The organism is Paenibacillus sp. FSL K6-1330 (assembly GCF_037976825.1).
Taxonomy (GTDB): Bacteria; Bacillota; Bacilli; order Paenibacillales; family Paenibacillaceae; genus Paenibacillus_AQ.
Genome location: NZ_CP150269.1, coordinates 2343529 through 2458871 on the forward strand (window position 1 = coordinate 2343529; position 115343 = coordinate 2458871).

105 protein-coding genes, 5 tRNA genes and 1 other annotated feature (2 of these 111 only partly in view) are annotated in these 115343 nt (G+C 48.9%); of the genes, 94 read left to right on the forward strand and 16 right to left on the reverse strand.

The genetic code is table 11. The features are described 5' to 3' along the window. The 35 genes from NYE54_RS10505 to NYE54_RS10675 all read left to right on the forward strand — a co-directional run. Nucleotides 1-1239: the 3' portion of a peptide ABC transporter substrate-binding protein gene (locus NYE54_RS10505; protein WP_339271937.1), read on the forward strand. 423 nt of this gene lie to the left of the window's left edge; only the last 1239 of its 1662 coding nucleotides appear in the window; its start codon lies beyond the left edge, outside the window; it ends in the stop codon at nucleotides 1237-1239. Between the two features lie 209 nt (nucleotides 1240-1448). Beyond that, nucleotides 1449-2381 carry an ABC transporter permease gene (locus tag NYE54_RS10510; protein WP_339271938.1) on the forward strand — a complete coding sequence of 311 codons (933 nt, stop codon included), beginning with the start codon at nucleotides 1449-1451 and terminating at the stop codon, nucleotides 2379-2381. 2 nt (nucleotides 2382-2383) lie between these two features. Beyond that, nucleotides 2384-3334, forward strand: a complete 951-nt coding sequence (locus NYE54_RS10515; RefSeq protein ID WP_339271939.1) for an ABC transporter permease — start codon at nucleotides 2384-2386, stop codon at nucleotides 3332-3334. Nucleotides 3335-3347: 13 nt separating this feature from the next. Next, on the forward strand, nucleotides 3348-4343 hold the full coding sequence (locus tag NYE54_RS10520; RefSeq protein ID WP_076320625.1) for an ABC transporter ATP-binding protein: 996 nt from the start codon (nucleotides 3348-3350) through the stop codon (nucleotides 4341-4343). Further along, nucleotides 4340-5278 carry an ATP-binding cassette domain-containing protein gene (locus NYE54_RS10525; protein ID WP_339271940.1) on the forward strand — a complete coding sequence of 313 codons (939 nt, stop codon included), beginning with the start codon at nucleotides 4340-4342 and terminating at the stop codon, nucleotides 5276-5278. The genes NYE54_RS10520 and NYE54_RS10525 overlap by 4 nt, the downstream gene beginning before the upstream one ends. A gap of 188 nt (nucleotides 5279-5466) precedes the next feature. Next, entirely contained in the window at nucleotides 5467-7098 is a 1632-nt protein-coding gene (bshC, locus tag NYE54_RS10530; protein ID WP_076320627.1) for a bacillithiol biosynthesis cysteine-adding enzyme BshC, read from the forward strand. 40 nt (nucleotides 7099-7138) lie between these two features. Further along, nucleotides 7139-8407 (forward strand): adenosylhomocysteinase, encoded by a 1269-nt coding sequence (locus tag NYE54_RS10535; protein ID WP_076320628.1) that lies wholly within the window; start codon nucleotides 7139-7141, stop codon nucleotides 8405-8407. Nucleotides 8408-8614: 207 nt separating this feature from the next. Continuing rightward, nucleotides 8615-9052, forward strand: coding sequence for a division/cell wall cluster transcriptional repressor MraZ (gene mraZ / locus NYE54_RS10540; protein WP_009590832.1), 438 nt, complete (start codon nucleotides 8615-8617; stop codon nucleotides 9050-9052). Between the two features lie 77 nt (nucleotides 9053-9129). After that, entirely contained in the window at nucleotides 9130-10083 is a 954-nt protein-coding gene (gene rsmH, locus NYE54_RS10545; protein ID WP_339273450.1) for a 16S rRNA (cytosine(1402)-N(4))-methyltransferase RsmH, read from the forward strand. Between the two features lie 33 nt (nucleotides 10084-10116). Further along, a complete protein-coding gene (locus NYE54_RS10550; protein ID WP_339271941.1) occupies nucleotides 10117-10530 on the forward strand; it encodes a cell division protein FtsL in 414 nt (137 codons plus the stop codon). 18 nt (nucleotides 10531-10548) lie between these two features. Continuing rightward, on the forward strand, nucleotides 10549-12819 hold the full coding sequence (locus NYE54_RS10555) for a penicillin-binding transpeptidase domain-containing protein (protein ID WP_339271942.1): 2271 nt from the start codon (nucleotides 10549-10551) through the stop codon (nucleotides 12817-12819). Between the two features lie 87 nt (nucleotides 12820-12906). Further along, entirely contained in the window at nucleotides 12907-14850 is a 1944-nt protein-coding gene (locus NYE54_RS10560; protein ID WP_339271943.1) for a stage V sporulation protein D, read from the forward strand. 59 nt (nucleotides 14851-14909) lie between these two features. Continuing rightward, entirely contained in the window at nucleotides 14910-16394 is a 1485-nt protein-coding gene (locus tag NYE54_RS10565) for a UDP-N-acetylmuramoyl-L-alanyl-D-glutamate--2,6-diaminopimelate ligase (protein ID WP_339271944.1), read from the forward strand. After that, on the forward strand, nucleotides 16394-17815 hold the full coding sequence (gene murF / locus NYE54_RS10570) for a UDP-N-acetylmuramoyl-tripeptide--D-alanyl-D-alanine ligase (protein ID WP_339271945.1): 1422 nt from the start codon (nucleotides 16394-16396) through the stop codon (nucleotides 17813-17815). Before NYE54_RS10565 ends, murF begins: the two co-directional genes overlap by 1 nt. Nucleotides 17816-17819: 4 nt before the next feature. Then, nucleotides 17820-18785 carry a phospho-N-acetylmuramoyl-pentapeptide-transferase gene (gene mraY / locus NYE54_RS10575; RefSeq protein ID WP_076320635.1) on the forward strand — a complete coding sequence of 322 codons (966 nt, stop codon included), beginning with the start codon at nucleotides 17820-17822 and terminating at the stop codon, nucleotides 18783-18785. 3 nt (nucleotides 18786-18788) lie between these two features. Continuing rightward, nucleotides 18789-20222, forward strand: coding sequence for a UDP-N-acetylmuramoyl-L-alanine--D-glutamate ligase (gene murD / locus NYE54_RS10580; RefSeq protein WP_339271946.1), 1434 nt, complete (start codon nucleotides 18789-18791; stop codon nucleotides 20220-20222). Between the two features lie 49 nt (nucleotides 20223-20271). Further along, nucleotides 20272-21369 carry a stage V sporulation protein E gene (gene spoVE, locus NYE54_RS10585; protein ID WP_076320637.1) on the forward strand — a complete coding sequence of 366 codons (1098 nt, stop codon included), beginning with the start codon at nucleotides 20272-20274 and terminating at the stop codon, nucleotides 21367-21369. Nucleotides 21370-21374: 5 nt separating this feature from the next. After that, complete coding sequence (murG, locus tag NYE54_RS10590; RefSeq protein ID WP_339271947.1) at nucleotides 21375-22484, forward strand: undecaprenyldiphospho-muramoylpentapeptide beta-N-acetylglucosaminyltransferase; 1110 nt, start codon at nucleotides 21375-21377, stop codon at nucleotides 22482-22484. Nucleotides 22485-22641: 157 nt separating this feature from the next. Beyond that, on the forward strand, nucleotides 22642-23547 hold the full coding sequence (murB, locus tag NYE54_RS10595) for a UDP-N-acetylmuramate dehydrogenase (protein ID WP_076320639.1): 906 nt from the start codon (nucleotides 22642-22644) through the stop codon (nucleotides 23545-23547). Between the two features lie 16 nt (nucleotides 23548-23563). Then, nucleotides 23564-24847, forward strand: a complete 1284-nt coding sequence (murA, locus tag NYE54_RS10600; RefSeq protein WP_071222989.1) for a UDP-N-acetylglucosamine 1-carboxyvinyltransferase — start codon at nucleotides 23564-23566, stop codon at nucleotides 24845-24847. A gap of 60 nt (nucleotides 24848-24907) precedes the next feature. Then, entirely contained in the window at nucleotides 24908-25663 is a 756-nt protein-coding gene (locus NYE54_RS10605) for an FtsQ-type POTRA domain-containing protein (RefSeq protein WP_339271948.1), read from the forward strand. A gap of 215 nt (nucleotides 25664-25878) precedes the next feature. Next, nucleotides 25879-27162, forward strand: a complete 1284-nt coding sequence (gene ftsA, locus NYE54_RS10610) for a cell division protein FtsA (RefSeq protein ID WP_076320641.1) — start codon at nucleotides 25879-25881, stop codon at nucleotides 27160-27162. Between the two features lie 57 nt (nucleotides 27163-27219). Then, the gene (gene ftsZ, locus NYE54_RS10615; protein ID WP_215157666.1) at nucleotides 27220-28350 is read left to right on the forward strand and encodes a cell division protein FtsZ; all 1131 of its coding nucleotides are present in this window, start codon (nucleotides 27220-27222) and stop codon (nucleotides 28348-28350) included. A gap of 392 nt (nucleotides 28351-28742) precedes the next feature. Beyond that, entirely contained in the window at nucleotides 28743-29759 is a 1017-nt protein-coding gene (gene spoIIGA, locus NYE54_RS10620; protein ID WP_339273452.1) for a sigma-E processing peptidase SpoIIGA, read from the forward strand. 171 nt (nucleotides 29760-29930) lie between these two features. Beyond that, the gene (gene sigE, locus NYE54_RS10625) at nucleotides 29931-30653 is read left to right on the forward strand and encodes an RNA polymerase sporulation sigma factor SigE (protein WP_071222992.1); all 723 of its coding nucleotides are present in this window, start codon (nucleotides 29931-29933) and stop codon (nucleotides 30651-30653) included. A gap of 77 nt (nucleotides 30654-30730) precedes the next feature. Next, a complete protein-coding gene (gene sigG / locus NYE54_RS10630) occupies nucleotides 30731-31513 on the forward strand; it encodes an RNA polymerase sporulation sigma factor SigG (RefSeq protein ID WP_006209087.1) in 783 nt (260 codons plus the stop codon). 196 nt (nucleotides 31514-31709) lie between these two features. After that, a complete protein-coding gene (locus NYE54_RS10635) occupies nucleotides 31710-32009 on the forward strand; it encodes a YlmC/YmxH family sporulation protein (RefSeq protein ID WP_243390607.1) in 300 nt (99 codons plus the stop codon). Between the two features lie 69 nt (nucleotides 32010-32078). Continuing rightward, nucleotides 32079-32936, forward strand: coding sequence for a peptidoglycan editing factor PgeF (gene pgeF, locus NYE54_RS10640; RefSeq protein WP_339271949.1), 858 nt, complete (start codon nucleotides 32079-32081; stop codon nucleotides 32934-32936). Nucleotides 32937-32944: 8 nt separating this feature from the next. Next, nucleotides 32945-33634: a YggS family pyridoxal phosphate-dependent enzyme gene (locus NYE54_RS10645; RefSeq protein WP_339271950.1), complete on the forward strand. Its 690-nt coding sequence runs from the start codon at nucleotides 32945-32947 to the stop codon at nucleotides 33632-33634. A gap of 2 nt (nucleotides 33635-33636) precedes the next feature. Beyond that, a complete protein-coding gene (locus NYE54_RS10650) occupies nucleotides 33637-34083 on the forward strand; it encodes a cell division protein SepF (RefSeq protein ID WP_339271951.1) in 447 nt (148 codons plus the stop codon). Between the two features lie 8 nt (nucleotides 34084-34091). After that, a complete protein-coding gene (locus NYE54_RS10655) occupies nucleotides 34092-34361 on the forward strand; it encodes a YggT family protein (protein WP_076320646.1) in 270 nt (89 codons plus the stop codon). A gap of 15 nt (nucleotides 34362-34376) precedes the next feature. Next, on the forward strand, nucleotides 34377-35159 hold the full coding sequence (locus NYE54_RS10660) for a YlmH/Sll1252 family protein (RefSeq protein WP_339271952.1): 783 nt from the start codon (nucleotides 34377-34379) through the stop codon (nucleotides 35157-35159). Between the two features lie 172 nt (nucleotides 35160-35331). After that, entirely contained in the window at nucleotides 35332-35826 is a 495-nt protein-coding gene (locus tag NYE54_RS10665; protein WP_076320648.1) for a DivIVA domain-containing protein, read from the forward strand. Nucleotides 35827-35891: 65 nt separating this feature from the next. Then, nucleotides 35892-36172 (forward strand) — a binding site (T-box leader). Between the two features lie 61 nt (nucleotides 36173-36233). Further along, nucleotides 36234-39323 (forward strand): isoleucine--tRNA ligase, encoded by a 3090-nt coding sequence (ileS, locus tag NYE54_RS10670; RefSeq protein ID WP_339271953.1) that lies wholly within the window; start codon nucleotides 36234-36236, stop codon nucleotides 39321-39323. 243 nt (nucleotides 39324-39566) lie between these two features. Further along, complete coding sequence (locus NYE54_RS10675) at nucleotides 39567-39914, forward strand: DUF5665 domain-containing protein (RefSeq protein ID WP_076320650.1); 348 nt, start codon at nucleotides 39567-39569, stop codon at nucleotides 39912-39914. 62 nt (nucleotides 39915-39976) lie between these two features. On the opposite strand, the gene NYE54_RS10680 is transcribed toward NYE54_RS10675, so the two are convergent. Continuing rightward, nucleotides 39977-40717, reverse strand: a complete 741-nt coding sequence (locus NYE54_RS10680; protein ID WP_339271954.1) for a TraR/DksA C4-type zinc finger protein — start codon at nucleotides 40715-40717, stop codon at nucleotides 39977-39979. Nucleotides 40718-40926: 209 nt separating this feature from the next. Here NYE54_RS10680 and lspA point away from each other — a divergent pair, with 209 nt between their 5' ends. The 24 genes from lspA (at nucleotide 40927) to NYE54_RS10800 (ending at nucleotide 62629) form a co-directional block, all read left to right on the forward strand. Beyond that, complete coding sequence (gene lspA, locus NYE54_RS10685; RefSeq protein ID WP_076320652.1) at nucleotides 40927-41427, forward strand: signal peptidase II; 501 nt, start codon at nucleotides 40927-40929, stop codon at nucleotides 41425-41427. Next, the gene (locus NYE54_RS10690; protein WP_339271955.1) at nucleotides 41427-42398 is read left to right on the forward strand and encodes an RluA family pseudouridine synthase; all 972 of its coding nucleotides are present in this window, start codon (nucleotides 41427-41429) and stop codon (nucleotides 42396-42398) included. The genes lspA and NYE54_RS10690 overlap by 1 nt, the downstream gene beginning before the upstream one ends. A 155-nt stretch (nucleotides 42399-42553) precedes the next feature. After that, entirely contained in the window at nucleotides 42554-42709 is a 156-nt protein-coding gene (locus NYE54_RS10695; protein ID WP_179090564.1) for a hypothetical protein, read from the forward strand. Nucleotides 42710-42851: 142 nt separating this feature from the next. Next, nucleotides 42852-44816, forward strand: a complete 1965-nt coding sequence (locus NYE54_RS10700) for an ABC-F family ATP-binding cassette domain-containing protein (protein ID WP_339271956.1) — start codon at nucleotides 42852-42854, stop codon at nucleotides 44814-44816. Nucleotides 44817-44932: 116 nt separating this feature from the next. Next, a complete protein-coding gene (locus NYE54_RS10705) occupies nucleotides 44933-46186 on the forward strand; it encodes an LL-diaminopimelate aminotransferase (RefSeq protein WP_076320655.1) in 1254 nt (417 codons plus the stop codon). A gap of 318 nt (nucleotides 46187-46504) precedes the next feature. Beyond that, nucleotides 46505-47065 (forward strand): bifunctional pyr operon transcriptional regulator/uracil phosphoribosyltransferase PyrR, encoded by a 561-nt coding sequence (pyrR, locus tag NYE54_RS10710; protein WP_339271957.1) that lies wholly within the window; start codon nucleotides 46505-46507, stop codon nucleotides 47063-47065. Further along, the gene (locus NYE54_RS10715) at nucleotides 47065-47976 is read left to right on the forward strand and encodes an aspartate carbamoyltransferase catalytic subunit (protein ID WP_179090579.1); all 912 of its coding nucleotides are present in this window, start codon (nucleotides 47065-47067) and stop codon (nucleotides 47974-47976) included. Before pyrR ends, NYE54_RS10715 begins: the two co-directional genes overlap by 1 nt. Before the next feature lie 121 nt (nucleotides 47977-48097). Continuing rightward, on the forward strand, nucleotides 48098-49399 hold the full coding sequence (locus tag NYE54_RS10720) for a dihydroorotase (protein WP_339271958.1): 1302 nt from the start codon (nucleotides 48098-48100) through the stop codon (nucleotides 49397-49399). A 60-nt stretch (nucleotides 49400-49459) separates the two neighbouring features. After that, nucleotides 49460-50596, forward strand: coding sequence for a carbamoyl phosphate synthase small subunit (locus tag NYE54_RS10725; protein WP_339271959.1), 1137 nt, complete (start codon nucleotides 49460-49462; stop codon nucleotides 50594-50596). A gap of 1 nt (nucleotide 50597) precedes the next feature. Further along, the gene (gene carB / locus NYE54_RS10730) at nucleotides 50598-53804 is read left to right on the forward strand and encodes a carbamoyl-phosphate synthase large subunit (protein ID WP_339271960.1); all 3207 of its coding nucleotides are present in this window, start codon (nucleotides 50598-50600) and stop codon (nucleotides 53802-53804) included. 19 nt (nucleotides 53805-53823) lie between these two features. After that, nucleotides 53824-54561: an orotidine-5'-phosphate decarboxylase gene (pyrF, locus tag NYE54_RS10735; RefSeq protein WP_339271961.1), complete on the forward strand. Its 738-nt coding sequence runs from the start codon at nucleotides 53824-53826 to the stop codon at nucleotides 54559-54561. Continuing rightward, nucleotides 54558-55199, forward strand: coding sequence for an orotate phosphoribosyltransferase (gene pyrE / locus NYE54_RS10740; RefSeq protein ID WP_339271962.1), 642 nt, complete (start codon nucleotides 54558-54560; stop codon nucleotides 55197-55199). Before pyrF ends, pyrE begins: the two co-directional genes overlap by 4 nt. Nucleotides 55200-55238: 39 nt before the next feature. Then, complete coding sequence (locus NYE54_RS10745) at nucleotides 55239-55382, forward strand: hypothetical protein (protein ID WP_179090565.1); 144 nt, start codon at nucleotides 55239-55241, stop codon at nucleotides 55380-55382. A 24-nt stretch (nucleotides 55383-55406) separates the two neighbouring features. Continuing rightward, the gene (locus NYE54_RS10750) at nucleotides 55407-55991 is read left to right on the forward strand and encodes a TetR/AcrR family transcriptional regulator (protein WP_076320663.1); all 585 of its coding nucleotides are present in this window, start codon (nucleotides 55407-55409) and stop codon (nucleotides 55989-55991) included. Nucleotides 55992-56209: 218 nt separating this feature from the next. Beyond that, nucleotides 56210-57004 carry a hypothetical protein gene (locus NYE54_RS10755; RefSeq protein WP_339271963.1) on the forward strand — a complete coding sequence of 265 codons (795 nt, stop codon included), beginning with the start codon at nucleotides 56210-56212 and terminating at the stop codon, nucleotides 57002-57004. Nucleotides 57005-57136: 132 nt separating this feature from the next. Then, the gene (locus NYE54_RS10760) at nucleotides 57137-57901 is read left to right on the forward strand and encodes a hypothetical protein (RefSeq protein WP_339271964.1); all 765 of its coding nucleotides are present in this window, start codon (nucleotides 57137-57139) and stop codon (nucleotides 57899-57901) included. Nucleotides 57902-58101: 200 nt separating this feature from the next. Further along, nucleotides 58102-58266 (forward strand): hypothetical protein, encoded by a 165-nt coding sequence (locus tag NYE54_RS10765; RefSeq protein WP_164817394.1) that lies wholly within the window; start codon nucleotides 58102-58104, stop codon nucleotides 58264-58266. A gap of 82 nt (nucleotides 58267-58348) precedes the next feature. Continuing rightward, nucleotides 58349-58425, forward strand: a tRNA-Met gene (locus NYE54_RS10770). Nucleotides 58426-58480: 55 nt separating this feature from the next. Beyond that, a tRNA-Ile gene (locus NYE54_RS10775) sits at nucleotides 58481-58554 on the forward strand. Between the two features lie 1009 nt (nucleotides 58555-59563). Then, nucleotides 59564-60151, forward strand: coding sequence for a hypothetical protein (locus tag NYE54_RS10780; RefSeq protein ID WP_339271965.1), 588 nt, complete (start codon nucleotides 59564-59566; stop codon nucleotides 60149-60151). A 571-nt stretch (nucleotides 60152-60722) separates the two neighbouring features. Then, on the forward strand, nucleotides 60723-61106 hold the full coding sequence (locus NYE54_RS10785) for a YmaF family protein (protein WP_339271966.1): 384 nt from the start codon (nucleotides 60723-60725) through the stop codon (nucleotides 61104-61106). A gap of 139 nt (nucleotides 61107-61245) precedes the next feature. Beyond that, nucleotides 61246-61316: transfer RNA gene (locus NYE54_RS10790), tRNA-Ile, on the forward strand. A gap of 165 nt (nucleotides 61317-61481) precedes the next feature. After that, nucleotides 61482-62192, forward strand: coding sequence for a DUF421 domain-containing protein (locus tag NYE54_RS10795; RefSeq protein WP_339271967.1), 711 nt, complete (start codon nucleotides 61482-61484; stop codon nucleotides 62190-62192). A gap of 248 nt (nucleotides 62193-62440) precedes the next feature. Then, nucleotides 62441-62629, forward strand: coding sequence for a hypothetical protein (locus tag NYE54_RS10800; protein ID WP_076321296.1), 189 nt, complete (start codon nucleotides 62441-62443; stop codon nucleotides 62627-62629). A 95-nt stretch (nucleotides 62630-62724) separates the two neighbouring features. Here the strand turns inward: NYE54_RS10800 and NYE54_RS10805 are convergent, their stop codons facing one another. From NYE54_RS10805 to NYE54_RS10815, 3 genes are all read right to left on the reverse strand, one after another. Further along, the gene (locus tag NYE54_RS10805; protein WP_339271968.1) at nucleotides 62725-63930 is read right to left on the reverse strand and encodes an MFS transporter; all 1206 of its coding nucleotides are present in this window, start codon (nucleotides 63928-63930) and stop codon (nucleotides 62725-62727) included. Nucleotides 63931-64048: 118 nt separating this feature from the next. Then, on the reverse strand, nucleotides 64049-64648 hold the full coding sequence (locus NYE54_RS10810; RefSeq protein WP_339271969.1) for a TetR/AcrR family transcriptional regulator: 600 nt from the start codon (nucleotides 64646-64648) through the stop codon (nucleotides 64049-64051). 362 nt (nucleotides 64649-65010) lie between these two features. Beyond that, nucleotides 65011-65775, reverse strand: a complete 765-nt coding sequence (locus tag NYE54_RS10815; RefSeq protein ID WP_076320669.1) for a polysaccharide deacetylase family protein — start codon at nucleotides 65773-65775, stop codon at nucleotides 65011-65013. A 344-nt stretch (nucleotides 65776-66119) separates the two neighbouring features. Between NYE54_RS10815 and NYE54_RS10820 the strand changes: the two genes are divergently transcribed. The 3 genes from NYE54_RS10820 (at nucleotide 66120) to NYE54_RS10830 (ending at nucleotide 67513) form a co-directional block, all read left to right on the forward strand. Further along, a tRNA-Leu gene (locus NYE54_RS10820) sits at nucleotides 66120-66205 on the forward strand. A 206-nt stretch (nucleotides 66206-66411) separates the two neighbouring features. Further along, nucleotides 66412-67098 carry a uracil-DNA glycosylase gene (locus NYE54_RS10825; protein WP_215164057.1) on the forward strand — a complete coding sequence of 229 codons (687 nt, stop codon included), beginning with the start codon at nucleotides 66412-66414 and terminating at the stop codon, nucleotides 67096-67098. A gap of 19 nt (nucleotides 67099-67117) precedes the next feature. Next, nucleotides 67118-67513 (forward strand): hypothetical protein, encoded by a 396-nt coding sequence (locus tag NYE54_RS10830; protein WP_339271970.1) that lies wholly within the window; start codon nucleotides 67118-67120, stop codon nucleotides 67511-67513. Between the two features lie 100 nt (nucleotides 67514-67613). Here NYE54_RS10830 and NYE54_RS10835 read toward each other — a convergent pair whose 3' ends face one another. Together NYE54_RS10835 and NYE54_RS10840 are read right to left on the reverse strand one after the other, a co-directional pair. After that, a complete protein-coding gene (locus tag NYE54_RS10835; protein ID WP_339271971.1) occupies nucleotides 67614-68690 on the reverse strand; it encodes an AI-2E family transporter in 1077 nt (358 codons plus the stop codon). Nucleotides 68691-68789: 99 nt separating this feature from the next. Next, nucleotides 68790-69128: a L,D-transpeptidase gene (locus NYE54_RS10840; protein ID WP_339271972.1), complete on the reverse strand. Its 339-nt coding sequence runs from the start codon at nucleotides 69126-69128 to the stop codon at nucleotides 68790-68792. A 183-nt stretch (nucleotides 69129-69311) separates the two neighbouring features. Here NYE54_RS10840 and NYE54_RS10845 point away from each other — a divergent pair, with 183 nt between their 5' ends. From NYE54_RS10845 to NYE54_RS10890, 10 genes are all read left to right on the forward strand, one after another. Beyond that, the gene (locus NYE54_RS10845; protein ID WP_339271973.1) at nucleotides 69312-71135 is read left to right on the forward strand and encodes a sensor histidine kinase; all 1824 of its coding nucleotides are present in this window, start codon (nucleotides 69312-69314) and stop codon (nucleotides 71133-71135) included. After that, nucleotides 71128-72639 carry a response regulator transcription factor gene (locus tag NYE54_RS10850; protein WP_339271974.1) on the forward strand — a complete coding sequence of 504 codons (1512 nt, stop codon included), beginning with the start codon at nucleotides 71128-71130 and terminating at the stop codon, nucleotides 72637-72639. The genes NYE54_RS10845 and NYE54_RS10850 overlap by 8 nt, the downstream gene beginning before the upstream one ends. 127 nt (nucleotides 72640-72766) lie before the next feature. Then, complete coding sequence (locus NYE54_RS10855; RefSeq protein ID WP_215164052.1) at nucleotides 72767-74242, forward strand: ABC transporter substrate-binding protein; 1476 nt, start codon at nucleotides 72767-72769, stop codon at nucleotides 74240-74242. 139 nt (nucleotides 74243-74381) lie between these two features. After that, nucleotides 74382-75311 (forward strand): ABC transporter permease subunit, encoded by a 930-nt coding sequence (locus tag NYE54_RS10860; protein WP_179090580.1) that lies wholly within the window; start codon nucleotides 74382-74384, stop codon nucleotides 75309-75311. Nucleotides 75312-75364: 53 nt separating this feature from the next. Further along, a complete protein-coding gene (locus tag NYE54_RS10865; protein ID WP_076321299.1) occupies nucleotides 75365-76261 on the forward strand; it encodes a carbohydrate ABC transporter permease in 897 nt (298 codons plus the stop codon). 26 nt (nucleotides 76262-76287) lie between these two features. Then, entirely contained in the window at nucleotides 76288-78585 is a 2298-nt protein-coding gene (locus NYE54_RS10870; protein ID WP_339271975.1) for a glycoside hydrolase family 3 N-terminal domain-containing protein, read from the forward strand. Between the two features lie 3 nt (nucleotides 78586-78588). Beyond that, a complete protein-coding gene (locus NYE54_RS10875) occupies nucleotides 78589-81702 on the forward strand; it encodes an alpha-mannosidase (protein WP_339271976.1) in 3114 nt (1037 codons plus the stop codon). A gap of 20 nt (nucleotides 81703-81722) precedes the next feature. Beyond that, a complete protein-coding gene (locus tag NYE54_RS10880) occupies nucleotides 81723-83042 on the forward strand; it encodes a glycoside hydrolase family 125 protein (protein WP_098742788.1) in 1320 nt (439 codons plus the stop codon). After that, a complete protein-coding gene (locus NYE54_RS10885; RefSeq protein WP_339271977.1) occupies nucleotides 83039-86179 on the forward strand; it encodes a beta-galactosidase in 3141 nt (1046 codons plus the stop codon). The genes NYE54_RS10880 and NYE54_RS10885 overlap by 4 nt, the downstream gene beginning before the upstream one ends. Before the next feature lie 21 nt (nucleotides 86180-86200). Further along, the gene (locus NYE54_RS10890) at nucleotides 86201-88936 is read left to right on the forward strand and encodes an alpha-mannosidase (RefSeq protein WP_339271978.1); all 2736 of its coding nucleotides are present in this window, start codon (nucleotides 86201-86203) and stop codon (nucleotides 88934-88936) included. Nucleotides 88937-89142: 206 nt separating this feature from the next. On the opposite strand, the gene NYE54_RS10895 is transcribed toward NYE54_RS10890, so the two are convergent. After that, the gene (locus NYE54_RS10895) at nucleotides 89143-89304 is read right to left on the reverse strand and encodes a hypothetical protein (RefSeq protein ID WP_179090567.1); all 162 of its coding nucleotides are present in this window, start codon (nucleotides 89302-89304) and stop codon (nucleotides 89143-89145) included. A gap of 178 nt (nucleotides 89305-89482) precedes the next feature. Beyond that, nucleotides 89483-89986: a L,D-transpeptidase gene (locus tag NYE54_RS10900; protein WP_306023904.1), complete on the reverse strand. Its 504-nt coding sequence runs from the start codon at nucleotides 89984-89986 to the stop codon at nucleotides 89483-89485. Between the two features lie 342 nt (nucleotides 89987-90328). On the opposite strand from NYE54_RS10900, the gene NYE54_RS10905 reads away from it, so the two are divergent. The 8 genes from NYE54_RS10905 to NYE54_RS10940 all read left to right on the forward strand — a co-directional run bounded on the left by NYE54_RS10905 (nucleotide 90329) and on the right by NYE54_RS10940 (nucleotide 96310). After that, entirely contained in the window at nucleotides 90329-90955 is a 627-nt protein-coding gene (locus tag NYE54_RS10905) for a TetR family transcriptional regulator (protein ID WP_339271979.1), read from the forward strand. A 22-nt stretch (nucleotides 90956-90977) separates the two neighbouring features. Then, entirely contained in the window at nucleotides 90978-91538 is a 561-nt protein-coding gene (locus NYE54_RS10910; protein ID WP_076320684.1) for a GNAT family protein, read from the forward strand. Nucleotides 91539-91583: 45 nt separating this feature from the next. Then, nucleotides 91584-92369: an ABC transporter ATP-binding protein gene (locus tag NYE54_RS10915; RefSeq protein ID WP_076320685.1), complete on the forward strand. Its 786-nt coding sequence runs from the start codon at nucleotides 91584-91586 to the stop codon at nucleotides 92367-92369. A 1-nt stretch (nucleotide 92370) separates the two neighbouring features. Then, a complete protein-coding gene (locus tag NYE54_RS10920; protein ID WP_339271980.1) occupies nucleotides 92371-94002 on the forward strand; it encodes a hypothetical protein in 1632 nt (543 codons plus the stop codon). A gap of 568 nt (nucleotides 94003-94570) precedes the next feature. Next, the gene (locus NYE54_RS10925) at nucleotides 94571-95182 is read left to right on the forward strand and encodes a hypothetical protein (protein ID WP_339271981.1); all 612 of its coding nucleotides are present in this window, start codon (nucleotides 94571-94573) and stop codon (nucleotides 95180-95182) included. Between the two features lie 6 nt (nucleotides 95183-95188). Next, nucleotides 95189-95734, forward strand: coding sequence for an accessory gene regulator B family protein (locus tag NYE54_RS10930; RefSeq protein ID WP_339271982.1), 546 nt, complete (start codon nucleotides 95189-95191; stop codon nucleotides 95732-95734). 37 nt (nucleotides 95735-95771) lie between these two features. Further along, nucleotides 95772-95852, forward strand: coding sequence for a cyclic lactone autoinducer peptide (locus NYE54_RS10935; protein ID WP_339273454.1), 81 nt, complete (start codon nucleotides 95772-95774; stop codon nucleotides 95850-95852). Between the two features lie 251 nt (nucleotides 95853-96103). Further along, on the forward strand, nucleotides 96104-96310 hold the full coding sequence (locus tag NYE54_RS10940; protein WP_339271983.1) for a hypothetical protein: 207 nt from the start codon (nucleotides 96104-96106) through the stop codon (nucleotides 96308-96310). Between the two features lie 99 nt (nucleotides 96311-96409). Here NYE54_RS10940 and NYE54_RS10945 read toward each other — a convergent pair. Beyond that, nucleotides 96410-96482 (reverse strand) — tRNA-Val (locus tag NYE54_RS10945). A gap of 135 nt (nucleotides 96483-96617) precedes the next feature. Here NYE54_RS10945 and NYE54_RS10950 point away from each other — a divergent pair. Then, nucleotides 96618-96881 (forward strand): hypothetical protein, encoded by a 264-nt coding sequence (locus NYE54_RS10950; protein ID WP_339271984.1) that lies wholly within the window; start codon nucleotides 96618-96620, stop codon nucleotides 96879-96881. Nucleotides 96882-97229: 348 nt separating this feature from the next. Further along, nucleotides 97230-97673, forward strand: coding sequence for a GNAT family N-acetyltransferase (locus NYE54_RS10955; RefSeq protein WP_076320690.1), 444 nt, complete (start codon nucleotides 97230-97232; stop codon nucleotides 97671-97673). A gap of 90 nt (nucleotides 97674-97763) precedes the next feature. Here NYE54_RS10955 and NYE54_RS10960 read toward each other — a convergent pair whose 3' ends face one another. Both NYE54_RS10960 and NYE54_RS10965 read right to left on the reverse strand, forming a co-directional pair. Next, complete coding sequence (locus NYE54_RS10960) at nucleotides 97764-97997, reverse strand: DUF3892 domain-containing protein (RefSeq protein WP_339271985.1); 234 nt, start codon at nucleotides 97995-97997, stop codon at nucleotides 97764-97766. A gap of 62 nt (nucleotides 97998-98059) precedes the next feature. After that, on the reverse strand, nucleotides 98060-98797 hold the full coding sequence (locus NYE54_RS10965) for an MBL fold metallo-hydrolase (RefSeq protein WP_339271986.1): 738 nt from the start codon (nucleotides 98795-98797) through the stop codon (nucleotides 98060-98062). 251 nt (nucleotides 98798-99048) lie between these two features. On the opposite strand from NYE54_RS10965, the gene NYE54_RS10970 reads away from it, so the two are divergent. Both NYE54_RS10970 and NYE54_RS10975 read left to right on the forward strand, forming a co-directional pair. Further along, nucleotides 99049-99603: a copper amine oxidase gene (locus NYE54_RS10970; RefSeq protein WP_076320693.1), complete on the forward strand. Its 555-nt coding sequence runs from the start codon at nucleotides 99049-99051 to the stop codon at nucleotides 99601-99603. 94 nt (nucleotides 99604-99697) lie between these two features. After that, nucleotides 99698-100021 (forward strand): DUF1292 domain-containing protein, encoded by a 324-nt coding sequence (locus NYE54_RS10975; RefSeq protein ID WP_071223049.1) that lies wholly within the window; start codon nucleotides 99698-99700, stop codon nucleotides 100019-100021. A gap of 66 nt (nucleotides 100022-100087) precedes the next feature. On the opposite strand, the gene NYE54_RS10980 is transcribed toward NYE54_RS10975, so the two are convergent. Together NYE54_RS10980 and NYE54_RS10985 are read right to left on the reverse strand one after the other, a co-directional pair. Further along, a complete protein-coding gene (locus NYE54_RS10980; protein WP_076320694.1) occupies nucleotides 100088-101563 on the reverse strand; it encodes an aminotransferase class I/II-fold pyridoxal phosphate-dependent enzyme in 1476 nt (491 codons plus the stop codon). Nucleotides 101564-101937: 374 nt separating this feature from the next. Then, the gene (locus NYE54_RS10985; RefSeq protein WP_076320695.1) at nucleotides 101938-102561 is read right to left on the reverse strand and encodes a DUF1054 domain-containing protein; all 624 of its coding nucleotides are present in this window, start codon (nucleotides 102559-102561) and stop codon (nucleotides 101938-101940) included. Between the two features lie 264 nt (nucleotides 102562-102825). Between NYE54_RS10985 and NYE54_RS10990 the strand changes: the two genes are divergently transcribed. Both NYE54_RS10990 and gndA read left to right on the forward strand, forming a co-directional pair. Continuing rightward, nucleotides 102826-103422 carry a hypothetical protein gene (locus tag NYE54_RS10990; RefSeq protein WP_076320696.1) on the forward strand — a complete coding sequence of 199 codons (597 nt, stop codon included), beginning with the start codon at nucleotides 102826-102828 and terminating at the stop codon, nucleotides 103420-103422. Nucleotides 103423-103614: 192 nt separating this feature from the next. Further along, a complete protein-coding gene (gene gndA, locus NYE54_RS10995; RefSeq protein ID WP_202618894.1) occupies nucleotides 103615-105024 on the forward strand; it encodes an NADP-dependent phosphogluconate dehydrogenase in 1410 nt (469 codons plus the stop codon). 46 nt (nucleotides 105025-105070) lie between these two features. Here the strand turns inward: gndA and NYE54_RS11000 are convergent, their stop codons facing one another. After that, nucleotides 105071-105508, reverse strand: coding sequence for a hypothetical protein (locus NYE54_RS11000; protein ID WP_339271987.1), 438 nt, complete (start codon nucleotides 105506-105508; stop codon nucleotides 105071-105073). A gap of 253 nt (nucleotides 105509-105761) precedes the next feature. Here NYE54_RS11000 and NYE54_RS11005 point away from each other — a divergent pair, with 253 nt between their 5' ends. Continuing rightward, nucleotides 105762-106238, forward strand: coding sequence for a shikimate kinase (locus NYE54_RS11005; protein WP_339273457.1), 477 nt, complete (start codon nucleotides 105762-105764; stop codon nucleotides 106236-106238). 131 nt (nucleotides 106239-106369) lie between these two features. Here the strand turns inward: NYE54_RS11005 and NYE54_RS11010 are convergent, their stop codons facing one another. Further along, entirely contained in the window at nucleotides 106370-106678 is a 309-nt protein-coding gene (locus NYE54_RS11010; RefSeq protein WP_179090581.1) for a rhodanese-like domain-containing protein, read from the reverse strand. Nucleotides 106679-106845: 167 nt separating this feature from the next. On the opposite strand from NYE54_RS11010, the gene aroA reads away from it, so the two are divergent. The 4 genes from aroA to ptsP all read left to right on the forward strand — a co-directional run bounded on the left by aroA (nucleotide 106846) and on the right by ptsP (nucleotide 112442). Then, a complete protein-coding gene (gene aroA, locus NYE54_RS11015) occupies nucleotides 106846-108138 on the forward strand; it encodes a 3-phosphoshikimate 1-carboxyvinyltransferase (RefSeq protein WP_076320698.1) in 1293 nt (430 codons plus the stop codon). A 51-nt stretch (nucleotides 108139-108189) separates the two neighbouring features. Next, nucleotides 108190-108612, forward strand: coding sequence for a CoA-binding protein (locus NYE54_RS11020; protein WP_339271988.1), 423 nt, complete (start codon nucleotides 108190-108192; stop codon nucleotides 108610-108612). Nucleotides 108613-108798: 186 nt separating this feature from the next. Further along, nucleotides 108799-110682 carry a glucose PTS transporter subunit IIA gene (locus NYE54_RS11025; protein ID WP_076320700.1) on the forward strand — a complete coding sequence of 628 codons (1884 nt, stop codon included), beginning with the start codon at nucleotides 108799-108801 and terminating at the stop codon, nucleotides 110680-110682. Next, the gene (gene ptsP / locus NYE54_RS11030; protein ID WP_339271989.1) at nucleotides 110679-112442 is read left to right on the forward strand and encodes a phosphoenolpyruvate--protein phosphotransferase; all 1764 of its coding nucleotides are present in this window, start codon (nucleotides 110679-110681) and stop codon (nucleotides 112440-112442) included. Before NYE54_RS11025 ends, ptsP begins: the two co-directional genes overlap by 4 nt. Nucleotides 112443-112584: 142 nt before the next feature. Here ptsP and NYE54_RS11035 read toward each other — a convergent pair whose 3' ends face one another. Beyond that, nucleotides 112585-113112: a type 1 glutamine amidotransferase domain-containing protein gene (locus NYE54_RS11035; RefSeq protein ID WP_339271990.1), complete on the reverse strand. Its 528-nt coding sequence runs from the start codon at nucleotides 113110-113112 to the stop codon at nucleotides 112585-112587. A gap of 566 nt (nucleotides 113113-113678) precedes the next feature. On the opposite strand from NYE54_RS11035, the gene NYE54_RS11040 reads away from it, so the two are divergent. The 3 genes from NYE54_RS11040 to ccpA all read left to right on the forward strand — a co-directional run. Beyond that, nucleotides 113679-113840, forward strand: coding sequence for a hypothetical protein (locus NYE54_RS11040; protein WP_339271991.1), 162 nt, complete (start codon nucleotides 113679-113681; stop codon nucleotides 113838-113840). A 95-nt stretch (nucleotides 113841-113935) separates the two neighbouring features. Next, complete coding sequence (gene ytxJ / locus NYE54_RS11045) at nucleotides 113936-114283, forward strand: bacillithiol system redox-active protein YtxJ (protein ID WP_339271992.1); 348 nt, start codon at nucleotides 113936-113938, stop codon at nucleotides 114281-114283. A 93-nt stretch (nucleotides 114284-114376) separates the two neighbouring features. Next, a protein-coding gene (ccpA, locus tag NYE54_RS11050) for a catabolite control protein A (protein WP_098742808.1) crosses the window boundary here: on the forward strand, nucleotides 114377-115343 show its 5' portion. 44 nt of this gene lie beyond the right edge of the window; the window shows 967 of its 1011 coding nt (coding positions 1-967); its start codon is at nucleotides 114377-114379; the stop codon falls past the right edge of the window.

Sequence of the window (115343 nt, forward strand, 5' to 3'; positions counted from 1 at the left end):
CCATATGCGTATCAGCTCTATTACATTAAGAACGCTGAAGCTTACAATCTTGGAGAGATCAAAGACGCCAATGAAGTCGGCGTAAAAGCAACCGATGATTATACGCTCGAAGTAACGCTGGCAAACCCAACGCCATACTTCCTCAGCTTGATGTCATTCCAAACCTACTTCCCGATTCACAACTCCGTTGAAGGTAATGCTTCTTGGGCAACTAAACCGGAAACATTGATTGGTAATGGTCCGTTCAAAGTTTCACAAATGACCAAAGGTCAAAAGATCGAGCTTGTGAAGAACGACCAATATTGGGACAAGGATGCAATCAAACTTGAAAAAGTTCAAATGAGTATCGTGAACAGCTCTGCAACTGAACTTTCAAGCTATCGTAATGATGAATTGGATTATGCAGGACATCCAACAGGGAATATTCCGACGGATCAGCTGAATGCGATCAAGAAGGAATTGGGCGATGAACTGATGATTAAAGGTATTTCATCGACGTATTTCTATATCTTTAACACAACAGAAGAACCATTTGACAATGTGAACATCCGTAAAGCTTTCGCAATGGCGATTGATCGTCAGGCGATCGTAGAGAAAATCACGCAAGGTGGACAACTTCCTGCACATGGTTTTGTTCCTCCTGGTATCAAGGGTGAGTCCGACGAGTACCGTAAAGAGGTACCGGATACTTACTTCGATGAAAATCTTGAAGAAGCTAAGAAACTGCTCGAGCAAGGTATGAAGGAAAAAGGCTATACCACATTACCGGAAGTTACTTTAATTCATAACTCCGATGACAACCATAAGAAAATTGCGCTTGCTATTGCAGATATGTGGAAGAACAATCTCGGCGTTAGTGTGAAGGTACAAAACCAAGAGTGGGGCGTATTCCTGAAGAACCGTGATGCTTTGAACTATCAAGTGGCACGATCCGGTTGGGGAGCAGACTATAACGACCCGATGACTTATATCGATATGTGGACATCCAACGGCGGCAACAATGACACTGGCTTCAAGAGCGAAGAGTATGACCAGCTTGTGAAGGATGCTTATGCAACTAGCGATAACGCTAAACGCATGGAGCTGATGTCCAAAGCTGAGAAAATTCTCGTTGAAGACAACCAAGTTGTTATGCCGATCTACTACTACTCCAGTGTGTCCCTGGTTAAACCATGGGTGAAGAATCTTCATCTGGATTATAAGGGTGATATCGATTTCACACGTGCATATATCGAGTAGTCTTTTGTAAACCATTTATAAAAGACTACGGTTCGGGATATATATGTGGGGCACTTCAAACCTCATATATATCCCGATTTTTTTGTATGAGCACAAGGTTTCCAAATCTTGTGTCCGTTGGTGAAAGTTAAGGGATGCCAGGTCCGTTCTAGAATAATACAATTATATAGACGGCTTGGTTTAGAACAACTGATCAGGAGGCTAGCGAAATGCTGAGGTATGTGGCGAGTAAGTTTTTTTATATGCTTGTATCGTTGTTCATACTGATCTCAGCCACTTTTTTTCTTATGAAAGCCATACCGGGCGATCCGTTTATGGGAGAGAAAAAGCCATCGCCTGAAATTTTGGCGAGGCTGATGGAGCAGTATGATTTAGATAAACCGGTATTTCAACAATATACGAAATACTTGGGCAATATCGTTCAGGGTGACTTTGGTTTGTCTATGAAAAAACAGGGGCAATCCGTCACTGATATTATTATTGATACATTTGGCCCTTCACTTCGATTGGGTCTTGTCGCGATCGTAGTATCTGTTATTGTGGGTGTCCTGCTGGGGATGCTTGCAGCTCTGTATCACCGCAAGCTGATTGACAACATCGCCATGATTATCTCGGTTCTCGGGATCGCGGTACCGAGTTTTGTACTCGCGTCATTGTTGCAATTCGTTCTCGCAGAGAAAGCGGGCATTTTCAATGTTATGGGCTTTGAAGGACCGCTCGACTACGTGCTTCCTGTTATGGCTCTATCTGCTCAGCCGATTGCATTTATCGCGCGATTAACGCGATCCAGCATGCTGGAAGTACTGCATTCGGATTATATCAAGACGGCGAAGGCCAAGGGTCTTAACTGGTTCGCTATTATGTTCCGCCACGTGATCCGAAACGGGATATTGCCGGTCGTAACTTATGTAGGGCCAATGACAGCGAACATCATTACCGGTTCGGTCGTTATTGAACAGATCTTCGGTATTGGCGGCATTGGCAAGCAGTTTGTGGAAAGTATCACAAACCGCGATTATACAGTCATTATGGGGATTACCATATTCTACGGCATCTTGCTGATGCTGGCGCGTTTCATTACAGATATCGTATATGTATTTGTGGATCCACGCATTAAATTGACCGGCGGGAAGGAGGGGTAGACATGGAGAAAGAACAAAGTATGCCTCATCCTGCGGCACTAAACTTGAAGCCTGAAGATTTTCAGAAGATTGGTCCTGATGAGAAACAATCCGAGGTAATACAGCGTGAAAGTTTGTCCTCCTGGAGAGATTCATGGGAAAGATTGCGCAAGAACAAGCTTGCTATGTCCGGCTTGATTATTATGATCCTGATTGTCATCATGGCCATTATCGGCCCGATGATCTCTAACTATGATTATGAAACGAATGATTTGATGAATACGAATATGCCGCCTTCATCAGAACATTGGTTTGGAACCGACGATCTGGGCCGCGACGTTTTTGTTCGTACTTGGATGGGTGCTCGGATTTCCTTGACCGTTGGTCTTGCAGCAGCTGCGATTGACTTGATGATTGGTGTAATATATGGCGGCATCATGGGTTATTTCGGTGGCCGTATCGATGAGTTTATGAATAAGTTTGCCGAAATTTTGTATTCCATTCCGTACCTGCTCGTTACGATTTTGCTGTTGGTTGTATTTGAACCAAGTTTAGGAACGATCATACTCGCCTTAACCATCACCGGTTGGATTAACATGTCCTGGATTGTGCGGGGCGAGATTATGCAGCTTAAGAACAGAGAATATGTCCTCGCTTCACGTTCGATGGGTGCGGGAACCGGGCGCCTGTTGTTCCGGCATTTGATTCCGAATGCGATGGGTCCGATTATCGTTACCTTGACCCTGTCGGTTCCAAGTGCGATCTTTTCCGAGGCTTTCCTGAGCTTCCTTGGTCTTGGAGTTCAAGCACCAATTGCTTCATGGGGCTCCATGATTAATGATGCCCTGTCCGGATGGATGTACTATCCATGGCGGATGTTGTTCCCTGCTCTATTTATCAGCTTGACGATGTTAGCATTTAACATTTTCGGTGATGGATTGCGTGATGCGCTGGATCCGAAATTGAAAAAATAGGAGGTGGGAAGGTATGGAACCGATCTTGCAGGTAAAGGACCTCAACGTATCGTTTCGTGTTCGCGGCGGTGAAGTAAAAGCAGTCCGCGGCATGAATTTTGAAGTCGGCAAGGGGGAGACGGTTGCCATCGTCGGTGAGTCCGGAAGCGGTAAAAGTGTTACCGCCCAGACCATTATGCGATTGATTCCGTCCCCGCCCTCAGAAATAAAAAAGGGTGAGGTCATTTTCCAAGGACAAGACCTTCTCAAAAAAACAAATAAACAGATGGAAGCGATTCGCGGCAAGGATATCGGGATGATCTTCCAGGATCCAATGACGTCGCTAAACCCGACCATTCGAATAGGTAAGCAAATTACGGAGGTGCTGATCAAGCACCAGGGGATGTCTTTCTCCGAAGCCAAAAAACACGCCATAGAAATGCTGAAGCTGGTGGGTATCAAAAATGCGGAGGAGCGCTTCAATCAGTATCCGCATGAGTTCTCCGGCGGTATGCGGCAGCGTGCGATGATCGCCATTGCGCTTGCATGTAAGCCGACGCTGCTGATTGCGGACGAACCGACAACGGCACTCGACGTGACCATTCAGGCACAGATTATGGACGTTATGAAGGAAATGCAGGAACGCTTGGGCACATCGATCATTCTGATCACGCATGACCTCGGCGTTGTTGCCGGCATGTGTGACCGTGTCATCGTAATGTATGCAGGTGAAGTGGTGGAAACAGGAACGAAATGGGAGATTTTCAAAAATCCGCAGCATCCTTACACCAAAGGTTTGCTTCGCTCCATGCCTCGTCTGGATCAGAAGAAAGACGAACCGCTGATTCCGATTATCGGAACACCACCGGATCTGATCAAACCGCCTGTAGGCTGTCCGTTCGCCGCTCGCTGTGATGAAGCTATGCGAATTTGTGAACGGGTGGATCCGGGCGCAACGGAATTTAGCGACACGCATATGGCGCGCTGCTGGAATCTGCATCCGATGGCGAAGGAGGCGCAGGGTTCATGAAGGATAACCACTTGATTGAGGTAAAAGGCTTGAAGAAGTATTTTAACGTGGGCAAAGGCCAGATTCTTAAAGCGGTTGACGACCTGAACTTCTATATCCGTGAAGGCGAAACGCTTGGCATGGTAGGAGAGTCGGGTTGTGGTAAATCAACAGCAGGACGGACGATTCTCCGTCTCTATGAACCTACGGCCGGCAGCGTTAATTTTAACGGAACGGATATTTACAAGCTGTCTCCGGGCAAGATGAAGGCGATGCGCCGCGATATGCAGATGATCTTCCAGGATCCGTATGCCTCGCTGAATCCAAGATTCACGGTGTCGGATATTATCGGAGAAGCTTTGGATATTCACGGCATGGCCGGCAGCCGCGCCGAACGCAAGAAGCGGATTGAGGAGCTGCTGGATATGGTCGGCTTGAATAGTGACCACTCGACGCGTTACCCTCATGAATTCTCCGGCGGTCAGCGTCAACGGATCGGGATTGCTCGAGCTCTTGCGGTAAACCCTAAATTCATCATATGCGACGAGCCGATCTCGGCGCTTGACGTTTCGATTCAGGCGCAGGTTGTCAACCTGCTCAAGGATTTGCAGGACCGTTTGGGCTTGACCTATCTCTTCATTGCGCATGACCTGTCCATGGTTAAGCATATCAGTGACCGGGTAGCGGTTATGTATTTGGGTAAAATGGTGGAGCTAGCAGACAGTGAAGAGCTGTATGCAAATCCGATCCATCCTTATACCAAGACCTTGTTGTCCGCAATTCCGATTCCGGATCCAGAAATTGAGGCAAACAAAAAGCGTCTCAAGCTGGAAGACGATATGCAGGTGCCGATTTCAGCTGCCAAAGGCGAAGACGGAACGGTTCAACTGGATGTGAAGGATTCGGAATTGGTCGAAGTGTCCAAAGGACACTGGGTTGCAAAAGCCTACGCTTGAACAAGCGGACCTGAATATGAGAAAGCTGCTTCAAGAATAGCCGCTGGCATCGTGCCGGCGGCTATTCTTTTCCTTTGACGCAGAATGCCAACATTCGGTACAATCAAGAAAGGCAAAATGTTATAGAATAAATTAAATTTCATGCACAATCTAGATTTGGTTGCGACGTAGAATAGGAGGAATACCTCATGAATATCGTTCCGGAACCATTATCCCTCGCTTCGCGTCTCGCTCAGGATTATATTCATCATTTTGACCGGGTAAGCGGGTTCTACGGTGAAGATTACCGCGGCGAGCACAGCTATGCAGAGCGGGTACAATGGCTGGATCTTTCGGAAGACAAACGAATTCAGCGTAAAGCGCTGGCAGATTGCCTTCGGACGTATAATCAGAAACACAATGATCATCCCGCTGTACATAAATCACTCCAACTTCTGGAGCAGCCAGGAACGGTTACCATGGTTGGTGGACAACAAAGCGGTTTGTTCACCGGACCTCTGCTTGTCATATATAAAGCAATTACCGTCATTCAAGCGGCCCGTGAAGCGGAAGAGCGCTTGAATCGTCCTGTCGTGCCTGTATTTTGGATCGCCGGGGAGGATCATGATTGGGATGAAGTGAATCATACGTACTTCCTGAGTCAGGATCAGCAGCTTTCCAAGATCAAGCTTGATGCCAAGGACGGACTCAGGACGTCGGTTAGTTATACTGACGTTGCTGAGGAAGATTGGAATGCAATGCTGGCAGAGCTCCAGATTCAACTGGCAGACAGCGAATATAAGGCGGATCTGCTGAAGATGGCCAGGGAATCGTTTGACGGTTCGGCTGGACTCAGCGAGGCATTTGCTAAACTCATCAGCTGTATGTTCGGCAAATATGGGCTAATACTCCTGGATTCTGCAGATCCGGGACTGCGGGCGTTGGAAGTGCCCGTATTCGAATCTTTGATTACCCGCAACGAAACAATGGGACTTTCGTACCAGCAGGCAGCAAGGGATATCGCAGGTTTGGGTTATGAAGTGCAGGCTGATGTATCCGAGAATGGGGCCAACTTGTTCTATTTGCATGAAGGCAGACGCTTGCTGCTTTACCGAGAAGGACGTGTATTCTCAGACCGGAAAGGCATCATTACGCTCACGGAGGAAGAACTGCTTCGGGATTTGCATCAGCATCCTGAACGCTTCAGCAACAATGTGTTGACCCGTCCAATTATGCAGGATTCGCTGCTGCCCGTGCTCGGAACGATACTCGGTCCAGGCGAGATTTCTTATTGGGCGATTACGCGCTATGCATTTTCCGACTTAGGTTTGCAGATGCCGCTGATCATCCCGAGAATGTCATTCTCCATCGTTGATGGAACCGTCCATAAGCTTATGGAGAAATATGGATTGTCCTTCGAGGATGTTCACCTCCGTTTGTCTGAGAAGCGTGAGGCTTGGCTTGCCAGCAAGGATGAGTTGAATCTTGAGGAACGATTCAGTCAAACCCGGGAACAATTTGAAGCATTATATCAGCCTTTAATAGAAGATCTTGGCAAAATGCAAAGTGGACTGTTAAAATTAGGTCTAACCAATAAAGAAAAAATATTGGAGCAGATGGATTACCTGTTAAGTAAATCCCGGAATGCCTTGGAACAGCAGCATGAGGCCGCACTGGCACAGTGGAAACGCATTGAACAGACACTGATGCCGGAAGGGAAACCCCAGGAGAGGGTGTATAATATCCTGGAATACATGAATCGTTATGGATTGAATCTGGTGGATCGCCTGATGGAAATCCCATACGTTGCTTCGGGCATTCACAGGGTCGTTTACGTATAATGATCAGGAATTCAATTATCAGATCATAGGAGGCCGTTAAATGAGCTCATCATCAATACAAACCAGCAATATTACCGACTTGAAACTGGCACCGGAAGGTCATTTGAAAATTGATTGGGTGAAGGCGCATATGCCGGTATTGAACCGGGTGCGTGAACAATTCGAGAAAGAACAGCCATTCAAAGGGTTGAAAGTCGCCATCTCCTTGCATCTGGAAGCCAAGACCGCTTATCTGGCGAAAGTCGTTCAGGCTGGCGGAGCTGAAGTGACAATTACGGGCAGTAATCCGTTGTCTACTCAAGATGATGTGTGTGCCGCATTGGTAGAAGACGGGATCACGGTGTTTGCCAAGTATAACCCGGATCCTGCAGAATACAAGCAGCACCTCATTTCAACACTCGAGACCAGACCCGATCTGATCATTGACGATGGCGGGGATCTCGTAACGATCCTTCACTCGGAACGTACGGATCTGCTTGAAGGAATTCGAGGCGGTGCGGAAGAGACAACGACAGGCATCCTGCGCCTGAAATCTTTGGAGAAGGAAGGCTCTCTGAACTTCCCGATGGTTGCCGTGAATGATGCATACTGCAAATACTTATTCGATAACCGTTATGGTACTGGACAATCGGTCTGGGACGGAATTAACCGGACGACCAACCTGGTGGTTGCAGGCAAGACCGTCGTTGTCGTAGGGTATGGCTGGTGCGGGAAGGGCGTCGCCATGCGTGCCAAAGGTCTTGGTGCCAACGTCATTGTGACCGAGATTGATGCAATTAAGGCCGTTGAAGCTTATATGGACGGCTTCCGCGTCATGCCAATGCATGAAGCAGCCAAATTGGGAGACTTCTTTGTCACTGTCACGGGTAACCGCGATGTCATTAGTGGGGAAGACTTTGATGTCATGAAGGACGGTGCCATTTTATCCAATGCCGGTCACTTCGATGTGGAAGTCAATAAACCGGATTTGTCAGAACGGTCTCAATCGGTTCGGACGGTTCGGCGGAATATTGAAGAATATCATCTGAAAGATGGTCGTAAGATTTATTTGCTTGCCGAAGGCCGTTTGGTGAATCTTGCGGCAGGTGACGGACATCCGGCAGAAATTATGGATATGACGTTTGCGCTTCAAGCTTTGTCTCTCAAACACGTGAATGATCAGTACAAGAACATCGGTAACCACGTAGTAAATGTTCCTTACGAATTGGATGAACAGGTTGCCTTATATAAACTGGAAAGTCTAGGTATTACAATCGACAGTCTGAGCGCTGAGCAAAAGTCTTACTTGGACAGCTGGGCTCAGCACTAAACAGCAGCAGCTTTAGATCATTTGCAAACCTCCTTTCCATCCCCGAGTGGGATGAAAGGAGGTTTTTTGTACGAATGTCCTGAGAGAAAGTTCCAAAAAAACAAATGCTCGTTAGAAGGTATTTGATTCTTGACGCCGAATCTATTATCCTAAAGTGGTGGAAAGTGGTGCAAAGTGGGGAATCGGGGTTAAGGGGTGGAGTGCCTGATGTTCATGGGGGAGTTTCAACATAGCATCGACGATAAGGGGAGAATCATCATCCCTGCTAAATTTCGTGACCTCCTGGGCACCTCGTTTATCGTAACCCGCGGATTGGACAATTGCCTCTTTGTATACCCCAAAGATGAATGGGCCATCATGGAGCAGAAGCTCAAATCCCTGCCACTCATGAAGTCGGATGCACGCGCATTCACTCGGTTTTTTTTCTCCGGGGCGACGGAATGTGAATGGGATAAACAGGGAAGGGTAAATTTGCCGGGCAATTTGCGCGAGTTCGCCAAGCTCGAGAAGGAATGCGTTGTCATCGGCGTATCGAGCCGAGTGGAGATCTGGAGCAAGGAGCAGTGGCAGAATTACTATCAGCAGTCGGAGGAAGCATTCAACGACATTGCTGAGAAGCTGGTAGACTTTGATTTTGATTTATAACCAGCTAGGAACATCGTATTGAAATGGACAAGTTACACTTAAAAATCATGAATGAGACACAATGGAGGGCTGCAGCTTTGTTCCATCACATCACAGTGCTTAAGCAAGAAGCAACAGAAGGGCTGCGCATCAAACCAGACGGTATATATGTTGACTGTACGCTCGGGGGAGCAGGGCACAGCTCGCTTATTGCTTCCCAACTAAGTTCTAAGGGCCGGTTAATCGCACTGGATCAGGACGACTGGGCATTGAATAATGCCCGGGAAGTCATGAAGCCTTATGTGGACCGGATCACTCTTGTCAAAACCAATTTTCGTGATTTGGAGGAGGTGCTCCGAAACGAAGTGGAGGTTGACGAGAACGGGCAGCCGCAAGTTGACGGTATACTGTTCGATTTGGGCGTATCCTCTCCGCAGTTCGATGAAGGGGAGAGAGGCTTTAGTTACAACCATGATGCCCCGCTTGATATGCGGATGGATCAGTCCGCTGAGCTTACCGCAGCCAAGATTGTAAACGAATGGCCAGAACAGGAAATCGCACGAATATTGTATGAATACGGCGAAGAGAAATTTTCAAGACGAATTGCCAAGGTCATTGTTGAAAGAAGGGCACAGAGTCCTATTCAAACAACGGGTGAGCTTGTCGAAATGATTAAGGAAGGAATTCCGGCCGCAGCTCGGAGAACGGGCGGCCATCCGGCGAAACGAAGCTTTCAAGCGTTTCGGATTGCGGTAAATGATGAGCTTGGCGCATTCAAAGATGCGCTTCACCAAGCCGTGAGATGTCTTGCACCAGGAGGAAGAGTTTCAGTAATCACTTTTCACTCGCTCGAAGACCGGATATGCAAACAGATTTTTAACAGCTACATTCCCAAGTGTACGTGCCCTCCAGACTTTCCGATGTGTGTGTGCGGAGGCGGCCAAGGTGATCTGAAACTGGTGAACCGCAAACCGCTTATGCCCTCTGCGGAAGAGATTGAGAGTAATCCAAGGGCACGATCAGCGAAGCTGCGGATTGCGGAGAAACTGTAGAAACATAAAATCCCTGAAGAAGGAGAATCAGCCATGGCCTACACACGCGGCAATTTAGCCGTACAGGAGAGACAGAATGAAACGCAGCAGTCCGCTTATCTCGAGAAGACAAAAGTCGTCAAACGTCGTTCCCAGCTTCCGCAAAAAGAAAAGCTGCTGTATATGTTGTCCGTGGTGTTTGTGGTTGCCGTCATGGGCGTCATTGGCATGAGTCATGTTCATTCCTATGACTTAAATCGGCAAATTCATGATACCGACAATAATATACTCAAAGCGAAACGAAATATTGATCAGCTTCAGGTTGAAAAGCAAACACTGGAGACGCAAATATTGGACAAGGCAAAAGAGTTGGGTTATGTGCCTATTGAGGATAAAAATACGATCCATCTATCACCCGTCTCGGGTTCATCCGGGACACAGAATTCGGACTCGGGACAAAATGATTGAAGTGTGAGGTTTTGACCGATGATAAAAAAAATCAAACTGCGTACCGTGCTAATAGGGGGATGTATAACCCTCTTTTTTGCTTTATTGATTGGTCGGGTCTTTTGGCTGCAGGTAATCGATAACGACTTCTGGAAGGAACAAGCTTTATCGAAATGGTCGCGTAAACAGGATCTTCCGGCCACGCGAGGGACGATTATGGATCGGGACGGCGATATTCTTGCCATGGATGCGCCTGCCTTTACGGTCATTGTGAACCCTGCGGTCATTCAGGCTAACGGCATGGAGAATGAGGTCGTTAAAGGGCTGCATGAGATTCTCGACAAGGATGAGGGCGAACTTCGTGAGCTGGTTAAAGCTAAAGACGATAAAGGGGAATACCTCAAAGGCCGTGAAGTCCGCAGTGAAGGATGGAAGATTGACCAGGAGAAGATGGAAGAGGTTAAAGAGTTTAGTGAAAGCTTGAATCAAAAATTAAAGGCTGCCGGTAAGGTTCCCGATTCGGGCATCGGCTTTCAGCGAGAGTCAAAACGATTCTATCCCAAAGAGACATTGGCTGCACATATCTTGGGCTATACCGATCGTCAGGGTAACGGTATCGGAGGCATTGAGCAGTATTATGACGACAAGCTGAAGGGAACCGACGGATTCGCTTCTTACAAGAGTGACAAGAAGGGGGTCAAGCTGCCGAGTGAGAACGATTTATATCAGCCTGCAATAAATGGGAAAAATTTAGTGCTGACGACCGACGATACAATCCAGTATTATATCGAGGAAGCGATGCGCGACACGTATAACCAATATAAACCAATCAGTATGACGGTAATCGCAGCGGATCCGAACACGATGGAAATACTGGGGATGGCCAATATGCCGACTTTTGATCCCAATACATATTCGAAATGGAATCAAAAGAATTTTAACAATCATGCCGTCCGGTCCATCTATGAACCGGGATCGACTTTCAAAATTGTAACGCTGGCCAGTGCAGTTCAGGAGAAGCTGTTTAACCCGGGTGCTATTTATCAATCCGGATCCATAAGAGCGGGTGGAAGAACTCACCGGGATATTAACAGCGTAGGCTGGGGCCCTATCACCTACTTGGAAGGCGTCAAGAAGTCGAGTAACGTTGCTTTTGTCAAATTGGGATTCGAAATGCTTGGTAAGGAACGATTTACCAACTACATTCGTGAATTTGGGTTTACGAAGAAAACGGAAATTGACCTTCCGGGCGAAATTCTAGGTAGCATAAATATGACTTATGATTCCGATATTTCAACCATGACTTACGGTTACGCCGTATCCGTAACGCCTATTCAACAGATTGCTGCTATTTCGGCAGTGGCCAACGGAGGCAAGCTCATGAAGCCTCATATGGTGAAGCAGATCGAGGACCCTAACACGGGCAAGGTTGAGAAAATCGAGCCGGAAGTTGTGCGTCAGGTTATATCTCCTAAGGCCGCAAGAGAAACAGGGACTTACCTTGAGCAGGTCGTAGCCGACCAATCCATTGGTACAGGTAGGCTTGCGTATATTGATGGCTACCGGGTTGCGGGTAAAACCGGTACCGCTATAAAATCCGGCGGCGGATATAAAGACCGTTCGAAACAAGTGGTTTCGTTCATCGGGTACGCTCCCGTCGAGAATCCGAAGATTGCCGTGCTGGTCATTATCGACGAACCAAACGTGGAACAGGGCGGCGGTAAGCTGGCAGCACCGATATTCAAAGAAATCGTCTCCAAGACCTTGAATTATTGGGGCGTTCCCAAATCGAATGAGGCTCAGGATAAAGAAAAATCGAATGCAGGCACGACGCAGAAGGATTCCCTGAAAGCACCAGACTTTACGGGGCTGAAGCTGAGTGACGTAAAAGCCAAGCTGCTGAAAGATGGAGTGGCATTTGAGACCTTGGGCAACGGAAACACGGTGAAAGAGCAATATCCGCCTGCAAATGCGATCATTAGTGCAGGGCAACGGATCTATCTTCTTACTGAGGATAGCCCAACGATGAAAATCCCGAATTTAGAGGGTGAATCGCTCAGGGACGCCATGGAAGTACTCACCTTGATGAAAGTAAAGGTTAATGTTCAAGGTGAGGGCTACGTTGTTTCGCAATTGGAAGCCAAGGAGAATGGCCAGCGAATCGTGCAGTTAACCCTGAAATCGGCGCAAGAGTTAATAACGGGAAGCAGCAGCTCCGATGAAACATCATCCGCTGGCAACGAAGATCCTAACGGGGAAGAATCCAACGATGAAGAAACTGAAACAACAGGCAGCGCAGGAGGGGAATAGCTTGTTCTAACCCGGGTTTGTCCCGAATACTCATGTGAAGAACGCATAATCATGAGCTTTCGGGTTCAAACAGGGAGGGAAGCTTAGGTGAAAGTATCCAAGGTATCGCAGCGGAGAAGACTGCTCTGGAGCCTGCTGCTGCTGCTCTTGCTGTTCTCTGCACTGATCATCAGACTGGCTTATGTGCAGATTGGGAAAGGTGCGGAGCTGTCGGCGAAGGCGGAGAACCTCTGGCGCCGTGACATTCCGTTTGCGGCACAGCGTGGTGAAATTTTGGATCGTAACGGAACCGCATTGGTTACGAATATAACGACACCGACCATTTGGGCGATTCCTGTACAAATCAAAGATCCGGACCATACGGCTGAGACCTTGGCTGGGCTCATCAGCATGGACAAAGCCGATATCAAGAAAATCATTACGAAACGTTCGAGGTTGGAACGGATAAATCCCGGTGGACGAAAAATTACGATGGAGCTGGCTCAGGAAATTCGTGATTTGAAGCTGCCGGGTATCGTTGTTGCTGAGGATAACAAACGGTATTATCCCTATGGCGATCTCGCAGCCCATATTTTGGGGTTCACAGGGGCCTACAGTCAGGGACTTACCGGCTTGGAAGCCATGCATGATGACAAGCTGAAGGGCTTTGAAGGCGGAATATCCTATCTGTCCGATGCAGGCGGAAGAATCATGCCGGGCTCCTCGGAGAAGTATGTCGAGCCTCGTGATGGTCTGAATCTGGAGCTAACGATCGATAAATCGATCCAGTCCATTATGGAGCGGGAGCTTGACCAAGCCATGGTGAAGTATCAGGCGAATGGGGCTTGGTCGATTGCCATGAATCCCAAGACGGGCGAGATTTTGGCGATGGCCAGCAGGCCGGGTTATTCTCCTGCCAATTACCAGCAGTTTTCAGCCGAGACGTATAATCGCAACCTGCCGATCTGGATGACCTATGAACCGGGCTCGACGTTTAAGATTATTACGCTTGCCGCTGCCCTTGAAGAGGACAAGGTCAATCTGAAGAACGATCACTTCTTTGACAGTGGGGCGGTAGAGGTCGGTGGAGCAAGACTGCGCTGCTGGAAAAAAGGCGGTCATGGCAGCCAGACTTTCATGGAGGTTGTCCAGAACTCCTGCAACCCTGGCTTTGTGGCGTTAGGTCAGAAGCTGGGCAAGGAAAGCCTGTTCCAGTATATCCGCGATTTTGGCTTTGGGGCCAAGACGGGCATCGATTTGAATGGGGAAGAGAATGGCATCCTGTTCAAACTCGCTAACGTCGGTCCGGTTGAGTTAGCCACAACGGCATTTGGGCAGGGAGTATCAGTTACGCCGATCCAGCAGGTTGCGGCAGTGTCCGCGGCCATTAACGGCGGCAAATTGTTTAAGCCGCATGTGGCCAAGGCGTGGGTCAATCCGGAGACGGGCGAGACGGTTGAGGAAATCAAGCCGGAGCTCGTCAGACAAGTGATCTCGGAAGAAACATCCAAGCAAGTGCGCGAGGCGCTCGAGAGCGTTGTCGCCAAAGGGACCGGACGTCCGGCCTTCATTGACGGTTATCGCGTCGGAGGGAAGACGGGAACTGCCCAGAAGGTTATTAACGGCCGCTACTCGTCGACCGAGCATATTGTATCGTTTATCGGATTCGCACCTGCCGATGATCCTGAGATTGTGGTGTACACTGCGGTAGATAATCCGAAGGGCATTCAGTTCGGTGGTGTCGTAGCTGCTCCAATCGTACAGAACATCCTGGAGGATGCGCTGCATTATATGAAGGTTCCACCGCGTAAAGATCAGCTTGCCCGCGAGTATAAATATGGCGAGACGCCAACCGTGACTGTGCCGAATTTGGTCGGAGCGACCATTCAGGATCTGTATGAGGATCTGAATATGAATTTCATGCTGGCCAAGTCCGGGACCGGCAACACGGTGATTTCCCAGGCCCCGAAGCCGGGAAGCCGGGTGGAGCGGGGGGCTACCATTCGGATTTATATGGGTGAAGACCCGGAGGAATCCAAGCACGAACATTAAGGCATCATCTGGTTCACGAGCGGGACGGATGATGCAGATATATAGAGAGAGGGATAACAATGAAATTGAAGCAATTATCATCCGTATTGGCTGCTGCTGTTATCAAAGGATCCGGAGATGTTGAAATAACGGGGATTGAAACAGACTCGAGACAAGTGAAAGCGGGGGATTTGTTCATTTGTCTGCCGGGTCATACGGTAGATGGGCACCAGTTTGCAGCCCAGGCCGCCGACCAAGGCGCTGCGGCATTGGTCGTTGAGCGTAAGCTTGAGGTAGACCTTCCGCAAGTCATCGTGAAGGACAGCCGCTTTGCGATGGCGGGTTTGGCGAATGCCTTTTTTAATCAGCCAAGCTCCCGCATGAAGATGATCGGTGTAACCGGAACGAACGGCAAGACCACGACAACGTATTTGATTGAGTCGATCATGAACGATTACGGTCTGAAGACCGGACTCATCGGCACAATTCAGATGAAATACGACGGCCGTTCGTTCCCGATGCCGAGAACAACGCCCGAGGCGTTGGAGCTTCAGCGTTACTTGAACGATATGGCGAACGCAGGCACCGAGTGCTGCGTGATGGAGGTATCCTCGCATGCGCTCGAACAGGGGCGGGTGAAGGGAACGGATTTCCGGACGGCCATATTCACAAACCTGACGCAGGATCATCTGGACTATCATCATACGATGGAAGAGTACCGCGGGGCAAAAGGGTTATTTTTCTCCCGGCTGGGCAACGCTTTTGCCAAGGATGAATCATCGCGCAAATATGCTGTCCTGAATGCGGATGATGAGGCTTCAGCTTATTTTGCCAAGCAGACGTCAGCGGAAGTGATTACCTATGGTTTGGGAGACGATGCGGATATACGAGCAAGCAACATCTCAATCACCGCTCAAGGGACCTCGTTCCATGTGGATACATTCCGCGGCAGTGCCGATATTTCAATTCGAATGGTAGGGAAATTCAACGTGTATAACGCCATGGCCGCGATTGCTGCCGCGCTTCTTGAGGGAATCCCGCTCGAGGATATCAAGAACAGCCTGGAATCCGTACCCGGAGTCGACGGCCGCGTTGAGGTCGTGGATGAGGGTCAGCCGTACGCTGTGATTGTGGATTATGCACATACGCCGGATGGACTCGAAAATGTGCTGCGTACCGTTAATGAATTTGCTGAAGGACGGGTGCTCACGGTATTCGGCTGCGGCGGCGACCGGGATCGGACCAAACGGCCGATCATGGGTAAAATTGCCGCGAAATATAGCGATGTTGTATTGGTGACTTCCGATAATCCCCGTACCGAAGACCCGGATTTGATCTTGAAGGATATCGAAGCCGGCTTGATTGAGGACGGAGTGGCAACAGAAAGCTACAAGCTCATCGTCGATCGTCGGAAAGCGATCGAAAAGGCTATTGAAATGGCAAGCCCGGGCGATGTAGTATTGATTGCGGGGAAAGGTCATGAGACCTACCAGCTGATTGCGGGCGAAGTGCTAGATTTTGACGACCGCATCGTAGCCAAAGACGCGATAAGGGGCAGACAATAGTGATCCATAAATCATTAAAGAGCATCGCCGACATGTGCGGCGGGACGCTCTCACGTAACCAAGATGACAGCATTATCATTCAAGGGGTCGGTACCGACTCCCGAACCATACAGCCGGGGAATCTGTTTGTTCCGATTGTCGGCGAGAAATTTGACGGGCATACGTTTGCCGAGAGCGTGCTTGCCAGCGGAGCGGGCGCAGTGCTCTGGCAGAGAGATCATCAACCGATTCCCGACGACCTGCCGCTCATTCTCGTTAAGGATACGTTAACGGCACTCCAGTCGCTTGCTGCGGCCTATTTGTCCGAGAGCCGTGCAAAGGTGATCGGCATTACCGGCAGCAACGGGAAAACGACAGTGAAGGACATGGTGTCCGCACTGCTTGAAACGACGTTTAAGGTTCACAAGACGCAAGGTAATTACAACAATCATATCGGTCTTCCGTTAACCGTACTCGCGATGAAGGAAGATACCGATGTGATTGTACTTGAGATGGGCATGAGCGGACGTCGCGAGATTGAACTGCTTTCGAACATCGCGCGTCCGGATATGACGGTGATTACTAACGTAGGGGAAGCGCATATGCTTCAGCTAGGTTCGCGCGAAGAAATCGCCCGCGCCAAGCTTGAAATCATCAGCGGCATGAAGCCAGGCGGCTTGCTGATCTATCACGGGGACGAACCGTTGATCCGTCAAGTGCTTGCTGAAGAAGCTACGGTGAAGCCTGAGGGACTGCGAACGTTTACGTTCGGCAATCAAGAAACCAATGATGATTATCCGACGGGACTCATGTTCCATGCAAGAGGCATCATATTCACTTCGAACCGGCATGCGGGCGAAGGCTTCAGCTTGCCGCTTCTCGGTCGTCATAATGTAGTCAACGCGCTGGCGGCGATGGCTGTAGCGGCCCATTTGGGAATCGGCGATGAAGCCATTCGCAGCGGCTTTGCCAATCTGAAGCTGTCGAGTATGCGGATCGAAGCCGTGGAGACTGCGTTCGGGGTCACCGTGCTGAATGATGCTTACAATTCCAGTCCTACCGCGGTTAAGGCGGCAGTGGACGTGCTTGGAGATATGAAAGGCTACCACCGACGGATTGCCGTTCTCGGGGACATGCTGGAACTTGGTCAGCGGGAAGAGGAATTTCATGCCGAGATTGGAGATTATTTATCTCCGGACAATGCGGATCTTGTGTTCACCTTCGGCCCATTGTCGCTTCACACGGCGAAGAAAGCGAAAGATCGCTTCCCTGAAGGGACTGTGCTTCCGTTTACGGATAAAGAGCAGCTGATCGAGGCTTTGCTGGAGCGGGTAACGGAGAAGGATATCGTATTGGTGAAAGCTTCGCGCGGCATGAGACTGGAACACGTGGTTGACGCCTTGAAGGCCCTGCCTGGCGGCAACAATGGAGTGAGGGGGTGAGCGGATGGACTTTCAATTGCTGTTATTGACAATCGGTGTAGCGTTTGTGCTTGCGGTGATATCGGCTCCGCTGCTCATTCCGCTGCTGCGGAGGATGAAGTTCGGCCAGCAGGTAAGGAGCGACGGTCCGCAGAGTCACTTGAAAAAAGCCGGGACGCCCACGATGGGCGGCGTTGTAATTTTGCTTGCTTTTACACTGACTTATATTAAATTTTCACCTGTCGATACTGATTTCTATGTAATGATCGTAGCCACGCTCGGTTTTGGTTTGATCGGCTTTCTTGACGACTATATTAAGATCGTATTTCGCAGATCATTAGGACTCACGGCTAGACAGAAGCTGTTTGGACAGCTTCTGTTTTCCGGTATTATGTGCTGGTTGTTGATCTCCAACGGCCATAGCACGGCAATAAGCGTTCCAGGAATGGATTGGTCCTTTGATTGGGGGCCGTGGTTCTATTATCCGTTCATCGTGGTCATGATGCTTGCGATCAGCAACGCGGTCAATTTCACCGATGGATTGGATGGTCTTCTGTCCGGTGTGAGTGCAATTGCCTTTGGTGCTTATGCCATTGTGGCGATCCAGTCTACCTCGTTTGCGGCGGCATTCTGTGCAGCAGCGATGATCGGCGCGGTTCTCGGTTTTCTGGTATTTAACGCTCACCCTGCCAAGGTGTTCATGGGAGACACAGGCTCTTTAGGAATCGGCGGTGCCATTGGCGCTATTGCTATCGTAACCAAGAGCGAGCTGCTGTTCCTGATCATTGGCGGAGTCTTCGTCATCGAGATGCTATCTGTTGTGCTTCAGGTGATCTCTTTCAAAACCCGGGGCAAACGAATATTCAAAATGAGCCCGATCCATCACCATTACGAATTATCCGGTTGGTCGGAGTGGCGCGTCGTCTTTACATTTTGGGCCGTGGGACTGATACTTGCGGGACTCGGACTTTATATCAACAAGGGGTTGTAACATATGAAGCAGCTAGATGACTATCGGGATAAGCATATCGTAGTATTGGGCCTTGCCAAAAGTGGAGTACAGGTAGCTAAAGTGCTGCATCAAGCTGGGGCTTTCGTCATTGTAAATGATAGAAAGGAAAGAGAACAGTGTCCTGAAGCTTCGGAGCTCGAGGCTTTGGGTATTTCTGTTATTTGCGGTGGACATCCCGATGATCTTATTCATCCCGGTGTGACGCTTCTTGTCAAAAATCCCGGAATTCCGTATTCCGTCCCGCCTGTTCAAAAAGCGCTTGAGCTTGAGATTCCTGTCGTAACCGAAGTTGAAATCGCCTATCACCTTTGTGAAGCTCCGATCATTGGCATTACGGGCTCGAATGGCAAAACAACGACGACAACCTGGGTGGGCAAGCTGCTGGAAAGCGCAGGTTTTTCCCCGATTGTAGCCGGTAATATCGGCACGCCTCTATCTGAGGCTGCAGCAGAAGCAACTGAAAACGACTGGATGGTCGTTGAGCTGAGCAGCTTTCAGTTAAAAGGAACACAGGCATTCAGACCGCGTATTGCCTGCCTTCTCAACGTTGCGGAAACACATCTTGATTACCATGGCGGAATGGATGATTATATTGCATCCAAAGCCAAGCTGTTCGCCAACCAGACTGCGGATGATACCGCTGTGCTCAATTGGGATGATCCCGTGTGCAGAAACCTTGTTCCGTATATCAAGGCGCGCATCGTGCCTTTTTCGATGAGTGAGAGCCTTCGTGAAGGGGTTCACGTCATGCCGCCGTATGCTGCCGGTGCCCAGGACTCGGACGAAGACGATCAAGGGCGTACCGTGATTTATACAGATGGCGAAGGGTTTACGCATGAGATCATCCGTGTGGAGAACATCGGACTGCCCGGAAGATTTAATGTAGCGAATGCATTGGCAGCTTGTGCAATTGCCATAGCGGCCGGCGTTGCCCCCGATAAGCTGGAAGAAGCTTTGTCCAACTTCCGCAGCGTTGAGCACCGCCTGGAATACGTTGCCGAACTTAAGGGCGTATCCTATTACAATAACTCGAAGGCAACGAACTCCAAGGCGACGCATATGGCGTTGACTTCGTTTAAGGAGCCTATCGTATTAATCGCTGGCGGGCTTGATCGTGGCTCGGATTACGAGGATTTGATTCCTTCTATGCAAGGAAGGGTGAAAGCCATCGTGCTTCTTGGCGAAACCAAGGAGAAAATCGCGAATGCTGCTGCCAAAGCCGGATTAAAGGACATCTTCCTCGTCGATAATGGAAAGGACGCCGCCGCGACTTTAACCTCGGCTGTCCAGAAGGCTGCCGGGCTGGCAGAGAGCGGGGATATTGTTCTACTATCTCCCGCATGTGCAAGCTGGGACATGTTTCCTTCCTTTGAGGTACGAGGACGCATTTTTAAAGAGGCGGTGCATAACCTTTAAGTAGGGGGGTGGATAAGCCCCTACTTAGGATGTACGAGGTGGCCTTTCCATGAACAAGAACCGCCAGGCGCCCGATCTGTGGCTGCTTATCTGTATTTTGGCCCTGCTGGCCATCGGAATCGTCATGGTATATAGCGCAGGATCCGTCCTCGCATTTCATGACTATGGCGATAAGTTTTATTTTGTGAAGCGTCAGCTGTTTTTTGCCTGTCTGGGGCTTGCCGCAATGTATTTCACATCGAAGACCGACTATCGGGTTTGGAAGAAATACAGCAAGCTTGCACTGCTGGTCTGCTTTTTTATGCTGATTATCGTACTTATTCCAGGGGTTGGCGTTGTTCGCGGCGGGGCCAGAAGCTGGCTCGGCATCAGCTCGTTCGGTATTCAGCCCTCCGAGTTTATGAAGCTGGGGATGATTCTGTTTCTATCACGCTGGCTTAGTAAGCAAGATTATGATATTACGTCTTTTACTAGGGGGCTTTTGCCGCCGCTTGGTTTGATCGGACTGGCATTCGGATTGATTATGCTGCAGCCTGATTTGGGTACGGGTGCCGTTATGCTGGGTGCTGCGATGATGATCGTTTTTACCGCAGGGGCACAGATGAAGCATCTGGGCTTTCTCGCATTAGGCGGGGTAGCCGGTTTCATTGGTTTGATTCTAACAGCCCCCTACCGGCTGAAGCGGATAACTGGATTTCTCGATCCGTGGTCCGACCCGCTTGGCGCAGGCTATCAGATCATCCAATCCCTCTATGCCATAGGGCCGGGGGGACTTGGCGGACTCGGACTTGGCATGAGCCGTCAGAAGTACGCTTATGTACCTGAACCGCAGACAGATTTTATTTTTTCGATCTTGGCCGAAGAACTTGGGTTTATTGGCGGTTTGATTGTCCTGCTCTTGTTCGCTGCCTTGGTGTGGCGGGGCATGAGGGTGGCCATGACCGTATCCGATGGCTTTGGAAGTCTGCTGGCTGTTGGTATCGTAGGCATGGTCGCCATACAGGTCGTTATCAATATCGGTGTCGTTATCGGTTTAATGCCGGTGACAGGGATTACGCTGCCGCTCATCAGTTACGGAGGCAGCTCACTGACGCTGATGCTGACGGCGCTGGGCATTCTATTAAATATTTCCCGTTATGCGAGGTGAAGGGTATGCGTGTCGTATTAACCGGCGGCGGAACGGGGGGGCATATTTACCCCGCCGTTGCCATTGCAAGACAATGTGAAAAAGAAGATCCGAAAACGGAGTTTTTATATATCGGAGGTAAGCGGGGTCTCGAAAGCAAGCTAGTCCCCCAAGAGAAGCTGCCGTTTGAGAGCATCGATATCACGGGGTTCAGGCGCAAGCTGTCGCTGGATAACGTGAAGACGATCATGCGTTTTTTCAAGGGCGTGAAGCGATCGAAGGCCCTCCTGAAGGAGTTTAAACCCGATGTCGTGATCGGTACCGGAGGTTATGTGTGTGGTCCGGTGGTTTATGCAGCGGCCAAGCTCGGAATACCGACCATGATTCATGAGCAGAATGCGATCCCGGGCCTCACCAACCAGTTCCTTAGCCGATATGCGGATACGGTTGCCGTCAGCTTTGAGGGATCGGAGTCCTCTTTTCCTAAAGCCAAAAGAACGGTATATACAGGAAATCCACGTGCGACAACGGTATTATCCGCCAATCGTGAACGTGGATTTGCTACGCTCGGCATTCCGGTGGACAGCCAGGTCGTGCTGATCGTCGGCGGAAGCCGGGGAGCCAAGGCGATCAATAACGCGATGATCGGGATGGCACCGTTCATACAGAAGCTGTCAGGCGTACATTTTGTGTTTGTTACGGGCGATACGTATTTTGAGAACACACGGGAATCCATCCTGTCGCAGCTCGGTACTATGCCGAATCATCTTCATATCATGCCTTACGTTCATAATATGCCGGAAGTGCTTGCGGCTACTTCGTTGATTGTAAATCGTGCTGGAGCTTCATTCCTGGCGGAGATTACATCGCTGGGCATTCCATCTGTACTTATACCTTCACCTAACGTCACCAATAACCATCAGGAGGCGAATGCGAGGCAATTGGAGGAAGCGGGCGCATCCAGCATGATTCTTGAAAAGGATTTGACGGCTGAAACGCTGTTTCGAAAGCTTGAGGAGATCATGACCAGTCGCTCTACCAGAGAGGCGATGTCCGCGGCTTCGAAAAAGCTCGGCAAACCGGATTCGGCTACCGTCATTGTTCAAGAAATCCGCCGGTTAACCGGTAAACGCTAAAACGGCTGGGCGATTGTCACACACCTATGGAGCCTGACATAAGATACTCTATAATCGTGACACACCCATGAGGCCGGCATTACTGACAGCGGCCATCTCTTCATCTAGTTGAAGGAATGGCCTTTTGGTTTTGAAAGTCAAGGGGAGGTTTATTTAAATGCAGCAGTGGAAATCGCTACTATCAGAGGCCAATGTCGGAACCGTATTATGGAATGAACCGCTGGCAAAATACACGACGTGGAAAATAGGCGGACCAGCCGATTGCCTGATTATTCCTGAGAACAAGGAACAGCTCAGGGAACTGGTCACTCTTCTCCATGCCCATCACATACCTTGGACACAACTGGGCCGCGGTTCAAACATGTTGGTTGCCGATAAAGGCATTCGGGGAGCGGTCATCAAGCTGGGCCAGGGATTTGAGGAGCTTCATTTTGAGGGAGAGACGGTAACTGCAGGCGGCAGTCTGTCTTTTGTCAAGCTCAGTGTTCTGGCCGGAAAAGAAGGATTATCCGGTCTTGAATTTGCCGGAGGCATTCCTGGATCGGTCGGAGGGGCCGTCTACATGAATGCAGGTGCCCATGGGTCAGATGTGTCACGCATATTCAAGTCCGCTGACATTGTACTGGAAACAGGGGAATTGGTTACGTATGCTGCGAAAGATATGGCGTTTGATTACCGACACTCCATTCTGCATGAACGAAAAGGGATTGTGACTGAAGCGGTATTTGGGCTCCGACAAGGAGACCGCAAAGAAATTTCAGCTGTTATGGCCTCCTACAAGGACCGTCGCCGGCGTACACAGCCGCTCCAATCCGCAACGGCAGGCAGTGTGTTTCGCAACCCGCCCGGCGACCATGCCGCGAGGTTGATCGAGGCTGCCGGTCTTAAGGGCCTACGGATCGGGGGAGCAGAAGTTTCTTTACAGCATGCCAATTTCATTGAGAACACCGGTCAAGCGACAGCAGAGGACGTGCTCGCTTTGATGGAACGCATCAAGGAAACCATCTCGGAAAAGAACGGAATTCATATGGTGCCTGAGGTGTACGTTCTGGGCGAGCGGTAAACTCGGAGGTGATACATTGGACAAATTGGTGATTGAGGGTGGAAGGCCCCTATCAGGAACCATTCGTATCCATGGCGCAAAAAATGCAGCTTTACCTATTCTAGCAGCAAGTCTTCTGGCAGAAGGGACGGTAAGATTAAGCAATGTCCCGCATCTGCTGGATATTGAAGTGATGCTCAGCATTCTCAGCCGTCTTGGCTCCAAATGCAAGCATGAGCTGGAGACGGTTACCGTGGATACCTCGTCTGCCAATTCGTTTCATGTCCCGGAAGATTTAATGAAGCAGATGCGATCCTCCATCTTTTTGATGGGACCTCTGCTGGCCCGTTTTGGTGAAGTGACGATCTATCAGCCCGGAGGCTGCGCGATCGGAGAACGTAAGATCGACCTCCATCTTCAGGGATTGCAGGCGCTTGGTGCGGAAATCGAGGAGAGTAACGATAAGATCCATTGCAGGGCAAGCCGGCTGGTCGGGACTGATATTCATCTGGATTTTGCCAGCGTAGGGGCAACGGAGAATATCATGATGGCAGCAGCAACGGCGCTTGGCACAACGGTGCTCACCAATGCCGCCAGAGAGCCTGAAATTCAGGATCTTCAGCATTTCCTGAACAAGATGGGAGCGAACATTATCGGCGCAGGAACGGATACCATCACGATCCATGGCGTGGAGCGTCTGGAGCCTTGCGAGTACGAGATCATACCGGACCGGATCGTAGCCGGCACCGTCATGATCGCAGCGGCCGTCACCCGCGGTAGTGTAACGCTTACAAAGACCAATCCATCTCATTTAACTTCCCTTATACATGTGCTAAAGCGCGCCGGTGTTCAAACCAGTATATGCAATGATATAATAAACATAAGCTGTATGAGCCGACCTAAAGCGGTGGAACGTATTGTGACTTCACCGTATCCTTCGTTCCCGACGGATTTGCAATCCCAAGTCATGGTCTTGCTGTCCTTGGCGGACGGATTTAGCGTAATGAAAGAGACGGTATTCGAAGGACGGTTCAAGCATGTGGAGGAACTCTCCCGTATGGGGGCGGACATTTCCACGGATCTGAACTATGCATTTATACGCGGTGTTCAGAGAATTTATGGAGCTACGGTGGAGGCAACCGATCTTCGGGCTGGAGCGGCGCTCGTCATCGCCGGTTTGGCCGCGCAGGGAACAACCGTGGTGGAGCAAGTTCACCATATTGATCGCGGTTATGATCGTATTGAAAACATGTTCCAAGGTTTAGGCGCTCGGATCTATCGTCAATCTCCGGTGCCAAAACCGCTTGATTTAGCCAATTGAGGTCCTGTGCTTCCCCTCCGGAAAAGGAGGGGATAACAGGTCTTTATGGAGAGAGTGGATATGTCCAAGACACATATGCCTGTCCTTAAGCAGGACAAGCCCAAACCGAAAACAGCCAAAAAAATCATAGGGATACTTTTGCTGCTATTCGTAGCCCTGTTGACGATTCTATTTTTCCGGTCGTCAGTCAGCCAAGTTACCGAGATTCATTTTACAGGCAATACGTTTAATACAAATGAGCAGCTTATCAAGCAAAGCGGACTCCACATCGGAGACCAGTACTTTGGCGTTGAGCCGAAAGATGTGCAGGAACGCCTGATGAAGCTGGGAACGATTAAGTCGGCTGAAGTGGTCAAGAGCTTTCCGGGCGAAGTCAGCATCGTGGTGACGGAGCATCCTACGGTGGCCTACGAGTTGTCTGAAAGCGGGGAACTTCAAGCCATATTGGCCAGCGGCACCTCAGTTCCTGTTACAGCGAGCGGTATTGCCGTTGAGAAGCCGATTTTGACCAACTGGGCTCCAGACGATCCCAACAAGGCCGAGCTTAGCGAGGTGCTTGCGGAGATTTCGGGCAGCCTGACCTCCGATATCTCGGAAATCATGCCGTCTCCGACGCTGTCTTTTCCGGATCGGATCAAGATGTATACACGTTCCAAGTTCGAAGTCATCACTTCGGTTTCCTTGCTCCGTGACAAAGTAGAGTACCTGAACCAGGTGACCGAGATGGAGCGGCCGGGTATGATTACGATGCTGGAAGCGGACTCTTATGTGCCGTTTGTAGAAGAAGTTGGAGAAGACGCGGAAGAAGGGCAATAACCCCCTACTCAGGGATTGGAATAAATGGTACAATTGAATGTATTGACAACTTGTTTCGGCTCTTCTTTTTTGAATGACTTTTACGGCCTGTTATAGCAAATGTTGGCAGTAAAAAAAATGTTGAAAAAAGAGGGAAAGACCTGCGAGTGTTGAATAAGTAGAAATGTATTCTTTATTATCAAAATTAATTTGCTAAAAACAGGAGGTGCCAGGGCTTGAGCAACAATGACATCATTGTTAGTTTGGACATCGGTACATCCAAAGTTCGTGCTATTATTGGGGAAGTTAATAATGGAACCTTTAATATTATTGGAGTTGGATCTGCCGACTCGGAGGGAATTCGCAAAGGTGCAATTGTAGATATCGACCAGACCGTACAATCCATTCGCAGCGCTGTTGATCATGCGGAGCGTATGGTCGGTATTCAAATATCCGAAGTATATGTCGGCATTTCTGGAAATCATATCGGACTTCAATCCAGCCATGGAGTTGTGGCAGTATCGAACGAGGATCGCGAAATTGGTGAAGAGGACATCGACCGCGTGCTGAAAGCAGCGGAAGTCGTGGCGCTTCCTCCGGATCGTGAAATTATCGATGTGGTTGCTAAACAGTTTGTAGTTGACGGTTTGGAAGGAATCTCTGATCCGCGAGGAATGATCGGCGTAAGACTGGAAGTTGAAGCGACGATTATTACTGGCGCCAAAACGGCAATACATAACCTGTTACGTTGTGTGGAGAAATCAGGCCTGAAAGTAAAGGATCTGGTGCTGATTCCGCTTGGTGCCGGACAGCTATCCTTGTCCAAGGACGAGAAAACGATGGGTTCGGTGCTGGTTGACGTCGGGGCGGGCTCAACCACGTTGGCTGTGTTCGAGGGAGGCAGTATTGCCGCAACTTCGACGCTCCCGGTTGGTGGAGATTTCGTTACGAATGATATCGCTTATGGCCTGCGAACGCTAACGGATCAAGCAGAGAAGGTTAAGCTGAAGTACGGATGCGCGCTGATCGAGAGTGCCGCACACGAAGTAACGTTTAAAGTAACGAGAATTGGAAGCAATGTGGACAAGGAGTTCACCCAAGAAGATCTGGCAGCTATCATAGAACCTCGCGTTCAGGAAATTTTCCAATTGGTGCGCCAAGAAATTAAGCGCTTGGGTTACAGTGAGCTTCCTGGTGGTTATATACTTACTGGGGGCACTATGTCCATGCCTGGTGTGCTGCAGGTGGCACAAAATGAGCTGGCGACTTCCGTACGGATTGCGGTTCCCGATTTCATCGGTGTTCGTGATCCGGGATACTGCAGCGGAGTCGGCATCCTCCATAATGCAATCCGGAATGTACGTGTACGCAATACAGGAGGAAGCAACAACAGCAGCGGAAATAGCAAGAAACCGGTGAACCGCGCTAAGCAGCAAAATCCTGTCGCAGCAACTCAGGAGACCAGCCAGAAGCCGGGATTTATTGAACGCTTGAAAAAGATGTTCAGCGAGTTTATATAGCGGATTCATTCGACTGTGGACGTGCCATCCACGCACATTGAGGGGGAGATGGATTAGATGTTGGAATTTGATTTTGAAATGGAGAGCTTAGCTCAAATAAAAGTAATCGGAGTAGGTGGCGGCGGAAGCAACGCCGTTAACCGAATGATTGAGAATGGTGTGCAGGGTGTTGAATTTATTACAGTCAATACGGATGCTCAGGCACTCCACCTTGCCAAATCAGAACATAAACTGCAAATCGGGGATAAGCTGACTCGCGGTCTTGGTGCCGGCGCCAATCCTGACGTAGGCAAGAAGGCTGCGGAAGAATCCCGCGATTTGATCATGAACACCCTGAAGGGTGCCGATATGGTATTCGTTACGGCCGGTATGGGTGGCGGAACCGGAACGGGTGCTGCACCTGTCATTGCTGAAATCGCAAAGGAATGCGGTGCACTGACCGTAGGCGTGGTGACTCGACCGTTTACCTTCGAAGGCCGCAAGCGTGCTTCCCAAGCGGAGCTTGGCATTGAAGCATTGAAAGAGAAAGTGGATACACTCATCGTCATTCCGAATGATCGCTTGCTGGAGATCGTGGATAAGAAGACACCGATGCTGGAAGCGTTCCGAGAAGCTGATAACGTATTGCGCCAGGCCGTTCAGGGCATTTCTGATCTGATCCAAGTGCCGGGTCTGATCAACCTTGACTTTGCCGACGTGAAAACGATCATGACAGAACGTGGCTCGGCCCTGATGGGTATTGGACTGGCTACTGGTGAGAACCGTGCCTCCGAGGCTGCCCGCAAGGCAATCATGAGCCCACTGCTGGAAACCTCTATCGAAGGTGCGCGTGGTGTGATCATGAACATTACGGGAGGAACCAATCTCTCCTTGTATGAAGTAAATGAAGCGGCCGAAATCGTAACTTCAGCTTCCGATCCGGAAGTGAACATGATCTTCGGTGCGATTATTGAGGAAAACATGAAGGATGAAATCAAAGTAACGGTTATCGCTACCGGCTTTGAAGGCAAACCTGCTCCAATCCCTCCTGGACGTCGTCCTGTGCCTCAAGAGGAACAGCAGCAACAACAACAGCAGTCGGCAACGGACAAGAGTAATGTGAATCTGAAGCCATTTGGCAACCAGAACAGCAATGATCAGCTTGATATTCCCACTTTCCTTCGCAATCGTTCCCGCAATAATGATTAATATAAATAAGCCTGGGCTTCGTCATCATGATGAAGACAGGCTTATTTTTGTATTCAAACCTCGTTCTCTTCCTTTTGTTTCATTTGTAGGATCATACAGCTAATGCTGTCACACTTTCACGAATAAGAACCCGCCGATGGGTAAATACCGCAGAATTTAAGGATATTCCCCAAGCTTTCCTTCCAAGATAGAGATTGCTGATAACGCCAAGTGGCTGCTCTTGGTTCGGGTCTTTTAAAAACTGCCCTTCATCGACAAAAAAAGTCTATAAACCGCCCACAGGTTTAGACAGACTTTGAATTCTATTCTTCTTATACTAGTAACATCTCCCATTGCCCAGCAAACAACAGAAGGATAACCGAAGTCATTCTTCGACTAGGCAGGTGAACAACCTGGTTGTTTATATTGATCTCATATTTTTGGCAAACCTCGTCATTGACGGCATTTTGCTGGCTTTGACCGCCTGGATGCGCAGGGTTCGGCCAAGGTGGTGGAGACTTGCATTATCCTCTGTGGTAGGCGCACTGTATGTCGTCATGATGTTTGTCCCGCAGCTGTCATTTTTGTTTACCTTTCTCATCAAATTTGGACTTTCGTTGATCATGTTATGGATAGCTTTCGGCTTTGCAAGTTTACAGAGTTATCTGCGGAATTTGGGAGCATTTTATATGGTGAATTTTGCCGCGGCCGGAGGCATTATCGGTGTTCATTACTTGGTCCAAAATTCGGGAGAATTGTTCAGCGGGATATGGTATACGACGTCGGGAGGGCTATCGTTTGAATTGAAGGTGGGATTCTGGTTTGCGTGCATTACCTTTTTTGTAGTTGTATTCGCGTTTAAAGCCGTTCAGACCACGAAACGTAAAACCGAGAACCGGGAAGCCTTATTGGGAGAGGTGTCCGTATGGATCGGCAGCGCCAAAATATGCTGTGTGGGGCTCCTGGATACAGGTAACCAATTGAGTGATCCCTTAACGCGCACACCGGTTATGGTGATGGAAGCAGCACTGTGGGAAGCCCACCTGCCCCAGGGATGGAGTAAACAGTTGATGGAGGGGGAACCGGACAAATTAATCATGGGGCTGGAGGCAGAGGAATTTGAATGGCAAGACCGTCTGCGGCTTGTTCCGTATCGCGGTGTTAACCGGGGGGCTGCCTTCATGCTCGCGCTAAAGCCCGACATGGTACGGATCGAACTGGGAGGATTTGAATATTCGGCATCCAAAGTGTTGATTGGTCTTGATGGCGGGACGCTCTCGGGTGACAGGGCATACAGGGCCATCATACATCCGGCGTTGACGGAAGGAGAAGGTACCCCGAAGATGAATGGACATTCTACCGAAATGGGCGCTTCATCGCTCAATGGAGGAACCGGTCCGGAATCAGGTGAAGCCGAGAATGCAGGATGATAACGGTGAAGCCATTTTCATAGTGCTCGCATGCTGCCGTCCTTGCAGCGAACCGCATGGATAAGTCTTTGAAAACCTTTATGACATTTCCAATGCATGCCGAACTAGAAGAATGAAAATTACGCTATGAAGTCAGTTATCCCTACGGGAAAACGTTTAGGAGGATAAGAGATGCCCGTTAAATGGAGATTAGCATTGCAGCTGCAGTATTATCGCGTACTTTTTTTGCTAGGCCTGAAGAGTCAGGAAATCTACTATATCGGAGGAAGCGAGGCGCTCCCGCCGCCGCTTACAAAAGAGGAAGAGGAGTTCTTGCTCAAGAAGCTGCCTACAGGTGATGCGGCCACCCGTGCCATGCTTATCGAACGTAACCTGCGTCTGGTTGTTTACATTGCCCGCAAGTTCGAGAACACCGGCATTAACATCGAGGATTTGGTATCGATTGGTGCCATCGGTTTGATTAAAGCGGTGAATACGTTTGACCCGGAGAAAAAAATCAAGTTGGCTACATACGCCTCGCGCTGCATTGAGAACGAAATTTTGATGTATTTGCGCCGGAATAACAAAACCCGCAGCGAGGTTTCTTTTGACGAACCGCTGAATATCGATTGGGACGGCAATGAATTGCTTCTGTCCGACGTATTGGGTACTGAGAATGACACCATTTACCGTAACATCGAGGAGCAGGTCGACCGGAAGCTGCTGCAAAAAGCACTCGATAAATTAAGCGACCGGGAACGCATGATTATGGAGCTTCGTTTTGGCCTTCAGGACGGCGAGGAAAAGACGCAAAAAGACGTGGCAGATCTGCTTGGAATCTCACAATCCTACATTTCCCGATTGGAGAAGAGAATTATAAAGAGGCTCCGTAAAGAATTCAACAAGATGGTGTAACTGGAAATCGTAAGGAATAAAATAGCCCCCCTCGGAGATAATGTACAGTAATGTTTCTCCTTGGGAGGTTAGTCATCATGACGCGAAACAAAGTTGAAATTTGTGGTGTGGATACGTCAAAACTGCCTGTTCTGACGAATGTGGAAATGAGGGAACTGTTTCATAATCTGCAGCAGAACAATGAACGATCGGCTCGAGAAAAACTGGTGAACGGCAACCTGAGACTGGTGCTCAGTGTCATCCAAAGGTTTAACAATCGGGGAGAGTTTGTTGATGATCTGTTTCAGGTAGGCTGCATCGGATTGATGAAAGCCATTGACAATTTTGATTTATCGCAAAATGTTAAATTTTCCACGTATGCCGTACCGATGATTATCGGAGAAATACGTCGGTACTTAAGGGACAATAACCCGATTCGCGTCTCCCGATCACTGCGTGATATTGCTTACAAGGCGCTTCAGGTCAGGGATCAGCTGACAAATGCGAACTCGCGTGAACCGACGATTTTTGAAATTTCCGAAGCGCTGAACGTGCCCAAGGAAGACGTTGTTTTTGCACTTGATGCTATTCAGGATCCCGTTTCGCTGTTTGAGCCGATTTATCATGATGGTGGCGATCCGATATATGTGATGGATCAAATCAGTGATGATAAGAACAAAGATGTGTCCTGGATTGAGGAAATAGCCCTCCGGGAAGCGATGCACAAGCTCGGACAACGCGAGAAAATGATTTTATCCATGCGCTTTTATGAAGGCAAGACCCAGATGGAAGTTGCGGATGAAATCGGCATCTCCCAAGCTCAAGTGTCCCGCCTGGAGAAGTCAGCGATCAAGCAGATGCAGAAACACGTCAAAACGTAAGAAGACCAGCCATCAATCGAACAGATAACGATCCCGTTCATGGGATCGTTTTTTTAATTTTAAATAAGCTATTTTACCCAATCGGCTCATATATTGAACAGAGGGATATGGAATGAAAACGGATGGACGGCTAACCTTCAAATACATCTAAGGTGTGATGTGCATGATACCTGATAATCAAATGGTGGGGAAAAAGATGAAAATTTCCGATTTTCAAACGAAGGATGTTATTAATATCATTGATGGCAAGCGGCTCGGACAGATCAGCGATCTGGAGCTGGACTTGCGGCAGGGCCGGATTGAAGCGATTGTGGTGCCAAGCTACGGTAAATTCATGGGGCTGTTCGGCGGCGGGAGCGACCTGATCATTCCGTGGCGGAATATCGTCAAGATTGGCTCGGATGTCGTCCTTGTCAAAATGGAGGAATTGCGAAGAACGCCCGATGATCCGGAATCGGTGGAATACCTTGAACGACCGGACCGGCGATCCTTCTAAACAGACGGATGGGTTAATGTGTCTCCGGCGTAGGTTTTCTGTTACACTGGTCATAGAGGTGGGATGCTCATGGAACCGTTTGTTAGGCAGAATCAGCAGACACCGAGTCTGTTTGTGCTCGAAAAATGGAGTGGGGGATTGGGAAGCGCCGCACTCACGGCCGGTTTTACAGGCCGGCATGGCGGCGTTAGCCAGGCCCCCTATGATAGTTTGAATTTAGCCTTTCATGTCGGAGACGAGCCGGGTGACATTGTAGAGAACCGGAAACGGACCGCTACCGCGCTTGGCTTTTCTCTGGAAGACTGGACTTGCGGTGAACAGGTCCATGATGTTCAGATTGGCGTGGTTCATGATAAGGACAGAGGCAGAGGGAGCTTGGACCGGGCATCGGCTTTTCAAGATACGGACGGACTTGTAACCAATGTTCCCGGCGTTTTATTGACGTCCTTTTACGCGGACTGCGTGCCGCTTTATTTTTGGGATTCGGTTACGGGTGCTGTTGGTTTGGCACACGCCGGGTGGAAGGGGACCGTGGGAAGCATCGCTGAGAAAATGGTCGACAGGATGGCTGTGGAATACGGAAGTTTGCCTCAGCACATTCACGCAGCGATTGGTCCATCCATAGGCGAGTGCTGTTACGAGGTAGATGATCGGGTCATGGATCGTGTCCGTGATATTGGAATCGGGGAGTTTATATCCGAGGAAGTTACAAATTCAGCTGTTTATATCGACAAGGGACACGGGAAATACATGCTGAACTTGAAAGAAATAAACAGACACATTATGATTAAAGCAGGAATATTGGCGGAACATATCGAATGTACATCATGGTGTACAAGCTGCAATCACGATCTGTTCTTCTCCTATCGTAAAGATGGAGGGACTACGGGTCGTATGGCGAGTTGGATCGGGATGAGAAAGAGGTGAGTCGTCCCTTGAGTTTGAAGGAACGTATCGATCAAGTGGAACAGCGAATAACGGAGGCTTGCGCAAGAAGTGGCAGGGACCGAAATGATGTAAATATCATTGCGGTCACTAAATATGTCTCCTTGGATATGACAGCTTCGGTACTGGATCAGGGTCTGCAGCATATTGGCGAGAATCGCTGGCAGGATGCCCAGGCGAAGTGGGAAGCTCTTGGAGATCGCGGCACATGGCATTTCATCGGCCATCTTCAGACTAATAAGGTCCGGGATGTCATTGATAAATTTCAATATATTCATTCGCTCGACCGCTTGTCCTTGGCCCATGAGCTGGAGAAGAGGGCTGCTGCGCTGAATCTGCAGGTATCCGCCTTTATGCAGGTCAATATCTCGGGTGAGGAATCCAAGTATGGCTTGCCTCCTGAGCAAGCAGCCGAGTTTTTGAAGGAAATCAACAGTCTTTCACACGTAAAGGTGACCGGACTCATGACCATGGCTCCATACGAATCGTCGGCGGAGCAGACGCGTCCTGTATTTCGTGGTTTAAGACAACTAAGAGATGAGCTGAACAAGCAGGCGCTTACGGCGGAGCCATTGACTGAATTGTCCATGGGCATGTCCAATGACTTTGAAGTAGCCATAGAGGAAGGGGCGACCTGGGTGCGTCTCGGCTCGATTTTAGTAGGGAAAGAGGAGGATTGACGATGGGCGTGATGAACCGGTTTATGAATTTCTTGGGACTGCAAGAGGAAGAAGAAGTTGTGGAACGCGAGGTTCTGGCCTCGCAGGATGAGCCGGTGGAGGCAACGCCGTTTGATCATCGGAAGAACCAAAAGAGCGGCAATATTGTCAGCATTCATTCACAGAAGAACGTTAAGGTGGTATTAGTGGAGCCTCGTTCATATGATGAAGCACAGGAGATTGCAGATCATCTGCGCTCCTTCCGAACCGTTGTGGTCAACCTGCAGCGTGTAAGGAATGATCAAGCGCTGCGCATTATCGATTTTCTAAGCGGAACCGTGTATGCGCTTAGCGGCGGAATTTCAAAGGTGGGCGGGAACATCTTCCTATGCACGCCGGACACCGTGGAGATCCAAGGTTCAATCTCGGAGATTCTAGCGGACGAGCATGAATATAACAGAATGAGGTGATTTAGGCTTTGACCTACGAAATTTACAGTATAGTCGGAACGCTGTTCCAAATTTATTTTTATATGATCTTGGTCTACGTTTTAATGTCATGGCTTCCGAACGTGAGAGAAAGCTTTATCGGTGAGCTGCTTGGCAAGTTAGTGGAGCCGTATCTATCACCTTTTCGCCGCTTCATTCCGCCGATCATGGGTATGATCGATATTTCCCCGATCGTCGCACTGTTTGTGCTTCAACTGGCACAGCGCGGCGTGTACGCTATTCTCGGATATTTCCTGTAAGCAGGTGAATCAGCGATGAGACTGGACATCTATGATCATTTTCACAAGGATGAACGGGAATTTGTGGACCGGGCTTGGGAGTGGGTTGTCAATGCCGGACAATACCATGAAGCAAAACTGACGGATTTCCTGGACCCTCGGCAGCGATTCATTCTGGAATCGCTCGTGAATCGTCATCCGGATGTGCATGCCATGTTTGATGGTGGACATGCTGATGCAGAACGCGTGCGGGCGTTGATCGCTCCGGATTACCGAACGCTTGAAGGCGAGGATTTCAAGATGAAGGTGCTCAGCATCTCTTCCGGAGATCAGAAGTTTTTGGAGCTGGAGCATGGCGATTATATGGGTTCGATATTGGGTCTTGGCATTAAAAGATCGAAGATCGGTGACATCCATGTGCTCGCGGACGGCTGCCATGCGGTCGTTGCCGACGACATTAGCGCGTTCCTCCATCTGAATCTCAGCCAGGTCCACCGGGTGCATGTGATGACGGAACTGCTGCCGCTGGACAAGCTTCAGGTTGCCCGCACGAATTTTGAAACGATGGACATTACGGTATCTTCCATGAGACTCGACGGGATCGCCAGTGATGCATACCGCATCAGCCGTACGAAAATCGTGGTGCCGATCAAGGCTGGCCGATGCCGCGTGAACTGGAAAGTGGAAGAGGATCCCTCAACGAATTTAAAAGAAGGCGATGTCGTTTCCATCCAAGGATTTGGGCGGTTTAAAGTTTTGGAGACAGGAAGCCTGACGAAAAAAGGGCGGTACCGTATCAAGGTTGGGAAATATGCCTGACCTTTGAAGGAATTGCCGTTTTTTTGTCGAATGAGTACAAAGTAACATTCAAAATTACAATGGATTTACCGATAAATCGTAAATGACCGCTATTGTCTTCACGGACGGGTGGTTTGGCTAACACAGCGGATGAACCGTCCTGTAAGGCCCATATATTTAGGAGGTGCACACCATGCCATTGACGCCGCTTGATATACATAACAAGGAATTTGCCCGTCGAATTCGGGGTTATGATGAGGACGAGGTCAACGAGTTTTTGGATCAGATTATTAAGGATTATGAAAGTGTGATCCGGGAGAACAAAGAGTTGGGTAACCAGCTTATGACGATGCAAGAAAGACTGGATCATTTTTCGAATATTGAGGAAACCTTGTCTAAGACCATCATTGTCGCTCAGGAGGCGGCGGATGAGCTGAAGAACAACGCGAAGAAGGAAGCTCAGCTGATCATTAAGGAATCCGAGAAGAATGCGGACCGGATCATTAACGATGCGCTAGGTAAATCCCGCAAAATCGCGCTTGAGGTTGAAGAGCTGAAGAAGCAGGCTTCCATCTACCGCACCCGCTTCCGTTCCTTGGTTGAGGCGCAGCTGGAACTTTTGAAACAAGAAGGCTGGGAGACGCTGGAGAACCGTGAACCGAGTCTTGAACCTAAAGAGGTATACTAGGCGGGTATCCGGTTGACTTTTCTCGCGAAAGAGTCTATAACTAATAACATATTGTTGATTTATACAAGAATTCGTTGATGGGAATAGTACGCGAAGGATCTGTCCCTCAGAGAGCCGGCAGTTGCTGAAAGCCCGGCGTTCAGACCAAGCAGAAGATCATCCCGGAGAAGTGAAGCTGAAGCGTGTAACCGCGTGCGTAAGCTGAACCGTCAGCCGAACGTTACATCGGACCTTGCCTATTACACACAGGCATGGACATTGAGGTGTCGCTTGCGCAGGCTTTTTAGCGAAAAGTCGGTTAAGCGAAATTAGGGTGGTAACGCGAGAACAGGTTCTCGTCCCTTGGGGGATGAGGCCTTTTTTTATTTTCACAGAACTTTACGAAAAAGGGCGAAAGGAAGATCTGCATGAACAAAGTAGATGTCAAGGAGAAGGCGCGGGCAAGAGAACTGCGCATCTTGAACAAATGGAACGAGGAGAATACGTTCAAGAAATCAATCGAGCTGCGGGCCGGCAAGCCGAACTATGTATTCTACGAAGGTCCCCCAACCGCAAACGGCGCGCCCCATATCGGTCATGTGCTCGGCCGGGTTATCAAGGATTTTGTGGGCCGTTATCAGACGATGAAAGGCTTCCATGTCGTTCGGAAAGCGGGCTGGGATACGCACGGACTTCCGGTGGAGCTTGGCGTAGAGAAGCAGCTTGGCATTTCCGGCAAGCAGGAGATCGAGAATTATGGCGTTGAAGCTTTTATCAAAAAGTGTAAATCCAGCGTATTTGAATATGAGCATAAATGGCGCGAGCTGACTGAAGCGATCGCTTATTGGACCGATCTGGATCATCCGTACATCACGCTCGAGAACAACTATATCGAGAGCGTATGGAACATTTTGGCGACGATTCATGATAAAGGCCTTCTGTATCGTGGTCACCGCGTAAGCCCATACTGCCCTTGCTGTCAGACCACGCTCAGCTCCCACGAAGTGGCACAGGGTTATGAGGATGTTAAAGACCTTAGTGCAACGGCGAAATTTAAGCTGCATGACAGCGGAGAGTATGTACTGGCATGGACGACGACGCCTTGGACGCTTCCGTCCCACGTAGCACTGGCCGTTAATCCGGATATGGATTATGCCCGCGTCGAGCAGGAGGATGGCATCTATATCGTGGCTAAGAATCTGGTAGAGGATGTCATGAAGGGCGACTTTACCGTTCTATCGACGCTGAAAGGTTCTGAACTGGTCGGCAAGACTTACGATCCTCCGTTCCCGTATGTACAAGCGGAGAAAGTAAATCTCATCGTCGGCGCATCCTTTGTTACCGATGCAAGCGGTACGGGGATTGTACACATGGCGCCTGCACACGGTGAAGATGACTATCGCGTGTGCCGCGAGAATGGCATCAGCTTCGTGAGTGTCGTGAACGGCCAAGGCCGTTACACCGATGAAGTGACGGATTTTGCCGGACGCTTTGTCAAGGATTGCGATCTGGACATTGTGAAGGCATTGTCTGAAAAAGGACTGCTGTACAGCAAGGAGAAATACGAGCACAGCTATCCATTCTGCTGGCGCTGTAAGTCCCCTCTGCTCTATTATGCAATGGAGAGCTGGTTTATCGAAACGACAGCGGTTAAGGATCAACTAATCGCGAACAACAATGAGGTAACCTGGTATCCGGGCCATGTGCGCGACGGCCGCTTCGGCAAATTCCTTGAAGATCTGGTCGATTGGAACATCAGTCGAAACCGTTATTGGGGAACGCCGCTCAATGTATGGGTCTGCGATTCTTGTGAAGGACAATTCTCGCCGCACAGCATTGCGGAGCTTCGCGCCAACGCGGTAGGTGAGGTAGCGGAGGATCTGGAGCTGCATAAACCTTATGTGGATGATGTGAAAGTGAAATGCCCTCACTGTGAAGGCGGCGTGATGGAGCGGACCTCGGAAGTTATCGACGTATGGTTTGACAGCGGATCGATGCCGTATGCGCAATACCATTATCCGTTCGAGGACAAGGAGAAATTCGAACAGCAGTATCCTGCCGATATGATCTGCGAAGGGATTGACCAGACGCGCGGCTGGTTCTACAGCTTGCTCGCCGTATCGACGCTCTTCACGGGTAAGGCGCCATATAAAGCGGTTATGGCCACAGGTCATATTCTTGATGAGAACGGACAGAAGATGTCCAAATCCAAAGGCAACGTCATCGATCCTTGGGAAATCATCGAAGAGTACGGCACGGATGCGTTCCGTTGGGCGCTGCTGGCTGACAGTGCGCCATGGAACAGCAAACGCTTCTCGAAGGGAATTGTTGGCGAAGCCAAATCCAAGGTTGTGGATACGCTGGTCAATACTCATGCATTCCTGACGCTGTATGCCGGTATTGACGGCTATGATCCGAAGAAGCATGAGTTCAAGGGATCGGACCATAAGCTGGACCGCTGGATTCTGTCCCGCCTGAACAGCTTAATTCAAGTGGTTGACAAGGGATTGGCTGTGAATGATTTCCTGAATGCGGCAAAAGCAATCGAAGCTTATGTGGATGAGCTGAGCAACTGGTATATCCGCCGTTCGCGTGACCGTTTCTGGGGCAGCGGACTCGGAGAAGATAAGCTGGCGGCTTATGGAACGCTTACCCATGTGCTGCTGACCCTCTCCAAGCTGATGGCTCCATTCACGCCGATGCTGTCTGAAGACATTTTCGTGAATTTGGGTGGAGGAGAAAGCGTGCATCTGGCCGACTTCCCGCAAGCCGACGAAGCATTGATCGACAAGGCGCTTGAGCAGGACATGGAGACGGCAAGACAGATTGTAGAGCTCGCGCGCAACGTCCGCAACGAGACAGGGATCAAAACGCGTCAGCCGCTGTCTGAGCTGATTGTGTCGATGGATCGTGAGTTCGATCTTTCCGGTTATCAAGACATCATCAAGGATGAGATTAATGTCAAAATGATTGAGGTGGAGACCAGCGATAGTGGTTTCGTCGATTTTACACTCAAAATGAACCTGAAGGTCGCAGGCAAGAAATACGGTAAAAATATCGGTTTCCTGCAAGGGTTCCTGAAAGGCATGAGCAGTGACGAGACCCGCAAGGTGGTGCAAACGGGCGGCGTGAACGTTACTTCGCCGGAAGGTGAAGAATTACAGATCACGTCCGAAGAGCTGCTGGTGGAGAAGAAGGCGAAGGAAGGTTTCGCATCTGCTTCAGGTTATGGTTTAACCGTGGCGCTCAATACAGACATCACGCCAGAGCTGGAGCAAGAAGGCTGGGTTCGCGAAGTCGTGCGTGCCGTACAGGATACGCGGAAGAAGCTGGACCTTCCGATCGAGAAGCGGGTCAATCTGACCCTGGATACAGATGATGAGCTTACAGTTGCGATCACTGCATTTGAAGATGTGCTGCGCGAGAATGTCCTGGTTAACGAATTGCAATTCGGACAAAGCGAAGGCATGGAGCGGGTTGAGCTTGGTGGCAAAACCATTGGCATCCAAATCGCATAAGTAATAAATTGGTTATATACAACACTGCCCTTATCTACAAGGGGCAGTGTTTTTTTCGTGTTCAAAAAAGTATCGGTTTTCGACAAGGTGATTCTCACGAACGAATGGGATTCTTCCAATTGATGCATAATAATCAGCGAAATCAAAAGTAATGATAAACAGGCTGCGACCACACATGGTGATGGAGCTGCTCTTGATCTCATTTATTTGATGTCGATTAGTTTAGGCAAAGGGGCGGTGGACATGGCGGAGAAGCCGGATGCTGGGGTGTCAACTGAACAAAAAAAGCCGTTGGAGGATGAGCAGGACCAATTGAGCGCCATACACCGCATGACCACGGACATTGCAGAGCAGCTGGAGAAGGCCCGAATCGCTGAATACACCCAGCTGCTGAACCGCCCATGGAAATTGATATGGACCAATCTGCTGGCCGGGTCGGCCCGGGGTGTGGGAATCGCGATTGGCTTTACCTTTTTTGCGGCGACCATTATATACGTCCTGCAGGCGCTTGGCGCGTTGAACTTGCCAATTATCGGCGACTACATTGCGGATATTGTTCGGATCGTTCAGCGTCAGCTTGAACTAACGTGAGTTTGTATGTAATGCCCGGCAGCACTGCATCCAATTTTATGCTGCCGGTCGTAAAGACTTATTTAACTTAAAGATTCATCATCAGGGTCGGCATGGGGATCCAGCAGGTAACTTCCTTCGCCCCGGTTTAGGTAATCGATATATTGCGGACTTCGAACAATAAACACTTCGGAGCCATCGATATTGGTTGCAACGAAATTTTCATACACTTCAACAAATCCGCCTTGATCATCGCCATTCTCGATATCCATCTCGTTATAGCTGTCAATTTCGTTGCCTTCCGCCAGAGCAGGGGAATTGGAGCTACCCCAGCTTTCAACGATCTGCCAGGCGTCCTCGCCGTCAAACGCAGCATACTCGTGCTCATCCATACTGGATTTTCCAAAAGCGGGAGCAAGGACTTCCTCCTCAACCGGACGATCACGGGAGACTCGTTGACGAGGCGTGTCTTTTATACAATATTGCGTATCCGGGAGAACCTCCAACCGCTCGTACGGAATCGGCTGGCCGCAGGTAAGGCACACACCGTAACGGCCGTGATGAATCGCTTCAAGCGAAAAAATAACTCGCTGCAGCTCCTGATCCACCCTATCCTGAAGGGCGAGGTCTTTTCCTCTTTCAAACATCTCGCTTGCCAAGTCCCCAGGGTGATTATCAATATGGGACAGCTCGCCGGTCATATCTCGCTCCGATTCCCCCAGCCCATGTTGGTCGTTATATACCATGCGCCGTTCAAGCTCAACCTTTCGATCCATCAGCTTTTGTTGTAAATTATTGAGTTGCTCCTGAGTTAGATGCGACATGTCAGGCTCCTTTCATGGTCCGAAGTTGACCTTCTGGTTCATATGTATAGAGTGCACCCATTGAGATGGTTTTACTGACGGAAAATGTTCTCGCCACTGGACAGGAATGGACGGTTTCTGAGCCGCTGTGCTACAATAAGACGAGTTACTGACCGATCAGCGAAGTGATCGCGAGATTGGAGAAGACAAGAACGGAGTGACATAAACAAGTGGTGTATTATTTGATTGCATTTGTTTTATTTCTTATCGATCAGGGAACCAAGTACTTGATTGCCTCGAAGCTGGAGCTTTATGAACAGATCCCTGTGATCGGAGACTTCTTCCTGATTACCTCGAGCCGAAACCGGGGAGCCGCGTTTGGCATACTGCAGGATCAATTATGGTTCTTCATAGTGGTGACGCTAATCGTTGTGGGCGGGATTGTCTGGTACCTGCGGAAGGTATCGAAAGAAGGACGTAAGCTGCTGCCTACGGCTCTTGCGCTTGTACTTGGCGGGGCAATTGGGAACTTCATCGATCGGTTGGTGATGGGAGAGGTTGTCGATTTCCTGCAATTTAATTTTGGCAGCTACACATTCCCGATTTTTAATATTGCCGATTCTTGTATTGTCATCGGTGTGGGATTGATCATATTGGATACGCTTCTGGAAGGAAGACGCGAGAAGATACAGACAACAAGTGAAGTTTCTGGCACAGAAGGGAATGAATAATGTTGCAAGACGGTATGGATACAGATACGGAATGGACAGGCGAAACAGGGCACGAATCCGAAACCTATGAGTGGACGGTGGATGCAGAATCCGCCAAAACCCGTATAGATAAATACATAACAGAGAACCTCGGTGAGAATGTTTCACGCTCCCAGGTGCAGTTATGGATTACCGATGGACATGTCATCGTTAATGAAGGTCCGGTTAAGTCTAATTACAAAGTGAGTCAGGGTGACCGCATCCTGCTGAAGGTTCCTGACCCATCGGCAGTAGAGATTATTCCGGAGGACATCCCGCTAGAGATCGCGTTTGAAGATGCAGACGTCATTGTTGTGAACAAGCCAAGAGGGATGGTTGTTCATCCGGCTCCTGGTCATTCCTCGGGCACTCTTGTGAACGCATTAATGTTTCACTGCAAGGATTTGTCAGGCATTAACGGTGAACTCCGGCCTGGCATCGTGCATCGGATTGATAAAGATACAACGGGTCTTATTATGGCAGCGAAGAATGATAAAGCTCATGCTTCTCTTGCGGCTCAGTTGAAGGATCACAGCGTGAACCGTCGTTATCTGGCTTTGGTTCATGGCAATATGAGTCATGATCAAGGGACCGTTGACGCGCCAATCGGGCGGGATGCACATGATCGTAAATTGTATACGGTCACGGACCGGAACAGCAAGCATGCGGTAACCCATTTTACCGTCATAGAACGCTTCGGCGATTACACTCTTCTTGAGCTGAAGCTGGAGACTGGGCGTACGCATCAAATCCGCGTGCATATGAAGTATATCGGCCATCCTCTCGTGGGCGATCCCGTATACGGCAAGAGCAAGGGCATAAAATTGGACGGCCAAGCCCTTCACGCAGCCGTTTTGGGTTTTGTCCATCCTTCGAGTGGTGAGTATATGGAGTATTCGGCGCCGATGCCGAATGATATGGAAGAACTTTTGACGATTCTAAGGGGCCGCTAGCGGTTCCTTTTTGCATTTATATGTTTTGGGGTCACCGCAAAGTATTTGGAGTAAGTATCGAAGCATAGGCTCCACTTTGTGGGGCTATTTTTCTTGCCATTCCATCCCGGGATATGTTATAGTGACGATAACTTTTGATGAAGGAGGTGAGCAGGATGAATATCGAGATGGTTAACAACCGTATTAGCCAGCTGCCTTTAGCTATGGCTGGCATTGTTCATGCATTTCTCTACAACGGGAGAGGTCTGTCCAATTTTACCAATACGGTTTGTACCATCGCGAGAAGTCACCTGCCTGCCTGCACGGATTAAGCCTATCTAGGCTTACAATTCTTGAAGGGTCCGCGGAGCTTGCTCTGTGGGCCCTTTTTGCGTTTGCAGTCCGGGTCTTCTCCCTAATCTATACGCTCTTCGAACAGGTTGAATGTTCGCAGCATACAGGAGGAAACCTAGAATGAATATAATCAATGTACAGAAAATGACGCAATACCACGGTGCTCATCTGGTACTGGACCAGATATCGTTTGAAATACAGGAAGGCGAGAAGGTTGCGCTTATTGGAAGGAACGGCAGCGGGAAGTCGACGCTGATGCGCCTGCTTGCCGGTTTGGATCAGCCAAACGAAGGGCAGCTGGCTATAAAGAAGGGGGCAAAAATCGGATATTTAGAGCAGATTCCGAGCCATATGGATACCTGGACGGTGCTGGATGTATTGTCACAGGGGTTGAGTCACTTGAAGGATTACCGAGCGGAAATGACGGAGCTTGAGGAGAAAATGAGTGACCCGGACACCGCTGGAAATCCGGAACTGCTCGATCGAGTGCTGCGGAAATACTCAGCGCTTCAGGAGCGGTTTGAAACAGAGGGTGGTTATGAGCTGGAAGCGAGCATCGACAAAATCGCTTCCGGGCTGCAAATACCCAAGAGCGAGTACGGACTGGCCTTTGGCTCGTTGTCCGGTGGAGAACAAACCCGTGTCGCGCTGGCATCGCAGCTGATCGTACAGCCGGATTTGCTCTTGCTTGATGAACCGACCAACCATCTGGATTTGGCACGTACGGAATGGCTGGAGGAATTCTTACGCGAATATCCGGGAACCTGCGTCATAATCTCTCACGACCGATATTTTCTGGATCGGGTCGTGTCCAAAACGATTGAGCTTGAAGATGGCGAAGCTTTTACAGCCCATGGTGGCTACACCGCGTTCATGAAAGATAAGGAAGAGCGTTTGTTGCAGCAGTTTGCCGAATATCAGGAGCAGCAGAAAGTAATCAAGAAGATGAAGGAATCCATCAAGCAGCTTGAAGAGTTCGGCCGGATTGGCGGCAATGAGAAGTTTTTCAAGCGCGCGGCTTCCATGAGACGGGCGCTGGAGCGGATGGAGCGGGTAAAGAGACCCGTGCTGGAACGAAGACAGGCTGATTTTGAACTGAATCCTCAGGATCGTTCCGGTCGCCGCGTGGCATACTTTGAGCAAGTTGAGGTTTCTTATGGGAATCAGGCGGTGCTGAGGGGAGCATCCGGTCTAATCGAATTTGGCGAGAAAATTGCACTGATGGGCTCGAACGGTAGCGGGAAAACAACGCTATTCAAAGTGCTGTTGCGCGAGCTTACGCCTGATTCCGGTTCGCTTGAATGGGGTTCGCGTGTCGATGTAGGCTACCTCGCTCAGCAGGAGGAACCGGACAATCCGAAGGAAACGGTGCTTCAATATTTCCGGGAGAAGGCTGGAGTAGAAGAGGGAGAAGCTCGAGGAATACTGGCAAGGTATCTGTTCTATGGTGCGGCCGTGTTCAGATCGGTGGGGCAGTTGTCCGGAGGGGAATGGACACGATTGAGACTCGCGCTGCTAATCCATCAGAAGCCGAACCTGCTGCTTCTGGATGAACCCACGAACCATCTGGATATTGCCTCCCGTGAAGCATTGGAGGACGCACTGCAGGATTATGCGGGGACCATTCTTGCCATTTCCCATGACCGTTATTTCGTGAATCAAGTGTCTCGCAAAGTGTGGGATTTGAATCAAGGGAAGCTGACTGTCTATCATGGGAATTATGATGATTTCCGAGCTAAGAAAGAACAGCTTGAAGCGGCATTGATAGGAAGGGAGCTATCAGCGGGGAGTGAAGGTATTACCAAACAGAAGGTGGCGCAGCAGCCCCAAGCGAAGGATAGCCCTGCTCCGCTTTCCAAACGCGTAAACGCGGATCGCTCTTCCGCCGTAAGGTCCAAATGGTTGGAGGAGGAAATTGCTCGTATAGAGTTCCGCATCCGGCAGCTTGACGACTGGCTCGAGACGGAAGGCGATGATTTACACGAGGATACGGATCTGTCGCTGCTCGAGCAGCGCTGGAACGAGCGGGAGTTGCTATCCGCGAGTCGTGACGAGCTCCTTGCGGAATGGCTGGAGCTGACTTAAGCTCCGCCCAGCCGAAAAAGTACAAATCATTTGATATATAATGCATGGCTCCAGTTGTGATTTTCCTGCATATTTAGGATGAGTATGAAAGCATGAGTAGGAGATGAATACAAATCATGAGTATGGATAAATATCAGGAAACGTACATTCAACAGAGCTTCGCCAACCGGATCGGCGGTGCTAATTATGGCAAAGATACAGCCATTTATAAATTCGAGAAGATCAAAAGAGCGAAGGCTGCTGCGAAGCAGGAACACCCTGGCACGGAGCTGATCGATATGGGAGTTGGCGAGCCGGATGAGATGGCGGATGCAGGCATCGTGGCGAAGCTGGCAGAAGAAGCGGCAAAGCGGGAAAACCGCGGTTATGCGGATAACGGAATTCCGGAGTTCAAGGAAGCGGCTGTTCGCTACTTGAAGAATGTATTTGGTGTTGAAGGCATTGATGCCGCTACAGAAGTTCTGCACTCCATCGGTTCCAAGCCGGCACTGGCCATGCTGCCGTCCTGCTTCATTAATCCTGGGGACATCACCATCATGACGGTTCCCGGATATCCTGTACTCGGCACGCATACCAAGTACTTGGGCGGCGAAGTTTACAATGTGGAGCTGAAAAAAGAGAATGGATTTCTGCCGGATCTCAACTCGATCCCTGAGGACATTGCACGCCGTGCCAAACTGCTCTACCTGAACTATCCGAACAACCCGACGGGTGCCAGCGCAACGGCCGAGTTTTTCACCGAGGTTGTCGAGTGGGCCCGCAAGTATGGCGTTGTTGTTGTCCATGACGCTCCTTATGCAGCGCTCACTTACGATGGCTTAAAGCCGCTCAGCTTTCTCTCCGTCCCCGGCGCGAAAGATGTTGGGGTAGAGCTTCACTCCCTGTCCAAATCTTATAACATGACAGGATGGCGCATTGGTTTCATCTCCGGTAACCCGCTAGTAGTTAAGGCCTTTGGTGATGTGAAGGACAACAACGATTCCGGACAATTCATAGCCATTCAAAAAGCTGCCGCATACGGTCTGGACAATCCGCAAATTACGGAGAAGATTGCTGAGAAGTATTCCCGTCGCCACAACATGCTGGTAGACGTGTTGAACGGACTTGGTTTTACGGCCGAGAAGCCGAAGGGTTCCTTCTTCCTCTACGTTGAGGCTCCAAAAGGCGTTAAAGGCGGACGCCGTTTTGAATCCGGCGAAGATTTCTCACAATATCTGATTCGCGAGAAATTGATCTCGACCGTACCATGGGATGATGCGGGACACTTCGTACGCTTCTCCGTAACCTTTATTGCTGATGGCGAGGAAGAAGAGAAACGCGTCATTTCCGAAATTCGCAGAAGACTTAGCGATGTAGAATTTGAATTCTAATGAACACCATATAAACTCCGCTTGGCACACGACATTACTCGACATGATTGCTGTTGACATCTCCTGTAGGGTCTGTCATAATGGGATCAATCGAATAGCACCTTTAAATCAGTCCCGTGAGGCTGGCAAGGTAACGTGAACCGAGGTTCATTAACAGGAGGCATGGCTCTGTCTGCGGATAGATGCTGCGCTTTCGACACTATCTCTATGAGATCAACTCCTTGTCCAGCCGGGCAAGGAGTTTTTTTGTGTGTAATGAACTCACGGATCGTCTGAACTAAAGAGGGCTAATCAAACGTTTAGAAGGAGGATTTAAGGATGAGCAACGAACAGCATGTGATTATGGACGAGACGGCCATCCGCCGCGCACTAACGAGAATTGCCCATGAAATATTGGAAAAGAATAAAGGGATTGAGGACTGTGTCCTGGTCGGCATTCGCACACGCGGCGTGTTCCTGGCTCAACGAATCGCTGAGCGAATGAGTGAGATTGAAGGTACGCCGATTCCATGGGGAGAGATCGACGTGACTTCCTACCGCGATGACCGTGAAAGTAAAGAAGCCACTGCAGAACGGGTAGAAGGAGCCAAGCGCAGTCTGGAACACCTGAATATTCATGACAAGAAAGTCATTTTATTCGATGACGTGCTGTACACGGGACGGACGATTCGGGCTGCGATGGATGCCCTGATGGACTGCGGGCGGCCTAGAATGATACAGCTGGCGGTTCTGGCAGATCGCGGACATCGCGAACTGCCCATCCGGCCGGATTATATCGGTAAGAACGTTCCTACCTCCAAACATGAGGAGATTACGGTTGCATTAACCGAATTCGACGGCAAGGACGAAGTGACCATTAGCCAAAGAGAGGAACGATAATCATGACAACAGCCATTTCATTGAAAGAACGTAGCCTCTTAGGTTTGAAGGATATTAGCAGAGACGAGATTGGATCGATCCTGAGTCGGGCGTCATATTGGGAAGCACAGTCCGAGAAAGTGGTGCCGGTACTTAAATCGAAATTTGCGGTTAATATGTTCTTCGAGAACAGCACCAGAACGAGATTTTCGTTTGAAATGGCTGAGAAAAGACTCGGCGCCGAGGTCATGAACTTTGCAGCGGCAGCCTCCAGCGTCGAGAAGGGCGAGTCCATCTACGATACCGTAAGAACACTGGAATCCATGGGAATCGATGCCGGCGTCATCCGGCTGAAACCCTCCGGAGTGCTTCAGGAGCTTGGGGAGCGGATCTCGATCCCGCTAGTCAATGCGGGTGATGGCAACAACGAGCATCCTACCCAGGCGCTGCTCGATCTGTATACGATGAAGAAAAGCTTCGGAGAGCTTAAAGGATTGACGGTATCCATTATCGGAGACATCAAGCATAGCCGGGTTGCGCGTTCGGACCTGTGGGCACTGCAGAAGTTCGGAGCCCATGTGCAATTCTGCGCACCGGAAACGATGCAGGCTCCAGAGCTGGCTCAGTATGCGCCCTATGTATCAATGGAGAAGGCACTAAAGGCAGATGTGGTGATGATGCTGAGGGTTCAGCTGGAACGCCATAGCGAAGGTGCATTCAAATCCAGCGCGGAATACCGGCAGCAGTATGGTTTGACGGAAGAACGGGCGGCCAAGCTGTCAGAGCACACGATGATTATGCACCCGGCACCGGTGAACCGCAATGTTGAAATCGACGATGCGGTCGTGGAAAGTCCTAAATCGATGATATTCAAGCAGATGGCGAACGGAGTGCCCATTCGCATGGCGGTTATGGAACGGGCGATGGGCTGATTGGAAAACGTGATATACGGTGTATAGAATGAATATACGCTAATATTTATACACAAAAGTGAATTTTTATTATACAATATACAAAGAAGCGAATGGTGCTTCTGCTGCGGAGGGAATCAAGATGCAAATGCAAGTGATAAAGAATGCCAAAGTGATCAATGAACGAGGACAGCTCGAAGATAAACATATCGTCATTGCAGACGGATTGATTCAGTCGGTTGCAAGTGATATCGCAGCTTTGCCGGAAATGGACGATAACGTTCAACTAATCGATGCCGAGGGCAAACTGGTCACACCGGGATTCATCGATATGCATGTGCACTTGAGAGAGCCGGGTTATGAGCACAAGGAAACGATCGAGAGCGGCAGCCGCTCGGCAGTGAAAGGCGGCTTTACAACCATTGCCTGCATGCCGAACACAAGACCAGTGACCGATTCGCCGGAAACGGTGAAGGTTGTGCTGGATAAGGCTAGCGAAGCGGGTCTGGCCAAGGTGCTGCCTTACGCAGCCATTACCAAAAACGAGCTGGGCCGCGAACTGACGGATTTTGAGGCCTTGAAGGCAGCGGGTGCGATCGGGTTTACGGATGACGGCGTTGGTGTGCAGAACGCACAGATGATGAAAGATGCCATGAACAAAGCGAAGGCGCTGGGCATGCCGGTCATTGCTCATTGTGAGGATGACTCGCTGGTAAAAGGGGCTTGCGTGACGGAAGGAAAGTTCGCTCAGAAGCACGGCCTGAAAGGTATACCCAATGAGTCGGAAGCGATCCATGTCGGACGGGACATTCTGCTCACCGAAGCCACCGGCGTACATTACCACGTATGCCATGTGAGCACAGAGCAGTCCGTACGCTTGATCCGCCAAGCTAAAGCAATAGGCATCTCGGTAACGGCCGAAGTATGCCCGCACCATCTGGTTCTCTCTGACGAAGATATTCCCGGTCTGGACGCCAACTGGAAAATGAATCCGCCGCTGCGCACCCCGCGTGATGTGGAGGCTTGTATAGAAGGTCTGCTGGATGGAACGCTCGATATGATCGTAACGGACCACGCGCCGCACAGCCCGGAAGAGAAGGCGAAAGGCATGGAGCTTGCACCATTCGGTATTGTAGGATTCGAAACAGCATTCCCGCTGCTCTATACCCAATTTGTCGCTACAGGCAAATGGGATCTTGGCTTGCTGGTGAAGCGGATGACCAGCGACCCGGCAAGAGTATTTGGTCTTGCAACGGGTGTGCTGGAAGCTGGTAAAGCAGCAGATCTGACCATGATTGACCTCGAAGCAGAGAAAGAAGTGAATCCGGAAGAGTTCGCAACGAAAGGCCGCAACACTCCATTTACAGGCTGGAAGCTGAAAGGCTGGCCTGTGATGACTTGGGTGGACGGCGAAGTGAAATGGTCGGAGCAGCACGGATTTTAAGTAACACTTAGGCAAAAGACTTATAAAATAAATTACACATAGATGACAGGAGTGATCGGGATGCAGGCAAGATTGTTACTGGAGGACGGAACGCTGTTCAGCGGAAAATCCTTTGGCGCGGATGCTGAAATGACCGGAGAGGTTGTTTTCAATACAGGGATTACAGGATATCAAGAGGTGCTGAGCGACCCGTCTTACTGTGGACAGATCGTGACCATGACGTATCCTTTGATTGGAAACTACGGCATCACGCGGGATGACTTTGAATCCATTCGGCCGTTCGTCCACGGATTCGTTGTTCGTCGTCATGAGCCTGTTCCTAGCAATTGGCGTGCAGAATATAGCGTTGACAGCTTATTGAAGGAATACGGTATTCCAGGTATCAGCGAGATTGATACCCGGATGTTGACCCGGATCATTCGTCACTACGGTACGATGAAGGGGATTCTGACCACTTCCAACAAGCCAGTGGAAGAGCTTAAGGAGATGCTCGGTGATACGACGATCGCCGAACTCCGCAACCAGGTGGCAAAAACCTCAACGCCGCAAATGTTTACAAGCCCAGGCTCCAAGGAGCGGATCGTTCTGGTTGACTTCGGTGCAAAAAGCGGAATTCTGCGCGAACTGACTTCCCGCGGCTGCGATGTGATGGTCGTTCCGCATGACACGACGGCTGATGAAATCCGCAGACTTCACCCGGACGGCATTCAGTTGTCCAACGGCCCTGGGGACCCGAAAGACGTTCCGTATGCGGTCGATATGGTCAAAGAACTCCTTGGCGAATATCCGATCTTCGGCATCTGCCTTGGCCACCAATTGTTTGCACTGGCTGCTGGCGCTGATACCGAGAAGCTGAAATTCGGCCACCGCGGCGGGAACCACCCGGTAAAAGAGCTTGCCAGCGGACGCTGTTACATCACTTCCCAGAATCATGGCTATACGGTAAATGAAGATTCCGTCAGAGGTACGGATCTGGAAGTTACACATATCAACAATAACGATAAAACGATTGAAGGCTTGAAGCACTCGAAATTCCCGGCCTTCTCCGTGCAATATCATCCTGAAGCTGCACCTGGTCCGCAAGACAGCAGCTATCTGTTCGATCAATTTCTTGAGATGATAAGAGACCATAAACAGAATGAAATCCGGAAACCGCGCCAAGCGGTTCTGGCCGCAGCCGTGAAAGGAGCTCATTAATATGCCTAAAAATGATACATTGAAAAAAATTCTCGTCATCGGCTCCGGTCCGATTGTCATCGGGCAAGCAGCGGAATTTGACTACGCTGGAACCCAAGCCTGCCAAGCATTGAAAGAAGAAGGTATCGAGGTTGTGCTGATTAACAGCAACCCGGCGACCATCATGACGGACACGAACATGGCGGATAAAGTATATATCGAGCCAATTACGCTCGAATTTGTTACACAGATCATCCGTCAAGAGCGTCCGGACGGATTGCTCCCGACGCTTGGAGGGCAAACGGGCCTGAATATGGCCGTTGAGCTTGCACGCGCAGGTATTTTGGAGCAGGAGAATGTGAAGCTGCTCGGAACGCAGCTGGAGTCCATCGAGAAAGCGGAAGACCGCGACTTGTTCCGTGAGCTGATGCGTGAACTCGATCAGCCCGTACCGGAAAGCACGATTGTAACGACTCTGGAAGAGGCGCTTGACTTCGCAAATGAGATTGGATATCCGCTGATCGTGCGCCCGGCATACACTTTGGGCGGCACCGGCGGCGGTATCTGCGCAACCGAAGAGGAACTGCGTGAAACGGTCAGCTCCGGACTTCGTTACAGCCCGATCACGCAATGTTTGGTCGAGAAGAGCATCGCAGGTATGAAAGAAGTCGAGTATGAGGTTATGCGCGACGCGAACGACAACTGCATCGTGGTATGTAACATGGAGAACTTTGATCCGGTCGGCGTTCATACTGGCGACAGCATCGTCGTGGCACCAAGCCAGACTCTGTCCGATCGCGAGTATCAAATGCTCAGATCCGCATCGCTGAAAATCATCCGCGCCCTGAACATTGAGGGCGGTTGTAACGTGCAATTCGCGCTGGATCCAAACAGCTATCAATATTATGTCATCGAGGTAAACCCTCGGGTCAGCCGCTCTTCTGCCCTTGCTTCCAAGGCAACGGGCTACCCGATCGCGAAGATGGCAGCAAAAATTGCGATGGGTTACACCCTGGACGAGATCGTCAACCCGGTAACGGGACAGACTTATGCTTGCTTTGAGCCTACACTGGACTATATCGTCAGCAAAATTCCACGCTGGCCATTCGACAAGTTCATCCACGCAAACCGGAAGCTGGGAACTCAGATGAAGGCAACCGGCGAAGTGATGGCGATTGGCCGCACCTTCGAAGAGTCGATCCATAAAGCAGTTCGTTCTCTGGAGATCGGTGTGCACCGCCTTTACTTGAAGGGCGCTAATGAGCTGAGCGATGAAGTGCTTCAGCAGCGTCTGATCAAAGCCGACGATGAGCGGATGTTCCTGATTGCAGAAGCGTTCCGCCGGGGGTATGGACTCCAGCAGATTCAGGACCTGACAAAGATTGACTGGTGGTTCCTGGACAAGATCGAGCGCCTGATCCAATACGAAGATCACATTCGCAGCGAAGCGTCACTGACTTACGAAACGCTGTACGAAGCGAAGCGACTCGGCTTTACGGATCGTGCGATAGCCGAACTTCGCGCAGAAGGCAATGCCAGCACGCATACAACTGAGGAGTCGATCGGATTCCTGCGTCGCGAGCATGGATTGCGCCCGGTTTACAAAATGGTGGATACTTGCGCAGCGGAGTTTGAAGCAACGACGCCGTATTACTACTCGACGTACGAAACGGAGAATGAAGTCATCGAATCCGCCAAGGAGAAGGTCATCGTGCTGGGCTCCGGACCGATCCGGATCGGTCAAGGGATCGAGTTCGACTACTCCACAGTGCACGCTGTATGGGCGATCCAGAAGGCGGGATACGAAGCGGTTATCATTAATAACAACCCGGAGACCGTCTCCACTGACTTTAATACGTCGGACCGACTCTACTTCGAACCGCTCTTCCTCGAAGATGTCATGAACGTCATCGAGCAGGAGAAACCGATCGGTGTCATCGTACAGTTTGGCGGGCAGACAGCAATTAACCTCGCTGAGCCGCTCAGCAAAGCGGGCGTGAAGATTCTGGGTACCAGCTTGGAAAGCATTGACGAAGCTGAGGACCGTAAAAAATTCGAAGCGCTTCTGTCCAGACTCGAGATTGCCCAACCGAAAGGCAAAACTGTAATTTCAGTTGATGATGCTGTAGAAACTGCGCAATCACTGGGTTATCCTGTTCTGGTAAGACCATCTTATGTACTCGGTGGACGCGCGATGGAGATTGTATACTCCGACAGCGAGCTGCTGAGTTACATGAAAGAGGCGGTTAAGATTAACCCGGACCATCCGGTTCTGATCGACCGTTACATGATGGGTAAAGAAGTGGAAGTAGACGCGATCTGCGATGGCGATACGGTGCTGATTCCAGGCATCATGGAACATGTAGAGCGCGCGGGCGTTCACTCCGGTGACTCGATTGCGGTATACCCTCCACAGTACTTGTCCCAGGGGCTGAAAGATAAGATTGCCGAAATTACGATCAAAATTGCCAAAGAGCTGAATACACGCGGACTTGTTAACATCCAGTTCGTTATCTATAAAAATGAAGTGTACGTGATCGAGGTGAATCCACGTTCTTCCCGGACGGTTCCGTTCCTGAGCAAGGTAACAGGCATTCCGATGGCGAACCTGGCAACACAGGCGATCATGGGCAGCAAGTTGAAGGATCTTGGATACGAGGAAGGCATGTGGCCGGAAAGCGAGCATGTATCGGTTAAAGTACCGGTCTTCTCCTTTGCTAAACTTCGCCGCGTTGAGCCTACACTTGGACCGGAAATGAAATCCACCGGTGAGGTTATGGGCCGTGACGTGAAGTATGCCAAAGCGCTGTACAAAGGTCTGATCGGTGCAGGCATGAAAATTCCTTCAACGGGTGCGATCATCGCTACCATCGCAGATAAAGATAAAGCTGAAGCTGCAGCACTGCTGAAAGGCTTCCATAAGCTTGGTTATAAAATCATCGCCACAGGCGGCACGGCTGCAGCATTGAAAGAGGCGGGTCTTAACGTGACCACCATTAATAAGCTGTCCGAGGGAACACCGAACATTTTGGATATGATCCGCACAGGCGAAGCGAATTTCGTCTTCAACACATTGACCAAGGGTAAAACGCCACAGCGTGACGGATTCCGAATTCGCCGTGAAGCGGTAGAAAACGGTGTGGTATGTATGACCTCGCTCGATACGGTTCGTGAGCTTCTGACGATGCTGGAGACCATCAACTTCTCCTCTGAAGCGATGCCGGTTTAATCGAGAAGGAGGGATATAGATGAACGCCCGCTACAATGAAATGGCGGGCCGCCTGATGGTGGCCCTGGATTACCCCGATGCCGAGCGCGCGAAAGCATTAGTGCAGCAGTTGGAGGGTATCCCGTGTTATATGAAGGTCGGTATGCAGCTGTTCTACGCTGCCGGTCCCGATTTTGTTAAAGAATTAAAAGCAAAAGGCTATTCCGTGTTCCTGGATGTGAAGATGCATGATATTCCGAACACGGTAAAAGGTGGGTCGAACAGCGTAACGCGGCTGGGTGTGGACATGTTTAATGTTCATGCCAGCGGCGGCGCTCTCATGATGCAGGCGGCAAAAGCCGGGGCGGAGGCCGCAGTGGCGGACACCCCGGGTCTTGCCATGCCTACGATCATTGCGGTAACCCAGTTGACTAGTACGAGTCAGAATGTCATGAATAACGAAATCGGCATCCCGGGTTTGGTAGAGGATGCGGTCGTACGATATGCGAAGCTGGCTCAGCAAGCGGGACTGCATGGCGTCGTCGCTTCATCGCTTGAAGTGGAGGCCATTCGGTCCGCATGCGGCCAAGCGTTTAAGACCGTTATACCGGGTATCCGTCCAGCCGGTGCGGATATCGGAGACCAGACTCGGGTCCTTACACCAGGGGAAGCCATCCGCAAGGGCAGTCATTATCTGGTTGTCGGCCGTCCCATTACGGAATCCCCGAGCCCGAGACAAGCTGCAAAACAGATTATTGAGGAGATGATTCAAGCATGAGTACACTCGCGAATATTCCACATCAGATCGCATCTTATTTGCTGAAGATTGAGGCCGTTTCTCTTAGACCTCACCAGCCGTTTACGTGGACGTCGGGAATTAAGTCCCCGATCTACTGTGACAATCGCTTGACGATGTCCTATCCCGAGATTCGCGACTACATTGCTGAATCGTTCGCAGCCGTCATCCGGGAGCAATATCCGGAGGCCGAGGCCATTGCCGGTACGGCCACAGCCGGGATTCCGCATGCAGCCTTTGTATCCCAGAAGATGAACCTGCCCATGTCCTATATTCGGGACAAAGCAAAGGGGCATGGCAAGGAAAACCTAATCGAAGGCTTGATCAAGCCAGGTCAGAAGGTGGTTGTGATCGAGGATTTGATCTCCACGGGCGGCAGTTCGCTCAAAGCGGCGCAAGCGGTCAAGGATGCAGGGGCAGAGCCGCTGGTGGTATTGGCTATATTCAGCTACCAGCTGGATAAAGCGGTACAAGCTTTTGCTGAAGCCGGTATTCCACTGCAGAGCTTGTCCAATTACGGAGCGCTGATTGATGTTGCGCTATCCGAGAATCGGATTCAGGAACAGGATGTGGAGCTTCTTCAATCCTGGAGATCGAATCCAACTTCCTTTGGCGTGTAAACAACTTATACCAGCTAAGATCATCAGGCTGTCGTCTTTGTGAGTTATCGCAGAGCGACGGCTTTTTTTATTGTAATGTGGCGAAGACAATCCATGGTGGGTGCCGGGTTGACAGCGGCAGGCTGGATCGTTACATTAGGACTGTATGCGGCTGGTAGCCAGCCATCGGTGTCCTTATGCTGATATAGAAGGGATATAGTCTAACAGATGAATGCTAAGAAAGAAGCAGTGCTTGAAGCCGGGAAGCGGTTGTTTTTGGAGCAGGGGATTTTACAGACGAGTATGGAGCAGATTGCCGAAGCGGTCCCCGTTTCCAAGATGACGATTTATAACTACTATCAGAGCAAAGAGGGCTTACTGGATCATGTCGTGGACCGGATGGTTGACGAGCTCATGGCGATTTACCGCGATATGATGGACCAGGCAAAAGATCCGCTTGAGGCGTTAACCGTCTTCTACAAGGATCAGCACAAATTTTCGGCGTTTGTCTCGCAGAAATTTGTGGCGGATCTGGCCAAATTCCCGGAGCAGATGGACAAGCTGCTCCAATTCAACCAGAAATTCGTTGTTCCGGAATTTGAAATGCTGATCTTTAAAGGCCAGCAGCTTGGACAGATACGGAAAGACATCTCTCCCCAGGTATTGGTTGCGTTCCTTACTTTTATCAAGGAATTTACAGCCCGGAACGAATGGTACCATGGTCTGGGGAGCCTGAACGTGATCAGTGAACAGCTGATGACGATTCTTTATCACGGTATTATCCAGCAGGAAGATCCGTCTAATCTAACATGAGTACAAGAACATTCCAGAGGTGATTTCGACCCGGGAATGTTTTTTTATGAAATTTTACTGTTGAGCAGTTTGAAAATCGGCTGATTTGAGTATATGTTCCTATAAATTTAGGGCCACGACTTGGTAGAGGGCAAGGAGATGTCTCACCTATAATAGTAATGATAACGTCAGATTTTAACACAAAAATAGGCGGGGCTGACCGTAAGGAGGAGAGATCTTTGGAAATTCCGTCAAGGATCCAACTGACCGGCAAACAATTCTTTGTACTTACTGGCATTGTCGGTGCGCGGGCTGTTATTGGGTTAGAGGACCCTTTTCGTGGAACGTTGACCGAGGAGATGCCCATAGAAGTGGCCAAGATTGAGCAGGAGCTGCAGGAGAAAGACTTGATTGATACGGGTGACAGCGAGCCGGTTCTTGTGCAGGAACTGCTGGAATACATAAAAGTATGCAGCCGGACCCTGTTAACGATACATATGAGGGTGTCCGGTTCCGACAAGGAGCCGAAGGAGTGTTTCATTTATTACAGTTCAAGTCTGGTGGTAAAGGCCGATATTGAAAGCGAGCCTGACGGTGAGAGAGTCTATGTGCTGGAAGCGCTGGGAACCCCTTCGGAAGCTTGGCTTAAAATCATCAATCATCTGCAGCTGGAGGATCGGAAGAACCGTGATACAGCTCTATTGGCAATGCCTAAAGGCTGGTTTCAGCAATGGATGAGTGCCGAGCAAGGGGAGCAGGAGCCTCGCAAGTACTTGCTTGCCCAAGGCTACCCGGAATCGGTTGTCTCCGCCTTGGCCGATTGTGTCAGCCATCCGGAGAGATACGCTACCTTTACAGCGTACTATTGTCCGGATCTGAACTGCCGAATACAGGGAATCGAACTGTTGAGAGGACAGCATTCCAATTGGCTAATTCGCAATGAAGGCGAACAGGATCAAATTTGGGGCGCCACGGTAACGGAAATCATACGGGAGCTTGGCGCGGTGATTGAGCGCATTAAGTGTAGTACCTGAAATGCTGAACCAACAAGGGTGTCTGGCTTGAGAAAGACAGGCGCGGATATGCGAGCCAATGTGACAAACGGCGGGGAATCTGGTCACGAATATCAACGTGAACAAGAGCGGGGCAATAAGGGGAGTGGCAAGATGAGCACAAAGATTTCAGAGGAAGAACAGTTTCATTTCCGGCTAATCCCTGCCGAGCAGATTCGGGGCGGCATTGTATGTTTTTTATTCATTATGCTGATCCCTGCACTGGTCACGTTGGCGGCGCCGATGATGTCGATATACATGTATGTAGCTGCGGCGCTGTGGGTGGTTATGCTGCTATGGGGGATTGGCCTGAGTGTAAATCCGTACCGGTCTGAGGTCGGTTTTGTGCTGTACTTGGGGATATACGGGTTGGCGGTGGCGGTCACTTGTGAGATCGCTATACTCAAAATGATGTATGACATGGCCCGAGTTGAATCCATCGGGTATGGGCTTAGCTCGGCAGCGGTGATGCTTTTGCTCATCCTCGTTTTTTATGTGTTGTATTTCAGAGCACTGCAGCAAGGGGCTTACCAGTCCATGGAGCGCAAAGGCGGCGTTGGAAAAGCGGGCAAAGCGGCCCTGCTGTTTGCGGCTATCGGTTACACTGGGTATTACGTAGTGGTTGCGGTAACCGGCGATCTTGGCGGATTTGTGATGGGGATAGCGGCCTTTTCTGTTCTGTTAATTCTCGGTCTGTACATGGCCGTTGTTTTCATTCATCGGTATAAGTTCATCCAGGACAATATGGATAAGCTGAAAGCTCATTATCCCGTACTGGGATTGCCGAAGAAGCAGCGGAACGCCGCGTTTCTGAACAAAATGAACCGGGGCCGTATGCCTGCGGCACCGCACCGGAGGAGCAAGAAAAGGAGAGGATAATTACGACGCAACAACAGCAGCCAAACGGATCGATTGTCATTTTTGAAAGAAGGCAAGAAGAAGCTGGTGATCTACGGTCGCAAGCAAATTCTGGCGCTTGAGCAGCCGCAAAAGAAGTTTGTTGGATTTCGGTTTTTTTGTGGAAGTTTGGATATAATATGACAGCATTACATTATCATTCGGGTAAGGAGTCGCATAGGATGAACTGGGTATATTACGGAAAGCTGTATACAAGCAAATTTCAGGCGGGCTGCTTCGCTAAACGTTTGGAGCAGGATGGCTGGCTGTTCGGGTACCATGATCCGCGGATGGTGGAGGTTTACCGTTCCAAAAAGGGTCGCTATGGCGTGCGGTTTATGCCTTGAGAAAATTCCATTAAAACAGCACTTGACTTGTTGTAGGGGAATGGTGTATATTTATTCTTGTCGCTGTTTGATACAGCATTGACGCGGGGTGGAGCAGTTCGGTAGCTCGTCGGGCTCATAACCCGAAGGCCGCAGGTTCAAATCCTGCCCCCGCAACCAATTTTTAAACGATGTATGTATGACGTCCTTATGTTTATGTGTACATGTATGTTCAGGGCCCTTAGCTCAGTTGGTTAGAGCGGTCGGCTCATAACCGACTGGTCGGGGGTTCGAGTCCCTCAGGGCCCACTTTATCGAAAACCCTTGCGATGCAAGGGTTTTTTGCTGTTTATAGGACTGTTTAGTTGAGTGAAAAACTATGGTGAAAAACGCATTTGCTAACGGCAGCTATTGATCGACAGTATCGTTCATTGAACATTGCTGTGGTCATTCCAAGGTGTTCAACTGCGACTTTCAGATAGCTGAAGGCACTGAGAGTATGGCTAATACGTCCGTTCTTCAAGTAGACCGCGATGTGAGGAACCCCTCCCAGTCCTATTTATGGTACATTAGCACATTCTGATCATGATTGCCGAAATGTCCAGACTAAGTCCGTCTATGTACATAAACTGTACCATTCCACAAAACAAGGAGGTAAATATCGGTGAGTTACGAAAAATCTTGTTACGGCGGATACGGGAATCCAGTAGGTACTGTTCTGGTTTTATTTATTCTCTTGGTTATTATCTTGGGAACTTTTTGGATTTAACTAAGCACCTGAATGAAGCATTCATTGATTTGATTTAATTTAATTCAGCAATTACGATACTGCACCCATGCGGTATCCCCAATTCGGTAAACGGGGACGGCTACTTTCCGTCCCCGTTTTTGGATTAAGTTCATTGTACATAAACCGAACATCAAACAACGAGGAGATCAGTGCTGTAAGGCATGTTTATTTGTCTGCGAACACATGAATCGTGACAAGGGCAGAAAATAGTAGAGAAGGGGCACAGCGTTGGCGTGTGCCCCTTATTTGTCGTGCATCCATATATAGAAACCAACAGGGCATCAACGGTATAAGATCATGGTTCATGAGCTGGGCTATCAGAGCTGGAGGTGTCAGTTGTTGACCTGGACGATCGGCAAGAACTCTATGTAGCTGGTTGCAAAATGTGAGACAGATCTCCGTTTTTACGGGGGACTATTTTCATTTGAGGAAATTGAGCGATTTGACTAATCATTTGTCCATATCCATTGAATCCATGTACTCATATATATGTTAAGGATTTGATAATTAAAAAGGAGGGAACACGAATTGCCAAAAAGAACAGTCAGAAAAATGGGAAATCATACGGTGAAACAACTGCATGCACCTAAGAGACATTCCGGAATCCGTTCGAGTAGCGTTGCAAAGGCAATGAGGACGATGATTGCCGCGCAAAGAGCATTGAATGCACAAGTACCAGTTGTTATTAACCAAAGAAATAGGATAATCAGCACGAATCGAAATTGGGTAAACGCACTTGAAATCGAGCGGAATCCTGCCTGGGTAGCGCCACAAGCTGGTGAATCCTACGTTTGGGGAAGAAATGACCCTAACGGTCCCGCTGCTGTGGTCGCCAGAAGATTTACGATTAGAGACGATATTGAGAGAGCTAGCTTATTCCTGTCCGTTGATAACTTTGCCATCGTTTTAATAAATGGACGGCCGGTAGTTATCGACAATCCGCAGGGCAATGTTTCATTCTTTAATCCGGGAAGAACGTTTAATATTAGGCGTTTCCTTCGGAGAGGTACAAATGATATTGTGATCGCCGCCTTTAACTTCCCGTCAAACGCAAACAGAAGCGGAGATAATCCAGCTGGTGTCCTTGCACGTATCGCAATTGAGCTAGAAGATTAGTCCGGTAGTAGCTCTAAGTTCAATCGGTTGCGAACGCTAAAGCATTTGCCGACATCGTAATCATCGCCATGTTCGACTTTAATTCGGCGCAACCGGTATGTTGAATACAAAATAGGAGTAGACGACTTTTTTGATGACCGAGTTTTTTCAAATGATGTGCTCCTCATCGACGTACTAAGCTGACTAAGCTAACGGAACACTATAGTTTAGAACAAACCGCCTAATGATTGGGCGGTTTTTCTTATGCAAAGACTTATTAAAAGGAGGACGCTGACACGTCCTCCCCTTAGTCCAGGTATCCCCCGGCTGAGATAGCGGCCCGCCGAGCGCAATTTATCTGACATCCGCTATCTCGCATTCCATCATAACTGAAAGCCGAGAGGAACGACAATCGGAACACTTGAGAGTAAGAATTTGCTAATGCCGCACGAGCTCTTCAAAGCCGGAATAGCCAAACAGAAGGATGAACTATAAAAACTATTAGAGTAGTCCTAATAATGGCCTTGCACATAACCATGTATGTCTAAATAGGATGTTGTAAGTCGTTTAAATTTAAGGAGGCATACAACGAATGCAGACGAAACGGCAAGCAGTAAAGAAGGTTAGAATAACATCTACAAAACAGGTGAAGAGACGCGTAAAGGTACAGAGACACGTACATGAATTTGAAGGTAGTACCAAGCTGGCAGAAGAAGGAGCAGATCGGCACAATCATCGGTTTGCTGGTGTTACAGGGCAAGCGATTCGAGTGGGGAATAGTCATGTCCACGAAATTGAATTAGAAAAAACTGATTTCTTGAACCATTTTCATAATCTGAAAAAGATTAGAACTGGACCGGCTATTCCAGTAGGAAATGGCAAACACGTACATTTTGTAACTGGTCAGACTACATTAAACGATGGTCACGTACACCAATTCAATTTTGCGACATTGATTCAATCACCTCTCGTTTAAGAATTATAAAACAATAAACTTTGACGGCTAGTGGTCTAACGCAATTGCTGACAAAAACATAAAAACCACGAAAACATTTGCAGTTCTAAACCTATATATAATGAAGTAACTAAACTGGCTGTACCCCGCAAAAACGTTTTCCTTAGCTCAGTTGGTTAGAGCGGTCGGCTCATAATCGACTGGTCGAGGGTTCGAGTCCCTCAGGGCCCACTTTATCGAAAACCCTTGCGATGCAAGGGTCTTTTGCTGAGATCACCGATTAATTAGAAGTTCAATTAGAGTATATTCTTGAAACTTTGCTATCCTTATCGGTTTATTTTTGCGAAAATTGCCCATATATATGTTATACGATGAAAATGGGGTGTATGGGCTCACATGGATGAACATATGATAATTCTGCTTCGTAGTATATCTGCATTTGTGCTTTTGTTGATTATTACGCGATTCTTGGGAAAACAAACGTTATCTAACATGAATTTTCATGAGTTTGTTACCGCCGTTATTTTGGGTGCAATTGCTGCAAATTTTGCTTTCAATGAAAAATTGCAGGTAATACAACTACTCATCTCGCTTGCTGTTTTTACATTTACATCCTATCTTTTATCAAAGCTCGTTGTGAAGAACCGTAAATTCCGTATGTGGGCTGAAGGGACACCGAGTATACTTATAGAGGGTGGGAAGATTCTTGAAGAGAATCTAAAGAAAAATAAATTAACATTAGATACAGTAAATCAGATGTTACGACAAAAAGATATTTTTGACATCTCGGAAGTTGAGTACGGCGTATTAGAGATCAATGGAATGATATCTGTGATGAAGAAAAAGGAATACCAGAATGTAACTTTAAAAGATATGAAAAAGGGAATGAAAGGGAATCAACAGTTTCCGATTGAGCTTATCATGGATGGACAACTTTTAGAGAAGAATCTAAAGGTAAATGATCTTTCCCCCGATTGGGTTCATGATAAATTAAAAGACCGGAACAAAAATATTGAAGATGTTTTTTATGCGGTCAAGGGAACCGACGGTCAATTGTATCTCGATTTTTATAAGGATAAGATACAACATCCAATTGACGTAGAGTGAAGCTGAGCGGCATGATCAGGACCTTAGCGAAACAAACATAACCGAAGCGAAAAACTCCCCGCGGTTCACTTTAACGTAAGACTCCACCAACAATGCCGGTGGAGTCTTTTTCGGTATATATTTTAAGCGAGATTTGTAATCGGGGGCGACATACGGTACATTTTAATAGAATCATTGGGGATACGCTTATTTATACAGCTGCTGCTGGGTGGATGCAGCTGATTTTAGATATAGGATGGGGGATTAAGGTGTCAGAGTGGGTGTTAAATCAGTCGTGGGGATTGCCTGTGTTGCTTGCCTTCTTGATGGTCGTATTCGTATTTGAGTCACGGAAAGCCTTTAAGGCATATAAAGAAAAAAGACGGTTCGAATTGGGATGGGCTCTCTTGTTTGCGCTGGTGGCTTTATTGGCGATGATCGTCCTGGTGGCATATTAAAAATACATAACCAAAAACAAGACACCGCCAGAAGCTTCCGGCGGTGTCTTGTTTAATGATTGGCTATAAACGTTGCTGAAGGAAGTTATCCTTCGTTACCCTTCACTCATGACAGCCTCTGTTGCGGCCCAGGCTCTGCCAGCACGCATGGCCAGGAAGAAGCAGAGGATGAGGACGATGGACGCGGAGATGTAGGGAAAGTTGATGTCCAAATCAAACAGATACCCTGCTACCAGCGGTCCTGCAATATTCCCCAGGCTGGTATAGGCCGAGTTCAGACCGGCCACGTAGCCTTGCTGATCCTTCGCCAGCTTGGACATTTGCGTACCGATAGCGGGACGTAAGATGTCGATCGACAGAAAGACCAGGAAGGTAACAAGGAATATCAGCCAGTATTTATGCACAAACAGGGTTAACAGGATACAGATTCCTGCGGTAAGCAAGCTGAGCGTAATGACTCTTTTCTCACCGAACCGGTTCAGGATCCAACCGAAAATCGTCGCTTGGACGACGGCACCCGCAATCGATCCAAATGTGATGATCATGGCAATATCTTTAGGGGTGAACCCAAATTTATGATCCACAAACAGGCCGAACACCGTTTCATAATTGGCAAGGCCGAAAGAGAGCACAAATACAATGATCAAACTTAAGAAATAAGGTTCTTTGAAAGAACGTACCAGTTGGACAACCATGCTCTCCTTCTTCCGTCCCAGCAAGGTAGGTGCTTCCTGTTTGGTGGATGACTCCGGAAGCAGCAGCAGCGTTACCAGTGCGGCAATTCCTCCCGCAACAGCCGCAGCGTAGAAAGGAACGCGAATGCCAAACTCGGCGATAAACCCTCCGATGCCCGGTCCGATGATGAAACCTGTCGTAATCGCAGCATTAATGAACCCCATGCCCCTGGCACGTTCCTCATTCGAAGTCACGTCAGCCGTGTAGGCCATAACAGCAGGCATAATGAGCGCAGCGCCAATACCGCCGAGCATTCTCGATGCAAACAGGAGCGGCGGTGTGCTGGCAGCTCCGAACAACCATTCCGATATAGCGAACACAATCATGCCGGAGATGATGATTTTTTTACGACCCATGGTATCCGACAATCTACCCGCAAGTGGCGAGAATAACAGCTGTGTTAATGAAAAAGCGGCAACGAGCATGCCTACCGTGCTTCCGCTGATATGCAGTTCCGTCATATAGGTTGGCATAATAGGTATGACGAGCCCGATGCCGGTGAAGACTAGAAATATATTGAACATGAGGAGCAGGATGGCTCCATTGTTTCGCATCAGTAATGACATGATGATTCCTCCAAAATAAAAGACGATTTAATAATGACATGATGAAAATGATGTAATCCGACTATTTATATACTGAACGTTCGGTTTGTAATAGATTATGAAAAAAGAGTCTTGTTTTTCATGATTTCTTTTCAATACCATGCAGAAATACTTTGATGGCGGCATGATAAAGGGAAAGCGCATTTTCCACCTTCGTTATGCGGGACATTTGGCTTAAACCAACAATGAGGCTCTCAAAGATGACGGAAAGCTGCTCCACATTATGATTCTCAAACTCCCCGCGATCAATCCCTTGCTGCAGCAATCTTTGATCGAATTCCAAATGGCTCCGAATAATCTGGACGATTCGCTGCTCTACTTCCTCGGTAACATCTCCATTGCTGTTCATAAATTCATCAAGCGCCTTAGAGAAGGGGTGGTTCAGATCATCAAACACCAATTGATCCGCTATTCCGTATAGCTTGTCAACGGTGGTGGTGTAATGCTGCTCTTTACTGTTCCATTTCTGTTCCCACTCGAGGTCCCATTCCTCGATCAGATACAGAAACAGCCCTTCCTTGCTCTTGAAATGATAATAGATATTCCCTTTACTGCTGCCGGTGGCTTCAACGATTTCCTCTATTGACGTTGATTTGTAACCCTTCTGCATAAAAAGCGCCTTGGCGGCCTCGGCTATGCGTCGCTTGGTATCTTCCGTTTGTTGTTGTTTTTTATTCACGCATGCACCCCCCTTATACCCTTTGCGAGCTTTTCAAAATTTATATACTGAACGTTCGTTCTGTATCTTACCAAATACAATTAATTTATTCAAGACCTCTTGCTGGAGACCTCCAGGCGTTTTTAATTCCAGGATATCGCCCTTGAGCGTAAAGGAAGTAGCGGCCTGCTCCGTAACCTGGGTACGAATATTGTCATTCCGCAGAGGAGGAGCTCCATATTGCTCAGCCGGCGCTCTAGCAAGACATTTCCACTCGAGGAGGATCCGAAATTGAACTCTGTGTTATCGGATCCAATCGGTTTCCCAAAAATAACCGTTACCATGAGTAGGTAGCGGTTATTGTAGAAGTTGATTCATTCCCTTTAATGGTTTACTTCAATGAACTTACGCGATTTCTCATGATAGGACAGCAGCCCCGAAACGGTCACAAATTCGTAGCCTCTCTTTTGCAGCTCCGGCAGAATCACTTTGAGGGCTTCAACTGTCTGTGTACTACCCGGCACAAAATCGTGCATCAGTACAATGTCTCCATTATGGGCATTATCCAGCACTTTTTTGGCAATCCGATTAACGCCGGGCTTTCGCCAGTCCAGCGTATCCTGGTGCCATGACCATAATACGGTCAGCATACCGAAATCCTTGCTTGTGCGGACAATCGCTTCATTATAACTGCCTCCGGGTGGACGAAACAGAACGGTTCGAATGCCGGTTGCATGAAAAATCGCATCCTGCGTACGGTTCAGTTCGCTCGTTAACTTGCTGACGTTAATATTGTGAAAGGGAGGATGGGAGTATGAGTGATTGCCGATCTCATGTCCTTCCTGCAGCTCTCGCGCTACGATCTCAGGGTGTTTCTCCACCCGGTTGCCAACAACGAAGAAGGTAGCCTTAGCGTCATATTGCTTTAGCAGATCCAGAATTTGAATGGTATTCTGTTCGTCCGGACCATCGTCAAAGGTAAGGGCAATTACTTTGTTTTGTGTGGGGACTTCCCATACAATCTCGCCGCGTTCCTCATAATAATCCCTGCCTTTGGAAGCGGATGGTGCATGCTCGGCGTTAACAACTTTCGGATAGCAAAGGGAAATGGAGAGAGCGATTAATACGACGGTTGAGAGTTTTTTCATGGTGAGGGGTATCCTTTTCTCGGCTGTTCTAGTCTTCGCATATGACAATGCAAGCCTATTTATCATTTGGCGATAACGGTAAAATTATTCTTTATGGCATACGGAAGCCTTTGAATCGATGAATTAAAGCGGTGGTTCAAGCTATTAAGTAAGGTGATGCCAAAAATTATGAGTTTCATATATTGACATCACATGGTTGGACATGGTATTATCAATTTTGTCGCTAAGACGAAATGTGCACACCTAGATATCGGAATGAGATCGCAATATATTGCGATTCCCACGCGTACCTTCGGCTATGTAAGTGAACGTGAACGACGCTAGGAACATGCGCGGATAAATATGCCGGGGTGGCGGAATTGGCAGACGCACAGGACTTAAAATCCTGCGGTAGGTGACTACCGTACGGGTTCGACCCCCGTCCTCGGCATTATAACAGCGTCTGGTAAGATGCAAAATAAGTCGGCCCCCGTATGGGTGCCGGCTTATTTTTTTAAATCGACATAAGGTCAATTCATGATGAGCGTTGTTATTGGGTTCAAATTGAACGGAAGATGTTATGGTGTTCCGATTATAGAAATCGCATTCTTTATGATTCCATGCTGGCCTGTGTGAGAGGAGAGAGGAGACATGCGGATGTTTAACAATGATTGGGACCTTATTCTGCAGGGAGAAATGGATAAGCCTTATTTTCAAGCTTTGATGGAACGGGTGGACGAGGAATACAGGCGCAGCACGGTGTATCCCCCCAAGGAAGATATATTTCGGGCTCTTCAGCAAACATCGTACCAATCGACAAAAGTCGTTATTTTGGGACAAGATCCTTATCACGGTCGTAGGCAGGCGCAGGGACTGAGCTTTTCCGTTTCGCCCGGGGTTACGATTCCTCCGTCTTTACGAAATATACATAAGGAGCTTGCTTCGGATCTGGGAATCTCGATTCCCCGTCACGGTTCCTTGCAATCGTGGGCGGATCAAGGAGTACTGCTGCTCAATGCAGTGCTTACGGTTCGCGAAGGCGAGCCGAACTCGCATAAAGGGATCGGGTGGGAGACATTCACCGATACGGTTATTGCGAAATTGAATGAACGTGATCAGCCAATGGTTTTTATATTATGGGGCAGTTACGCACAGAAGAAAGGTTCTTTCATAGACCGAAGCCGGCACAAGGTGCTTGAGTCCAGTCATCCGAGTCCATTTGCAGCGCATAAAGGATTCTTCGGTAGTCGTCCATTTTCAGCATCGAATGCTTTTTTAATGCAAAAGGGTATGGATCCGGTGAATTGGGACATCCCAAGCACACCGGGCGATGGAGATGAATAATCCGCGAGAGGTGACCTTCATGAAGCATTGGATTGGTCGTCATGTTGTCATTCAGCGTTTAGACGGGGCGAAAAGCACGGTTGAAGGTGTGCTGAAAGGGTGGGATCCCGTTCAGGAAAAAGTGATTCTAGGTCCGGGTGAGCTTGTTATACCGTTTCGTGCCATTCATAGAATTATGCCAAGAAACGCATACCCTGCCTTGAACTCCATCGGTTATGTCGTGAATCATACCATTCAATTCGATAACGCCATCTATTTTGGATCTTCCGTGATGATATGGCGAGGCAATCGACTGGTGTTATCACAGGCCATTCTGACTGCTCACGATGAGGATACCGTTACCTTGTCAAATGGCATGATATTGCGCAAGGATGAGCATGATTTTGTGGTTCGATCTCTGCGCGGCAATGCGTGATTCGTTATATAAAGGATGTCCCCAGGAGCCATCGTGAAGTTGGCGGGGACATCCTTTTTTGTACAAATGTCACTTGTATGTCTGAAGTAACTCGAGTTCATTATGCGTCTTCTACTTTTTCGGCAAGGAACAGTTCGTAAATCCGTACCACGATAATTTTGACGATCATGTAAGCGGGAATGGCGAGCAGGATGCCAAGCAGCCCGAAGAAGTCGCCGCCTACAAGAATGAGGACAATCGTGGTCAACGGGTGAATATCCAGCTGTTTCCCGTAGATGACCGGTGTCAGAATATTATCTTGGATCTGCTGTGCGATGACAATGACGACAACAGACCATATCGCAATCGAAGGAGATTCGATAAAACCGATGATCACGGCAGGAATGGTAGCCAGCAGCGCTCCGATATACGGGATGAAATTCAAGAAGAAGGAGATCACCGTCAAGAGCAAAGAATAAGGCAGCCCGATGATCAGAAATCCGATATAGATCATGATGCTAAGTATAAGATTCAGGATCACTTTGCCGATAATAAAATTGCTGAGTGCTGTATCAATCTCACCCAGCACTTCATTGCCGTCACGGCGGTATCGTCTTGGTAGGACACTGAGCAGCTTGGGCGGAAGCTTGCTGCCTTCCTTCAGCATGTAGTACAGAATAATCGGAATCGTAGCAATAATAACGACAACGCTGGATACAACGGCAATCAGGTTATTGATGGAGTTGCTGATCCAGGTAATGATCCGATTCATGTATTCCGTCAGTGAGGTAGATAACTCGGATTCCGTTGGTATAAAGCGTGACCAGTATGGATTCTGCTGCAGCTGGTCGATCTGTTGCTGCACACCCTCTACCAGAAAGGGGGCATTACTGATAAAATTTTCGATCTGCTCGCGAAGTGTCGGCCACACCACAATGCCGAATATGGCGCAGAGACCGGCAAACACGAAATACAGCATCAGGACGCCTATGGATCGTTTGATTTTCCGCCGCTCCAGGTAGTCCACAATCGGTCTGAGCAGATAATAGAAGAAGCCGGCCATCGCGACGGGAACGATCAGCATATTGAACATGGAGACGATTGGCCGGAACAAGAAGCTGATTTCGGATCCGAGATAAATGATCAAGAGCAGTGCGATTATGCCAAAGCATGTCCTGAAATATTTGCTCTGCATCATGGGCAATCCCTCCATACAACGAATAGGTAAATACATTGGTACGATGTAACATTTGTATTTAACCAATTTGGAGGGATTTGAAATCACCAGTTTATGCTATCAGTTTCGTATGGTGACCCGGGTATGAATCGGAACGAGGGAGGCAAGCTCAATGACGTCCTCGTTGTACATTCGAATGCAGCCATGGGAAACGTAGCGGCCGATGGATGAAGGGTCATTCGTGCCATGGATGCCATAATGGGGTTTGGACAACCCTAACCAATAGGCTCCAAAAGGCCCCCCGGGATTTGGCTGTTTGTTGACGATGGTGTAATTGCCTGGCGGCGTCTGCGTAGCCATTTTACCGATGGCAACCGGGAACGTACGTACCACGGTGTCGCCATCCAGCAGGTGCAGCTGAAAATCGGATAAATCGACAATAATGCGGTATTGGGGCATCTTAATTCATCTCCTTCCTGATTATGCTATGAATTAGCGGGAAGAGCGACCCCTAAATCAACTTAAAATAGGCAAATTACATCTTCATGACTGGTAGAAATTTCATCCATTGATAACGCTCTGCTGATGTTATTATTTAATAGGTTAAGCAGTAACAACGTTTACATCAGGAAGGGGAAACCAATGTCTCCTGCTAAGTTTTATCAAAAATATATTAAAAATAATATGTTTACCAAAATGCTGCTGTTAATCTCCTTGATTGCGGTGGTTACCATCGTCACCTTATCTTTTCTCATGTATTACTTCTTGTTTCAATCGGCCGTGCGCAGCGAACTCGACATTCAGCGAAGAGCGGTTGAACGGGTGGAGCGGCAATTGAATCAAAAATTTGAGAATGAGCAGTCCTATGTAAATGACTTGTACCGCAACAGTTCTCTAGGGATTGACACTTCCTATTTCCTCATGAACTCGTTTGATGAGTACATGGCCAAGCGAATGGATCGGATCGCGGGCGGCGGGCAGTCCAATTCAGACAGTGTGGTTGCTTATTTCAAGCAAAGGCTGGACGACGACCCGGATATTGAGAATATCATGCTGTATAGTGCCGAGAAACAATATGTATATGTATACAAGCAGGGCAGCATGACAAGGCTCTATCAGGCGAATGCCACGCATTCGTACATTCCTGATGTGATGGCGATGGAGAGCCAGAGCGTCACGCTGCCGAATCTCTGGGTACGTAAGCTGGCCGGAGATGTGAATTTGCCTTTATTCTCGATCCGGAGCCCGATTAATGATATGACCACATACAAGAATTTGGGGCAGTTGGTTATTTTATATCGAACGGAAGCACTGGGTGCTGTCCTGAACAGCGGCGAAGATCCCCTGAAGGGATCCGTGCTGGTCTTGTCGGGTGACGGCCGTGTGATGTTTGATTCTTCCGGCAAATATTACGGGAAGAAGTATCCTTATGCCGACCGGCTGCTGAATTCCAAAGATACCGTGAACCTGGATGAGGAATCGTACATTACAACAGCGGCTCACAATCAGGCAGGGTATACGGTGGTCGGAATCACACCCAAACGTGAGATATCGGAGTCCTTCCATGGTTTGCAGAACACCATCATCATTGCGGCCCTGCTATGTATTGTCGTTGCGGTATTCATTCCTTCACTGACAATCGTGAATTACTCCAAGCGCACCGATAACATTATCCGTTTTATGCGCAAGGTAGAGAAGGGGGAATTCGTTGCCCGGATGCAGGATACCAAGGAGGATCAGCTAGGGCAAATTGCGGGCAGCTTCAATGAGATGCTGGATGAACTTTCCCGGTATATCGACAAGGTATATAAGGCAGAGATTAACCAGAAGAACGCGGAGCTGTCTGCACTGCAAGCGAGAATTAACCCGCATTTTTTATACAATACGCTTGAAGTGATTCGGATGAGAGCTCTTTCGCAAGGGGCTCAGGATGTCGGTGATATGATCTACAGCTTGTCGATGCTGTTCAAGAATATCGTGCAGCATAAGTCCCACTACACATTGAAGGATGAGCTGGAGGCGTGCAGGCTCTACCTGGAGCTGTTTCGCATTCGCTATAAGGACAAGTATATTTATAAAATGCACTGTGAGGAACAAATCAAACATGTGCCGATGATGAAAATGTCGCTGCAGCCCCTGATTGAAAACTACATCGTTCATGGACTGCGCAGCGACCAGGATGATAACTGGCTAACGGTTAACGCGTCGCAGCAGGATGATGATGTCGTAATCGAGATCAAGGATAACGGGAAAGGGATCGAGCCAGAGCAGCTTGAGGAGATCAAATCCCGGCTGGAAATGGCCGAGTCGAGTGGAGAATCATTTGGTCTGCGGAGTGTGAATGAGCGATTAAAGCTGACGTTTGGAAGTTCGTACGGAATGGACATCCAGAGTGAGCCGGGCAGCGGTACAACGGTGACAGTCAAATTTCCGGTGGCAGAAGGGAAGCTGAATAACGATGTATAAAGTGTTTATCGTGGACGATGAGCCATTTATTATAGAAGGATTGGTTGACGTCGTGGATTGGTCGAAGTATGGCATTGAGGTGGTGGGGCATGCGGAGAATGGCCGTCAAGCGCTGGAGAAAATGGCGGTCATTCCGGTTGATATTCTCATTACGGATATCTCGATGCCTGTCATGACGGGACTTGAATTGATTGAAGGCGCACGAAAATTGAACCGCAATTTGAAGGTAATCATCCTGAGCGGCTTCGACGATTTTGCCTATTTGAAGGAAGGCATGCGTCTGGGGATCGAGAATTATTTGCTCAAGCCGATCAATCTAAAGGAATTGGAAGAAACGATTGCCAGCACAACGGATAAAATGAACAAATCCAGAAGAGAGATGAGACTGGACGAGTACGACATTAACGTATTGCGGAGCAATATCCTGTACCGCTGGATCACGGACCGGATTGAGCCGGAGGAACTGGAGGAGCGCACGACCCTTCTGGGGCTGAATCTGAATTTGCCGTATGTCATGGCGTCTATCCTGAGAGCGGATTTCACGCCGCTGGAGAATAGCCTGTATCAATTAATGGATCAGGAGCCGGGTGTCCTGTATTTCCGGGACAACGACGGCGATCACGTGGTGATTTTTATGATGAAAGATCCGGACACGGAAAAAGCGAGAGCCATTCGGCTGCTGCAGCAGGTGCGCGAGCAATGCTATGAAGAGGAGCTGTCCATCTCGCTTGGCAGCGTGGAAAGTCTCGGCGGAAATTATAAGGACAGTTATCTTCATGCCAAGGAGGCGCAGGAATACTATCTTGTTCTGGAGCAGCCCTCCTACGTGGATTATGTTGATGTTCAAGCCAAGAAGGGGGAAGCGGCGGAATCCTATTCCGTGCAGTGGCCCGAGTATGCCAAAGGCATCGCCGGTAGGGACAAGCAGGTGCTGTTTGATTTGATCGATAGTGATTTTGATCGGCTTCGCCATACGCAGGGGATGATCCCGACGACACTCAAGAGCATCGCGGTCGAGATGGTCATTCGCCTGAAACTGGAGCTGAACGATATCCAATACACGGCTGCCCCTGATTTTGTGAAAAATACGATTACGGACATTATGGATTCCGTATCGATCGACGATCTGATTACGGCTGTGAAGGATGGGGTAGGCGGGCTGGTTGATTCGCTCAACAATGATGTGAAGAGCCCTGTCATCCAGCAGATTCTGCATCATATCCAGCACCATTATAATGAGGATTTGTCGCTGAAGGTGTTGGGCGCTCAGTATCATATTCATCCCGTCTATCTGGGGCATCTGTTCCATAAAGAGACGGGAGAGAACTTTACGGAGTATATTAACCGGTACCGGATTGAAAGAGCGAAGGAGTTGCTCCGAAACTCTTCAACGAAAGTACAAGATATCGCAAAAAATGTAGGTTATTGGGAAACCGGTTATTTCTATAAACAGTTCAAAAAATTTGTCGGCGTATCGCCGAGGGATTTCCGAGGAATGCTCTGATTGATTTAATCAGAGTTTTTTTCTTTATTTTCACCATAATACCTTTAATTTTTCGCCTATGTGAAACTGCTTTCATGGGATAACCTTATAAGTGTAGAGACACAAGGATTCAAAAGGGAGGATAAACATGAGTAAATCGAAAAAGAAATGGCTCCTGCCCCTAACGCTTTTATTGTCCGCATCCATGCTGTTGTCGGCATGCGGGGGCAACAAAGAGAGTGCAGGAAACGGCGGGGGAACTGCCGAGAAACCGGTTGAGCTGATCTGGTACACCATCGGAACACCTCAAAAGGATGTTGACAAGGTTGAGGAAGAAATCAATAAATACACTGCTGAGAAGATTGGTGTAACCGTTGACATGAAAATGATCGACTTCGGTGATTACAACCAGAAGATGCAAGTAATGGCAGCTTCCGGCGAACCGATGGATATCTTGTTCACAAGCTCATGGGCGTTTGACTATGTGCAAAATGCACGTAAAGGCGCATTCATGGAAATGGACGAGCTGATTGAAAGTCATGGACAAGGCATTAAAGACGCGATTGACCCTGCGTTCCTGGAAGGTTCCAAGGTTGATGGTCACAACTATGCGATTCCGGCAAACAAAGAGCTTCCTGCTCAAGAAGCATGGCGCTTTAATAAAACATTGCTTGATAAGTACAACCTCGATATTTCGAACGTGAAATCGATGGAAAGCTTGGAGCCACTGCTGAAAACGATCAAGGAAAAAGAACCGAACGTCGTTCCTTTGGCACTTAGCAAAGACTTCGGTCCATTGCTTCCGTTTGACTACATCATCGAAAAAATGCCAATGGCCGTTTACCTGGATGACAAGGAAGATCTGAAAGTTGTGAACTTCCTCGAAATGCCAGAAACAATGGACATGCTTAAATTGATGAACAAGTACTACAAAGCGGGATACATTTCCCCAGAAGCAGCTACAACAACTTCGACGCAAGATCTGATGACTTCTGGCAACTGGTTCGCAGACCGTGCGGCAACGCAGCCATTCGCAGATAATCTGTGGAGCCAAAGCTACGGCTATCCGGTAGTGTCCACTCCGGCTGGCGATGCAACGATCTTCAACTGGTCGGTAATGGGTTCGATGCAAGCGATTTCCGCTAACTCGAAATACCCTGAGAAAGCCATGGAGTTCCTGAACCTGCTGAACACAGACGTATATCTTCGTAACCTGGTTGACTCCGGTATCGAAGGCGTACACTACAAAAAGCTTAGCGAGAACGTAATGGAAAACTTGCCAGAATCGAAAAACTACGACATGCCTACCTTCGCGCTTGGTAATGTCATGCTGACTTACTTGAATCCTGAGGATCCTGAGAACAAATGGGAAGAGTTCAAGAAGTTTAACGAGTCCGGCCAGGCTGCTCCGCTTCTCGGTTTCAACTTTGATCCAACCAAAGTATCCACAGAGCTCGCAGCAGTCAACAACGTAAAAGAAGAGTTCTGGGCGCCGCTGATGACAGGTACCGTAAATCCTGAAGAGTTCCTGCCAAAAGCGAATCAAAAGCTGAAAGCCGCTGGTCTGGACAAGATCATCGCTGAAGCACAAAGCCAAATTGATGCTTGGAAAGCAAGCAAGTAATAACAATGCATGAAGCGGTCTTTCTTGTCCCAAGGACAGCAGAAACCGCTGCAGTATGAACAAGGACGGGGCGGCGGATGTTCACCGCCCTTCTTTTGTTCATTCATGCACATCACGAGGAGGGGTAAGCGTGAGAGCGATCGGACAGTTTTTCAAAAATATTATGACGAATAAGGCCATGCTGTTCATGGTTTTGCCGGGGACCCTATGGTTTCTCTTATTCTCATATTTGCCCATGTTCGGGACCATTATTGCATTTAAGGAATACCGCTTTAGCCGGGACGGCTTCTGGGCAAGTATCGTTAATAGTGAATGGGTAGGATTCCAAAACTTTAAATTCCTATTCAGTACCAACGATGCTTACATCATTACGCGCAACACGGTACTTTATAATTTCGTGTTCATCATTTTGGGTCTCATTCTATCCGTAGTACTGGCTATCGTGTTGTCCGAAATTGTGAATAAGAAATTGGCTAAAGTCTATCAAACGGGTATGTTTCTGCCGTACTTCTTGTCTTGGGTTATTGTAGGTTATTTTGCATTCAGTTTCCTGAGCATGGATAAAGGGATGTTGAATCAAATCCTGGGATGGTTTGGCATGGAGCCGGTTCAATGGTATTCCGAAGCCAAGTATTGGCCGATATTCCTGACGTTAATCAGTTTGTGGAAATCCGTTGGTTATAACAGTGTCGTTTATCTGGCGGCGATTATGGGGATCGACAAATCCTTGTACGAAGCGGCGATGATTGACGGCGCGAACAAATGGCAGCAGATTAAAGCCATCACGCTTCCGATGCTGAAACCGCTGATGACCATTTTGACTCTTCTTGCGATCGGTAAAATCTTCTACGCTGACTTTGGTCTCTTCTATCAAGTGCCAAGGGATTCGGGAACCTTGTATTCCGTAACGAACGTTATCGATACCTATGTATATCGTGGTCTGAAGACAACAGGCGAGATCGGAATGAGTACTGCTGCGGGTCTGTACCAGTCGGTAGTCGGATTTATTCTCGTTATGGTATCGAACTATATCGTTCGTAAATATGACAAGGATAATGCATTGTTCTAATCGATCAATCTACCAAGAAGGGGGTATGTGACGTGTTCAAATCTAAAAGCAAGATGAAAGATTTCCATCAGCTTTCATCCGGGTGGAATGTCGTGTTCAACCTGATTGCCGGTATTTTCTCGTTCCTGTGTGTATTTCCGTTTTTGTTCGTCATGATCATTTCATTTACGGATGAAGGCGCCCTTGCCCGCAACGGATATCAAATCTGGCCGGAAAAATGGAGTCTGGAAGCCTATAAATATGTATTCCAAACGGGCGATACACTCCTTCGTTCCTATGGCGTTACGATCTTTGTAACGGTAGTGGGGACGTTGATCAGCTTGTTTATTATCTCGTTGTATGCTTATGCCATCTCTCGTAAAGGATTCAGATATCGGAACTTCTTCGCGTTCTTTGCGTTTTTCACGATGCTGTTTAACGGGGGTCTGGTACCGACTTATATCGTTGCAACACAATTGCTCGGTCTGAAAGATTCCATCTGGGCTTTGATCCTGCCATTGGCACTCAACGCCTTCTATATTATGATACTTCGTACGTTCTACAGCACCAGCGTTCCGGATGCTATCATTGAATCCGGTAAAATCGACGGTGCGAGCGAGTTTAAAATTTTCTACAAGCTGGTATTGCCGCTATCCTTGCCGGGTCTGGCAACCATCGGGTTGTTCAGCACCTTGGGTTATTGGAATGACTGGTTCAACGCATTGCTCTACATTGATGATCCGAACCTGGTTCCGCTGCAATCCATGCTCATGCGGATTGAGACCAGCATGCAGTTCATCTTGCAGAACTCTCAGAATTCATCCCTTAGCATGGCCGCTCTGCAGAGCATGCCGCAGGATACTTCGCGGATGGCGATGGTCGTTCTGGCAACCGGACCGATTATTCTGGCCTATCCGTTCTTCCAGCGCTATTTCATTCAAGGTCTGACCATCGGCGCGGTTAAAGAATAAATTCTTCATGTACCGGAGGGTATGAGATGACTTATAAAGATTCCAGTAAACCCATTGCGGAAAGAGTGGAACATCTTCTTGGCCTGATGAACCTGAAGGAAAAGGTTGGGCAGCTGATTCAGCCGTTCGGCTGGAAGACCTATGAAGTGAATAAAGGTCGGATTACATTAACGGATTCATTTAAAGAGCAAGTGAAAAATGGCGGCGTCGGATCCCTTTACGGGACCCTGCGCGCCGATCCATGGACCGGTGTAACACTTGAGACCGGTCTTTCTCCGCGTGAAGGAGCAGAAGCCGTCAATCACATCCAGCGGTACGCCATTGAGGAATCACGTCTGGGTATTCCGATTCTGATCGGGGAGGAATGCTCGCATGGGCACATGGCCATCGGCGGCACGGTTTTCCCGGTCCCGCTGTCCATTGGAAGCACATGGAACGTGGATTTGTACCGGGATATGTGCCGTGCCGTGGCGCTCGAAACGCGCAGCCAAGGCGGTGCTGTCACCTATTCCCCGGTCCTCGACGTCGTGCGCGATCCAAGATGGGGCCGTACCGAGGAATGCTTCGGCGAAGATCCATACCTGATCAGCGAATATGCGGTCGCATCGGTTGAAGGCCTTCAAGGCGATTCATTGGACAGCCCGAACAGTGTTGCTGCGACATTGAAGCATTTTGTGGGTTATGGGAGTTCCGAAGGCGGGAGAAATGCGGGTCCCGTGCATATGGGAACACGTGAATTGATGGAAGTGGATATGCTGCCTTTCAAGAAAGCCGTGGAGGCAGGAGCTGCATCCATTATGCCGGCCTATAATGAAATTGACGGTGTGCCTTGCACCGTTAATACCGAGCTCCTTGACGGCATTCTCCGCAAGGAGTGGGGTTTTGACGGCATGGTAATTACCGACTGCGGTGCCATCGATATGCTGGCCAGCGGCCATGATACTGCTGAAGACGGAATGGATGCCGCTGTTGAGGCGCTTCGTGCCGGTATCGATATGGAGATGTCAGGCGAGATGTTCGGCAAGCATCTCCTGAACGCGATCGAGTTAAACAAGCTTGAGATTGCCGTACTGGATGAGGCGGTTCGCCGAGTATTGACCTTGAAGTTCAAGCTCGGATTATTCGAGAAGCCTTACGTGGATCCGCAGGTAGCGGAGGAAGTTATCGGCAGCCAGCAGCATGTCGAACTTGCCAGACAGCTTGCGGCGGAAGGCATCGTCCTGCTCAAGAATGAAGGCCAGGCGCTGCCGTTATCCAACGAAAGCGGCGTGATTGCCGTCATTGGACCTAACGCCGATCAAGGATACAATCAGCTTGGAGATTATACGTCTCCGCAGCCGCCGGCAAGCGTGACCACCGTACTGGGTGGAATCCGCGCGAAACTGGAGGATGAAGCTGAACGTGTATTATATGCACCGGGCTGCCGCATTAAGGATGACTCCAGGGAAGGCTTTGAATTCGCTCTAGCTTGTGCGGATCAGGCCGATACCGTGGTCATGGTACTGGGTGGTTCCAGCGCACGCGACTTTGGCGAAGGCACGATCGATTTGCGAACAGGAGCATCGAAGGTCACGGACGACGCTTTAAGTGACATGGATTGCGGTGAAGGCATCGACCGGATGACGCTGCAGTTATCCGGCGTTCAATTGGAATTGGCTCAGGAGATTCATAAGCTTGGCAAGCGGATGATCGTTGTGTATATCAACGGTCGGCCCATTGCAGAGCCGTGGATCGACGAGCATGCGGATGCCATCTTGGAAGCATGGTATCCGGGCCAGGAGGGCGGCCATGCGGTAGCGGACATTTTGTTCGGCGATGTGAATCCGTCCGGCAAACTGACGATGTCGATACCGAAGCATGTCGGACAGCTTCCGGTTTACTATAACGGCAAGCGGTCGCGCGGTAAGCGTTACCTCGAAGAGGATTCCCAGCCGCGTTATCCGTTCGGATACGGGCTCAGCTATACCGAGTTCAGTTATTCGGATATTCAAATTACCCCAGAAGTGATTAGAACGGGCGAAACGGCTGTTGTCTCCGTGAATGTTACAAACAGTGGCGACAGGGAAGGATCCGAGGTTGTACAATTGTATGTGAGCGATGTGGCCAGCAAATATACGAGACCGGCCCGTGAGCTGAAGGGCTTCCGCAAAATCTCTCTGCAGCCTGGAGAGCGGAGCAAGGTGGAATTTACCATCGGTACGGAACAGCTTCAATATATCGGTCAAAATTACAAGCAAGTGGTTGAACCTGGCTTGTTCCGTATCATGGTTGGCAGACATGTGAACGATACGCTGAGTGCAGATCTGACTGTACAGGAGGGTTAAGGAATGGAACGCATTCGACGTTTTATACGCGAACTTTCGGAGCGGCAGTGGCTCGAGTCAGTAGAGCTTGGAGAGTGGAACATTACCCGAGCTACGTACATGGTTCCGGGCGTGTATGAAGATAAAGCCCCTTATACGGAAGGACAAGACTTCAACCGATTCCCGAGCACACAGGGGACAACCTATTTCTTTCGGAGGAACCTTGAATGGCCCACGCACTGGGTGGACGGAGCGATCGGACTTGTGTTCCACTCCGGGGGCGAGGGCTTACTGCGCATAAACGGAGTATCTTATCAGGGTTTGGATCGTAATCATACCTTCGTCAAGCTTGATCCGAAACGCACCGGCTTGAATATGGAGCTTGAGATCGAGTTATACGATCCGATTCCGGAGCCGGTGGACCCGCTGAATCAGCAGGCTGTCATTCAGCCTCCGATTACTAAGGTGCAAAGCTTGCTTGTCAAGGTGAACGTGTCCGTTCAGAGCCTGATGTACACCGCGACCGTGATTCGGGATTCACTTATCCTGTTGCCGGATAGCGATATGCGGCGCATCCGCTTAATGGAGGCGCTGTATCAGGCGATGGACCGCTTTGTCAGCCTGGATGACGCCGCCATCCGGGACGGCGCTCAGGTAACCGGGATTGAGCATGATCTGAAACGGAGCGTTACTGCCATTGGCGGCCATACTGAAGGCACGGAGCATATGGTGGGTCAATCGCATATTGACATCGCTTGGCTGTGGCCCGTCCGGGAAACCGTACGTAAAACAAGCCGGACCTTCTCCACCATGGATGCGCTGATGAATGAATATCCCGAATTTAAGTACGCGCAGAGCCAGCCTTTGTTATACCAATTCCTGAAGGATCATGATCCTGAGCTGTACGAGAGAGTGAAGGCTAGAATCAAGGAAGGACGCTGGGAGCTTGTCGGCGGGATGTGGGTCGAACCGGACCTGAACATTCCGAGCGGGGAGTCCCTCATGCGTCAATTGCTATACGGGCAAGGCTTCTATCAAGAAGAGTTTGGCCGGACATCGCATATTGAATGGCTGCCGGATACATTCGGATATTGTGCATCGCTGCCTCAGATCTTGAAGCATGGCGGCATTCGTTATTTCATGACAACTAAGCTTGGCTGGAACGATACGAATGTGTTTCCTTATGACCTGTTCCATTGGGTTGGGATCGATGGAACACCGATGTTATCCTATCTCAATCATGGCGTGAACGAGAACACGCTGCCCAAAGATGTTCACGAGCATTGGCAGTCATACCGCCAAAGAGCCGTTCATCCGGAGCAGATGCTGCTGTATGGACACGGTGACGGCGGAGGCGGCGTAACCCGCGAAATGTTGGAATATATCGACCGTGCCGAGCTTATGGTCGGTCAACCGGCCAGCAAGTATAGCACAGCTGCCGAGTTTTTCGGCGGGATTGAGGATGCACAGCCGAAGCTGCCCCAGTGGCGCGGGGATTTGTACCTCGAGCTTCATCGCGGCACCTATACAACGCATGCGCGGAACAAGCGTCATAACCGGAAAGCGGAAATCCTGTACCACGAGGCGGAGTTATGGAATTCGGTGGCATTTCCGTCGATGAGCAATGAGCAGCAGCAGGCGATTATGGGCGAGCTGCATGACGGCTGGAAGTTGATTTTGCTGAATCAATTTCATGATATTATCCCGGGCTCTGCCATTACGGAGTCTTACGTTACTTCTGAGAAGGAATACGCAGAGGTGTTCCAAAAAGGAAATCAAAGCCTCCGTCTTGGGCTTCAGGTATTGGCGGATCAGGCCGATACAGAAGGGGAAGGCATTCCGTATGTCGTCTTTAACGGACTTGGATGGAGCAGAGATGCCGTCATTTCGATTGAAGGAGAGCAGGGCCTTGCGCCGTATGATTCGGATGGAGCGCTGCTGCAGTACGATGCGCGAACAGAAGGAAACAGTAAAACTTCTCACCGCTTGAATGTTCATGTTCAATGCATCCCGGCTTTGGGATACAAGACCATTTGGTTGAAGCCTTTGGCAGGAAACAAGGCGGTGGCGGAGAATTCTACTACAGTGTTCGCAGATTCCTGGGAAACGGATTATTATAAGGTCAGCTTTAATGAGCGTGGGGAAATCACGAGCCTGTGGGATAAAGAGGCCAATCGGGAAGTGGTCAAGCCGGGCGAAGCCGCAAACCGCTTCCACTTCTTCCATGACCGTCCGACGCTGTGGGACGCATGGGACATCGATACCCGTTACGAGGAGCAATTAGCCGGAGAGGCGGAGCTGATCGAGAAGAAGCTCGTGCAAGCGGGTGAGGTACAGGATGTGCTGCGTTTCCGCTGGCGTATCCATAACTCGGAGATCATACAGGATATGATTTTTTATCATCATGACCGGCGGATCGACTTCAAGACGCAAGTCAGCTGGAACGAATCACACAAACTGCTGAAAGTCGGCTTCCCAATCGGGGTCGTTGCCGATAAGGCTACGTATGAGATTCCGTTCGGAACCATCGAGAGACCGACCCATCGTAATACAAGCTGGGAACAGGCGCAATATGAAGTCTGTGGCCACCGTTTCGCGGATGTGTCGGAGCATGGATACGGCGTCAGCCTCATCAACGACTGCAAGTACGGGTATGACATTCAGGACAGCACGATCCGGTTATCCCTGCTGCGCGCACCGAAATGGCCCGATGCCACGGCAGACTTGGGTGAGCATGAGTTCACGTATTCCTTATACCCGCATAACGGAGACTGGAGAAGTGCCGGAATCGTCCGTAAAGCTGCCGAGCTCAATCATGAGCTTCCTTGCGTAAGAACAAGTTCGAATCAGGGTACCCGGCCTGCTGTTCATTCATTTATTCCGTTCGAGAGCCATCATGTAATCCTGGATACGGTCAAACCTGCAGAAGACGGTTCAGGGTATATCCTTCGGATGTACGAATCTGCGGGAGGCAGAGATAATGCAGCAGTGAGCTGGCCTTATCCTTATGAAAGCGTCCATTTATCCAACGCCTTGGAAGAAGAACTCGAACAACTGGATACCGCAGAAGGAAGGTTAACCCTTCGATTCATGCCGTATGAGATCAAAACCATCAAATTGACTACACATCATACTTAATTAAAGGAGCCAGAACAACCATGGAACAATTCAGACTCCCCAAAATACCAATGCCGGAGCTTGAGCTGCCGCAATCGATTCAGGCAGTTCTGCAAGAGGCTGAAGAAAAGCTTGCGCACCGTCCCAAGCTGCTTCAGCTGTTCAAGAACTGTTTTCCGAACACGCTGGAGACAACAACCAAACTGATGGAGGATGGCACAACATTTGTGATTACCGGTGATATCCCGGCCATGTGGCTGCGCGACTCGGTAGAACAGGTGATCCATTACATTCCGTTTGCGAAGAATGATCTGCAGCTGCAGCGGATTTTAAGCGGATTGATCAAACGCCATTTTCAATATATTCATATCGATCCTTATGCCAATGCCTTTAATGAATCGGCGAATGATTGGCATTGGAACACAACCGACGAAACTGAAATGTCCCCATGGGTGTGGGAGCGCAAATTTGAGATTGATTCGCTATGCTTCTCTGTTCGCTTGGCCTACCTGTACTGGAAGGAAACCGGCCTTACGGATGTGTTTGACGCCAACTTCAAGTCGGCTATGATTAAGATTATTGAGCTGTTTAAAACGGAACAATACCATTTCGAGAAATCGCCTTACCGTTTCACACGGGATAACGGAATTCCAACGGATTCCTTGCGCAATAACGGGCTCGGCATGCCGGTGAATTATACGGGCATGATCTGGTCCGGCTTCCGTTCAAGTGATGACGCTTGCGATTTCCACTACAATATTCCAGGCAACATGTTCGCCGTTGTCGCCTTGCGTCAAATGCAGGAATTCGCGGAATGGGTATTCCGGGATATGAAGCTGTTGGATGAACTGAAACGACTCGAAGCCGACGTGGATCACGGAATTCAGTTGTACGGCATTTACCGTCATCCGGAGTTTGGACCGATTTACGCCTATGAAACAGACGGTTACGGAAATTACTGCTTGATGGATGATGCGGGAACACCTGGATTGATGTCCATTCCTTATCTGGGTTATTGCTCTGCAGATGATCCGATCTACCAAAACACCAGACGGTTTGCGCTAAGCAAAGAAAATCCTTTCTACTACGAAGGCGCTGTTGCCAAAGGAATCGGCAGTCCGCATACGCCGCCGGATTATATCTGGCATATGGCCTTGTCCATGCAGGGAATTACGGCACAAACGGCAGAAGAGAAGCTGCAGATGATTGCATTGCTGGAAGCAACCGATGCCGATACCGGATTTATGCACGAAGGCTTCCATGCCGACGATCCGAAAGTTTTCACCAGATCATGGTTTGCCTGGTCCAACAGCCTCTTCTCGCAATTGGTGTATCAGGCGATGAAAGCAGGGATTCTATGAGCGGGCGTCTGATTGTATTTTATGATCCGTCCTTTCCGGCAGCAGAAGCTGCCGGTTTGCCGGCTAGCGCGGCGGCTCTGAATGCATTCGATGTCGTGTGCCGCGCTGAGAATTTGGCTGAAGCACTGGAATCTGCAGGAGGACAGGGCGCAAGCTTTGTCAATTTGCATGCGCCTTACTTCCCGAAAAGCGCCTGGAGAGCGATCCTGGACTTTCTGAGAAATGGCGGCGGCTTGGTCAGCATTGGGGGCGCACCTTTCAAGCGTCCTGTCCGCATGGAGGACGGCGTTTGGGTGGTGGAGCACGAACAGACGGCATACCATCAGCAGCTCCACATACATGAAGCGCTGCCAGTGGACAGCGGACGCGTCGACCATCTGACTTCCAGTGACGTTATTCCCCTTATGGAGAGCAGCCGGGAGCGGTTATCCATAAACGAAACGTGGAACCTGGTTCCACATGTCACCAAAAGCAGTGATTTGCCGCATCAGATGGGATCGGCCGGGCCGATGGATACGCGGATTTATCCGCTCCTTAAGGGGAGCACAGCGAAGGGAAGAGAAGTCGCGGCTCCTGTCGTTCTGTGGGAAAATGTCGGCGGGCCATTCTTGGGCGGACGCTGGCTGTTTGTGAATCAGCCTCTCTCTGCTTCATTCTGGGAACAGGATGGAGGCGAAGAGGTGCGCAGCTGGGCGGCATTCTGTGCGAAGGGGATTACCGAGCTGTGGATCAAGCCGAATTATGCGACCTATGAGTCTGGCGAGCGTGCGATCCTGACCCTGCAGGCACAACGGCTTGGCCGGAAACTTTCCGAACAAGAGCCGCAGAGCTGGACGTTCCGCATCTCCGTCCAACACGACCAAGATGAATCCTTATCATGGAATCATTCCGTGAAGGTGGATGTGACCGGACAATTTCATGTACAGCGCATTCCGGTTATGCTGGATATCAAGCCAGGGTCTTATCGGGTGGTGTGTGAAGTCGAAGGGCCGGATGGAGAAATCCGCAGGCTGAGACAAGGGTTCTGGGGAGCGGATTCCGAGCTTTTGCAGGCGGGTACGCCTGTAACCTGCAATCGGGATTACTTCATCAAGGATGGTCGCCCACTGCCTGTTGTCGGGATGACTTACATGACGTCCGATGTAGCGCGTAAGTTCCTGTTCCTTCCGAATACGGATGTGTGGGATCGCGATATGGCGCAAATGCGGGGTGCGGGCATCAATTGGATTCGTACCGGGATCTGGACCGCGTACCGCAATATTATGCAGGTGGACGGGCATGCATCCGAAGAGGTCTTGCGTTCGATTGACGCCTTCCTGTTAACGGCGAAGAAGCATGATTTGCAGGTAACATTCACGTTCTTCTCCTTCACGCCGGAGACTTGGGAAGGCCAAAATCCTTACCTCGATCCGCGAAGCGTGGAAGCGCAGAAGCGTTTCATACGTTCCATCATTAGTAGACATAAAGATACGAAGAATGTGGACTGGGATCTGATTAATGAGCCATCCATGTTCGATCCGCCGCAGATTTTCTCGGACGGCCCGCGTTCCGCGAAGGATCCGTTTGAGAAACAAGCTTATATCGAATGGCTGAAAAAGCGTCATGGTTCGATTGAGCGTCTGCAGGAACGTTGGAATATGACAGCGGATCAGCTGCCGGGTTTTGACTCCGTGGTTCCGCCGGAACCTCAAGTCATTAATTTTGATGTTCAAGACATGCATCAAGGGAAAAAAGGCACACAATGGCTCGATTATGCACTGTTCTCGATGGACATGCATAACCGCTGGGCCAAGGAGTTATATGACGATATCAAAGAGGTATGCCCTGATCATATGGTTACCGTTGGACAGGACGAGGCCCTTGGGGCACAGCGTCCATCTCCGTTCTTCTATGCCGAAGCCGTAGACTATACGACGGTTCACTCCTGGTGGTTCAACGACTATTTGATCTGGGATGGCATATTTGCCAAAACGCCGGATAAACCGAACCTGATTCAGGAAACAGGCATCATGTACGTGGAGACACCGGATGGCCGGGCGAAGCGAAGCGAAGCCGAGCTTCGGAATCTGCTGGAGCGCAAGTATGCTTACGCCTTCTCCACAGGAGGCGCTGGAGCCATTCATTGGATCTGGAACACGAATTTCTACATGGATAATGCCAATGAATCGCATATCGGAGCTGTCCGCGCTGACGGCACGGAGAAACCGGAAGCGGATGTGTCGTATGATTTCGGTGCCTTCATGGAAGACATCCGGGACATGTTTAAAGGCCGGAAGCTGGAAGAAACCGCGGTCATTTTCCCTTATTCGAACGATTTCTCGAACCGGAAGCTCGCTTTTGAAGCGACGACCAAGGCGACGCGCGCGCTTGCTTACGAGCTGAACGTGCCGTTCCGTGCTGTCGGGGAGTATGATTTAAGCTCGCTGCGTAACCATCCGGTGAAATTCATCATTCTGCCGAGCGCGCACAATGTCGATGACCAGGCGTTTGCTGAGTTGATGGATATCGTGAAGGAAACGGGAGCTACATTGCTTCTGACGGGTCCAATCGGTCTGGATGCATATTGGCATCAGGTCGATCGAATGACAGAGGAGCTGGGCGAGCGGAAGCTGGCGAATGTGCGCCGGGAAGAAAGCTTGCGCATTGGGGACCGTACATGGTCTGCATCGTATGGACATCGGAAGATTGCCGAGCTGACCAAAGAAATTCCGGCAGGCAGCGGGGCGAAACCGGCCGATATGGCTGGCGATTCCATCGTGGACGTGAAGCTTGGGGCAGGACGTCTTCTCTGGAGCCCGCTTCCTGTTGAATTGAATGATCGAATCGACACCATTTCGGCTTTATATCGGTATGCATTGGAGCTATCTGCTGCCGACACAGGGCTCATCTGGAATCAAGGCGGAGAACATTCCGGCGTATATGGACGCAAGGTAACGTTTGAAGAAGGAGCACTCTTCGTATTCGGCTCGGAGCAATCGTGGGACACGAACGTCGAGGTAAAGGATCCTTCAACAGGACTCATCTATTCATTCGTGCTGGAAGCGGATCGTTCGATCTTGTTTGCAGTAGATGCAAGCGGTGACCTGTTATCGGTGTACCGCCCGGATGAGGTCGAAATCACAGTATCGAAGGGCTAACATAAGGGGGACTAAGCAGAGATGGATCAATCCAGAAAAGCACATATTATTTCGCATACTCACTGGGACCGCGAGTGGTATTTACCGTATGAAAAGCACCATGTGCGGCTGATCGAGCTCATGGACAGCTTGCTAGAGACGATGGAGAAGGACTCGGAATACCGCAGCTTTTTCCTTGATGGCCAGACGATTATTATCGAAGATTATTTGCAGGTAAGACCTGAGAAGAAAGAGCAGCTTGAGAAGCTGATCACGGACGGACGTATCATTATCGGTCCATGGTACATTTTGCAGGATGCCTACCTCACGAGCAGTGAAGCTAACGTGAGAAATATGCAGATAGGACACCAGGATGCCGAGCGATATGGCACGGTTGCCAAAATCGGTTATTTCCCGGATACATTTGGACTTACAGGCCAAATTCCGCAGTTGATGCTGCAGTCCGGCATTGATAATGCCTTCTTCGGCCGGGGCGTAAAGCCAACGGGCTTTAACAATACCGTCTCCGACAGCGGCTATGAGTCTTCATTCTCAGAGCTGATGTGGGAAGGCCCGGATGGCTCCAAGGTGCTGGGCATCCTGTTTGCCAACTGGTACAGTAACGGTAACGAGGTTCCCGTTGATGAAGCGGAAGCGAAGGCATTCTGGGACCGCAAGCTGGCGGATGCCGAGAAGTATGCTTCCACACCTGAGCTGCTCTATATGAACGGGTGTGACCATCAGCCGATACAGACCGATCTTCCGGAAGGCATCCGTACAGCGAAGAAGCTGTATCCGGATACGGAATTCATTCATTCCAATTTTGACGATTACCTGACAGCCGTTCGGGAGAAGCTGCCGCAAGATCTTTCCTCCGTAAAAGGAGAACTGCGCAGTCAGCGTACCGATGGATGGGGTACACTTGTGAATACCGCTTCGGCACGCGTATACCTGAAGCAGATGAACCAGCGGGGCCAGACCTTGCTGGAAAAAGTGGCCGAACCGCTTGCATCCTACGCCAGCCTGCTCGGCAAGGAGTATCCGCATCATCTGTTCACCTATGCGTGGAAGACGCTGATGCAGAATCATCCGCATGACAGCATCTGCGGCTGCAGCGTGGACGAAGTTCACCGCGAGATGGTGACCCGCTTTGAGAAAAGCGCACACGTGGCTGAAAATATCGTGGACGATAGCGTTCGCGTCATTGCCGATGCGGTTGACACAACCGCCTTCGAACAATGGGGATCCGATCCGCTGCCGCTTGTTGTTTTCAATACGACGGGATGGAGCCGCAGCGGTACGGTCAGCATTGAGCTGGACGCGAAACGCCTTTATTTCCGGGAAGGTTACTCTTTGGAGGAAACCAGCCGCCGGATGAAGGAAATCGACTTGTCCGGCCGTGTGCTGGTTAACGCACAAGGTCAAGCTGTGCCTTGCACCGTTGAGGATCTGGGTCTTCAGTTCGGGTACGATCTGCCGGACGACCGTTTCCGCCAGCCGTATATGTGCCGCCGTGTGAGACTTACCTTCGAGGCAAACGCGATCCCAGCAATGGGCTTAACTACTTATGCTTGGGTGAAGAGCGAAGTGAAGCCTGCCGAGGTAGCATCCTTAATTAGTAAGTCCAATGTGATGGAGAATGAGCTGATCAAGATTGAGATCGCTGAGGATGGTTCCTTCTCCTTGACGGATAAAAAGAACGGACAAGTATACCGGGATCTGGGCGTCTATGAAAATACCGGAGATATCGGTAATGAATATATGTACAAACAGCCGGATGGCGAAGCAGCATTGACCACGAAGGGCCAAACCGCCCAAGTTTCGGTTCTGGAAGATACGCCTTACCGCGCATCCATTGAAATCGTTCATAACTGGTCCATTCCGGCTATGGCGGACAGCAAGCTGGATGAAGAGCAGCATGAGCTCATCTATTATCCGAACCGCAAAGCGCAAAGATCGAGCGAAATGGTGCCAATGCGCATTCGTACCGTAATCAGTCTGAACCGCAGCGGTAAAGGCGTGGAGATCGAAGCGACAATGGATAATCAAGCGAAGGATCATCGGGTGCGTGCATTGTTCCCAACGGATCTGCTGGCATCGTCCCATAACGTGGATTCCATGTTTGAAGTGGCAACTCGGGATAATGAACCTGCTGCCGAATGGGAGAATCCAAGCTATACCGCTCATCAACAGGCATTCGTTGATGTCTCGACAGCTACTGCAGGATTGACAGTAGCTAACCAGGGCTTGAATGAATATGAAGTCCTGCGTGACGGCCGGAATACCATCGCTGTTACATTGCTTCGTTCCGTAGGCGAGCTCGGTGACTGGGGGTACTTCCCTACGCCTGAAGCTCAGTGCATCGGCGTGCATACGGTACGTATGGAGGTCATTCCGCATCAGGGCGACGGCATGAAGTCAGGCGCATACGCCGAGGCTTACCAATTCCAAATCCCATGGACGGTTGCACAGACCGGGGTCCATGCCGGCGCTGTCGCATCGACTTCCGCACCGTTTGAATGGAGCCATGAAGAACTTGCGTTCTCTTCCCTGAAAGTGAATCCGAAGACCGGGGATCTGATGCTGCGCTGGTTCAATATGGCAGGCACGGATACTGAGCTGAAGCTGAAATCTTCTCTACCTTCCCAGGGTGTGTATAAGAGCTCTATTCTGGAAGTAGAGGGAGCGGTTCAAAGCTTTGATGGCGATGGAAGCTTCACGCAGCCGGTTAAGCCTCACGAAATCGTAACACTGGGAGTTAAAGTTTCGGTCAAGTAAGAATTTATTATGATATAGTGCTGGGAATGTTGTTGTACATCCCGGTCCAGCAAAGCCCGATTCCGAAATTACAGGGATCGGGCTTTACTCCTCTTGCCTAATGACAGGCAATTCCTGAACGCTCTGAAATATATATAATGAAAAGGCTGCTCTCCCTAGGTCTTTGCGGACGGCTGGAGGGCAGCTCTTTATTGTACTCGGCTTAATTATTGATTTTTCCCTTGGTTTTGGTCTTTCTCGTAAGCAATCAGGGTGATATCTTTGCCTGTAAGCTCGGCAATCTTGGTCTCGGCGTCTTCAATCGCTTTCAAGGTACCTTCATTCCCATTGAGTGAGGCAATTTTATATTCCTCCGAATGGATGTCCATGTGAATCCCCCCTTAGATGGTTGATAACAAATATAATGATAAGTTATCCTATACAAGATGGTTACATACCTGGTATTCAAAAAATTGGAATGAACTTGAGGAATGGAGCGGAGTATGGTTCCTATGCGTCCAATTTAAAAAAGCCAGACACATGAAATGTGTTTGGCTTTTTGCGTTCTTATTTTTGGATGAGGACGGGGGTACTCATTTTCACCTTGTCGTAAAGCCAGCGTACGTCTTTATTATGCATCCGTATACAACCTGCCGACACGTACTTGCCGATCGAGTTGGCGTTGTTGTTTCCATGTATGGCGTACGCGTAGCTAACTCTACCGTTCACTTTCACATTAATGCCGAGCCAGCGATCCCCAAGCGGATTGCGCGGGTCTCCTCCCTTGATGCCTTCCTTGTAGTAAGGTCTGTTCTTCACTTTTTCGTGAATTCTGAACAGGCCTTCCGGTGTATAGGAGGGTTTTTTGCCTGTAGCGACGGGAAATGTTTTTATGACCTTACCTTTTTCATAATACGTCAGTTTGTTGGTGGATTTATCAATGACAATAAACTGTGCGTATTTGGTGTACTTACTGTCCAGCTTCTGTCCGGAAGCGCCTTGGGATACGGCGGGGAAAAAGAAAACCAGCAGTAAGGTGAAGATCAGTATGCGGCTGATGCCCTTAATGATGTCCGATCACCTCTTTTCGTTCTCCCCCATATATATGCAGCTATTCGCGAATGTTGACGGAAATGTGCATAAGCCGAAAAATAGAACAAGTTGTTTTCAAAGAGAGATATAAGGGCGCGGAGGGGACATTCTATCGAATATCGGATCGTGGCTTGGCTGTACGCAAATGACCTCCTGAAGGGATTTCTTCAAGAGGGTTTTCGCGTTCATTATAGCAACCACTTGAAAACGACACTAATGTCGTTTATGATGAAATGAGTTAAAAAAGACACTTATGTCGTTTATATTGAGGTGAAGTTCATGGAATCGATATTGATGTTAAAGGCGGGAGAGGGATGACTTATGTGTCCACGGGTTAGTGAGGAATATAAACGGGAGAAGAAGTTTGAAATTTTGACGGCAGCCAGGCGCGTCTTTATCAGAAAGGGCTATACCCGCACCGTGATGCAGGACATTATGGATGAAGCGGGCATGTCCCGCGGAGCCGTGTATGCGTATTTTGATAATGTGGAGCATGTATTTATAGAGGTTCTGCGTTTTGACGACCAAGAGACGCTCGGTTTTTTTGAACCGGATCCGCAATATCCGATATGGAATCAGTTGATGGACTGGGTTCAGAAACAGCAGGGTGATATTTCGCTAATCCAGCATTCACTTGTATTGGCCAGGGCGGAATTTTTCCTGTCTTCCTCTTATGTTCATGCCAAGAAGGAGTATCCCTATATAACTGAACGTTATCAGCTGACCGTTGAGGCCATGGGCCGGGTCATTCGAAAGGGCCAACAGCAAGGGGAGTTTCGGCCGCGATTGGAACCGGAAGCCATAGCACGTTATATGATTTCGTTTCTGAACGGACTGATGCTGGATACCTTCCAACTCGGACCGACGGTGACTTGCGTGCCGGAGCAGTTGGAAACCTTCATACATTCTCTCAATGCAATGTTAAATCCGATAACACTAGAACCATGATGATGGAAAGGGTGTTTTTTGAATGCTATTTGAATCTGCTAGACTTGCTTGTCGAAAAATGACGATAAACGACGCGGAGCTGTACCATTCCTGGCGCAATGACCTAGAAGTGATGCAATCCACCAGTCCCAACCTGGATACTTATCAACTGGAGGAGACAAAGGACTTCGTTCAGCAGGTGATCCTGGGTTCTTCCTCCTCGAAGAGCTATCTGATCCAGTTGAAGGAAACCGGCAGACCGATTGGCATCATGTCATTGATTCATATCGATACCAAGAACCGGAACGCGGAATGTATCATCGACATTGGCGAAAAGACCTATTGGGGCAAGGGTTACGGCTTTGAAGCGATGACGCTTTTGCTTGATTATGCTTTTTTGGAGCTGAATCTGCACCGGGTAAGCTTGCAGGTATTTTCCTTCAACCATAACGCGATCAAACTGTATGAAAAAATCGGATTTGTCCAGGAAGGCAGCTCCAGACAGAGCTTGTACCGGAATGGCGTCTGGCATGACATTGTACACATGGGGATATTGCAGAGCGAGTATATGCGTCAAAAGGTTGATTTTCCCTCCCTTCCATAATAAGGTAGGTATGTGAAGACAATGAGGGAATGGGAGAATAATATCATGTCTGAAAATGAAGTGTTATTGATTCAAGACCTGCGCATGAAATATGATAATCGTTATGTGCTGAACGGTATCGACTTGGAAGTACGCCGCGGCGAGATGATTGGATATATCGGTCCGAACGGCGCGGGGAAGAGCACGACGGTCAAGATTATGCTTGGGCTGGTTGAGGGGTACACGGGGACAGTGCGCATATTCGGTCAGGATATTTCCGATGGGAATATCGATTACAAACGGAGAATCGGATATGTGCCTGAGGTGGCGGAATTGTACGATCAGTTAACGGCAGCCGAGTATTTGACTTTTATAGGCGAGTTGTACGGACTTACATATGATGCAGCGGATTATAAGGCGAAGCAATTAATGGATTGCTTTGACATGGAAAAGGCTTATCACTCACGGATCGCTACGTTTTCAAAAGGAATGCGGCAAAAGGTGCTGCTGATCTCGAGCCTGCTGCATGATCCTGATCTATTGTTCCTGGATGAGCCCTTAAGCGGGCTGGATGCGAACAGCGTGATGGTAGTCAAGGAAGTACTGGCCCAGCTGTCTGCCCAGGGCAAGACGATTTTTTATTCCTCACATATCATGGACGTCGTTGAGAAAATCAGCAGCCGGATCATTCTGCTCGCTGACAGCCGGGTAGTGGCGGACGGAACGTTCAAAGAATTGCAGCAGCATTCCCATGAGGGGTCCCTGGAAGAAGTGTTTAATCAGCTGACGGGGTTCCATGACCATGCCCGTATTGCAGAACGGTTCGTATCGATCGTTCGGGAGGGAAGCTGATATGGCGGGATCGGATTCATCGTTTCGGATGCTGAAGATACTGGATCGATTTCAGGGAATCATCTCGAGATTGGGTGTCGACTATAAAACGCTGCGCCGGATACTCCATGTCAAATTGTTGATGGATTCGAGGCGCGCACCCGTCATATTATCTTCTAGCAACCGGAAGAAAGAAGAGCAGGACAAGAACCTGTTTGTCAGCTCCCTCTGGCTGTATGGCTTAATCGGGCTTGTCCTGACGCCGTTTGTGTTCTGGAGCGATCCGGAATATTTAATGCCGATGAGCATCCTGTCTGCGATCCTAATGTTCCTGATTATGAGCTCCATGATTTCAGATTTCTCATCCGTGCTGCTGGATGTGCGCGACCGCAGCATTTTGATGACGAAGCCGATCGACGGTCGAACGGTCGGATTGGCGCGATCGATTCATGCAGGAATTTATTTGCTGCTGCTAACCGGAGCGCTCTCAGCAGGCTCACTGGTCGTGGGATTGATCAAGCATGGCGTGCTGTTCTTTCTGATCTATATCCTGGAGTTAATACTGATGAATATGCTCATTCTGGTGAGCACCTCCTTGGTTTATCTGTTGCTGCTCAAGTATTGGGATGGAGAGAAACTGAAGGATCTGATCAATTATGTACAGATTGGACTTTCCGCCACGCTGGCCATCGGCTATCAGTTTGTGATCCGTTCCTTCGATCTGATTGATTTTCATCTGGTATTTAAGCCAGCCTGGTGGCAGATTCTGCTTCCGCCGGTGTGGTTTGCGGCTCCGTATGAGTGGTTGTTTGGCGAGGGGAGCAGGTGGCTGGCTGTTCTCTCGTTGCTGGCTGTATTCGTCCCGATTGTGTTTATGATCGTCTATGTCCGTTATATTCCTTCGTTCGAGCAGCATCTGGAGAAGCTGGCTCACAGCGAAGCGGGAAAAGGGCGGGAGCGCGGGCGATTGGACAGATTCTTGGCCAAAATGGTATGCGGGTCGCGCACGGAGCAAGCTTGTTTCCGACTATCAGCCAGCATGCTGAAGAACGAGAGAGAGTTTAAACTTAAGGTGTATCCTACACTTGGGTTGTCCGTGTTATTGCCTTATTTATTCTTTGTCTCTACGATCCGTAACTCCTCATTGGCGGAAATCAGCCAGGGATCGTCGTACTATGTACTGCATAGTATGCTCATCATGATTATCACCGTCGTTATGATGCTGAAATTCTCCGGCAAGCCCAAGGCCTTCTGGTTATTTGGCGCAGCCCCGATGCAAGGCATGAATCCTTTGTACAAAGGGGCTTTAAAGGCTTTTGCCATCAAAATGTTCGTGCCGCTGTTCATTGTGAACGCGATCGTGTTTCTGATCGTGTTCGGTACTCGGATCATGCCGGATATTCTCATCATACTCCTTACCGGATTGGTGTTGATTCCCTTGTCAGCCAAGGCAATTCTGCGCAATCCACCGTTCTCTCAAGCGTTTAATATGGCGCAGCAGAAAGACGGCTGGTGGGTATTGTTATTCTTCTTTGTTATTGGTGGACTCTGTGGTTTACATTATGCAAGCAGCACGATTCCTTATGGTATGTTGGCCTATATCCTCGCGCTGCTCGTTGCGAATGGCTTGGCATGGGCCAAGCTGTATAAGTAAATTGGGGAAGGCATCCGAATGGATGCCTCTTCTTTTGTTTTGTCAGATCATTGTATACTTGCGTTTAAAAGCGGTTGAGCTAGAACGTAAGTTCGTATATAATGAAGATATAGCAAATTAACTCTCTATTTCACTCTTCATTTCATAAATCCATGATGGATTCCCCCACTAATGTATTTAATTACCTGTTGTTATGCCTTCCGGGCCTTATATAATCAACTTAGATGATGTCAGGATGTTAAATAGTAGGATCTGAGTTTATTCTGGCTTAGTCATATTCACAAGGTCGTGGATTCTTGATAACTAATGCTTGGTTTTCGTTTGGTTAAAAACGACGTTTATTGTTTTTGCATTTTCCATCACAGTTTCCAGACATATAAGAAGTGGCAGGCGCCATCGGAATTGACCTCAAGAACATGCATCATTAGGACGACTCGATAGAAGCTGAGGGTCTGTCGGTATATCGTTTATTTATAGACGTTATAACCATCAGTGTAATCAGGTTACATCGGGAAGTGGCGTAGCACACATTTAACCATTTCTTATGGTGTAGGGAGGAAATCTTTGAATGGAAGTTATTTGGTTTATGGTGTTTTCAACATTTGAAACACTGGCGATTTATTCACTAATCATGACATTGCTTAGATTTAAGACAACAGAGTACATATGGCAGGCGTTGATTGTCATGATCCTTGCCAATTTGCAAAGTTTCGTTATGCGCAACGAGCTTCAATTGGATTTTCTCGCCCCTCTCATTACCGTGCTGATCTTCGTTTTCTTGTTTTCTGCCATTATTAAGATCCCAGTTATCTGGTCTGCGATATGTACCATTCTGGGGTATATGTTTTATGCTCTAATTCAGGCCTTTTACATGCTATCATTGTATGGCTCAATCGAAGCTACACACAACAATGAAGTAGATGGCTATGTACTTCAGCTATTATCGTCAGTGACGGGTTTACTCATTTCTTGGATTATGTATAAGTTTGCAATAGGTTTTACATATGATCTCGAAAAGTTGCGTATTAAATTTGAGCACATCTTACTAATCTCCCTCATCGTAGTCGTTTTGATCTTATTGGCGATATTATTTTATCTTAATCGGTTATGGCTTCTTCTTCTCTTTTTTGGTATAACTTTTGGTATTTTCTTATTTTATGCGATCCAATCAAAGGAGTGACAATTAGTGATTGAAAGAGCCGCCCTTTGGATATCGGAAGGCATTAAACGACAAGTGCCTGAACACCCTTCATCTGTTGGAGTTTTAAAGCATGCGATCGCAATTCTATTAAATATACTATTTATTGTTACATTTACTTTATTAATATCCATTTATACCGGACATATGAAGCAGGCTATTACAGGTTTGATCGGTTTTGCACTGCTAAGACAGTTCTCTGGAGGAATCCACGTTAAGACTGGCGCTGGTTGTATTGTTATTACTACTGCTTTGTTTACTGCAGTGTCTTTTGTTGATTTAGGCGAACTGCCTACACAAATTTTGAACATCCTAAGTTTTTTGTTAGTCGTTTTATTTGCCCCTAGTAAGATTGCCAAGCAATCAAGAATACCAAGAAAACATTATCCTAAACTTCGTCTAATTAGCTGTATTATTGTTGGGGTGAACTTTCTCATTCAATCACCAACGTTATCCATAGTATTCTTTATCCAGGCACTGAGCCTAATTCATTTGAAGGGAGGTGAGTCAAGTGTCGGTAATCAACAAATCTAAGCATGGCTTATTTTCATTTATCGCATCTGCTCTTACGGTGGTAGCTGTATTCTTTGTTAATACTGCAAGTCCTGTTTTTGTGTATAGTGGTGATACACCCGAAGAGCTCTTGAAATAACCTTTCTAAATATGAATCCATTATTATTCTGTTTATTGAATTCTGGTACCTACTAGGTGCCGGATTTTTCTTTTACTATCAACATCAACAAAGCATGATCATGCAAATTAAACTGTAGTCATCATGACCAGGATTTATAAATTGCTGCGTCCTCCTTTAATCAAGTGCAGTCAGGGTAAAATTGACATTGCTAAAAGAACGAATGTTTGCATATAATACAAACAAACGTTCTGGTTAGAGGTGGTGGCATGATGTTTAAGAATTACCTAGAGCAAACCATAGAAATCATATATGAAGACAGGAAAGGGAATATCACCCAACGGAAAATACAGATACACAGTATTCGGGATCATCGGATACGGGCAACGTGTCTGGAGACTGGAAAACCTCGGGTGTTTAATGAACATAATATTCTGTCCTGGAGACCCGGGAAAGGAAGGGGAACGCATGCTTCCTGACGGAACGAATATGGCTGAGAATCTCGGTCAACCCAAATAGACAATAGGTTTAGAAAATGAAAAACCCCTGAAGCCAATGGCATCAAGGGTTTTCGATTATGATCTGTAGTGGGCTCGAACCACTGACCCCTACCCTGTCAAGATAGTGCTCTCCCAGCTGAGCTAACAGATCATGAAATATTTAAAAAGGTAATTCATATATTACCAGCAGACAGTGTGGCTGTCAATGGTTTTCTCGTTATAAAAAATCACATTCCGGTTCAGACTAAATACAGCATGATTATGCCAATGGAGGAGTGTGAATGGCATGGCAGGTGGGAAATCCCATCATTTTAATCGAGCCAGTCTGGTGCTCTCGTTGCTGGGGGTATCTGTACTAGGGAGCGGTTGCAGTATCTCGGAGAGAACGTCGGTGCAGCTGGAGCCGCTACATGGGCCTGCGGCGCCTGTAATGCTTGATGTTTACGGACGTTCGATAGATCAGGACGTATATTCTAAGCAGGGAAGCGGAGCACTGGAGCCGGTATCCCCGATGGATTCGGTGGATACCTTACGCGATCTCCACCCGTAATGGGTGCAGCAACGTCTATAACAAATCGGTCATACCAATATCCCTACCTTTTGCTCGAACAGCGAGCAGAGCAAACCGCCGGCAGGCAAGCTGGCGATTTGCTGTAAAACGGCCGATGCTATTCCTCATCCCATTTGCGGGAATAACCTTTTTTAATCGCCCAAAAGATAGGGTAGATGATGATGGCTGAGATGATAACAGCCCAAAATATCGTGGTTCCCATGCCCATAAAGGCAATGCTCCTTTCAAAAAAACGTTAGCTTATACTATACAGGAAAATGATTATTTTGTATAATATCTCGATCTGCGATATTACAAGGAATTGATTCTACATAAAGAGGTGTTGAAATGGCAGCAGAAATCATAAATGTATCAACCGAAGAGCAGTTGCAGCAAGCGCTGGATATCCGGAAGGATGTTTTCGTGCTTGAACAGAAGGTTCCGATTGACCTGGAGATTGATGATTACGATCGTCTGGACTCCGATGCACATCATGTCCTGATCAAGTCGGAGGGACAGTACGCGGCAACTGGACGTATCACCTATTACAATAAGGACTCCGCCAAAATGCAGCGCATTGCGGTACGTAAGCCATTCCGATCCAAAGGGATAGGGCGTGTGCTGATGATGGCACTGGAAACGCAGGCGCGTGAATTGAAACTGCAGTATTCCGTGCTGGATGCGCAGGTGCAGGCGGAGGCGTTTTATCGCAAGCTGGGGTATGAGACGATTTCGGACGAGCCGTTTGATGATGCTGGCATTCCCCATGTTCGTATGAAAAAGGAACTGTAGGCATCTTCTTAACTATAAGGTGGCTGATGATCCCATCGTTCTAAAAAGGAAAGACCTCGAGTATCGATTCGAGGTCTTTTTAGGCATGAATTAAAAGTTTGGCATATTATCCAGGTTGTTGCTGGGATCGCCATCCGCATTGGAACGAAGATGTTCATCTCCGTCACGTCCACGGAATACGTTCACGTTTTTGATTTCTTTATTCTTGGCCATCTGTTGTGCAGTCTTGTAGTCCACGACACTACCGTTATCCAGCTTCAGTTCGATGATGTCGCCGTCGCCATTTTTACGGACGCCTACGATTTCTTGTTGTGTATTATCCATATAGATCGCCTCCCGGAATTAGTGTTCCCGGGAACCCTCATAAACTATTCATCTATATTGAACTACAATTCGTATACCCGCTGCTGCTCCACAAATTCCATGATTCCGGTCTTGCCAATGAAAGCTTCGACCTCATCACTGTAATGCATGAGATAGGTGCGTTCCTGAATTTCTTCAGGAAGGCTGAGCAGCTCATCCAGTGTCGTATGAACCTCGCCGGGGCCTTGCAGCTGACATTCATGCAGAATCACTTCACAATCCCGCTCATTCACCAGTTGATTGAGCAGGATCGGATCGAATACCATGTCAGCACTGTAAAATATTCGATCATTCAGATAAAGCGAATAGCTGTCCTTGCCGGGAATATGCTGCGTATGAATCAGCTCTACCGAGATGCCTGATGAAATATGGGCCTTCACTCCCGGTTTCAGAGGGTGTACGTCAAATACATCATGCAGGGAGGAGATATGTCCCTGTTGATATAATCCGCCTTTGAGTGAATGTTCCCATATCGGTTCCACCAGCGATTCAGCAATGTAAAGCGGGAGTTTGCGGTTGTATTTCATTTTCATCATAAAGGCAAGCTCTTCGAGTCCGCCCACATGGTCGGCATGAATGTGTGTGATAAGCACGGCATCGATATCGTTAAATGTCTTATTCAGCTGATGTAGTGCCATTGGAGCGGTGATGCCGCAGTCGATCATAAGTGTGAAATTCCCGTCATGTACCAGTGCGTTATTGTTATAGTAGTTCTTGGCAAACGCACTGCCGGTGCCAAGCATTTGTAATGTCAGTGTCAATGGATGAAACCTCCTGATGATATGATATGTAGTCCAGTATGCTAATGTATATTTTAACGAATTCCACGTTGATTTACACGGATTATATGATCGAATCGGCCCTGAAATGCAGTATAATTCGCGATAGGCACAAACCTTACTGCATGAGGAAAAAATTTTACCACAAAGTGCAAAATTGTCCGCAACTTGTTTTTTGACATGTAGTATACACATATAACAACAAGATGAGCCAATGGAGGGAAATGATTATTATGAAATGGAAAAAAGTGATGGCATGTATGCTAGTGCTCTCTTTAATGGGTGGCAGCACCCTTTTGTTTGCAGATTCCGTCAATGAGCGTGTCCGTGTCTGGCTGAACGGTCATGAATTGAAGGATGGCGGATATTTAATTGATGGCAAAACCTATGTGCCGGTTCGGGAATTTGACGGGGCCGTGGATTGGAATCCCGCGAATGGACAAGTTCAAGTCATCAAGCCGAACGTGCATATATTTCTGTTTAAAGGAGATACTGTATTCGGCAACGTGAACAAGGGTAAGCTGAAATTCAATGTTTTTAGCCAGGTGGACAGCTTAAACAACGATATTCATTCAGTGAAAGTAGCGATTGAGGATCCTTCGGGCAATATCAAGGATATTCAGTCCCAGGAAGTGAAGGATCGCAAGGATAACTTCTGGTTCCGAACCTATGATTTCACGTACGATTTTAAAACGGCGGGCAAATACTCGGTAGGTTTTTATGTAAAAGTCAAACCGGATGACGGTTTTGTGAAAGTTGCGGAAAAAGTGATTACTGCCCTAAATTGATGGGCCCTAAGGCGATTGGCAGAAATTGACCTGGAGAAGCTATCCGTGATACGATACGAAAGTATGATAATTTAACCGAAGTGAGGTTTTTTCAATGAGTGAACACAAACATGAACACGGAGATGCTTGCGGCTGCGGTCACGATCATGACCACGACCACGAACATGAAGAGTTTGTGCTGACATTGACGGATGAAGAAGGAAAAGAAGTAGAGATGGTTCTTGTGGAGACATTTGATGTCGGCGAGAAACTCTATGCGCTTTTGCTTGAACGCGAAAATCCGGAAGCGGACGGCGTCATTCTACGTATGGAAGAAGAGAACGAGGAAATGGTTCTTTACAATATTGAGGACGAAGAAGAATGGAATGAAGTAGAGGCGGTTTACAACGAACTGGTCGCTGCTGCAAACCAGGAATAAGACTCCTAAGCAATAAACCCGGTGCGAACCTCTCGCACCGGGTTTATTGTATTTACAGCTGCCATTTTAGAATATAGGATCCGTTTCCACGATGACTTTAACATTTTGGATACTGCGGTCCTCAGGACCTTTCACCGGAAGGCCTACCTCGACATGATCGATAATGTAATCGATGTTTTCCTGGGAAATCACTTCGCCCGGAAGCAGAATCGGAATGCCTGGCGGGTAGACATAGATGAATTCGGCAATAATGCGTCCTGCCGATTCCTTGAAAGGTACAACCTCTGTATCCCCGTAAAACGCATCGCGAGGGATAAGCGACAACTGCGGAATTTCTGGTGTTTTCACAACCAACTCGTTAATCTCATTCACATGCATGTACTGATTCGAAAGCTCGCGGAGCGCTGTCAGCAAAATATCGATGGCCTCCTGATTGTCTCCAGGTGTAATGAGGCACAGAATATTGTACATATCACTGAGCTCAACTTCAATATTGTAGTGATCCCGCAGCCAGTTCTCGGTTTCATATCCTGTAATGCCGAGATGGCGTACATGGATCGTCAATTTGGTCGGATCATAGGAGTATGTTGCTTCTCCGCCTAATATTTCTTCACCGAAGCTGTACAAACCTTCGATTTTATTGACTTCCTGACGTGCATATTGCGCCAATTCAATCGTCCTTGCTGCCATTTCTCGTCCATGCAGCGCCAGACTGCGGCGTGAAGTATCAAGCGATGCCAGCAGGATGTAGGAGGTGGAGGTTGTGGTCAGCATGCTGATGATCGTCTGTACGCGATAAGGATTGATGTATCCGTTCTTGGTATTCACGTTCAGTACGGAGCTCTGCGTCATCGAGCCGCCGAGTTTGTGCACGCTGGTCGCAGCCATATCGGCCCCGGCTTCCATTGCCGACATCGGAAGATCTTCATGAAAATGGATCAATACGCCGTGCGCCTCATCCACGAGAACGGGTACGTTGTAGCTGTGAGCCAAATCCACGATTTCTTTCAGATTGGCGCTTACGCCGAAGTATGTCGGGTTAATGACCAATACGGCTTTGGCGTCAGGGTGACGTTTTAATGCTTTCCGGACCGAGCTGATGGTGATGCCGTGATCGATGCCCACATTGGCATCCTGGGCAGGCGATACGAATACAGGCTTGGCCCCGGTAAAAATGATGGCGGAAAGCACGGATTTATGGACATTGCGCGGTACGATGATTTTATCGCCAGGCGAACATACCGACATGATCATAGTCATGATCGCTCCACTTGTTCCTTGGACACTGAAGTAGGTGTGATCGGCACCGAATGCATCGGCGGCCAGCTTTTGGGCTTCCTCGATGACGCCTGTAGGTTGATGTAAATCATCCAGCGGCGCAATATTGATCAAATCTATAGAAAAGGCGTTATCCCCTATAAATTCCCTGAATTCGGCATCGGTGCCGAGGCCCTTCTTATGTCCCGGAATGTGAAATTGCACGGGGTTTTTGGCCGCATGTTCTTTAAGTGCGGTGAAGAGCGGTGTACGACTGTGGTCCATGGACGTTGTCACAACCTTTCCCTATGTTTATTTTCTTATGATTTGTTGATTTCTGTTTTTATATAAACAAAATTGAGTATAGCAAAATAGGGGGGGAATGCAAGGAGAATGAACGTCTTTTTTTGCTTCGTCCAGCAACGCTTCAAACTTTAGACATATTAATGGAGGAGCAACAAGATCTTCATCGTTCCTTCATTAAAATATCATCCATAAGAAAAACGTCTATCGACGTACTTTTTCGGAAGACAGACCGCGGTTAAAGGAAGTTTTTCTTGCGATTATAGAATTGTTCAGCTTCGCTGAAAATTTATAAATTCTATAATCTTAAAAAAAGAGCTGCACCAGCAGCCCTTTTCATCAACATATCTTGCTCATTAAAACGCCATTTTATAAAGCGGCAGCAGCGACTCAAACGTCTCCTGCACCTTTTGCACCAGCTCGTCCCCTTCAAGCTTGACGGCTTCCTCGCGCGGGATGCGCAGTCCGCACATGACTTCAGCCTTTTTCACCTGCTTCAGCTTCTCAATCAGACGCGTGAAATCCTCCTCGCTCATATCCTGATGAGGGGTGCCGGACGGGTTCATGTGATCCATGGACCAGTAGAAATTTTTGGGCAGCGCCTTTGCTGTTTTCTTCAGCTTGGCTTCCAGGTTGCTGGCAAACACGGTCTTATTGGGACTTTCGTAAATAATCGCGAAGATGACAAACAGATGGGTTCCGAACATGCCTACCTCAAAATGAGGCAGTGCTTTGTACCCGCGTTTGCTGGCAGCCCAAGCGACCCAAGTGTCAATGGGAGGATTGACAGTGCGTCTTGCATGCTTGGCGACATGCACAAACATCTCTTCCCCAGCCAAGACGGATACATAGGGGGCGAGCTCAGCCCCTAGCGCCTCCAGCTTGGGTCTTACCCGTTCAATGAGAACCTCCATACGGGCTTCAAGCCCGGGAACGGAGAATACGTCGAAATCTTGATCTGTAAATCCGGTAACCGTCATGGATGTGATGGCCTCCCTGTTGTAGATGTTATCGTTACTAAACTCGGTTTTTAGATAACTTATTATAACATAAGGCGAATGGACATCACGCATTACCCAGAAAAGCTTCACCGTATGTTCATGTGGGCTAAAAATAGTCAATAAACCAAGTTACCGTTACATAAGATGGAGTATAAGATATAGATAAGACAACATCAAAAGCAGCCATGGGGGAAATCTTCACCGCCGTTTAATGATCGGTAGTAAACCGGAGGAGGGAGTGCCGTGAATAAGAGCGAGGAAGTGGAGTATTGCAACCTGGAGCTCCGGTTTGATCGCCGGCATATCCAGGACCTAATCAAGGAATTGATCCAGGAAGGATATTCGCTTTATTGGAGCGAGAATGATACGCAGTTTGTCATTTCAATCCGAACAGGTCGCAAGCTGGTAAAGCTGCGGTTTCAACGAACAGGAAGCGGTTTTAAACTAGTAGGCGATTATATGATCCGTGATCCCAAACTCGCGGAATGGATGGAGAAATTGATCGAAAATACCCGTGGCCATGCTGTCGTGAAACGTTTCAAGGACCGGCAAATATTGATCGAGAATATTTTGTTCGGTGAGGTCATAAGGCTTGTGGAAATATCCGGTTACCGGCAGCGGGTGCTGTTTCAGAAGGGGACGCCGATGACGGAGCAGGAAATGCTGCGGTTGTTTGAATCGGATGTAGGGGAACAGCGATTGCTGCTGTCCAGACTGGAAACCGACGATGAGCTTGAGAAGCTCCATGCGGCACTGCAAGAGGGGAACGAAGACAAAATTTTGGCTTGCAAGCAAAGACTCCGTGAGCTTTCCTTGGAGCTGATGAGGCTGGAGTGGTAACTACTTCTATCCGGATACAAGTTTAAAGCACGAACAACACTCCGAAACAGAAGGGGTGTTTTCGCGCGTGTTCTGATTTTGTGACAGGGGTTCACTTGTCAAATGAAAAACGTTAATATAAGATTATTGCAAATCATCTCGGATAGGGATGGGTTGTTTAAAAATATATTGGAGCAAAGGATGGAGAACCAGATGTCAAAACAACAAATCGGTGTGATTGGCCTTGCTGTAATGGGAAAAAACCTGGCCCTGAACATCGAAAGCAAAGGCTTCACCGTTTCTGTATATAACCGCTCTCCGCAAAAAACGGAAGACATGCTGAAGGAAACCGAAGGCAAGCAAGTGAAGGGGACATTCTCGATCGAAGAATTCGTGGACTCCCTTGAGACACCTCGTAAAATCCTGATCATGGTACAAGCCGGACAAGCTACCGATGCTACGATTGAACAGCTGATTCCACATTTGGACAAAGGCGATATCATCATTGATGGCGGTAACGCATATTTCCCTGATACACAGCGTCGCAGCAAAGAACTGGCTGAAAAAGGCTTTAACTTTATCGGTGCTGGGGTTTCCGGCGGCGAAGAAGGCGCATTGAAAGGCCCATCGATCATGCCTGGCGGACAAGAAAGTGCTTACAAGCTGGTTGAGCCTATTTTGACAGCCATTTCCGCTAAAGTTAACGAAGAGCCTTGCTGTACATATATCGGACCAGACGGTGCTGGCCATTATGTAAAAATGGTTCACAACGGTATCGAGTATGGCGATATGCAGCTTATTTGCGAAGCTTACCAATTGCTGAAGGACGTACTTGGCCTTGATGCGAAGGATCTGCACGGAATCTTCACAGAGTGGAACCAAGGTGAACTCGATAGTTACCTGATCGAGATTACGGCTGACATTTTCTCCAAATATGACGAAGAAACCGGCAAGCCGATGGTGGACGTGATTCTGGATACGGCGGGTCAAAAAGGAACAGGTAAATGGACAAGCCAAAGCTCCCTGGATCTGGGTGTGCCGCTGTCCATGATCACCGAATCCGTATTCTCCCGTTTCCTGTCCGCGATGAAAGAAGAGCGTGTGGCAGCAAGCAAAATCCTGAATGGTCCTAAAGCAGCTGCATTTGACGGCGACAAAGCCGAGTTCATTGAAAATGTGCGCAAAGCGCTGTTTGCAAGCAAAATCGTATCCTACGCTCAAGGCTTTGCACAGCTTCGCGTGGCATCCGATGAGTACGGCTGGAACCTGCAATACGGCAACCTCGCTAAAATTTGGCGCGGCGGCTGCATTATCCGTTCCCGTTTCTTGCAGAACATCACGGATGCATATGAGAACAATCCTGAGCTGAAGAACCTGCTGCTGGATCCGTTCTTTACCAATATTATTGAATCCTATCAAGATGCATGGCGTAAGGTTGTTGCTTCCGCAGTATCCTTGGGCATCCCGGTTCCTGGGTTCTCCAGCGCGCTTGCATACTACGATAGCTATCGCACCGCAAACCTGCCAGCGAACCTGCTGCAGGCTCAGCGTGACTACTTTGGAGCTCACACGTTTAAACGTGTGGACAAAGAAGGAACCTTCCACTATAACTGGATGGATTAATTCTGCTCTATCTATGGCAGCATGAATACCATCCTCCCTGGATGAATTAATCCTGCTCTTTTACGGGAGTGTGAATGCCATTCCCCCTGGATGGATCAATTTCACTCTCGGATGTAGGATGAATTCCGTTCGTCGGAGGAGAAGCCGGAGATTCAACCATGCGGGCTTGAGAAGGGGAGTGCGCCTCCGCCAGCTCAGGGAGTCCGTGCATGGCTTCTAAAAGACAGGTGCGGATGTCGTGGTTCTTCGTATGGATGTGGTTTCCGCTTCCGAGCAAGAGAAGCGCGGCTTCGCAATAACTGTTGTAATTTTGCAGCAAACGTGGCTTTGAAAGATCCAGCAGTGCAGGATCCTTCAGAGCCACTTTTTTTTGGACAAAATGAAGCACCCAGGTCACATCTTCGCGGCATAGCGGGTAGGATGGGTCGAGGATCCGGCGGATGCGCTTGGCAGCGGAAGAGAGGCCAGTTGGACGAAAAGACATAATGGATTTCACTCCTTTCTTCTAATCTTGTATTCTTGTAATTAGTATATGACAATAGGGAACCAGATAGACTCGATAAAATTGGAGCATTACTTGGGGTTACTCACGTAACAGCAACCTAACAGTAATTTAGAGAGTTAGGTCCATTGTCGAAAGATTTGGGGCTGTGGTATGATATGAGCAACCTTTACAGTGAAGCAGCAAATGGGGTGTCAAATTGGATAAGATAGGTAAGAACATTATTCTGATCGGGATGATGGGCACGGGCAAGTCAACCGTAGGGCGTCTTCTGGCAGAAACGCTCGGCTACACCCTGATCGATCTGGATGGGGAAATTGAGAGGATGGAAGGCAGAACGATTTCCGAGATGTTTGAAGCGGATGGAGAGCCGTATTTTCGTGAGGCTGAATCTGTCGCACTGCGCACGGTATTGCAACGGAAAGGCATTGTTGTAGCGTCCGGCGGAGGGGCTGTGCTTCGTTCCGAGAATTGTGACCAGATGAAACGTGATGGCTGGGTCGTCGCTCTAACAGCGGATGCTGCTAGCATCGTCGAACGGGTACGGGGTGATGCCAATCGGCCGCTGCTTGCGGGTGATGTCGAAGAAAGAGTTCGGCGTATCCTGGATGAACGAAAGGACAAATACCTGTTTGCGGATGTCATAGTGGATACGGTTGGCCGATCTGCAGGGGAAGTGGCGACTGACATTTTAACGCATTACCGCGGCTAAGATGGTCAGCGAACGGGTTTGGCGTGATGATTTTGAATCAGTCTCTATGGGTGAATCTGGGGATCGCATTCGGATTGGAATAAGCAAAAAAAGGCGGGGATAACGATCATCCCTCACCTTTCATAGCTGGTTTATTCTTCATCGTCATGCCACTGAAGCATGCCGCCCTTCATATTGATTATATTAGTCAAGCCTTGGTGATTCAAAAATTCGCATACGTGTTGACTGCGTCCGCCGCTGCGGCAGATGAAGACAACCTCTTGATCGCGTGGAATTTCGTCCAGGCGATTCGGGATCTCGCCCATCGGAATATGCTTGGCACCGCTGATCATGCCGGCGGCAACTTCCTCATCCTCCCGGACATCAATCATGTATACATTTTCGCCGTTTTGAAGCCGGCTTCTAAGCTCCGTTGTTTCCATTTGAGGGATCGGTTTCATCATATAGACCTCTTTTCTGATAATAAATGATTAAGATCGTAACGATCTGTATTTCCAGTTCACATGAACTATGATAACCAAGCGGTTCTTTCCCTGTCAATTTATCCTAAGGGAGATTTCAAGGTTGGTTTATCGTAACATAATATATACAAGGAGAGATACATACGATGGATGTAATCGTCAAGCCTACGCCTATACTAAACGGAGAGATTGGAGCGTTATCCTCCAAGAACTATACAACCCGTTACCTGCTGGTGGCTGCACTTGCGGAAGGAACAAGCACGATCTATTACCCAGCTCATAGCGAGGATAGCGATGCCATGAGACGCTGTATCCGGGATCTCGGAGCCGTGATCGAGGAGGACGAGGAGAAGGCGGTTATTACGGGCTTTGGCAAATCGCCCCGGGATGTGAAGGAGCTGAATGTCGGTAATGCCGGTGCTGTATTGCGTTTCCTGATGGGCGTTACGGCATTATCTAAAGAGGTTACTTTCGTCAATACCTATCCGGATTCACTGGGCAAACGTCCTCACGATGATCTCATTGAGACGCTTGGTCAATTGGGTGTGGAAGTGGAGCATAACGAAGGCAAACTGCCGATCACGATTCGTGGCGGTCAACCTAAGGGCGGAAAGCTCACTGTTTCTGGCGAAGTGAGTTCGCAGTACTTAAGCGCACTGCTGTTCTTAACGCCACTGCTTGCTGAAGACAGCGAGATTACCGTTACCGGAGATTTGAAATCCAAGGTCGTTATCGGTCAGACCCTGGAAGTGCTGGAGCAGGCGGGCATTACCATTCACGCAGCGGATGATTATACATTCTTCCGGGTTCCTGGCGGTCAATCCTATGAAGCGAAGACCTATACGGTTCAAGGTGATTATCCGGGCTCTGCTGCTGTCCTGGCGGCGGCTGCGGTTACGCAGTCGGATGTAACCATCCGCAATCTGTCAGAGGACAGCAAGCAGGGAGAGCGGGCCATTATTGACGTCCTCCGGATGATGGAGGTTCCGCTCACACACGAGAACGGAAATGTCCATGTACAGGGCAATCGTACCCTGAAAGCATTGGAATTTGACGGAGATGCAGCGACGGATGCGGTGCTTGCTATGGTAGCGGCAGCTGTGTTTGCGGAAGGGACCTCCCGATTCTACAATGTGGAGAATCTCCGCTATAAGGAATGCGACCGGATTACGGATTATTTGAACGAATTGCGGAAAGCCGGAGCCAACGTTGAGGAACGCCAGGCAGAGATCATCGTTCACGGCCGTCCTGAAGGCGTCGAAGGTGGCGTTGAGATCAATGCCCATTATGATCATCGGGTGATCATGGCTCTGACGGTGGTCGGGCTTCGCGCACATCAGCCGATCCGGATTAAGGACGCGCATCATGTGGCCAAGTCGTACCCGCAATATTTTGATCACATGAAGGCGCTTGGAGCCAACGTGGAATGGGTAAAATAAAGAAATAGCCAAGCAGCTCGTCTATTACGAATGGAGAGGTGGTCATGAAGCATGGCATTTGAAAATCCTACGCGTGAAGAAATCGCGGATATTTTGCGAAACGCAGGCAATATTGCTGTTGTCGGTCTGTCTGATCGGCCGGATCGTACATCCCATATGGTTTCTGCTGCGATGCAAAAGCGCGGGTACCGGATTATCCCGGTTAACCCTGGTGCAACAGAAATACTCGGGGAGAAAAGTTATCCATCCCTGAAGGACATTCCGGAGCCGATCCATATCGTTAATGTATTTAGACGCAGTGAATACTGTGCCGATGTGGCGCGGGAAGCTGCCGAGATTGGCGCCAAGGTGCTCTGGTTGCAGCAGGGAATTATCAGTGAAGAGGCGGCGGCCATCGCGGAGAAGAGCGACATGATCGCCATCATGGACCGCTGCATTAAGGTGGAGGATTCCATCGCTTTGGGCGGGCGTTAAGGTTTAAATGGTGAATTGGAAGTATGGGCAAGCCTTATGTTGAAGCAGCCATGGCAGACTGGACACGATCCGTCTTGCCGAGGTATTGCTTGTGAGGCTTGCTTTTCTTTGTGGCATTTGCCCTGATTTCTTTTTGACAAAAACAGGCGCAGCGCTTACCATCAAGGATAGAAAGGAGGGCTCGCCTTGAATTGGTTGGGATCATTACAACAGCTGGGCAGAGCAGTTATGCTCCCTACAATGGCGCTTCCAGCGGCAGCTCTCCTGCTTAGCGTGGGAAGTCTGCCATGGTCGGCGTGGGGCTTCGGAACCTTGGGCGAGATTGCTCAGGCTGCGGGGCACGGCGTGTTTTATTACATGCCGTATTTATTTGCCATTGGTGTCGCGTGGGGACTTTCGAATCAGGGAGGACCCGCAGGGCTTGCCGCTCTGGCTGGCATGTTCATCTATGATCAGGTTATATCCCGTCTGGGAGACGGGAGTGTACAGCCCTCGACTTTGATTGGTATTATTTTTGGGGTAATGTCCGGTTACGTTTACAACCGGTTCAAACATATTAAGCTTCCCGAAGCGATACAGTTTTTTGGAGGCTCCCGATTTGTACTTTTATTCATGGGACTGTTCTCCACGATATTTGCATGGGTCATGCTGGGGATGGCCCCCATTGTACAGCGCGGATTAGATGTTTTTTATGATCTGACCGTACATATGGGGGCGTTCGGATTATTCCTTTACGGAATTTTGTACAGGGTGCTGACGGCATTCGGTCTGCATCACTTGTTGAATAACGTGTATTGGTTTCAGTTGGGATCGTACGAGACGGAAGACGGAACCGTCGTTCAAGGGGATCTGCCCAGATTCTTTGCGGGTGATCCAACAGCAGGCGACTTCATGGCCGGGTTATTCCCGATTATGATGTTTGCTCTGCCGGCGATTGCATTTGCCATTATTCAAGAAGCACGTGAAGATTTGAAGCCAAAGGTAAAAAAAACGTTTATGCGGTCCGCGCTTGTCTGTTTTTTGACCGGGGTATCGGAGCAGATTGAATTCGCGTTTTTATTTGCGTCTCCTTATCTGTATGTGCTCCACGCCTTGATGGCCGGGTTCGCGATGGTGCTTACCTATGCATTTGATATTCATCACGGGTTCTCGTACTCGGCGGGATTTATCGATTACGTACTCAATTTTCACTTGTCCAAGAATGCCTGGATCATCATACCGATCGGGGCCGTATACGGCATCGTTTACTATTTTCTGTTCCGTTGGGCCATTCGCACCTTTGAAATCCCGACACCGGGGCGTGAAGAAGGTTCGGCGCTGGAAGGCCGGGCAGGAGACATTCCCTATCAGGCACCGCTTATTCTGGAGGCGCTTGGGGGAAAAGACAACATCGTTCAGGTTCAATCCTGCATGACGCGTCTTCGATTAACCGTATATAATGACCGCCAGATTGATTCTGATGCACTTAAATTGCTCGGTTCAGCTGGTATCATCAAGCTGGGCGGCGGTAACGTTCAGGTGGTGTTCGGGACGTATTCCGAGCTCATCCGCGAAGAGATAAATAAGCTGATGCAGCAGGATTTGCCGCGCGTTCTGTTCAGCGCGCCCGTACAGGGACGCATGCTTCCTATTGACGAAGTGCCGGATGATATTTTTGCCGCCAAGCTTGTCGGTAACGGCGTGGCGTTCATTCCGGAAAAAGGAGAACTTGTATCTCCGGTATACGGCACCGTGATGCATGTCTATCCGACGATGCATGCCATTGGCATTTCAACGCCGGATGGACTCGAGGTATTGATTCATATCGGGATCGATACCTCTCAACTGAAAGGGCCGTTTTCAGCTGTGGTAAGCGAAGGGGATACCGTTGAGCCGGGGCAATTGCTGGTCAAGTTCGATCTGGCTTATTTAAAGACACATGCCGCATCACTGGCCACACCTATGGTGATCACGAATCCCGATAAAGTAAGATCTTGGAGCTTTGCTCCATTCAAGTCCGTTAAGAGAGGACAGTCATCTGTCATGTCCGTCGTATTAAATGAGAGTAATGCTGGGGGTAGAGAATCATGATACAAGGCATTGGCGCAGCAACAGGCGTAGCGATTGGTAAGGCTTTCGTACTGCCGCACTGGGAGCTGGACCTTCCAGATTCCGAAATGGATGCTGTCGATTTAGCCAAAGAGTTCGAGCGCTTATATGAAGGCATACGAACCTCCAAGAATGAAATTGAATATATCAAGAACGAATTCAAGGAAATGGTGGGACACGAGGAGTCGCAGATCTTTGATGCGCATCTGGCCATACTGGAGGATCCCGTGTTCATGAACGAAATTCAAGGGATCATCGAGCGCCAGTACAAGGCTGCCGAGGTGGCGGTTAAAGAGGCGATCGATCATTTCGTATCCATGTTCGATTTGCTGGACGACGAGTATATGAAGGAGCGGGCGCTGGATATTAAGGATGTTGGCAATCGGCTGCTCAAGCATCTTCTCGGTGCTCCGGAAGTCAAACTTCCGGCTGATACGCAGCCTTATATTTTGGTTGCGAAGGAGCTCTCTCCGTCTCAGCTCGTGCACCTTAACCCTTCCCACGTTCTTGGCATTGTGACGATGACGGGTGGCAAGACCTCTCATTCGGCGATTATGGCCCGCGCTCTTGGCATACCGCTCGTATCCGGGATTGAGAACAAGCTGGATCATCCGATCCAGACCGGACAGCATTTAGTTGTGGATGGAGATGAAGGCTTGCTGTATTTGGAGCCTGACACGCTGATCGTGGAGCGTTATGAAGGAATCCGAGAGCAACAACGGAAAAAGAAAGAGCAGTTGCAACTCCTGGCAACGGTTGATGCGGTTACGAAGGATGGAACATACTTTAATCTGGCCGCGAATATGAACTCCATAAAAGAAATGGAGATTGCGCTCAAGAACGGCGCGCAGGGAGTTGGATTGTTCCGGACGGAATTCTTATATATGGATCGCCACAACTTTCCTTCGGAAGAAGAGCAGTTTGAAGTGTATAAGCTGGTTGCCGAGAACGCAGGTCAGGCTTCGGTCGTGATCCGTACGCTGGACATTGGCGGCGATAAGCAGCTTGATTATTTCGGGCTGCCGGAAGAAGAGAACCCCTTCTTGGGGTATCGCGCCATTCGTATCAGTCTGGATCGCACAGAGCCGTTCCAGACCCAGCTGTCTGCTATTCTGAGGGCCAGCGCTTTCGGTAACGTCAAAATCATGTATCCGATGATATCCTCGGTAGAGGAAGTCAGGCAGGCTAATGCCGTGCTGCGGCGTGCGATGGCCGATTTGGACCAACGCGGCATAGCGTACGATCCGAACATTAAGGTTGGCATTATGATTGAGGTACCGGCAGCAGTCACCATTTCGGATTTGTTGGCAGAGGAGACTGATTTCTTTAGCATCGGGACCAATGATCTGGTTCAGTATGTGCTGGCGGTGGATCGCATGAATGAGCAGATTGCACACATGTACCATCCGTTTCATCCAGCGGTTTTGCGCATGCTACGGACGACGGTGGAGGCTGCGCATGAGGCAGGCATACCGGTCAGCGTGTGTGGAGAAATGGCAGGGGACGAGCGGGCGATTCCAATATGGCTGGAGCTTGGCGTTAAGGATCTAAGCATGTCTCCGCAATCCTTGCTTCGCGTGAAGCATCGCATCTTGAATACCAATGCGGCAGAAGCGAAGGGGGAGGCAGCGGATTGCTTCAAATTGCGTACCAGCGACGCTGTCGAAGAGCGCCTTAGCGCCTTTGCCGAACGCAGCAGTTATCTGAACGGAAAGAATGGTAAGGACAGCACGGCCTCTTAAAAGGCTTCTAGGATAACGTTCCAATTTTTCATGTTTCTTTTTTGAGTGGACAAGCTATATTCATATAAAAAACAGCTGCCTATCTCACCAGGAGCACTTCTTGGTGAAATGAGCGGCTGTTTTTGTGTGGTGCAGGGGAGCTTTAGCCTTGCTGTGCCAGAGCATCGCAAAAGGCTTTGCCGTACGGCGGCAGATCCGGAGGACGGCGGGCGGAAATAATATGGCCATCGGTTACGACCGCTTCATCCTTCCAGATTGCACCGGCATTTTCCATGTCGTCCCGGATTCCCGGTGTGGAAGTCACCGTAATGCCGTCCAGGATTTTGGCAGAGATGAGCACCCATCCGGCGTGGCAGATCTGTCCGATCGGCTTTTTGTCCGCATTCATCTCTTTAACGAGTTGCAGCACTTTATCATAACGGCGCAGCTTGTCCGGCGCCCAGCCGCCCGGAACGAGAATTCCATCATAATCCTCGCTTTTCAGTTCTTCAAAGGAATACTCAGCTTGAGCGGGAACACCATATTTGCCTGTGTAAGTTTTTCCTTTTTCCAATCCGGCGAGATGGACTTCGGCCCCTTCTTCCCGGACTCGGTAAACGGGATACCATAGTTCCAGATCCTCAAATTCTTCGTCTACAAGCGCTATCACTTTTTTTCCAGCCAATCTCATGATCGATTTAGCCCCTTTCTCTGCAGATTGCTTGATATATCCGTAACATGATCGAATAGGTCTCTTAAGACTGTATTCATTGTAACAAATATGGACAGGGGTTTCATAGGAGCGACCAAAGAACAAACATTTGGAAACATATCTGGTAAATAAAGCATTATCACAAAATAGCAGGATTCTCTGGTATGATAGTCGAATAGAACTAGTTCAGGTGACAGATTTGTGACATAGGGCTGTTGGTATTAGATTACGTGATAGGATTTGGGGTGGGCATTTTGTTCAAAACCTGCAACTGCGGACAATGGATGAAGTTGGAATTAAGGAAGCTGATTCATGAAAGAAAGACTCGAATATGTCATGTTCCTGTTTATGCCTGTCAGTCTTGTATGAAGTATGAGCTTCTACCTCTTATTAAACCGGATTTACTTCGCTATCTCGCATCGATTAGCAATGAAACCGGACGAATACGCGTTTCGTTCGCAGATGTTAATGAGTCTGCATACGTACTTCGAGAAGTGTTCCGTACATACGATGATAATTTGTCGGTAGAATGGCAGGCACGCTGCATGGAAGTCTTTGATGAGCGAATTAATATGCTGTTGGATCTATTTCGTTATGCCCAGAGCATGGGCGACGGTGACTGGATGAGACAAATTGAGGGACGTCTTGAGCAATTAAGCACCATCAAATCCCTCATTCCTGAAAATTCGGGCAATTATGCAAGATAATTTTCAGAAAATTTTCGCGGTTGTTGGATTTTTCACGCACTTTTTGTTAGGATAGAGGATAGGAACTTCAATACAATGAAGGGAATGTATATCCTATGGCGACGTTGACGAAAATGACTACTATAGAAGAGTTACGCAACACGATTGAATCTTCCGAGCAGAGGCCCTTGCTGTTGTTCAAACATAGTACCAGATGCCCAATTAGTGCCGGAGCTTATAAGGAAGTGCAAGCTTACCTTGAGGACCAGCCGAACGAGCGGATTGACTATGTATGGATCGATGTCATTGCCGACCGTCCGGTGTCGAATCAGGCTGCGGAAACTCTAAGCATACAGCACGAATCGCCACAAGTTATTCTTGTAAAAGAAGGAGCGCCAGTCTGGCATACATCCCATTCCCATATTACGGCTGAAGCGCTGAAAGCTCAATTGGACGGCATCTAATGCCGTGTCGTTGCACAAAGCAGTAATTTGTCGTATCATAAATTCAATTGGTATTGAACGAATGAAAATCTATTGGCAATGGAGAGAAGGAATTTGACGGTAACCATTTACGATGTTGCGCGCGAAGCAGGCGTTTCCATGGCGACGGTATCACGGGTTGTAAACAATAACCCGAACGTTAAGCCTCAGACCCGGAAAAAAGTATACGAAGCGATTGAACGTTTAGGGTATCGTCCGAATGCGGTAGCCAGAGGTCTGGCCAGCAAGAAGACCACAACCGTCGGCGTTGTGATCCCTGATATTTCGAACTCGATCTTTGCGGAGATTGCCCGTGGTATTGAGGATATTGCTAACATGTACCACTATAATATAATTTTGTGTAATGCCGACAAACGTAAGGAAAAAGAAATCCGCGTTATCAACACCTTGCTTGAGAAGCAAGTGGACGGGCTGTTGTTTATGGGTGGAACGGTGACGGACGAGCATATCCAGGCGTTCCAGACATCGGCTGTGCCGATTGTTCTTTGTGCGACAAGTGATGAGAGAGGTTCTTATCCTTCGGTCGACATTGATCATGAACAAGCTGCGTTTGATGCGGTAAGCACACTGATCCGGCACGGGCATCGTGAGATTGCCATGATCAGCGGAACGCTGCAGGATCCGGCGAACGGTTATGCACGCTTCCAAGGCTACAAGAAGGCACTGGAGACAGCTGGCATTGAGTATCAAGAGGATCTGGTGCGGATTGGTAACTATCGCTATGAGTCCGGCGTGGAAGCGATGAAATACTTCCTGGGGCTTAAGAAGAAACCGACGGCTATTTTTGCTGCTACCGATGAGATGGCAATTGGCGCTATTCATAGCATTCAGGATGAAGGCTATAAAGTGCCGGATGATTTCTCTATTATCAGCGTTGATAATATCCGGATGGCATCAATGGTTCGTCCACAGCTGACAACGGTAGCTCAACCGATGTATGATCTGGGAGCTGTAGCTATGCGTTTGCTTACCAAGCTAATGAAGAAGGAGAATGTGGAGAATCCTCGCGTGATTCTGCCGC

Coding starts and splice junctions, on each gene's coding strand:
- NYE54_RS10720 (WP_339271958.1), top strand. CDS start 48,098: ATGCAAATGCAAGTGATAAAGAATGCCAAAGTGATCAATGAACGAGGA.
- NYE54_RS10760 (WP_339271964.1), top strand. CDS start 57,137: ATGAGCACAAAGATTTCAGAGGAAGAACAGTTTCATTTCCGGCTAATC.
- NYE54_RS10795 (WP_339271967.1), top strand. CDS start 61,482: ATGGATGAACATATGATAATTCTGCTTCGTAGTATATCTGCATTTGTG.
- ftsZ (WP_215157666.1), top strand. CDS start 27,220: ATGTTGGAATTTGATTTTGAAATGGAGAGCTTAGCTCAAATAAAAGTA.
- NYE54_RS11000 (WP_339271987.1), bottom strand. CDS start 105,508: ATGTCTTTTCGTCCAACTGGCCTCTCTTCCGCTGCCAAGCGCATCCGC.
- NYE54_RS10725 (WP_339271959.1), top strand. CDS start 49,460: ATGCAGGCAAGATTGTTACTGGAGGACGGAACGCTGTTCAGCGGAAAA.
- NYE54_RS10605 (WP_339271948.1), top strand. CDS start 24,908: ATGTCCAAGACACATATGCCTGTCCTTAAGCAGGACAAGCCCAAACCG.
- NYE54_RS10535 (WP_076320628.1), top strand. CDS start 7,139: ATGAGCTCATCATCAATACAAACCAGCAATATTACCGACTTGAAACTG.
- pyrR (WP_339271957.1), top strand. CDS start 46,505: ATGAGCAACGAACAGCATGTGATTATGGACGAGACGGCCATCCGCCGC.
- NYE54_RS10985 (WP_076320695.1), bottom strand. CDS start 102,561: ATGACGGTTACCGGATTTACAGATCAAGATTTCGACGTATTCTCCGTT.
- aroA (WP_076320698.1), top strand. CDS start 106,846: ATGGATGTAATCGTCAAGCCTACGCCTATACTAAACGGAGAGATTGGA.
- carB (WP_339271960.1), top strand. CDS start 50,598: ATGCCTAAAAATGATACATTGAAAAAAATTCTCGTCATCGGCTCCGGT.
- ptsP (WP_339271989.1), top strand. CDS start 110,679: ATGATACAAGGCATTGGCGCAGCAACAGGCGTAGCGATTGGTAAGGCT.
- NYE54_RS10680 (WP_339271954.1), bottom strand. CDS start 40,717: ATGTCGCATCTAACTCAGGAGCAACTCAATAATTTACAACAAAAGCTG.
- NYE54_RS10675 (WP_076320650.1), top strand. CDS start 39,567: ATGGCGGAGAAGCCGGATGCTGGGGTGTCAACTGAACAAAAAAAGCCG.
- NYE54_RS11005 (WP_339273457.1), top strand. CDS start 105,762: ATGATGGGCACGGGCAAGTCAACCGTAGGGCGTCTTCTGGCAGAAACG.
- murD (WP_339271946.1), top strand. CDS start 18,789: ATGAAGCAGCTAGATGACTATCGGGATAAGCATATCGTAGTATTGGGC.
- NYE54_RS11040 (WP_339271991.1), top strand. CDS start 113,679: ATGGAAGTCTTTGATGAGCGAATTAATATGCTGTTGGATCTATTTCGT.
- NYE54_RS10520 (WP_076320625.1), top strand. CDS start 3,348: ATGGAACCGATCTTGCAGGTAAAGGACCTCAACGTATCGTTTCGTGTT.
- NYE54_RS10565 (WP_339271944.1), top strand. CDS start 14,910: ATGAAATTGAAGCAATTATCATCCGTATTGGCTGCTGCTGTTATCAAA.
- NYE54_RS10980 (WP_076320694.1), bottom strand. CDS start 101,563: ATGGACCACAGTCGTACACCGCTCTTCACCGCACTTAAAGAACATGCG.
- NYE54_RS10825 (WP_215164057.1), top strand. CDS start 66,412: ATGTTTAACAATGATTGGGACCTTATTCTGCAGGGAGAAATGGATAAG.
- ileS (WP_339271953.1), top strand. CDS start 36,234: ATGAACAAAGTAGATGTCAAGGAGAAGGCGCGGGCAAGAGAACTGCGC.
- NYE54_RS10515 (WP_339271939.1), top strand. CDS start 2,384: ATGGAGAAAGAACAAAGTATGCCTCATCCTGCGGCACTAAACTTGAAG.
- NYE54_RS10805 (WP_339271968.1), bottom strand. CDS start 63,930: ATGTCATTACTGATGCGAAACAATGGAGCCATCCTGCTCCTCATGTTC.
- NYE54_RS10840 (WP_339271972.1), bottom strand. CDS start 69,128: ATGCCCCAATACCGCATTATTGTCGATTTATCCGATTTTCAGCTGCAC.
- NYE54_RS10705 (WP_076320655.1), top strand. CDS start 44,933: ATGAGTATGGATAAATATCAGGAAACGTACATTCAACAGAGCTTCGCC.
- NYE54_RS10915 (WP_076320685.1), top strand. CDS start 91,584: ATGTCTGAAAATGAAGTGTTATTGATTCAAGACCTGCGCATGAAATAT.
- NYE54_RS10690 (WP_339271955.1), top strand. CDS start 41,427: ATGTTGCAAGACGGTATGGATACAGATACGGAATGGACAGGCGAAACA.
- sigE (WP_071222992.1), top strand. CDS start 29,931: ATGCCCGTTAAATGGAGATTAGCATTGCAGCTGCAGTATTATCGCGTA.
- NYE54_RS10940 (WP_339271983.1), top strand. CDS start 96,104: ATGTTTAAGAATTACCTAGAGCAAACCATAGAAATCATATATGAAGAC.
- sigG (WP_006209087.1), top strand. CDS start 30,731: ATGACGCGAAACAAAGTTGAAATTTGTGGTGTGGATACGTCAAAACTG.
- murG (WP_339271947.1), top strand. CDS start 21,375: ATGCGTGTCGTATTAACCGGCGGCGGAACGGGGGGGCATATTTACCCC.
- NYE54_RS10955 (WP_076320690.1), top strand. CDS start 97,230: ATGGCAGCAGAAATCATAAATGTATCAACCGAAGAGCAGTTGCAGCAA.
- pgeF (WP_339271949.1), top strand. CDS start 32,079: ATGGAACCGTTTGTTAGGCAGAATCAGCAGACACCGAGTCTGTTTGTG.
- NYE54_RS10920 (WP_339271980.1), top strand. CDS start 92,371: ATGGCGGGATCGGATTCATCGTTTCGGATGCTGAAGATACTGGATCGA.
- NYE54_RS10905 (WP_339271979.1), top strand. CDS start 90,329: ATGTGTCCACGGGTTAGTGAGGAATATAAACGGGAGAAGAAGTTTGAA.
- NYE54_RS10510 (WP_339271938.1), top strand. CDS start 1,449: ATGCTGAGGTATGTGGCGAGTAAGTTTTTTTATATGCTTGTATCGTTG.
- NYE54_RS10855 (WP_215164052.1), top strand. CDS start 72,767: ATGAGTAAATCGAAAAAGAAATGGCTCCTGCCCCTAACGCTTTTATTG.
- NYE54_RS10845 (WP_339271973.1), top strand. CDS start 69,312: ATGTCTCCTGCTAAGTTTTATCAAAAATATATTAAAAATAATATGTTT.
- NYE54_RS10970 (WP_076320693.1), top strand. CDS start 99,049: ATGAAATGGAAAAAAGTGATGGCATGTATGCTAGTGCTCTCTTTAATG.
- murB (WP_076320639.1), top strand. CDS start 22,642: ATGCAGCAGTGGAAATCGCTACTATCAGAGGCCAATGTCGGAACCGTA.
- NYE54_RS10835 (WP_339271971.1), bottom strand. CDS start 68,690: ATGATGCAGAGCAAATATTTCAGGACATGCTTTGGCATAATCGCACTG.
- NYE54_RS10865 (WP_076321299.1), top strand. CDS start 75,365: ATGAAAGATTTCCATCAGCTTTCATCCGGGTGGAATGTCGTGTTCAAC.
- NYE54_RS10660 (WP_339271952.1), top strand. CDS start 34,377: ATGAGACTGGACATCTATGATCATTTTCACAAGGATGAACGGGAATTT.
- NYE54_RS10880 (WP_098742788.1), top strand. CDS start 81,723: ATGGAACAATTCAGACTCCCCAAAATACCAATGCCGGAGCTTGAGCTG.
- NYE54_RS10525 (WP_339271940.1), top strand. CDS start 4,340: ATGAAGGATAACCACTTGATTGAGGTAAAAGGCTTGAAGAAGTATTTT.
- NYE54_RS11020 (WP_339271988.1), top strand. CDS start 108,190: ATGGCATTTGAAAATCCTACGCGTGAAGAAATCGCGGATATTTTGCGA.
- NYE54_RS10555 (WP_339271942.1), top strand. CDS start 10,549: ATGATAAAAAAAATCAAACTGCGTACCGTGCTAATAGGGGGATGTATA.
- NYE54_RS10910 (WP_076320684.1), top strand. CDS start 90,978: ATGCTATTTGAATCTGCTAGACTTGCTTGTCGAAAAATGACGATAAAC.
- NYE54_RS10635 (WP_243390607.1), top strand. CDS start 31,710: ATGAAAATTTCCGATTTTCAAACGAAGGATGTTATTAATATCATTGAT.
- gndA (WP_202618894.1), top strand. CDS start 103,615: ATGTCAAAACAACAAATCGGTGTGATTGGCCTTGCTGTAATGGGAAAA.
- NYE54_RS10960 (WP_339271985.1), bottom strand. CDS start 97,997: ATGGATAATACACAACAAGAAATCGTAGGCGTCCGTAAAAATGGCGAC.
- NYE54_RS10650 (WP_339271951.1), top strand. CDS start 33,637: ATGGGCGTGATGAACCGGTTTATGAATTTCTTGGGACTGCAAGAGGAA.
- NYE54_RS10830 (WP_339271970.1), top strand. CDS start 67,118: ATGAAGCATTGGATTGGTCGTCATGTTGTCATTCAGCGTTTAGACGGG.
- pyrE (WP_339271962.1), top strand. CDS start 54,558: ATGAGTACACTCGCGAATATTCCACATCAGATCGCATCTTATTTGCTG.
- NYE54_RS10765 (WP_164817394.1), top strand. CDS start 58,102: ATGAACTGGGTATATTACGGAAAGCTGTATACAAGCAAATTTCAGGCG.
- NYE54_RS10895 (WP_179090567.1), bottom strand. CDS start 89,304: ATGGACATCCATTCGGAGGAATATAAAATTGCCTCACTCAATGGGAAT.
- NYE54_RS10815 (WP_076320669.1), bottom strand. CDS start 65,775: ATGAAAAAACTCTCAACCGTCGTATTAATCGCTCTCTCCATTTCCCTT.
- bshC (WP_076320627.1), top strand. CDS start 5,467: ATGAATATCGTTCCGGAACCATTATCCCTCGCTTCGCGTCTCGCTCAG.
- NYE54_RS10785 (WP_339271966.1), top strand. CDS start 60,723: ATGCAGACGAAACGGCAAGCAGTAAAGAAGGTTAGAATAACATCTACA.
- NYE54_RS10950 (WP_339271984.1), top strand. CDS start 96,618: ATGGCAGGTGGGAAATCCCATCATTTTAATCGAGCCAGTCTGGTGCTC.
- NYE54_RS10925 (WP_339271981.1), top strand. CDS start 94,571: ATGGAAGTTATTTGGTTTATGGTGTTTTCAACATTTGAAACACTGGCG.
- NYE54_RS10750 (WP_076320663.1), top strand. CDS start 55,407: ATGAATGCTAAGAAAGAAGCAGTGCTTGAAGCCGGGAAGCGGTTGTTT.
- NYE54_RS10695 (WP_179090564.1), top strand. CDS start 42,554: ATGAATATCGAGATGGTTAACAACCGTATTAGCCAGCTGCCTTTAGCT.
- NYE54_RS10875 (WP_339271976.1), top strand. CDS start 78,589: ATGGAACGCATTCGACGTTTTATACGCGAACTTTCGGAGCGGCAGTGG.
- mraY (WP_076320635.1), top strand. CDS start 17,820: ATGGACTTTCAATTGCTGTTATTGACAATCGGTGTAGCGTTTGTGCTT.
- NYE54_RS10890 (WP_339271978.1), top strand. CDS start 86,201: ATGGATCAATCCAGAAAAGCACATATTATTTCGCATACTCACTGGGAC.
- NYE54_RS11010 (WP_179090581.1), bottom strand. CDS start 106,678: ATGAAACCGATCCCTCAAATGGAAACAACGGAGCTTAGAAGCCGGCTT.
- NYE54_RS10550 (WP_339271941.1), top strand. CDS start 10,117: ATGGCCTACACACGCGGCAATTTAGCCGTACAGGAGAGACAGAATGAA.
- NYE54_RS10975 (WP_071223049.1), top strand. CDS start 99,698: ATGAGTGAACACAAACATGAACACGGAGATGCTTGCGGCTGCGGTCAC.
- NYE54_RS10870 (WP_339271975.1), top strand. CDS start 76,288: ATGACTTATAAAGATTCCAGTAAACCCATTGCGGAAAGAGTGGAACAT.
- NYE54_RS10700 (WP_339271956.1), top strand. CDS start 42,852: ATGAATATAATCAATGTACAGAAAATGACGCAATACCACGGTGCTCAT.
- NYE54_RS11035 (WP_339271990.1), bottom strand. CDS start 113,112: ATGAGATTGGCTGGAAAAAAAGTGATAGCGCTTGTAGACGAAGAATTT.
- NYE54_RS10665 (WP_076320648.1), top strand. CDS start 35,332: ATGCCATTGACGCCGCTTGATATACATAACAAGGAATTTGCCCGTCGA.
- spoVE (WP_076320637.1), top strand. CDS start 20,272: ATGAACAAGAACCGCCAGGCGCCCGATCTGTGGCTGCTTATCTGTATT.
- NYE54_RS10885 (WP_339271977.1), top strand. CDS start 83,039: ATGAGCGGGCGTCTGATTGTATTTTATGATCCGTCCTTTCCGGCAGCA.
- NYE54_RS10850 (WP_339271974.1), top strand. CDS start 71,128: ATGTATAAAGTGTTTATCGTGGACGATGAGCCATTTATTATAGAAGGA.
- pyrF (WP_339271961.1), top strand. CDS start 53,824: ATGAACGCCCGCTACAATGAAATGGCGGGCCGCCTGATGGTGGCCCTG.
- mraZ (WP_009590832.1), top strand. CDS start 8,615: ATGTTCATGGGGGAGTTTCAACATAGCATCGACGATAAGGGGAGAATC.
- ytxJ (WP_339271992.1), top strand. CDS start 113,936: ATGGCGACGTTGACGAAAATGACTACTATAGAAGAGTTACGCAACACG.